The sequence below is a fragment of the Curtobacterium sp. PhB130 genome (genome assembly GCF_003755165.1).
Taxonomy (GTDB): domain Bacteria; phylum Actinomycetota; class Actinomycetes; order Actinomycetales; family Microbacteriaceae; genus Curtobacterium.
Window position 1 is genome coordinate 594530 of sequence record NZ_RKII01000006.1, and the last position, 110160, is coordinate 704689.

General features: G+C 70.0%; 116 protein-coding genes, 4 tRNA genes and 1 pseudogene (1 of these 121 running past the window's edge). 67 read left to right on the forward strand and 54 right to left on the reverse strand.

The genetic code is table 11. The features are described 5' to 3' along the window. Positions 1 to 621 (reverse strand): annotated as a pseudogene (gene nucS, locus EDF24_RS02990) (endonuclease NucS); the annotation flags it as partial. Between the two features lie 9 nt (positions 622 to 630). After that, the gene (locus EDF24_RS02995; RefSeq protein ID WP_123701052.1) at positions 631 to 1965 is read right to left on the reverse strand and encodes an MFS transporter; all 1335 of its coding nucleotides are present in this window, start codon (positions 1963 to 1965) and stop codon (positions 631 to 633) included. A 54-nt stretch (positions 1966 to 2019) separates the two neighbouring features. Between EDF24_RS02995 and EDF24_RS03000 the strand changes: the two genes are divergently transcribed. Then, the gene (locus EDF24_RS03000) at positions 2020 to 3129 is read left to right on the forward strand and encodes a substrate-binding domain-containing protein (RefSeq protein WP_123701053.1); all 1110 of its coding nucleotides are present in this window, start codon (positions 2020 to 2022) and stop codon (positions 3127 to 3129) included. A gap of 74 nt (positions 3130 to 3203) precedes the next feature. Here EDF24_RS03000 and EDF24_RS03005 read toward each other — a convergent pair whose 3' ends face one another. Then, positions 3204 to 4514 carry an MATE family efflux transporter gene (locus tag EDF24_RS03005; protein ID WP_123701054.1) on the reverse strand — a complete coding sequence of 437 codons (1311 nt, stop codon included), beginning with the start codon at positions 4512 to 4514 and terminating at the stop codon, positions 3204 to 3206. A gap of 70 nt (positions 4515 to 4584) precedes the next feature. Continuing rightward, complete coding sequence (locus tag EDF24_RS03010; protein ID WP_123701055.1) at positions 4585 to 5928, reverse strand: uracil-xanthine permease family protein; 1344 nt, start codon at positions 5926 to 5928, stop codon at positions 4585 to 4587. Positions 5929 to 6019: 91 nt separating this feature from the next. On the opposite strand from EDF24_RS03010, the gene EDF24_RS03015 reads away from it, so the two are divergent. Both EDF24_RS03015 and EDF24_RS03020 read left to right on the forward strand, forming a co-directional pair. Next, positions 6020 to 7984 (forward strand): M13 family metallopeptidase, encoded by a 1965-nt coding sequence (locus tag EDF24_RS03015; RefSeq protein ID WP_123701056.1) that lies wholly within the window; start codon positions 6020 to 6022, stop codon positions 7982 to 7984. Further along, positions 7984 to 8922 (forward strand): serine hydrolase, encoded by a 939-nt coding sequence (locus EDF24_RS03020; protein WP_123655107.1) that lies wholly within the window; start codon positions 7984 to 7986, stop codon positions 8920 to 8922. The genes EDF24_RS03015 and EDF24_RS03020 overlap by 1 nt, the downstream gene beginning before the upstream one ends. 260 nt (positions 8923 to 9182) lie before the next feature. On the opposite strand, the gene EDF24_RS03025 is transcribed toward EDF24_RS03020, so the two are convergent. The 11 genes from EDF24_RS03025 to EDF24_RS03075 form a co-directional block, all read right to left on the reverse strand. After that, positions 9183 to 9374 (reverse strand): hypothetical protein, encoded by a 192-nt coding sequence (locus EDF24_RS03025; RefSeq protein ID WP_123655108.1) that lies wholly within the window; start codon positions 9372 to 9374, stop codon positions 9183 to 9185. Between the two features lie 31 nt (positions 9375 to 9405). Further along, the gene (locus EDF24_RS03030) at positions 9406 to 9828 is read right to left on the reverse strand and encodes an MFS transporter permease (protein WP_123701057.1); all 423 of its coding nucleotides are present in this window, start codon (positions 9826 to 9828) and stop codon (positions 9406 to 9408) included. Further along, entirely contained in the window at positions 9825 to 10322 is a 498-nt protein-coding gene (locus EDF24_RS03035) for an Asp23/Gls24 family envelope stress response protein (protein WP_123701058.1), read from the reverse strand. Before EDF24_RS03035 ends, EDF24_RS03030 begins: the two co-directional genes overlap by 4 nt. 76 nt (positions 10323 to 10398) lie before the next feature. Next, on the reverse strand, positions 10399 to 10572 hold the full coding sequence (locus EDF24_RS03040; RefSeq protein WP_123655111.1) for a CsbD family protein: 174 nt from the start codon (positions 10570 to 10572) through the stop codon (positions 10399 to 10401). 92 nt (positions 10573 to 10664) lie between these two features. Beyond that, positions 10665 to 11228 (reverse strand): hypothetical protein, encoded by a 564-nt coding sequence (locus tag EDF24_RS03045; RefSeq protein ID WP_123701059.1) that lies wholly within the window; start codon positions 11226 to 11228, stop codon positions 10665 to 10667. Beyond that, entirely contained in the window at positions 11225 to 11815 is a 591-nt protein-coding gene (locus tag EDF24_RS03050; RefSeq protein WP_123701060.1) for a DUF6286 domain-containing protein, read from the reverse strand. The genes EDF24_RS03045 and EDF24_RS03050 overlap by 4 nt, the downstream gene beginning before the upstream one ends. 8 nt (positions 11816 to 11823) lie before the next feature. Continuing rightward, complete coding sequence (locus EDF24_RS03055; RefSeq protein WP_123655114.1) at positions 11824 to 12138, reverse strand: hypothetical protein; 315 nt, start codon at positions 12136 to 12138, stop codon at positions 11824 to 11826. Continuing rightward, on the reverse strand, positions 12135 to 12326 hold the full coding sequence (locus tag EDF24_RS03060; RefSeq protein ID WP_123655115.1) for a DUF2273 domain-containing protein: 192 nt from the start codon (positions 12324 to 12326) through the stop codon (positions 12135 to 12137). The genes EDF24_RS03055 and EDF24_RS03060 overlap by 4 nt, the downstream gene beginning before the upstream one ends. Further along, positions 12323 to 12790, reverse strand: coding sequence for an Asp23/Gls24 family envelope stress response protein (locus EDF24_RS03065; RefSeq protein WP_123655116.1), 468 nt, complete (start codon positions 12788 to 12790; stop codon positions 12323 to 12325). The genes EDF24_RS03060 and EDF24_RS03065 overlap by 4 nt, the downstream gene beginning before the upstream one ends. Positions 12791 to 12837: 47 nt before the next feature. After that, positions 12838 to 14115, reverse strand: coding sequence for an AraC family transcriptional regulator (locus EDF24_RS03070; protein ID WP_123701061.1), 1278 nt, complete (start codon positions 14113 to 14115; stop codon positions 12838 to 12840). 31 nt (positions 14116 to 14146) lie between these two features. Continuing rightward, a complete protein-coding gene (locus EDF24_RS03075) occupies positions 14147 to 14803 on the reverse strand; it encodes a DUF4232 domain-containing protein (RefSeq protein WP_260233338.1) in 657 nt (218 codons plus the stop codon). A 131-nt stretch (positions 14804 to 14934) separates the two neighbouring features. Between EDF24_RS03075 and EDF24_RS03080 the strand changes: the two genes are divergently transcribed. Then, positions 14935 to 15231: a hypothetical protein gene (locus EDF24_RS03080; RefSeq protein WP_123701063.1), complete on the forward strand. Its 297-nt coding sequence runs from the start codon at positions 14935 to 14937 to the stop codon at positions 15229 to 15231. Between the two features lie 46 nt (positions 15232 to 15277). On the opposite strand, the gene EDF24_RS03085 is transcribed toward EDF24_RS03080, so the two are convergent. Both EDF24_RS03085 and EDF24_RS03090 read right to left on the reverse strand, forming a co-directional pair. Beyond that, on the reverse strand, positions 15278 to 15676 hold the full coding sequence (locus EDF24_RS03085) for an NUDIX domain-containing protein (RefSeq protein ID WP_260233339.1): 399 nt from the start codon (positions 15674 to 15676) through the stop codon (positions 15278 to 15280). A 20-nt stretch (positions 15677 to 15696) separates the two neighbouring features. Further along, the gene (locus EDF24_RS03090) at positions 15697 to 17013 is read right to left on the reverse strand and encodes a glutamyl-tRNA reductase (RefSeq protein WP_123655121.1); all 1317 of its coding nucleotides are present in this window, start codon (positions 17011 to 17013) and stop codon (positions 15697 to 15699) included. Between the two features lie 7 nt (positions 17014 to 17020). Between EDF24_RS03090 and hemE the strand changes: the two genes are divergently transcribed. The 11 genes from hemE to hemL all read left to right on the forward strand — a co-directional run bounded on the left by hemE (position 17021) and on the right by hemL (position 26842). Then, a complete protein-coding gene (gene hemE / locus EDF24_RS03095; RefSeq protein WP_123701064.1) occupies positions 17021 to 18190 on the forward strand; it encodes a uroporphyrinogen decarboxylase in 1170 nt (389 codons plus the stop codon). Then, positions 18187 to 19503, forward strand: coding sequence for an NAD(P)/FAD-dependent oxidoreductase (locus EDF24_RS03100; RefSeq protein WP_260233340.1), 1317 nt, complete (start codon positions 18187 to 18189; stop codon positions 19501 to 19503). The genes hemE and EDF24_RS03100 overlap by 4 nt, the downstream gene beginning before the upstream one ends. Before the next feature lie 96 nt (positions 19504 to 19599). Beyond that, positions 19600 to 19854 carry a hypothetical protein gene (locus EDF24_RS03105; protein ID WP_123655123.1) on the forward strand — a complete coding sequence of 85 codons (255 nt, stop codon included), beginning with the start codon at positions 19600 to 19602 and terminating at the stop codon, positions 19852 to 19854. Then, on the forward strand, positions 19851 to 20309 hold the full coding sequence (locus tag EDF24_RS03110; protein WP_123701066.1) for a phage holin family protein: 459 nt from the start codon (positions 19851 to 19853) through the stop codon (positions 20307 to 20309). The genes EDF24_RS03105 and EDF24_RS03110 overlap by 4 nt, the downstream gene beginning before the upstream one ends. 49 nt (positions 20310 to 20358) lie before the next feature. Then, positions 20359 to 20595, forward strand: a complete 237-nt coding sequence (locus tag EDF24_RS03115) for a DUF3618 domain-containing protein (protein WP_123701067.1) — start codon at positions 20359 to 20361, stop codon at positions 20593 to 20595. Between the two features lie 69 nt (positions 20596 to 20664). Further along, positions 20665 to 21423, forward strand: a complete 759-nt coding sequence (hemQ, locus tag EDF24_RS03120) for a hydrogen peroxide-dependent heme synthase (protein ID WP_123655126.1) — start codon at positions 20665 to 20667, stop codon at positions 21421 to 21423. Beyond that, complete coding sequence (locus EDF24_RS03125) at positions 21420 to 22655, forward strand: ferrochelatase (RefSeq protein ID WP_123701068.1); 1236 nt, start codon at positions 21420 to 21422, stop codon at positions 22653 to 22655. The genes hemQ and EDF24_RS03125 overlap by 4 nt, the downstream gene beginning before the upstream one ends. Next, complete coding sequence (hemC, locus tag EDF24_RS03130; protein WP_123701069.1) at positions 22652 to 23623, forward strand: hydroxymethylbilane synthase; 972 nt, start codon at positions 22652 to 22654, stop codon at positions 23621 to 23623. Before EDF24_RS03125 ends, hemC begins: the two co-directional genes overlap by 4 nt. A 35-nt stretch (positions 23624 to 23658) precedes the next feature. Then, the gene (locus EDF24_RS03135; protein ID WP_260233363.1) at positions 23659 to 24444 is read left to right on the forward strand and encodes a uroporphyrinogen-III synthase; all 786 of its coding nucleotides are present in this window, start codon (positions 23659 to 23661) and stop codon (positions 24442 to 24444) included. After that, positions 24441 to 25496 (forward strand): porphobilinogen synthase, encoded by a 1056-nt coding sequence (gene hemB, locus EDF24_RS03140; RefSeq protein ID WP_260233341.1) that lies wholly within the window; start codon positions 24441 to 24443, stop codon positions 25494 to 25496. Before EDF24_RS03135 ends, hemB begins: the two co-directional genes overlap by 4 nt. Continuing rightward, a complete protein-coding gene (hemL, locus tag EDF24_RS03145; RefSeq protein ID WP_123701071.1) occupies positions 25493 to 26842 on the forward strand; it encodes a glutamate-1-semialdehyde 2,1-aminomutase in 1350 nt (449 codons plus the stop codon). The genes hemB and hemL overlap by 4 nt, the downstream gene beginning before the upstream one ends. Positions 26843 to 26942: 100 nt before the next feature. Here the strand turns inward: hemL and EDF24_RS03150 are convergent, their stop codons facing one another. The 5 genes from EDF24_RS03150 to EDF24_RS03170 form a co-directional block, all read right to left on the reverse strand. Beyond that, on the reverse strand, positions 26943 to 27728 hold the full coding sequence (locus EDF24_RS03150) for an ABC transporter ATP-binding protein (protein WP_123655131.1): 786 nt from the start codon (positions 27726 to 27728) through the stop codon (positions 26943 to 26945). Then, entirely contained in the window at positions 27725 to 29080 is a 1356-nt protein-coding gene (locus tag EDF24_RS03155) for an FCD domain-containing protein (protein ID WP_123701072.1), read from the reverse strand. Before EDF24_RS03155 ends, EDF24_RS03150 begins: the two co-directional genes overlap by 4 nt. A gap of 2 nt (positions 29081 to 29082) precedes the next feature. After that, on the reverse strand, positions 29083 to 29751 hold the full coding sequence (locus EDF24_RS03160; RefSeq protein ID WP_123655133.1) for a GntR family transcriptional regulator: 669 nt from the start codon (positions 29749 to 29751) through the stop codon (positions 29083 to 29085). Positions 29752 to 29839: 88 nt separating this feature from the next. After that, positions 29840 to 30817 (reverse strand): acryloyl-CoA reductase, encoded by a 978-nt coding sequence (locus tag EDF24_RS03165; protein ID WP_123655134.1) that lies wholly within the window; start codon positions 30815 to 30817, stop codon positions 29840 to 29842. Between the two features lie 70 nt (positions 30818 to 30887). Further along, positions 30888 to 31916 carry a 6-phosphofructokinase gene (locus tag EDF24_RS03170; protein WP_123655135.1) on the reverse strand — a complete coding sequence of 343 codons (1029 nt, stop codon included), beginning with the start codon at positions 31914 to 31916 and terminating at the stop codon, positions 30888 to 30890. Positions 31917 to 31990: 74 nt separating this feature from the next. Here EDF24_RS03170 and EDF24_RS03175 point away from each other — a divergent pair, with 74 nt between their 5' ends. Continuing rightward, positions 31991 to 32941: a DNA-3-methyladenine glycosylase gene (locus EDF24_RS03175; RefSeq protein WP_123701073.1), complete on the forward strand. Its 951-nt coding sequence runs from the start codon at positions 31991 to 31993 to the stop codon at positions 32939 to 32941. 5 nt (positions 32942 to 32946) lie between these two features. Here the strand turns inward: EDF24_RS03175 and EDF24_RS03180 are convergent, their stop codons facing one another. After that, positions 32947 to 33534: a hypothetical protein gene (locus EDF24_RS03180; protein ID WP_123701074.1), complete on the reverse strand. Its 588-nt coding sequence runs from the start codon at positions 33532 to 33534 to the stop codon at positions 32947 to 32949. 140 nt (positions 33535 to 33674) lie between these two features. Here EDF24_RS03180 and EDF24_RS03185 point away from each other — a divergent pair, with 140 nt between their 5' ends. The 3 genes from EDF24_RS03185 to EDF24_RS03195 are packed head-to-tail and all read left to right on the forward strand — an operon-like array spanning position 33675 to position 35601. After that, a complete protein-coding gene (locus EDF24_RS03185) occupies positions 33675 to 34358 on the forward strand; it encodes a YceI family protein (RefSeq protein ID WP_123655138.1) in 684 nt (227 codons plus the stop codon). Beyond that, entirely contained in the window at positions 34355 to 34870 is a 516-nt protein-coding gene (locus EDF24_RS03190) for a sigma-70 family RNA polymerase sigma factor (protein ID WP_123655139.1), read from the forward strand. Before EDF24_RS03185 ends, EDF24_RS03190 begins: the two co-directional genes overlap by 4 nt. Continuing rightward, a complete protein-coding gene (locus tag EDF24_RS03195) occupies positions 34867 to 35601 on the forward strand; it encodes an anti-sigma factor (protein WP_123655140.1) in 735 nt (244 codons plus the stop codon). The genes EDF24_RS03190 and EDF24_RS03195 overlap by 4 nt, the downstream gene beginning before the upstream one ends. A gap of 31 nt (positions 35602 to 35632) precedes the next feature. On the opposite strand, the gene EDF24_RS03200 is transcribed toward EDF24_RS03195, so the two are convergent. After that, positions 35633 to 37054, reverse strand: a complete 1422-nt coding sequence (locus tag EDF24_RS03200) for an amidohydrolase family protein (protein WP_123701431.1) — start codon at positions 37052 to 37054, stop codon at positions 35633 to 35635. A 68-nt stretch (positions 37055 to 37122) separates the two neighbouring features. Here EDF24_RS03200 and EDF24_RS03205 point away from each other — a divergent pair, with 68 nt between their 5' ends. After that, positions 37123 to 37881 carry an IclR family transcriptional regulator gene (locus tag EDF24_RS03205; protein WP_221180749.1) on the forward strand — a complete coding sequence of 253 codons (759 nt, stop codon included), beginning with the start codon at positions 37123 to 37125 and terminating at the stop codon, positions 37879 to 37881. Between the two features lie 65 nt (positions 37882 to 37946). Then, the gene (locus EDF24_RS03210) at positions 37947 to 38903 is read left to right on the forward strand and encodes an amidohydrolase family protein (RefSeq protein WP_123701075.1); all 957 of its coding nucleotides are present in this window, start codon (positions 37947 to 37949) and stop codon (positions 38901 to 38903) included. Between the two features lie 3 nt (positions 38904 to 38906). On the opposite strand, the gene EDF24_RS03215 is transcribed toward EDF24_RS03210, so the two are convergent. Further along, positions 38907 to 39374 carry a MarR family winged helix-turn-helix transcriptional regulator gene (locus EDF24_RS03215; RefSeq protein ID WP_165931347.1) on the reverse strand — a complete coding sequence of 156 codons (468 nt, stop codon included), beginning with the start codon at positions 39372 to 39374 and terminating at the stop codon, positions 38907 to 38909. Positions 39375 to 39489: 115 nt separating this feature from the next. On the opposite strand from EDF24_RS03215, the gene EDF24_RS03220 reads away from it, so the two are divergent. Both EDF24_RS03220 and EDF24_RS03225 read left to right on the forward strand, forming a co-directional pair. Continuing rightward, positions 39490 to 43047, forward strand: coding sequence for a bifunctional proline dehydrogenase/L-glutamate gamma-semialdehyde dehydrogenase (locus EDF24_RS03220; protein ID WP_123655144.1), 3558 nt, complete (start codon positions 39490 to 39492; stop codon positions 43045 to 43047). A 7-nt stretch (positions 43048 to 43054) separates the two neighbouring features. Further along, positions 43055 to 43780 carry a tyrosine-protein phosphatase gene (locus tag EDF24_RS03225; RefSeq protein ID WP_123701076.1) on the forward strand — a complete coding sequence of 242 codons (726 nt, stop codon included), beginning with the start codon at positions 43055 to 43057 and terminating at the stop codon, positions 43778 to 43780. On the opposite strand, the gene EDF24_RS03230 is transcribed toward EDF24_RS03225, so the two are convergent. The 5 genes from EDF24_RS03230 to EDF24_RS03250 form a co-directional block, all read right to left on the reverse strand. Then, the gene (locus EDF24_RS03230; protein WP_123701077.1) at positions 43773 to 44408 is read right to left on the reverse strand and encodes a hypothetical protein; all 636 of its coding nucleotides are present in this window, start codon (positions 44406 to 44408) and stop codon (positions 43773 to 43775) included. The two genes, EDF24_RS03225 and EDF24_RS03230, sit on opposite strands and share 8 nt — an antisense overlap. Before the next feature lie 32 nt (positions 44409 to 44440). After that, entirely contained in the window at positions 44441 to 44638 is a 198-nt protein-coding gene (locus EDF24_RS03235; protein ID WP_123655146.1) for a hypothetical protein, read from the reverse strand. Between the two features lie 252 nt (positions 44639 to 44890). Then, positions 44891 to 45451: a dihydrofolate reductase family protein gene (locus EDF24_RS03240; protein ID WP_123701078.1), complete on the reverse strand. Its 561-nt coding sequence runs from the start codon at positions 45449 to 45451 to the stop codon at positions 44891 to 44893. Positions 45452 to 45483: 32 nt separating this feature from the next. Continuing rightward, positions 45484 to 45831 carry a hypothetical protein gene (locus tag EDF24_RS03245; RefSeq protein WP_123655148.1) on the reverse strand — a complete coding sequence of 116 codons (348 nt, stop codon included), beginning with the start codon at positions 45829 to 45831 and terminating at the stop codon, positions 45484 to 45486. After that, positions 45828 to 46823, reverse strand: coding sequence for an SDR family oxidoreductase (locus EDF24_RS03250; RefSeq protein WP_123701079.1), 996 nt, complete (start codon positions 46821 to 46823; stop codon positions 45828 to 45830). Before EDF24_RS03250 ends, EDF24_RS03245 begins: the two co-directional genes overlap by 4 nt. Positions 46824 to 46909: 86 nt before the next feature. Here EDF24_RS03250 and EDF24_RS03255 point away from each other — a divergent pair, with 86 nt between their 5' ends. Beyond that, positions 46910 to 47524 (forward strand): hypothetical protein, encoded by a 615-nt coding sequence (locus EDF24_RS03255; RefSeq protein WP_123701080.1) that lies wholly within the window; start codon positions 46910 to 46912, stop codon positions 47522 to 47524. 36 nt (positions 47525 to 47560) lie between these two features. On the opposite strand, the gene EDF24_RS03260 is transcribed toward EDF24_RS03255, so the two are convergent. Genes EDF24_RS03260 through EDF24_RS03270 form a run of 3 tightly spaced genes read right to left on the reverse strand, consistent with a single transcriptional unit; the run spans position 47561 to position 49559 of the window. Further along, positions 47561 to 48343, reverse strand: a complete 783-nt coding sequence (locus tag EDF24_RS03260) for a YqjF family protein (RefSeq protein ID WP_123701081.1) — start codon at positions 48341 to 48343, stop codon at positions 47561 to 47563. Beyond that, on the reverse strand, positions 48340 to 49170 hold the full coding sequence (locus EDF24_RS03265) for a nitroreductase family protein (RefSeq protein ID WP_123701082.1): 831 nt from the start codon (positions 49168 to 49170) through the stop codon (positions 48340 to 48342). Before EDF24_RS03265 ends, EDF24_RS03260 begins: the two co-directional genes overlap by 4 nt. A 17-nt stretch (positions 49171 to 49187) precedes the next feature. Further along, positions 49188 to 49559 carry a hypothetical protein gene (locus tag EDF24_RS03270; protein WP_123655153.1) on the reverse strand — a complete coding sequence of 124 codons (372 nt, stop codon included), beginning with the start codon at positions 49557 to 49559 and terminating at the stop codon, positions 49188 to 49190. Positions 49560 to 49621: 62 nt separating this feature from the next. Here EDF24_RS03270 and EDF24_RS03275 point away from each other — a divergent pair, with 62 nt between their 5' ends. Further along, positions 49622 to 50407, forward strand: a complete 786-nt coding sequence (locus EDF24_RS03275) for a CPBP family intramembrane glutamic endopeptidase (RefSeq protein ID WP_123701084.1) — start codon at positions 49622 to 49624, stop codon at positions 50405 to 50407. On the opposite strand, the gene EDF24_RS03280 is transcribed toward EDF24_RS03275, so the two are convergent. Further along, positions 50378 to 50815 carry an Lrp/AsnC family transcriptional regulator gene (locus EDF24_RS03280; protein WP_123655155.1) on the reverse strand — a complete coding sequence of 146 codons (438 nt, stop codon included), beginning with the start codon at positions 50813 to 50815 and terminating at the stop codon, positions 50378 to 50380. The two genes, EDF24_RS03275 and EDF24_RS03280, sit on opposite strands and share 30 nt — an antisense overlap. A 214-nt stretch (positions 50816 to 51029) precedes the next feature. Here EDF24_RS03280 and ddaH point away from each other — a divergent pair, with 214 nt between their 5' ends. Both ddaH and rocD read left to right on the forward strand, forming a co-directional pair. After that, a complete protein-coding gene (gene ddaH, locus EDF24_RS03285; protein ID WP_221181336.1) occupies positions 51030 to 51935 on the forward strand; it encodes a dimethylargininase in 906 nt (301 codons plus the stop codon). After that, the gene (gene rocD, locus EDF24_RS03290; RefSeq protein ID WP_123701085.1) at positions 51935 to 53176 is read left to right on the forward strand and encodes an ornithine--oxo-acid transaminase; all 1242 of its coding nucleotides are present in this window, start codon (positions 51935 to 51937) and stop codon (positions 53174 to 53176) included. The genes ddaH and rocD overlap by 1 nt, the downstream gene beginning before the upstream one ends. A 159-nt stretch (positions 53177 to 53335) precedes the next feature. Here the strand turns inward: rocD and EDF24_RS03295 are convergent, their stop codons facing one another. Continuing rightward, positions 53336 to 54334 carry an NAD-dependent epimerase/dehydratase family protein gene (locus EDF24_RS03295; protein ID WP_123701086.1) on the reverse strand — a complete coding sequence of 333 codons (999 nt, stop codon included), beginning with the start codon at positions 54332 to 54334 and terminating at the stop codon, positions 53336 to 53338. A 79-nt stretch (positions 54335 to 54413) separates the two neighbouring features. Between EDF24_RS03295 and EDF24_RS03300 the strand changes: the two genes are divergently transcribed. Next, complete coding sequence (locus EDF24_RS03300; protein ID WP_123701087.1) at positions 54414 to 55424, forward strand: aldo/keto reductase family protein; 1011 nt, start codon at positions 54414 to 54416, stop codon at positions 55422 to 55424. A gap of 170 nt (positions 55425 to 55594) precedes the next feature. Here EDF24_RS03300 and EDF24_RS03305 read toward each other — a convergent pair. The 3 genes from EDF24_RS03305 to EDF24_RS03315 all read right to left on the reverse strand — a co-directional run bounded on the left by EDF24_RS03305 (position 55595) and on the right by EDF24_RS03315 (position 55871). Continuing rightward, positions 55595 to 55667 (reverse strand) — tRNA-Phe (locus tag EDF24_RS03305). Between the two features lies 1 nt (position 55668). Then, positions 55669 to 55745, reverse strand: a tRNA-Asp gene (locus EDF24_RS03310). Between the two features lie 53 nt (positions 55746 to 55798). Next, a tRNA-Glu gene (locus EDF24_RS03315) sits at positions 55799 to 55871 on the reverse strand. Positions 55872 to 56172: 301 nt separating this feature from the next. Here EDF24_RS03315 and EDF24_RS03320 point away from each other — a divergent pair. Then, a complete protein-coding gene (locus tag EDF24_RS03320) occupies positions 56173 to 57477 on the forward strand; it encodes a M23 family metallopeptidase (protein WP_123655159.1) in 1305 nt (434 codons plus the stop codon). Between the two features lie 32 nt (positions 57478 to 57509). Further along, the gene (locus EDF24_RS03325) at positions 57510 to 58967 is read left to right on the forward strand and encodes an NlpC/P60 family protein (RefSeq protein WP_123701089.1); all 1458 of its coding nucleotides are present in this window, start codon (positions 57510 to 57512) and stop codon (positions 58965 to 58967) included. A 108-nt stretch (positions 58968 to 59075) separates the two neighbouring features. Here EDF24_RS03325 and EDF24_RS03330 read toward each other — a convergent pair whose 3' ends face one another. After that, positions 59076 to 59567 (reverse strand): inorganic diphosphatase, encoded by a 492-nt coding sequence (locus tag EDF24_RS03330; RefSeq protein WP_070417329.1) that lies wholly within the window; start codon positions 59565 to 59567, stop codon positions 59076 to 59078. A 64-nt stretch (positions 59568 to 59631) separates the two neighbouring features. Here EDF24_RS03330 and tilS point away from each other — a divergent pair, with 64 nt between their 5' ends. The 16 genes from tilS (at position 59632) to EDF24_RS03405 (ending at position 73010) form a co-directional block, all read left to right on the forward strand. Continuing rightward, positions 59632 to 60651 (forward strand): tRNA lysidine(34) synthetase TilS, encoded by a 1020-nt coding sequence (gene tilS, locus EDF24_RS03335; protein ID WP_260233342.1) that lies wholly within the window; start codon positions 59632 to 59634, stop codon positions 60649 to 60651. A gap of 19 nt (positions 60652 to 60670) precedes the next feature. Then, a complete protein-coding gene (hpt, locus tag EDF24_RS03340) occupies positions 60671 to 61222 on the forward strand; it encodes a hypoxanthine phosphoribosyltransferase (RefSeq protein ID WP_123655162.1) in 552 nt (183 codons plus the stop codon). Between the two features lie 115 nt (positions 61223 to 61337). Beyond that, entirely contained in the window at positions 61338 to 63326 is a 1989-nt protein-coding gene (gene ftsH, locus EDF24_RS03345) for an ATP-dependent zinc metalloprotease FtsH (protein WP_123701090.1), read from the forward strand. 6 nt (positions 63327 to 63332) lie between these two features. Then, the gene (gene folP, locus EDF24_RS03350; protein WP_123655164.1) at positions 63333 to 64217 is read left to right on the forward strand and encodes a dihydropteroate synthase; all 885 of its coding nucleotides are present in this window, start codon (positions 63333 to 63335) and stop codon (positions 64215 to 64217) included. Beyond that, a complete protein-coding gene (folB, locus tag EDF24_RS03355; protein WP_123655165.1) occupies positions 64214 to 64618 on the forward strand; it encodes a dihydroneopterin aldolase in 405 nt (134 codons plus the stop codon). Before folP ends, folB begins: the two co-directional genes overlap by 4 nt. Next, positions 64615 to 65199 carry a 2-amino-4-hydroxy-6-hydroxymethyldihydropteridine diphosphokinase gene (gene folK / locus EDF24_RS03360; protein ID WP_123655166.1) on the forward strand — a complete coding sequence of 195 codons (585 nt, stop codon included), beginning with the start codon at positions 64615 to 64617 and terminating at the stop codon, positions 65197 to 65199. The genes folB and folK overlap by 4 nt, the downstream gene beginning before the upstream one ends. Further along, positions 65196 to 65675, forward strand: a complete 480-nt coding sequence (locus tag EDF24_RS03365; protein WP_123655167.1) for a DUF3180 domain-containing protein — start codon at positions 65196 to 65198, stop codon at positions 65673 to 65675. The genes folK and EDF24_RS03365 overlap by 4 nt, the downstream gene beginning before the upstream one ends. 18 nt (positions 65676 to 65693) lie before the next feature. After that, a complete protein-coding gene (locus tag EDF24_RS03370; RefSeq protein ID WP_123655168.1) occupies positions 65694 to 66215 on the forward strand; it encodes a PH domain-containing protein in 522 nt (173 codons plus the stop codon). Positions 66216 to 66224: 9 nt separating this feature from the next. Continuing rightward, positions 66225 to 67985 carry a PH domain-containing protein gene (locus EDF24_RS03375; protein WP_123701091.1) on the forward strand — a complete coding sequence of 587 codons (1761 nt, stop codon included), beginning with the start codon at positions 66225 to 66227 and terminating at the stop codon, positions 67983 to 67985. Continuing rightward, positions 67982 to 68674, forward strand: a complete 693-nt coding sequence (locus tag EDF24_RS03380; RefSeq protein ID WP_185021541.1) for a Rossmann-like and DUF2520 domain-containing protein — start codon at positions 67982 to 67984, stop codon at positions 68672 to 68674. Before EDF24_RS03375 ends, EDF24_RS03380 begins: the two co-directional genes overlap by 4 nt. Then, positions 68671 to 69105, forward strand: a complete 435-nt coding sequence (locus EDF24_RS03385) for a hypothetical protein (RefSeq protein ID WP_123701093.1) — start codon at positions 68671 to 68673, stop codon at positions 69103 to 69105. Before EDF24_RS03380 ends, EDF24_RS03385 begins: the two co-directional genes overlap by 4 nt. 253 nt (positions 69106 to 69358) lie before the next feature. Beyond that, the gene (gene lysS, locus EDF24_RS03390; RefSeq protein ID WP_123701094.1) at positions 69359 to 70888 is read left to right on the forward strand and encodes a lysine--tRNA ligase; all 1530 of its coding nucleotides are present in this window, start codon (positions 69359 to 69361) and stop codon (positions 70886 to 70888) included. A 28-nt stretch (positions 70889 to 70916) separates the two neighbouring features. Continuing rightward, complete coding sequence (locus EDF24_RS03395) at positions 70917 to 71120, forward strand: hypothetical protein (RefSeq protein ID WP_123655173.1); 204 nt, start codon at positions 70917 to 70919, stop codon at positions 71118 to 71120. Between the two features lie 114 nt (positions 71121 to 71234). Continuing rightward, a complete protein-coding gene (locus EDF24_RS03400) occupies positions 71235 to 71426 on the forward strand; it encodes a hypothetical protein (RefSeq protein ID WP_123701095.1) in 192 nt (63 codons plus the stop codon). A 52-nt stretch (positions 71427 to 71478) separates the two neighbouring features. Next, on the forward strand, positions 71479 to 71610 hold the full coding sequence (locus EDF24_RS19460; RefSeq protein ID WP_260233343.1) for a hypothetical protein: 132 nt from the start codon (positions 71479 to 71481) through the stop codon (positions 71608 to 71610). Between the two features lie 338 nt (positions 71611 to 71948). Then, positions 71949 to 73010 (forward strand): sigma-70 family RNA polymerase sigma factor, encoded by a 1062-nt coding sequence (locus EDF24_RS03405; protein WP_123655174.1) that lies wholly within the window; start codon positions 71949 to 71951, stop codon positions 73008 to 73010. A 137-nt stretch (positions 73011 to 73147) separates the two neighbouring features. Here the strand turns inward: EDF24_RS03405 and EDF24_RS03410 are convergent, their stop codons facing one another. Further along, positions 73148 to 74080 carry an NAD(+)/NADH kinase gene (locus EDF24_RS03410; RefSeq protein ID WP_123655175.1) on the reverse strand — a complete coding sequence of 311 codons (933 nt, stop codon included), beginning with the start codon at positions 74078 to 74080 and terminating at the stop codon, positions 73148 to 73150. A 71-nt stretch (positions 74081 to 74151) separates the two neighbouring features. On the opposite strand from EDF24_RS03410, the gene EDF24_RS03415 reads away from it, so the two are divergent. The 3 genes from EDF24_RS03415 (at position 74152) to EDF24_RS03425 (ending at position 77618) form a co-directional block, all read left to right on the forward strand. Beyond that, positions 74152 to 74631, forward strand: coding sequence for a Clp protease N-terminal domain-containing protein (locus EDF24_RS03415; RefSeq protein ID WP_165931344.1), 480 nt, complete (start codon positions 74152 to 74154; stop codon positions 74629 to 74631). 133 nt (positions 74632 to 74764) lie between these two features. Continuing rightward, entirely contained in the window at positions 74765 to 74941 is a 177-nt protein-coding gene (locus EDF24_RS19000) for a hypothetical protein (RefSeq protein ID WP_165931343.1), read from the forward strand. A 154-nt stretch (positions 74942 to 75095) separates the two neighbouring features. Continuing rightward, positions 75096 to 77618 carry an ATP-dependent Clp protease ATP-binding subunit gene (locus EDF24_RS03425; protein WP_123655177.1) on the forward strand — a complete coding sequence of 841 codons (2523 nt, stop codon included), beginning with the start codon at positions 75096 to 75098 and terminating at the stop codon, positions 77616 to 77618. Between the two features lie 71 nt (positions 77619 to 77689). Here the strand turns inward: EDF24_RS03425 and EDF24_RS03430 are convergent, their stop codons facing one another. Further along, positions 77690 to 78142: an SRPBCC family protein gene (locus tag EDF24_RS03430; RefSeq protein ID WP_123701098.1), complete on the reverse strand. Its 453-nt coding sequence runs from the start codon at positions 78140 to 78142 to the stop codon at positions 77690 to 77692. 73 nt (positions 78143 to 78215) lie between these two features. Here EDF24_RS03430 and EDF24_RS03435 point away from each other — a divergent pair, with 73 nt between their 5' ends. Together EDF24_RS03435 and EDF24_RS18810 are read left to right on the forward strand one after the other, a co-directional pair. After that, on the forward strand, positions 78216 to 78758 hold the full coding sequence (locus EDF24_RS03435; protein WP_185017346.1) for an amino-acid N-acetyltransferase: 543 nt from the start codon (positions 78216 to 78218) through the stop codon (positions 78756 to 78758). Between the two features lie 64 nt (positions 78759 to 78822). Further along, a complete protein-coding gene (locus tag EDF24_RS18810) occupies positions 78823 to 79518 on the forward strand; it encodes a hypothetical protein (RefSeq protein ID WP_148070776.1) in 696 nt (231 codons plus the stop codon). Positions 79519 to 79598: 80 nt separating this feature from the next. On the opposite strand, the gene EDF24_RS03455 is transcribed toward EDF24_RS18810, so the two are convergent. Together EDF24_RS03455 and EDF24_RS03460 are read right to left on the reverse strand one after the other, a co-directional pair. After that, entirely contained in the window at positions 79599 to 80039 is a 441-nt protein-coding gene (locus EDF24_RS03455) for a hypothetical protein (protein WP_123701101.1), read from the reverse strand. Positions 80040 to 80155: 116 nt separating this feature from the next. After that, positions 80156 to 80362, reverse strand: a complete 207-nt coding sequence (locus EDF24_RS03460; protein ID WP_123655181.1) for a cold-shock protein — start codon at positions 80360 to 80362, stop codon at positions 80156 to 80158. A 282-nt stretch (positions 80363 to 80644) separates the two neighbouring features. On the opposite strand from EDF24_RS03460, the gene EDF24_RS03465 reads away from it, so the two are divergent. Next, positions 80645 to 81028: an SseB family protein gene (locus EDF24_RS03465; RefSeq protein ID WP_165931341.1), complete on the forward strand. Its 384-nt coding sequence runs from the start codon at positions 80645 to 80647 to the stop codon at positions 81026 to 81028. Between the two features lie 48 nt (positions 81029 to 81076). Here the strand turns inward: EDF24_RS03465 and radA are convergent, their stop codons facing one another. Together radA and EDF24_RS03475 are read right to left on the reverse strand one after the other, a co-directional pair. Further along, positions 81077 to 82438: a DNA repair protein RadA gene (gene radA, locus EDF24_RS03470; RefSeq protein ID WP_123701102.1), complete on the reverse strand. Its 1362-nt coding sequence runs from the start codon at positions 82436 to 82438 to the stop codon at positions 81077 to 81079. Between the two features lie 9 nt (positions 82439 to 82447). Beyond that, the gene (locus tag EDF24_RS03475) at positions 82448 to 83428 is read right to left on the reverse strand and encodes an SGNH/GDSL hydrolase family protein (protein ID WP_123655184.1); all 981 of its coding nucleotides are present in this window, start codon (positions 83426 to 83428) and stop codon (positions 82448 to 82450) included. A 143-nt stretch (positions 83429 to 83571) separates the two neighbouring features. On the opposite strand from EDF24_RS03475, the gene EDF24_RS03480 reads away from it, so the two are divergent. The 3 genes from EDF24_RS03480 (at position 83572) to EDF24_RS03490 (ending at position 85925) form a co-directional block, all read left to right on the forward strand. Continuing rightward, a tRNA-Ser gene (locus EDF24_RS03480) sits at positions 83572 to 83658 on the forward strand. Between the two features lie 118 nt (positions 83659 to 83776). Further along, positions 83777 to 85192: a tyrosine-type recombinase/integrase gene (locus EDF24_RS03485; protein WP_123701103.1), complete on the forward strand. Its 1416-nt coding sequence runs from the start codon at positions 83777 to 83779 to the stop codon at positions 85190 to 85192. Positions 85193 to 85382: 190 nt separating this feature from the next. After that, a complete protein-coding gene (locus EDF24_RS03490; RefSeq protein WP_123701104.1) occupies positions 85383 to 85925 on the forward strand; it encodes an NYN domain-containing protein in 543 nt (180 codons plus the stop codon). Between the two features lie 59 nt (positions 85926 to 85984). Here the strand turns inward: EDF24_RS03490 and EDF24_RS19005 are convergent, their stop codons facing one another. From EDF24_RS19005 to EDF24_RS03500, 3 genes are all read right to left on the reverse strand, one after another. Then, positions 85985 to 86128 carry a hypothetical protein gene (locus EDF24_RS19005; protein ID WP_185021542.1) on the reverse strand — a complete coding sequence of 48 codons (144 nt, stop codon included), beginning with the start codon at positions 86126 to 86128 and terminating at the stop codon, positions 85985 to 85987. Then, on the reverse strand, positions 86121 to 86825 hold the full coding sequence (locus tag EDF24_RS03495; protein WP_123701105.1) for a recombinase family protein: 705 nt from the start codon (positions 86823 to 86825) through the stop codon (positions 86121 to 86123). Before EDF24_RS03495 ends, EDF24_RS19005 begins: the two co-directional genes overlap by 8 nt. 253 nt (positions 86826 to 87078) lie before the next feature. Then, positions 87079 to 87327, reverse strand: coding sequence for a hypothetical protein (locus EDF24_RS03500; RefSeq protein WP_123701106.1), 249 nt, complete (start codon positions 87325 to 87327; stop codon positions 87079 to 87081). 279 nt (positions 87328 to 87606) lie between these two features. Between EDF24_RS03500 and EDF24_RS03505 the strand changes: the two genes are divergently transcribed. Next, entirely contained in the window at positions 87607 to 88452 is an 846-nt protein-coding gene (locus EDF24_RS03505; protein ID WP_148070777.1) for a hypothetical protein, read from the forward strand. 74 nt (positions 88453 to 88526) lie between these two features. On the opposite strand, the gene EDF24_RS18815 is transcribed toward EDF24_RS03505, so the two are convergent. After that, positions 88527 to 89015, reverse strand: a complete 489-nt coding sequence (locus EDF24_RS18815) for a hypothetical protein (protein ID WP_148070778.1) — start codon at positions 89013 to 89015, stop codon at positions 88527 to 88529. Between the two features lie 728 nt (positions 89016 to 89743). Then, positions 89744 to 90373, reverse strand: a complete 630-nt coding sequence (locus EDF24_RS18820; protein WP_148070779.1) for a hypothetical protein — start codon at positions 90371 to 90373, stop codon at positions 89744 to 89746. A gap of 716 nt (positions 90374 to 91089) precedes the next feature. On the opposite strand from EDF24_RS18820, the gene EDF24_RS03510 reads away from it, so the two are divergent. The 3 genes from EDF24_RS03510 to EDF24_RS03520 all read left to right on the forward strand — a co-directional run bounded on the left by EDF24_RS03510 (position 91090) and on the right by EDF24_RS03520 (position 94419). After that, positions 91090 to 92199, forward strand: a complete 1110-nt coding sequence (locus EDF24_RS03510) for a replication-relaxation family protein (RefSeq protein WP_123701108.1) — start codon at positions 91090 to 91092, stop codon at positions 92197 to 92199. Next, on the forward strand, positions 92196 to 93830 hold the full coding sequence (locus tag EDF24_RS03515) for a type IV secretory system conjugative DNA transfer family protein (protein ID WP_123701109.1): 1635 nt from the start codon (positions 92196 to 92198) through the stop codon (positions 93828 to 93830). Before EDF24_RS03510 ends, EDF24_RS03515 begins: the two co-directional genes overlap by 4 nt. Before the next feature lie 346 nt (positions 93831 to 94176). Further along, a complete protein-coding gene (locus EDF24_RS03520; RefSeq protein ID WP_123701110.1) occupies positions 94177 to 94419 on the forward strand; it encodes a hypothetical protein in 243 nt (80 codons plus the stop codon). A gap of 71 nt (positions 94420 to 94490) precedes the next feature. Here EDF24_RS03520 and EDF24_RS03525 read toward each other — a convergent pair whose 3' ends face one another. Beyond that, positions 94491 to 95075 (reverse strand): hypothetical protein, encoded by a 585-nt coding sequence (locus tag EDF24_RS03525; RefSeq protein ID WP_148070780.1) that lies wholly within the window; start codon positions 95073 to 95075, stop codon positions 94491 to 94493. Positions 95076 to 95541: 466 nt separating this feature from the next. On the opposite strand from EDF24_RS03525, the gene EDF24_RS03530 reads away from it, so the two are divergent. Next, positions 95542 to 96264, forward strand: a complete 723-nt coding sequence (locus EDF24_RS03530) for an alpha/beta fold hydrolase (RefSeq protein WP_123701112.1) — start codon at positions 95542 to 95544, stop codon at positions 96262 to 96264. 118 nt (positions 96265 to 96382) lie between these two features. Next, the gene (locus tag EDF24_RS03535; RefSeq protein ID WP_148070781.1) at positions 96383 to 97705 is read left to right on the forward strand and encodes a hypothetical protein; all 1323 of its coding nucleotides are present in this window, start codon (positions 96383 to 96385) and stop codon (positions 97703 to 97705) included. 18 nt (positions 97706 to 97723) lie between these two features. Here the strand turns inward: EDF24_RS03535 and EDF24_RS03540 are convergent, their stop codons facing one another. After that, positions 97724 to 99778, reverse strand: coding sequence for a family 78 glycoside hydrolase catalytic domain (locus EDF24_RS03540; RefSeq protein WP_123701114.1), 2055 nt, complete (start codon positions 99776 to 99778; stop codon positions 97724 to 97726). Then, on the reverse strand, positions 99775 to 101154 hold the full coding sequence (locus EDF24_RS03545; RefSeq protein WP_148070782.1) for an MGH1-like glycoside hydrolase domain-containing protein: 1380 nt from the start codon (positions 101152 to 101154) through the stop codon (positions 99775 to 99777). Before EDF24_RS03545 ends, EDF24_RS03540 begins: the two co-directional genes overlap by 4 nt. A 104-nt stretch (positions 101155 to 101258) precedes the next feature. Here EDF24_RS03545 and EDF24_RS03550 point away from each other — a divergent pair, with 104 nt between their 5' ends. From EDF24_RS03550 to EDF24_RS03575, 6 genes are read left to right on the forward strand one after another with little or no spacing between them, the layout of a single operon-like run. After that, the gene (locus tag EDF24_RS03550) at positions 101259 to 104354 is read left to right on the forward strand and encodes a glycoside hydrolase family 38 C-terminal domain-containing protein (RefSeq protein ID WP_123701116.1); all 3096 of its coding nucleotides are present in this window, start codon (positions 101259 to 101261) and stop codon (positions 104352 to 104354) included. Then, positions 104351 to 105328: a carbohydrate ABC transporter permease gene (locus tag EDF24_RS03555; protein WP_221180753.1), complete on the forward strand. Its 978-nt coding sequence runs from the start codon at positions 104351 to 104353 to the stop codon at positions 105326 to 105328. The genes EDF24_RS03550 and EDF24_RS03555 overlap by 4 nt, the downstream gene beginning before the upstream one ends. After that, the gene (locus EDF24_RS03560) at positions 105325 to 106203 is read left to right on the forward strand and encodes a carbohydrate ABC transporter permease (RefSeq protein WP_123655224.1); all 879 of its coding nucleotides are present in this window, start codon (positions 105325 to 105327) and stop codon (positions 106201 to 106203) included. The genes EDF24_RS03555 and EDF24_RS03560 overlap by 4 nt, the downstream gene beginning before the upstream one ends. 59 nt (positions 106204 to 106262) lie before the next feature. Then, on the forward strand, positions 106263 to 107570 hold the full coding sequence (locus EDF24_RS03565) for an ABC transporter substrate-binding protein (protein WP_123655225.1): 1308 nt from the start codon (positions 106263 to 106265) through the stop codon (positions 107568 to 107570). Beyond that, positions 107567 to 108517 carry a glycoside hydrolase family 130 protein gene (locus tag EDF24_RS03570; RefSeq protein ID WP_123701117.1) on the forward strand — a complete coding sequence of 317 codons (951 nt, stop codon included), beginning with the start codon at positions 107567 to 107569 and terminating at the stop codon, positions 108515 to 108517. Before EDF24_RS03565 ends, EDF24_RS03570 begins: the two co-directional genes overlap by 4 nt. Next, positions 108514 to 109140: a GDSL-type esterase/lipase family protein gene (locus EDF24_RS03575; RefSeq protein ID WP_123655227.1), complete on the forward strand. Its 627-nt coding sequence runs from the start codon at positions 108514 to 108516 to the stop codon at positions 109138 to 109140. The genes EDF24_RS03570 and EDF24_RS03575 overlap by 4 nt, the downstream gene beginning before the upstream one ends. Positions 109141 to 109215: 75 nt before the next feature. Here EDF24_RS03575 and EDF24_RS03580 read toward each other — a convergent pair whose 3' ends face one another. After that, a protein-coding gene (locus tag EDF24_RS03580) for a LacI family DNA-binding transcriptional regulator (RefSeq protein ID WP_123655228.1) crosses the window boundary here: on the reverse strand, positions 109216 to 110160 show its 3' portion. 84 nt of this gene lie beyond the right edge of the window; the window shows 945 of its 1029 coding nt (coding positions 85-1029); its start codon lies off the right edge, out of view; the stop codon is at positions 109216 to 109218.

The following is a 110160-nucleotide window of genomic DNA, read 5'->3' on the forward strand; positions in this document are numbered from 1 at the left end:
GTCCTCGGCCAGCGTGCGCGCCTGCGGTGCCACCGTCTGCGCGGCCAGCACCCCCTGCACCGGACGCAGCAGCGGGTCCCGGTTCATCAGCTCGAGCTACCGGGTGAGCTGCTCGACCGCGTCGATGTTCGCGTTGCGCTTCATCTCCACCGCGACGCTTGCCCCCGCGTCGTCGCGCGCCAGGATGTCGACCGGTCCGATGGCGGTCATGTACTCGCGGCGGACCAGGGTGTGGCCGTCCCCGAGCAGTTCGATCTGCTCGGACAGGAGCTGCTGCAGGTGCGCCTCGACCCCGTCCTTCACCAGGCCCGGGTCGACGCCGAGGTCGTGGCTCTCGTCGGCGATCACCTCGTAGATGGAGACGACGAGCTTGTCCTGCGTCTTCTTCTGCGTGACGGTCCAGACCTGCTCGATGCCGTTCTCGGCCTGCTCGTCGGAGGGGTCGCCGATCTCGATCGAGCACGGCGGGCTCATCCAGTTCAGCGGCTTGTAGCTGCCGCCGTCCGAGTGGACGAGCAGCGAGCCGTCGGCCTTGAGCATGAGGAGCCGAGTCGCGAGGGGCAGGTGGGCCGACAGGCGACCGGCGTAGTCGACGGAGCAGCGGGCGATGACGAGACGCACCCCGGAAGCCTAACCGGCGTCTGGTCGCGTTCCGGACGTCGCGTCCGCCTTCGTCGCGTTCTCTGCCTGGAGGCTCGGCTCGGCCCCGCTCGGTCCGTCGCCCCCGCCCCGGGCCGGGTCTCCCGCACCGGCGGTCGCGCCCGGCGTCCGCTCGCGCGCCGCCCCCGATGCCAGCCCGGCGGCGATGATGAACACGAACACGATGAGCAGCCCGTTGAGCAGCCCGAAGTGCTCGCCCACCAGCCCGATGATCGGCGGCCCGGCGAGGAACGCGACGTACCCGATGGTGGCCACGGCACTGACTCGGGCGGCGGCCGTGCGGGGGTCGTCGGCCGCGGCGGACATGCCCATCGGGAAGCCGAGGCTCGCGCCGAGGCCCCAGAGCACCACGCCGACGATCGCGAGCGGCACGTTCGGGACGAAGATCAGCATGCCGAGGCCGACGACGGCGACCGCAGCGCTCGTGCGGAGCACCGGGACCCGGCCGAAGCGGTCGATGAGGGGGCTGCCGGCGATCCGGCCGACGGTCATCGCGGCGAGGAACACGGTGAGCACGGCGGAGCCGCCGTCGTTGGCGAGCCCGTGCCCGTCGATCATGGCGAGGGGGAGCCAGTCGTTGGCGGAGCCCTCGGCCAGGGCCATGCCGAGGACGATCACGCCGATGAGCAGGGTCGACGGCTGCTTCCAGATCGCCCAGCGGGAGACCGGCAGCGTGACGGGGCTGGTGTCGGTCGGCTCGGGGTCGGACACCCGCTCGTCGCCGAACCAGCGGACGACGGTGACCAGCGCGATGCTCGTGACGATCCCGAGGACGATGAAGTGCAGGGCGACGGGGACCTCGTAGCGCTCGGCCAGGGCGCCGAGGCCGGCGCCGGCCAGGGTCCCGACGCTGAACGCGGCGTGGAACAGCGGCATGATCGTCCGGCCGCCGAGCCGCTCGGCCGTGGCCCCGGTGACGTTCATCGACACGTCGCAGAGGCCGTTGCCGAACCCGAACGCGATGAGGCTGATCCAGATGGCGGCGAAGCCCCAGCCGAGGCTGACGGAGATCCCGGCCATGACGAGGCCGAGCGCGAGGCACACGGCGGCGATCTGCACCCCGCGCTTGGCACCGAGACGGCCGACGATGTGACCCGCGAAGGTGAGACCGGCGATGGACCCGACGGACATCCCGACGACGAGCAGACCCATCTCCAGGGTGCTCGCGCCGAGTTCGTCGCGCACGCTCGGGATGCGCCCGAGCCAGGTGGCGATGTCGAGCCCGGAGAGCGTGAACACGACGAACACCGCGTTGCGCCAGGCGCGGGTGCTCGGTGCGGTCCAGGTGGGGGACGCCGTCGTCATGGTTCTTTCCGATCGAATCGATTCGAGTGAGGTTCTCGGATACGCTAACCGGCGATGGACGACACGGCAACAGACAGCGGCGAGTCGGGCTCGGCCCGGACGGCACGGCCGACCCTCGTCGCCGTCGCGCGCGCGGCCGGGGTCGCACCATCCACCGCGTCACTCGCCTTCAGCGGCAGCGGCCCCGTCTCCGAGGAGACCAGGGCACGCGTGCTCGCCGCGGCGGCGTCGCTCGGCTACGACGGCCCGGACCCGCGTGCACGGTCGCTCCGCCGCGGTCGCTCCGGCGTGATCGGCGTCGTGATGGACGAGCGACTCAGTGACGCCTTCCGTGACCCGGTCAACGTCCTGACGCTCGACGGCATCGCCGAGGTCGCGGGGGAAGCGGGGGCCTCCCTGCTCCTCGTCCGCAGCCCGCTCGACGACGAACGGGGTGCCGGACCCCTCGTGGACGCGCCGATGGACGCGGTGGTGCTCGTCGGCTGCAACGTGCGGGTCGACCCGGCCGTCGCCGTGCTCCGGCGTCGCGGGATCCCGGTCGTCGCGATCGAGGCCGACGACATCGAGGGCGCCGTCCCCATCCAGCTCGACAACCGCGAGGGCTCGCGACGCGCCTCGGCGTTCCTCCGCGACCTCGGGCACGAGTCCGTCACGGTCGTCACCCTGCCGGTCGACGCCAAGCGGCAGCGCGGGCCGATCTCCGCCGAGCGGTTCGCCGCGGGCACGGCGTTCACGACGATGGAGCGGCTCCGCGGGGTGCGCGGCGTCTTCCCGGACGCCGTCGCGATCGAGGCCGGGGGCAGCTCGGTGGAGGAAGGCCGCGCTGCCGGTGCCGCGTTGTTCGGACCGGGGGGCAGCCGTCCCACCGCGGTCGTGGCGCAGAGCGACCTGCTCGCGGTCGGGGTGATCTCCGCCGCGCTCGAGGCCGGGCTCCGCGTGCCGGAGGACGTCAGCGTCGTCGGCTTCGACGGCATCCAGGTCGACGACAGCTTGTTCCACCGCTCCCCGATCCGGCAGCTGACCACGCTCGTGCAGCCGTTCGTGCAGAAGGGCCAGGCGGCGGCACGTGCTGCGCTCGCCATGCTCGAGGGTGCCGCACCCACGCCGGCGTCCTTCCGCTCCGAGCTCCGCATCGGCGACACGACGGCGCCGCCGCGCGCGTAGCGCCGCCGCCGCGCTGCCCGCGCCGCCGCGGCACCCGCGCACCGTGCGCCCGCGCCGCGCAGCCCACCCGACGCTCAGCGCGCCATCGCCACCGCGATCCACCCCGGCCGGTGCGCCCGCACGCCGAGCGTCACCGCGCGCACCCCGATGTACCCGAACGAGAACACCGCCCAGAGCGCCGCGAGCCCGTCCCCGAACGCCCAGAGCAGCGGCAGGTACACGACGAGGTTCACCCCGCCGGCGATCGCCAGGTACCGGGCGTCGCCCGCCCCGATGAGCACCCCGTCGAGCACGAACACGTACCCGGCGATCGGCATCCCCGCCGCGATGAGCACGAGCACGACCGGCAGCGACGACCGCACCGCCGCGGAGCCTCCGAACACCGGGCCGAGCACGCCGCTGACTGCCAGCGTCAGCGCCCCGAGCATCACCCCGCCCGCGATGCCGAGCACCACGAGCCGCGTCGTGACGAGCCGCACCCGGTCGGCGTCCCCGGCCCCGAGGGCGTGCCCGACGAGCGCCTGCCCCGCGATCGCGAGCGCGTCCAGGGCGAAGGCGAGCGTGCCGAACACCGTCAGCCCGACCTGGGTGGTCGCGAGCCCGGTCGTGCCGAGCCCCGCTGCGACCGCGATCGTGGCGAGCATCGCCACGCGGAGCGACGCCGTCCGGAGGAACAGCCACGCCCCCGACCGCAGCGCACGGACCACGCCCGATGCGCCCGGCCGGAGCGGAGCGCCCACGGTCCGCGCAGCCCGCACCGCGATGACGACGTACACGGCGGCCATCGCCCACTGCACGATGACGGTGCCCGCGGCGGAGCCCTCGACGCCCCACCCGAGGCCGTAGATCAGGAGTGCGTTGAGCAGTCCGTTCGCGACGAAGCCGACCGTGGCGACGACGAGCGGCGTCCTCGTGTCCTGCAGTCCACGGAGGAGGCCGGTGGACGCCGTCACGACGAGGATCCCGGGCAGGCCGATGAGCGAGACGAGCAGGTAGGCGGTCGCGGCACTCGACACCGGGGCGGCTGCGCCGAAGAGCGACACGAGCGGCCCGGCGAGCGGCCAGCCGATCAGCGCGAGCACGACCCCGAGTCCCAGGGCCAGCCACATCCCGTCGATGCCGGCGTGCACCGCGCCGCGCCGGTCGCCGCCGCCCAGCGCCCGTGCGACGGCCGGGGTCGTCGAGTAGGCCAGGAACACGAGCAGCCCCGTCACGGTCTGCAGCACGGCGGCGGCGAGCCCGACCGCCGCGAGCGACGTCGCGCCGAGGTGCCCGACCAGCGCCGTGTCCGTCATCAGGAACAGCGGTTCGACGACGAGGGCGCCGAGCGCCGGCAGTGCCAGCCGGACGATGTCGCGGTCGACGGCGCGGCGGGACGAGGCCATCACGACATCATGCCGGACGGGAGGCCCGGGTCGGGCCCGACCCGGGCCTCCCGTCCGTCGCCTGGTGGCGTCAGCCGCGGTCGGCGCGCGGTTCCGCAGGGACGCCGCCGGTGGCGGCGTGTGCGGACTCCGACACTTCGGGCGTGGCCGGGTCGGTGCCGCGCGCCCGACCGATGAGGTCCATCAGGTGGTAGACGACGATCGCCGCGACGGTCCCGACGATGATGCCGCCGAAGCTCGCCTGGCCGAACGAGAACGTGAAGTCCGCGATGCCGATGATGAGCGCGATGCCCGCCGTCAGCTGGTTCTTCGGCTTGGAGAAGTCGACGCGGTTCTCCACCCAGATCCGGATGCCGATGACGCCGATCAGGCCGTACAGGGCGGTGGTCGCACCGCCGAGGACGCCGGCGGGCACGGAGGAGATGACCGCACCGATCTTCGGGGAGAGCCCGAGCAGGACGGCGACGATCGCGGCCACCCAGTACGCGGCGGTGGAGAACACCCGGGTCGCTGCCATCACGCCGATGTTCTCGCCGTAGGTCGTCGTCGCGGAGCCGCCGCCGACACCAGCCAGCACGGTGGAGATGCCGTCGGCGAAGAGCGCCCGACCGGTCAGCGGCGTGAGGTCACGGCCGGTGAGCTGTCCGACGCCCTTCACGTGGCCGACGTTCTCGGCGATGAGCGCGAGGACGACCGGCACGAACGCCAGGTAGATCGCGAGCTGCGACGGGTCGAAGGCCGGCGCGGTGAACTCCGGCAGCCCGACCCAGGCGGCAGCGCCGACGGCGGAGAAGTCCACCTGCCCGCCGATGAGCGCCGCGACGTACCCGATGACCACGCCGATGACGATGGAGAGCCGCCCGATCAGTCCCTTGAAGAGCACCGTCACGAGGATGATCGCGAGCAGGGTGATCAACGCGACGACGGGGGCCTTCGTGAAGTTGTCGCGCGCCGCGGGGGCGAGGTTGAACCCGATCAACGCGACGATCGCGCCGGAGACGATCGGCGGCATCAGCCGGTCGATCCAGCCGGCGCCGGCGAGGTGCACGACCAGGCCGATCACGGCGAGGAGCGCACCGACGACGATGATGCCGGAGAGCGCGAGGGGGATGCCGCCGATCTTCGTCGCGGCACCGATGGGGGCGATGAAGGCGAAGGAGGACCCGAGGTAGCTCGGCAGGCGGTTCCCGGTGATGAGCAGGAACAGGATCGTCCCGATGCCGCTGAAGAGCAGGGTCGTGGACGGCGGGAAGCCGGTGAGCAGCGGGACGAGGAACGTCGCGCCGAACATCGCGACGACGTGCTGGACGCCGAGCCCGATCGTGCGGCCCCAGGTGAGGCGTTCGTCCGGTGCCACGATCGTCGTCGCCGAGACGGTCGCGCCGTCTCCGTGCAGCTTCCACGGGAGTCCCATGCGACGACCGTACCGGCACCCGCACCCCCGTGACGGCGCCGGTCCGGGTCCCGGGGTGGACGCCAGGGGGTCGGTGACTATCGTGGAGCGCATGACCGACGTCGCAGGCACCACCGGAATCCAGACCGACGAACTCGATGCCACGGTGCAGCCGAAGGACGACCTCTACCGGCACGTGAACGGGCAGTGGATCCAGGCGACGCCGATCCCCGACGACAAGGCGCGCTACGGGTCCTTCACGGTCCTCGCGGAAGCGGCAGAGGTCGCCGTCCGGGACATCATCGAGCGCTCGCAGCAGGCCGCTCCCGGCACCGAGGAGCGCAAGGTCGGCGACCTGTTCTCCTCGTTCACCGACGAGACCGCGCTCGAGTCGCTCGGCACCGCGCCGATCGAGCCGCTCCTCGCCGAGATCGCCGCGATCGAGACCAAGGACGAGGTCGTCCGGATGGTCGGTCGGTTCGAGCGCCTCGGCCTGCCGAGCTTCATCCAGCTCTTCGTCGACAACGACCCGGGCGACCCGGAGTCCTACGTGGTGTTCCTCGAGCAGTCCGGGCTCGGGCTGCCCGACGAGTCCTACTACCGCGAAGAGCGCTTCGCCGACATCCGCGACAAGTACCGCGAGTTCGTCGGCGCGATGTTCCCCCTCGCCGGCTACGACGAGAGCGCGGACCGCACCGAGCACGTCATCCGGCTCGAGACCGAGCTCGCCGGCAAGCACTGGGACAACGTCGCCACGCGCGACAGCCAGAAGACGTACAACAAGCTGCCGTGGGCCGAGGTCGCCGCGCTGGCGCCCGGGATCGACCTGCAGCTGTGGTGGGAGTCGATCGGTGCCCCGGTCGGCGCGTTCGAGACCGTCGTGGTGCGCGAGCCCTCGTTCCTCACCGGTCTGGCCGAGCTCCTCCGCGACGAGAACGTCAGCACCTGGAAGGACTGGCTCGCCTGGCAGGTCATCCGCGGGTCGGCGCCGTACCTGACGAGCGCGTTCTCGGCGACGAGCTTCTCGTTCTACGGCACCGCACTCACCGGGGCGCCCAAGCAGCGCGAGCGCTGGAAGCGCGGCGTCTCCCTGGTCGAGGGCGCCATGGGCGAAGCAGTCGGACGGATCTACGTCCAGGAGCACTTCGACGAGACCTCGAAGGTGACGATGGACGACCTCGTCGCGAACCTCGTCGAGGCGTACCGGCAGAGCATCACCGCGCTCGACTGGATGACCGACGAGACCCGGGCCCGCGCGCTCGACAAGCTCGACAAGTTCACGCCGAAGATCGGGTACCCGGTCAAGTGGCGCGACTACTCCGCGCTGCCGGTCGCCGCCGACGACCTGCTCGGCAACGTGCGCGCCGTCGCGGCCTTCCAGGTCGACCGCGAGCTCGGCAAGATCGGGAAGCCGATCGACCGCGACGAGTGGTTCATGACCCCGCAGACGATCAACGCCTACTACAACCCGGGCTTCAACGAGATCGTGTTCCCGGCCGCCATCCTGCAGTTCCCGTTCTTCGACGCCGCCCGCGACGCCGCCGCGAACTACGGCGCGATCGGTGCCGTCATCGGCCACGAGATCGGCCACGGCTTCGACGACCAGGGCTCGCAGTACGACGGTGACGGCCGCCTCGAGAACTGGTGGACCGAAGCCGACCGCCTGGCGTTCGAGGAGCGCACGAAGGCCCTCATCGCGCAGTACGACGCGCTCGTCCCGACCGAGGTCCCGGACGGCCACGTCAACGGTGCCCTGACGATCGGCGAGAACATCGGCGACCTCGGTGGCCTGTCCATCGCGTGGAAGGCGTACCTGCTCTCGCTCGACGGCCAGGAGCCCCCGGTGATCGACGGCCTGACCGGTGCCGAGCGGTTCTTCCTCAGCTGGGCGCAGGCCTGGCGGATGGCGATCCGGCCGGAGGAAGCGGCACGACTGCTGCAGATCGACCCGCACTCGCCCACCGAGTTCCGCTGCAACCAGGTCGTCAAGAACATCGACGTGTTCTACGACACCTTCGGCGTGACCGAGCAGGACGCGATGTACCTCGACCCCACCGAGCGCGTCTCGATCTGGTGATGGTGGAGCCCGACGCGGCACCGTCCTCGCGGCGGCGACGCCACGACGGTCGTGCCGCGGCGGGCAACCGTGCGCGGGGTCGTCACCGCGGTGGCGGCGAGGACCGCTTCCAGGCGACGGTCGAGGCGCTCGGCGCGCTCGCGTTCGACGGCGCGGGCGTGAGCGCCTCGGTCATCGACACCTCCAGTGGCAAGGCGCTGCTGGCGATCGACGACCGGCTCGTGCAGCCCGTCGCCGGACTCGGTCGGGTGCTGCTGCTCATCGAGGTCGCCGCCCGGCTCGAGGACGGCCGGCTCCACGGCGACCGGCTCCAGCGGATGGCGCGGGACACCGCGACCGGCCCCGGCCTCTGGCAGTTCCTGCAGGAGCCGACGATGCAGGTGTCCGACCTGGCCACCCTGGTCGGCGCGACCGCGGACGCGTGGGCGACGAACGCCCTCCTCTCGACCGTCGGCATCGACGCGGTCCGGGAACGGGCCGAGTCGCTCGGGGTCGAGCGGTCGGCGTTCATCGACCGGGTCCGGGACCGCCGGGGGCCCGACGACGCCCCGGACGTCGCGGTCGCGGCCACCGGCGAGCTCAGCTGGGTGATGCGGGGTCTGGCCCTCGGCGAGGTCGTCGACGAGGGCGTGTCGAACCGCGTGCTCGGATGGCTCTCGCTCGCCGGCGACCTGACCCTGGTGGCCGGGTCGTTCGGGCTCGATCCGTTCGCACACCGGGCGCTCGACCACGGGTTGCAGTCGGTCGCGGTGACCGGTTCGGGTCCGGGTGTCCGTGCCGAGGCGGGCGTGCTGCGTGGTCCGGGCTCGTCGGTGAGCTACGCCGTGACGGTGACGTTCGACGACGACACGCTCGACCGACGGCTCGCGGTCGTCGAGGCGATGCGGACGATGGGCACCGAGGTCCTCGACGCGGTGCACGTCGTCGTGACCCGCTGACCCCGTTGGTCGCGCGGCCCTGGACCCGGCCGTGCACTCGCCGGAGCTGACGTCGTGCGGCGGGGCGAGCCTCCCGGCCGTGCATGCGTGCGCAACGTGCGACGACACCGTTGTCGTACGTCGACAACGGTGTCGCAAGCACGCGTGCGCAACGGTTGCAGACGCTGGCTGACGACGAAGTCGTCGTCGTACGACAGCGACCCTGTCGTTCCGAGTCGGGCCGAGGGCGGCAGCGAGCCGCCGGCCATCGCCCAGCCGCCTCAGCGGTGCTTCTTCGCGGCCTTCGCGATCTTCTTGCCGAGCTTCTTCCGCGACTTGCGGGCGTGCGGGTCGTTCCACATCTTCCGGGCGGTCTCGCCCTTCGACTGCTTGATCACGGGACGGTTGGCCCGGGACCCGAACCAGAACGCGACGAGCACGATTGCTCCGATGACGATGATGCGGTTGCGCATGGTGTTCCTTTCGGTGTCGGATCGCGGCCGGTCAGCCGGTGATCCGTCGTACGAGGTCGGTGATGATGGGCCCGACGTCCCCGGCCCGGTCTGCCGACCCGATCGCGACGGTGACGAGCGGGTAGGCCGTGACCACGAGGGTGACGACGACCGCGAGGACGACCGGCACCCACGACGCCACCGTACGTCGCCGGGTCACGGCGAGGATCAGCAACGCGAGCACCACGATCCCGCCGAGGACGGTCACGAGCGTGACGCGGACGACCGGGAACGGCACGAGTCCGGCGGTGGTGGCCGTCACGCCGGCGAGGAAGCCGACGAGCGGCAGGAACACGCCCACGAAGACGAGGACGACGACGAGCACGCCGACGACCGTCGCGACCCAGACACCGCGTGCTCGGGGTGGGCGCTCACGGGCGAACCGACGGCCGCGGCGCCCCGACCAGACGGTCACGACGCCGACTCGGTCGCGGCGTCTGCGGTCGCGTCGGTCGCGGAACCGGCGATCGCGGCGTCTGCGGTCGCGGGAGCCGGCGACGCGTCGTCGAACGGCCCGTGCACGTCGGTGACGCGCACGTCGACGCGGACCGGCAGTGCGGCGAGCTGGCCGACCGCGTGGGCGACCTGCGCGCGGACCTCGTCCGCGACGGCGCTGACGCGCTCCGGGTAGGTGACGACGAGCGACACCCGGACCTCGAGGATCCCGTCGGTGTCGTCGACCTGCACGCCGACGGTGGTCGCGGAACGGCCGAGGCGGGACCGCAACTGGTCGGCTGCCCGTTCGACGACCCCGCCGAGGTGGTGCACCCCGTCGACGCCGAGCGCGGTCGTCGCCGCGGTGCGGGCCGCGACGTCGAGCGGGCTCGCGTCCTCGGGCAGCGGTGCGGTCAGGGACGCCGGCAGCGTCACCTCGGTGACCGACGTGCGTGCGTGTGTCTCGTCGTGCATGGTCTCCTCCTCGGTCCGGACAGGCGACTACGGGGCACCCGGATGCGGCTGCCCCGTCGTCGTCACTGCGGTCGCGCTAGTTCTTGAAGACGTCCTTGACGTCCTCGCCGGTCTGCTTCACGCTCGCCGAGGCCTGGTCCTTCTTGCCCTCAGCGACCTTGGAGTCGTCGTTGGTGGCGTTGCCGAGGGCTTCCTTCGCCTTGCCGGCGATGTCCTGTGCGGCGTTCTTGATCTTGTCGTCGAGACCCATGAGGGTTCCTTTCTTCGGTGGGCAGGCGCCCGTTGCGGTGGTGTGGGTGGTGGTGACGGCCGGGAGGCCCGTCGTGCGTCCGGCGGTCGGCCTCAGTGGACGCGACTCGCCTTCGCGAGCACCGAACGGGTCCCCCCGGTCAGGTGCACGAGCACGGGGACGGGGCGTCCGAGCGTGCGGTCGAGGACCGCCAGTGCGCGGTCGACGGCGTCGAGCACGGCGACGGCGTCGCCACCGCGCCGGACGGCGACCCGGATCCGGGCGGCACGCTGCCGACGGACCTGGAACACGTCGACCTTGGCGCCGACGACGTCACGGACGTCGCTGAGCTCGTGGTCCACGACGTCCCGGACGAGCGCGACGTTGATGGTGACGGCGTCGTCGCCGGAGCGTTCCCGGACGGCGACGGACGTGCCGCCACCGCCGCGGGTGAAGACCCAGACGAGCGCCAGCACGATGACGACGGCGCAGGCGACGGCGACGATCCAGAGGGAGGTCGCGGGGACGTCGAGGCTGCGGGGCAGCTCGAGGTACGGGCGGACGGCGTCACGGACGGCCGGGAGGACGCCGGCACCGATGGTCAGACCGACCAGGACGGCGACGATCCCGAGCACGAACAGGATGATGCGGTTGAGCGTGCGGTTGCTCCTGGTCATGACAGCGTCCCCTGTTCTGCGACACGGACGCGCACCCGACGGCCGAAGCGCTCGTCGAGCCGGTTGAGCCGCTCCTCGACGGCGGCGCGGACGGCGCTCTCGTCGACGGGCATGCCGGAGACCGGGACCACCCGGACGTCGGTGCGGTTGCCGCGGGAGCTGGCGGTGGCGTTGCCCTCGGGCACGCCGGCCACGGAGCCCGCGGCGTTGGCGGCCGTCGCGGCGATGATGCGGGTGTCGATCACGACGGCACCGCGGTCGTGCGGCACCGGTGACCGGTGCTGCCGGCCGGGCTTCACGGCCAGGACGACGAGCACCACGCCGAGGACGACGAGGACGACTGCGATCACCTCGACGATCGTGACGAACGCCGCGTCCGGGCGGAGTGCCGCGTCGACGGCGGTCTGCGGGTCGGCGAGGAGCGGGGCCGCGCCGACGGCACGCAGGACCGACTCGGTGCCGATCCAGGCAGCCACCAGGGCGAGCACGACGAGCGCGACGGACACGGCGGTCGATCGCGAGCGGTGCACGCTCCGTCGCCGGATGCGTCGCTCGACGGCGTTGCCGCCGACGGTGTTGCTGCTCATGACGTCTCCTACCGGACCCGGTTCGTGCGTTCCCGCACGATCCCGGTCAGTTCGATGTGGGCGCTGCCGACCCGACGGCCGGTCAGTTCGCTGACGCGGTCGCGGACCTCGGCGGCGGTGGCGGTCGCGCGGCCGACGAGGTCGTCGGCCGCGGCGATCGGGCCGGTGATGTCGAGCGCGAGGGAGCCCCGGTGGTCGCCGAGGGCGACGCGGACCTGCTTGACGGGTGCTCCGAGGTGCTCGGCGGCGACGGCGCGGGCGCAGGAGGTCAGGGCCCGCGCCGAGATCTCGACGCGGCCCGGGACGTCCGGGCCGCCGCTCACCGGGAGCTCCGGCGCCCGGTCAGCACGTCGGTCAGGGCTCCGCGGTCGATGCGGCCGGACACGAGCGCTGCCACGAGGGCACCGACCGCGGCGAACACGACGACGAGGACGAAGCCCCAGAAGCCGAACTGGAGTGCGACGACTGCGAGGACGGCGCCGATCAGGGCGCCGGAGAGGGTGGTGCTCATGCGACTCGCGACTCCTTCTTGTCGTCATCGTCGTCGTCGCCCGGGATGAAGACGTCCTGGACGGTCACGTTGACCTCGGTGACGTCCATGCCGACGATCTGCTCGAGCGCGCGGCTCACCGAGGCGCGGACGCTGTCGGCGACCTGCTGGAGCGGGACCGGGTACTCGGCGACGATGACGATGTCGGCGGCGATCTGCGTCTCGCCGACCTCGACCTTGACGCCCTGGGCGAGGTCGCGCTGGCCGATGGCGTCACGGAGAGCGCCGATGGCACGGGCTGCGCCGCCGCCGAGGGAGTGCACGCCGTTGACCTCGCGGGCGGCGATGCCGGCGACCTTCGAGACGACGGTGTCGTCGATGACGGTCTTGCCGGTGGTGGTGGCGCTGCTGGACGCCGAGGAAGCGATCGTCGCGCGGGACGTGGTCGCCGCTGCGGTGCTGGGGGTGGACGTGGTGTCGGCCATGGTGGCTCCTTCCGAGATGCCCGCCGGGTGTTCCCAGCGGTTGCTGTTCACGGATGAGACGGGCTGGGGTCGACAGAAGTCACACGTCGGCACCACGTCCCAGGGAGCTGCCAGACAAGGCCGGTTCGGGGACGGTTCTGTCCCCCGAAGTGCGGACAGCTGACGCCGTTTCCGGCCGTCGGAGTGCGTTCCGTGCCGACCCGGACCGCGCGGACACGGGCCATCGGCGTGGTGCCGCACTCGTCGCGGAAGACCTGCTGCAGGCGACGCGGACGGACGCCGGCCGCAGCGGCGATCTGCTCGACGGTCAGCGGCTCGGCGGCGTGCGACTCGATGAACGCCGTCGCGCGCTGGACGACCCCCGTCGCCGACTGTGCGGCACGCAGTGTCGTCCCCGGGCTCTCGTCGAACCGCTCGCGGTAGGTCGCGGTGAACCGGCCGGCGTTCGTGAACCCCCACGCCCGGGCGACGTCGCCCGCGGCGTCCTCCGTCCGGCCCCGCAGGAGTTCCCGACGGACCTCGTCGAGTCGGTGGTCGCGGAGGAACCGGCTCGGGGTGGTGCCGAGCGTCCGGACGAAGACCTCCTGCAGCCCGCGCTCGCCGAGGCCCGCGGCGTCCGCGATCGCGCGCACCGGGGGACGCTCGCGCGCGTGCTCCTCGATGAACCGGATCGCGTCCCGCAGCCGGTTCGCGACCGGGACGTCGTCCCCGAGGTCGCGGAGCGGGAAGGTGTCGAGGACCACCACGGCCAGCCGCCGGTTCAGCGCGGTCCGCATCGCGCCCTGCACGCGGTCGTCGAGAAGGGCGGGGCTGAGCTCCCGGATCAGTCGGCGGAGCGGCTCCCGGCGGGCGATCACTTCGTCCTGCTGCGCGAACAGCAGCGGACCGTCCGGTTGCCGGAACCCGAGCTCGCGCCCGACCCTCCGGAGGAAGCGGTCGGCGACGTGCACCCCGTTGTAGACGGTCTCCTCGGACTCGAACCGGTAGGCCTCGGACGCGGACGCGATGTACGGCGCTCCCGGCAGGACCACCCGGCTCCGGTCGGCGAAGTGCATCTCGAGGTGCCCCTGGGCGAGCCAGAACACGACGTGGTCGCCGCGCGGGCCGATCACCCCGCCGCGTCGGCCACCGGTCGCGCGCATCGTGCGCAGCGAGAGGTCGTCGTCGCCGACGACCGTGTACTCGTACCGGGCCTCGGGCGCGGCAGCGGTCTCGGAGGCGAAGTCCGACCCGCCGTACTCGGACGTGAAGATCGCCGCGTAGTCGGTGCCGTCGTGATCGGTGAACTGCTGCCTGCGGAATCCGGTCGACGACGACGAGGTCACCTCGCCATCATGGCACCCGGGCGTCCCGCTGTCAGGAGGTCGCCTGGCCCTCGGGGACGAGCGCCTGGACGGACAGCAGCGCTGCGTCGGGGTTCTTGCACGCGGTGCTGCCGGCGTCCTCCACGAAGAGCGACTGCTTCGACCCGGGCGGGTAGACACGGAACCCGTCGGGCGTCTGCGGCTGACACGTCGCGGTGTCGAAGGCGGCTGCACTGACGATCCGCAGCTGCGCGACCGCGGTCTGGCCGGCGGCAAGCGTCACCGTGGGGTGCGGGCCGCTCTGGTCCTCCGTGGCCGCTGCGCCGATCTGCGTGCCGGTTCCACCACCGACGAAGGAGACGCCGGGCCACCCCTGCAACGTGCAGGTCGCGGATCCGGTGTTCCGCAGCGCGAGGTGCACGTACGTGCTGCCGGCCGCGCCGCCGCTGCCCGCTTCGAGCGAGCCGGCGAGATCCGCCGCGGCGCACCGCGTCGGTGTCGCGGAACCGGAACCGGAACCGGAACCGGAGGCGGACCCGGAGGTGGCGGGTGCCGTCGCGGACGCGCTGGGAGCGTCGGCCGCCGGGGTCGTGGAGGGTGATGCGGTCACGGTCCGCGTCGCGGTGGCGGTCGGTGTGGCGTCGCCGCCGGAGGAACACCCGGCCAGGGCCCCCGCCACCAGGAGTGCGACGCCTGCGGACACGATCATCGGTCGACTGCTGCGGTGCATGCCGACAGGCAACCACTTCCATGTGCGAACTGGTTCGGGCGCCACTCAGGGACCACGAGCACACTCGCGCACAACGGCATCGGTGCCGTTCCAGGACCCGGAGGACGGACATGGCAGGCAAGCACGAGCAGATCCGAGGCGACGCGGACCGGGCGGACGGCGTCGAGCCGGCAGCCGGGGCGTTCGTCGACAGCGACATCCCCGGCGAGGACAGCCCGCACACGGACGAGCCGGTCGGCGAGTTCGTCCAGAGCGACATCCCGGGTGAGGACGTCCCCACCGAGACGGACACCGACGGCGAGTACGTCGAGTCGGACATCCCGGGCGAGAACGAACCGCGTCCCTCCGGCGAGGTCGGCCACTACGTCGACTCGGGCTCCGGCACCGACGACACCGAGAACGGCTGACGACACCGGGAACGGCCCGCGACAGCGGGAACGGCCAGCGCCGTCGCTAGTCGATGAGCTCCGCCTGCACCAGCAGGCGGAGCGTCTCCACGCCCGCGGGCGGGCAGCGATCGGCATCCGCCGCGGTGACCCACTCGACCTCGTCGACCTCGGCCGAGGCGACCGGGACCGCTGCGTCGAGTGCGCCGCCGGGCCGGGCGAGGAAGAGCGTCATGGCGACGACGGTCCCCGGAGCCTGGCCGTGTGCGGGCTCCGTCACGACGGCGAACTCGTCGACGTCGTCGGGTGTGAGCCGCAGGCCGGTCTCCTCGAACGCCTCGCGCACCACCGCATCCACCGCGGTCTCGCCGGGTTCCGTCTTGCCGCCGGGCAGGTAGAGCACGTCGCGCTGCCGCGCTCGCACCATCAGGACGCGTCGGTCGCGCACCAGCAGCAGCGCGGACACGTCCAGGACGGGCGGGAGGCTCAGCTCGCGTCCGCCTCGTCGTCGTTGCGCGGGCAGACGGCGCGTTCCGCCAGGGGGACGACCGGGGCCGGCACGTCCAGTTCCGCCTCGGGCTCGGGGCGGACGCCGAACAGGGCGTCGAGGGCGCCGACGAACTCCTCGCCGCGTCCGGCGCGGCCGAGCTCACGCGCACGGACCGACGGCCGGTGCAGCAGGACGCCGACCAGGTGCCGGAGTGCCCGTTCCGTCTGCTCGGCGGACTCCGGCGTGACGTCGCCGCGCCGGGTCGAGCGCTCGATCTCGGCGTCGAGGATGTCGAACACGTGCTTCCGGAAGGCCACGAGCGCCGGCGTCGTGGACTGCTCGAGCGCCTGCGCACGGAACCGGGACACGGCGTCGTCGACCATCGCGCGGGCCTCGGACTCGGCGTTCAGCTCGGACACGGGAGCGTGGATGCTGATGGTCTCGAGGTCGAGCAGCTCGACGCCCTGCACCGCCGCGGCTTCTGCCGCGACGTTCCGCGGGAGCCCGAGGTCGATGACGATCCGGCGGACGCCGTCGTCGAGGTCGGCCGCACCGATGACCGGGACCTCGCTCGAGGTGCAGGTGATCACGACGTCGCTCGAGAGGATCGCCTGGTGCAGGTCGTGCGCGGCGACGAGGTCGTGCTTGGCGGCGAACCACGGTGCGCGGCCGGACGGCGAGTACACCTGGATGCGCTGGGCGCCACGGTCGCGGAGGGCGGCGATGGTGGTGGCGGCGTAGCTGCCGGTGCCGACGAGGAGCACGTTCGTCCGGGCCCAGTCGGTCACCCGGGACGACGCGAGTTCGAGGCCGAGTCGCACGAGCGAGCGGCCGGCCGCACCGATGCGGGTGCGGGTCTTGACGCCGCGGGACGTGTGCGCCGCTTCCTGGAAGAGCCGCTCGAGGTCGGAGGTGGTCGTGCCGTTGGCGCGGGCGTCCTCGAGCGAGCGGCGGACCTGTCCGGAGATCTCGGTCTCGCCGATGACGACGGACTCGAGGCCGCTGGAGACGGCGAAGAGGTGCTGGACCACGTCCTTGCCGTCGAGCACGGAGACGGAGTCGAGGACGTCCGTGCCGACGAGCCCGCTCGCGGCGGCGACGGCGTCGACCGTGGCGGCGACCGCGGAGTCGCTGTCGTCGCCCGCTATGTCCAGGTAGGCCTCGAAGCGGTTGCAGGTCGCGAGCACCACGGCACCGTCGAGGACGTCCGAGTCGGTGACCAGTCGGGAGGCGGCCGCGGGGGCGCCGATGCTCAGTCGCTCCAGGAGGTCGAAGCTGGCGTTGCGATGCGACGCCGTGAGACAGATGAGCACGTACTCCATGGTACCGCGCAGTTCACGATGCCGCTGCTGCGAGAATCAACGGGTGACCGATGCACCCATCTCCGCCCTCCCGTCCTCGCACCCGCTGGCCGACGGGCGCACCGCCGGATCCGCGCTGGTCCGGGCCCTCCGGGGTGACCGACCGGAGACCCTGCCGGTGTGGTTCATGCGCCAGGCGGGCCGTTCGCTGCCCGAGTACCGGGAGCTCCGGGTGGGCACGGCCATGCTCGACGCCTGCCTCGACCCGGCGATGGCGTCGGAGATCACGCTGCAGCCGGTGCGCCGGCACGGGGTCGACGCGGGCATCTTCTTCAGCGACATCGTCGTGCCGATCAAGCTCGCCGGCGTGGACGTCGAGATCGTCCCCGGTCGTGGACCGGTGCTCGGCTCGCCGATCCGCACGTCCGCCGACGTCGACGCGCTGCAGGACCTCGACCCGGCGTCGCTCGCCCCGATCTCCGAAGCCGTGTCCCGCACCGTGGCCGAACTCGGCTCGACACCGCTGATCGGCTTCGCCGGCGCACCGTTCACGCTCGCCGCGTACCTGGTGGAGGGCGGCCCGTCGAAGGACCACATCCGTGCCCGCACGCTCATGCACAGCGACCCCGAGACGTGGTCCCGGCTGCTCGGCTGGGCGGCCGAGGTGTCCGGCACGTTCCTCCGCGCCCAGGTGCTCGCCGGGGCGTCGGCAGCGCAGCTCTTCGACTCCTGGGTCGGTTCGCTGTCCCGTGCGGACTACGTCGAGCACGTCGCCCCGCACTCCGCGCAGGCCCTGTCCCACGTCGCCGACCTCGGCGTCCCGCGCATCCACTTCGGCGTCGGCAGCGGTGAGGTCCTCCGGGACATGACCACCCTCGGCGACGACACCGCCGGACCCCGGGTCGACGCGGTCGGCGTGGACTGGCGCCTGCCGCTCGACCAGGCCGTCGAGCGCGTCGGCACCGGTGTCACCGTGCAGGGCAACATCGACCCGGCGATGCTCGCCGCCCCGTGGGAGGTCCTCGAGGCGCACGTCCGCGACGTCGTCCGCCGCGGTGGTGCCGCACGGGCGCACGTGGTGAACCTCGGGCACGGTGTGCCGCCGGAGACCGACCCGACCGTGCTCACCCGGGTCGTCGAACTCGTCCACGGACTCGGCAGCGGCGCGGGCGACGGAGCTGCCGCGTGAGGGGCGCGGTCGTGGTCGGGGGCGGTGTCGCCGGGCTCCTCGCCGCCCGGGACCTCGCGAAGGCGGGCGTGCACGTGGTGCTCGTCGAGGCCTCCGGCACGCTCGGCGGGATGATCCGCCGGCACACGGTCGCGGGGATCGACCTCGACATGGCCGCCGAGTCGTTCGCGACCAGGACCGACGCGGTCGCCTCGCTCGCGATCGAGCTCGGTCTCGGGAACGAGCTCGTCGACCCCGACCCGCGCGGCGCCTGGCTGATGACCCGTGACGGCCGCACGGCACCGATGCCTTCGACCGGGCTGCTCGGCATCCCCGGCGTCCCGATGGCGGCCGACGTGCTCGCCGTCGTCGGACAGGCCGGCGGGCTGCGGGCGCAGATGGACTCCCTGCTGCCCTCGCTCGTGGGGTCGCGGGCCGCGAGCCTCGGCGAGCTGGTCCGGAAGCGGATGGGCGCCAAGGTCCTCGACGACCTCGTGGTCCCCGTCGTCGCCGGCGTGCACTCCACCCACCCGGACGACCTCGACCCCGACCGGGTGGCCCCTGGCCTCCGTGAGGCACTGCTCCGGGACGGCTCCCTCGCGCGGGCCGTCGTGACCCTGCGCGAGCGTGCGACCGCCGGCTCCGCGGTCCGGGGGATCCGCGGCGGGATCGTCCGGATCGTCGACGAGCTGATCGCGGACCTCGAGACGTACCGGGTCGACGTCCGGCTGCACACCAGGGCCCTGCGGATCGAACGGGCCGCGGTCGAGGTCGCCGGCCCCGACGGCGACGTCGAGCGGCTCGTCGCGGACCACGTCGTCGCCACCGTCCCCGATCCGGAGCGCGCGGCATCGCCGTCGCGAACCGGGATCGAGCTCGTGACACTCGTCGTGGAGCAGCCCGAGCTCGACGCCGCCCCGCGCGGGTCCGGGATCCTCGTGCACCCGGACGCCTCCGGTGTCCGCGCGAAGGCCCTGACACACGCGACCGCGAAGTGGCCGTGGCTGGCCCAAGCGGCGGACGGTCGCCACGTCCTGCGGCTCAGCTACCGGGCGGACCAGGCCGACGAGGCGGACCCGGGCACGAGCCTCCCGGTCGACCCGCGTGACGAGACGGGCGCCCGTGCGACGGCGGACGCGACCGCCCTGCTCGGCGTCCACGTCACACCGGAGCAGGTCGTCGGAGCCGCGCGCGTCCGCTGGTCGGGGCCGGACACCGAGCCCGCCGGCCTGGCCGAGGGCGTGATCGGGACAGGCGAGGCGTCAACAGGACGGGGCCTGGCCGGGATCGTCGGGACGACGCGATCCGCCGTCCGGGACCTCCTCGCTTCCTGAGCGGACCGCCGACCCCCCGAGGGCTACTGTTGGTGGAACGCCGAGACATTCCGCTCGGCGCATGACCACCGCACACACTGACCAATCGGAGGAACCATGCGAGGCAGGCTCCTGTTCGTCGCCGGCGCAGCACTCGGGTACGTCCTGGGATCGCGAGCCGGACGGGCGCGGTACGAACAGATCAAGACCGTCAGCGGCAAGATCTGGAACAGCAACGGCGTCCAGAAGGGCGTCCACAACGTCGAGGAGTTCGTCGCGGACAAGACTCCCGACGTCGCCGAGTTCGTCGGCGAGCAGACCAAGAAGGTCGTGCGCAAGGTCGGCCAGAAGAAGGACGCCCAAGCCTCATGACCGACACCCGTGACCGGAAATCGCGATCGCTGTTCGGTCTCGTCGGGGACGTCCCGCAGCTGGTCAAGAACCTCGTCAAGGGTGAGATCGCGCTCCTCAAGGCCGAGCTGGTCGGCAAGGCCAAGGTCTTCGCCATCGCCGCCGCCCTGCTCCTCGTGGCGCTCGTCATCGTGCTCTACGCGATCGGCGTGCTCCTGACCGCGGCCGTGATGGGCCTCGCGACGATCATGCCGGCGTGGCTCGCCGCGCTCGTGCTCGCGTTCGTGATGCTCGTCGTCGCGGGGATCCTCGGGTTCGTCGGCTGGAAGCGGTTCAAGAAGGGGCTGCCGATCACGCCGAAGCGCACGATCGACAGCGTCAAGAACGACATCAACGCGGTCAAGGGCATGGGCAAGAAGCCCACGCCCGAGACCCAGCACGCGTCCCGCAACCCGGACGTCGGCGGCCGGTTCTGACGTCGACGCACCCGCGACGCACACCCCTGCACCACCCCACGGAGGACCAGTGACCGACCAGCACCCGCACGACGAGCTCGCCGACCAGGTCGCAGCGACCCGCGCGCAGCTCTTCGACACCCTCGACGCGATCGAGGACAAGCTCAACGTCCCGAAGCAGATCGGCATCGCCGCGTCGAAGGTGAAGCGGGGCGTCGTCGAGAAGCGTCCCCCGTACCTGGCCGGGCTCGCAGCGGGCGTGGCGGTGGTCGGGGGTATCGTCGTGACGGTGCTCCGACGGCGGTAGATCCGATCGGGGGTCCACTGCGGTCCAGGGGCGCGACCGTTCCTTGCAACCGATAGGACAATGGACCACATGAGTTCCACCGTGCCCGCTCCGCACAACGGCTCCGGGCCGCACGACAGCGCTTCCCCCCACGAGACCTCCCCGGACTCCGGTGTCGACCCGAACCTCCTCACGGCGTACGCGCTGTGGGCGGTGTTCCGTCGGCCCCTCGGCCCGATCCACCGGCCCGGTGACGACGCCGTCACGGAACTCGACGCGGTGATCGCGTCGGCCGCGGAGCGCGGTGTCACCATCCGTGGCTTCTACGACGTGTCCGGTTTCCGCGCGGACGCCGACGTCATGATCTGGCTGCACGGCGACGACGCGCAGGCGATCCAGGCGGTGCTGCGGGAGATCCGCCGGACCGGCCTGTTCCAGGACGCCGAACCGGTGTGGCACGCGATGGCGATGCACCGCGAAGCCGAGTTCAACAAGCGCCACACGCCCGCGTTCCTCCGCGGCAAGGACCCCGAGGCCTGGATCACGGTGTACCCGTTCGTCCGGTCCTACGAGTGGTACCTCCTGCCGGAGGAGGAGCGCTCGAAGATGCTCCGCGACCACGGCATCCAGGGCGCGAAGTACCGCCGTGTGCTGACGAACACCATCGCGTCCTTCGCGCTCGGCGACTACGAGTGGATCCTGCCGCTCGAGAGCCCGGACCTGGTGGACCTCGTCGACCTGATGCGGGACCTCCGCTACACCGAGGCGCGCATGCACGTGCGCGAAGAGGTGCCCTTCTTCACGGGTCGTCGGGTGACGACCGCCGAACTCCCGGAGGTGCTGTCGTGACCGACACCAGCAACATCACGAACGGTCAGCTCGTCATCGGAGCGACCCCGGCCGCGGCCACGGGTCCCGAGCACGTCGAGACGCCGGTCGCGTACGACGCGATCCTGCTCGCCGGCTTCGGCGGCCCCGAGGGCCAGGACGACGTCATCCCGTTCCTCCGCAACGTCACGCGCGGCCGGGGGATCCCGGACGAACGGCTCGAAGAGGTGGCGCACCACTACCGGCACTTCGATGGCGTGAGCCCCATCAACGACCAGAACCGTGCGCTGAAGGCCGCGCTCGAGACCGAGCTCCGTGCGCGCGGACTCGACCTCCCCGTGCTCTGGGGCAACCGGAACTGGGACCCGTACCTCGAGGACGTCGTGAAGGAAGCCGGTGAGCGGGGCTACGGCAACCTCATCGCGATCGCGACGAGCGCGTACTCCTCGTTCTCCAGCTGCCGCCAGTACCGCGAGGACTTCGCCCGGGTGCTCGACTCCACCGGGCTCATCGACACGGTGAAGATCGACAAGGTCCGGCAGTTCTTCGACCACCCGGGCTTCGTCCGGCCGTTCGTGGACGGTGTCCGTGACGGACTCGCGAAGGCCATCGCCGAGAACCAGGACCTCGACGTCGCGACCGAGGTCACGGTGCTGTTCTCCACGCACTCGATCCCCTCGTCCGACGCCGCGAAGTCCGGCCCGGACTTCCGTGGGTTCGGCCCCGACGGCGCGTACGCCGCCCAGCACGAGGCCGTCGCGCAGGTCGTCCTCGACCAGGCGTGGGCGGAGCTGCTCGAGCAGCCCGAGCACGCGGGCCTGCAGGGCACGTCGAAGCCCGCCTGGAAGCTCGTCTACCAGTCGCGTTCCGGCCCGCCGAGCATGCCGTGGCTCGAGCCCGACATCAACGACTACATGAACGAGGAGCTCAAGGGCGGCCCGACCCGCGCCGTGCTCATCGTCCCGCTCGGCTTCGTGAGCGACCACATGGAGGTCATGTGGGACCTCGACGAAGAAGCCACGGAGACCGCCCAGGAGCTCGGCTTCTGGTCGATCCGCACGCAGACGCCCGGCGTCGACCCGGCGTACGTCGCCGGCCTCGTCGACCTGGTGCTCGAGCGCGTCAACGGAACGCCCACCGCGGAGCGTCCGCACGAGACGGACCTCGGCCCCTGGTACGACGTCTGCCGTCCGGGCTGCTGCGAGAACGAGCGCGCCGGGTTCAAGCCCGCCGCGGCCGGTCTGGCACCGTGAGCGCCGCTGTCGTGACCGACCCGGCACCCATCCGACTGGGCACGCGCGCCAGCCGGCTGGCGGTCGCGCAGTCCCAGGACGTCGCCGACCGGATCGCGAAGGCGTCCGGCCGGCCGGTCGAGCTGGTCACCGTGACGAGCGAGGGCGACACGAACCGTGCCTCCCTGGCGTCGCTCGGCGGCACGGGCGTCTTCGCGTCCGCGCTGCGCGAGGCCCTCGTCGCGGGTGAGGTCGACGTGCTCGTGCACTCGCTGAAGGACCTGCCGACCGCGCCGTACCCCGGCTTGACGATCGCCGCGGTGCCGAAGCGCGCCGACGCCCGCGACGTCCTCGTCGCCCGGAACGCCGGCACGATCGAGACCCTCCCCGAGGGCGCGAAGGTCGGCACCGGTTCCCCCCGCCGCGTCGCGCAGCTCAAGGCGAAGCGTCCGGACCTCGACGTCGTGGACATCCGCGGAAACATCGACACCCGGCTCGGCCGCGTCGAGGACGACCTCGACGCCGTGGTGCTCGCGGCCGCCGGTCTCGGGCGGATCGAACGCCTCGACGCCGCGACCGAGCTCCTCGACCTCGGCTTCTGGCCGAGCGCTCCGGGGCAGGGTGCGCTCGCGATCGAGATCCGATCGGACGAGCACGACCGCACCCTCCTCGCCGCCCTGAAGAAGATCGACCACGCCGCGACCCGTCTCACGGTGACGTCGGAGCGCGAGGTCCTGGCGAGGCTCGAAGCCGGGTGCTCCGCGCCCATCGGTGCGACGGCCATCGTCGACGCCGACATGCTCCTCGTCTCCGCCACGGTCTACCGCCCGGACGGCTCCGAGTACCGCACGGCGTCCCACGCCGCGGTCCTCGACGGCTCCGCGCAGGACCGCCTCGCCGAGGCACTCGAGGTCGGTGGCCGCGTCGCCGCAGAACTGCTCGAGAACGGCGCGGGCGACCTCGCCGACCTCGCGGACTCCGTGAAGTAGGCCCCGTCACGGACACGCACCGGCCCGTCGTCGTCATCCCCCGCGGTGGCGACTGGGGGGAGCGTGTCGCCGCGGCCGCACGGGAACGCGGACTGGACCCGAGGATCGTGCCGCTGATCGCGACGCAGCCCCCGGCCGATCCGGTCCCGCTCGACCGTGCGGTCGCGCGGTTGGTCGCCGCCACCCCGGACGGGAGGCCCCGCTCGCGTCCCGACGTCGGCGCAGCCGGGCGCACGGCCGGGTACACGTGGTTGGTGGCGACCAGTGCGACCGCCGTCACGGTGGTCGCCGGACGCGTGGCGAGCCTCCCGTCCGCTCTTCGGGTCGCCGTGGTCGGTGAGCCGACCGCACGTGCCGCGCGTGCTGCGGGCTGGGCTGTCGACCTGGTCCCCGACCAGGCGTCGGCGGCAGCGCTCGTCGACGCCATGCCGGACACCGACGGCACCGTCCTGTTCCCCCGCGCGGACATCGCGGCGCCGACCCTGGCGACCGGCCTGCGTGCCCGGGGCATCGACGTGGACGACGTGGTCGCGTACCGTACGGTCGGGACCGGTGACGAGCCGGTCTCCCTCGACACGGTGCCCGCCGCGGTGCTCGTGACGAGCGGCAGCGTCGCCCGGGAGATCGCCCGTCGGATGACCCCGCTCGACCCCGGCACCCTCGTGGCGTGCATCGGCCCCGGCACCGCGTCGGAGGCCCGTGCCGCCGGCCTGGCCGTGCACGTCGTCGCCCCGTCCCGCTCCGCAGAGGCACTCCTCGACGCCGTCGTCGACACCCTGAACCCGAACCGAACCGCCCCCGAACAGGAAGGCACCCCGTGACCGGCCGCTTCCCCCAGGTCCGCCCCCGCCGACTCCGAGCCACCCCCGCGATGCGACGGCTGGTGGCCGAGACCCGGCTGCACCCCGCCGAGCTCGTGCTGCCGATGTTCATCCGCGAGGGTGCGACCGAGGCCGTCCCGATCTCGAGCATGCCGGGCGTCGAGCAGCACTCGCTCAACTCGTTCCGTCGCGCGCTCGTGTCCGCGGCCGAAGCAGGGGTCGGCGGCGTGAACCTCTTCGGCGTCCCCGAGACGAAGGACGCGACCGGATCCGGCGCCACCGACCCGGACGGCATCCTCAACGTCGCGATCCGCGTCGCGAAGGACGAGGTCGGCGACGCCCTCGTCGTGCAGTCCGACCTGTGCCTCGACGAGTTCACCGACCACGGGCACTGCGGGGTGCTCGCCGCCGACGGCTCCGTCGACAACGACGCGACGCTGCTGCGCTACCGGGACATGGCCGTCGCGCAGGCCGAGGCGGGCACCGAGCTCGTGTGCATGAGCGGGATGATGGACGGCCAGATCGCCGCCGCCCGTGATGCGCTCGACACGGCCGGTCACTCCGGCACGGCACTGCTCGCCTACGCGGCGAAGTACGCCTCCGCGTTCTACGGCCCCTTCCGTGAAGCCGTCTCCTCCTCGCTCGTCGGGGACCGCCGGACCTACCAGATCGACGCAGCGAACGGACGCCAGGGCCTCCGCGAGGTCGCGCTCGACGTGGACGAGGGCGCGGACATCGTGATGGTGAAGCCGGCGATGAGCTACCTCGACGTCCTCGCCGAGACCGCCGCCACGTCGCCCGTTCCGGTCTGGGCCTACCAGATCTCCGGCGAGTACGCGATGATCACCGCGGCCGCGCAGAACGGGTGGATCGACCGGGACGCCGCCGCGATGGAGTCGCTCGTCGGCATCAAGCGCGCCGGGGCCGACGCGATCCTGACCTACTTCGCGACCGAGATCGCGCGGAAGCTCAACGACGAGGCCGGACTCCGGACCTCCGGCAGCACGGCGGGCGTCGCCGGCATCGCCTCGACCGGGAAGGCCCCCGAATGACCACCGCAGCATCGACCACGACGAACGGCCAGCTCTTCAGCCGGGCCAAGAACAGCATCCCGGGCGGCGTGAACTCGCCGGTCCGCGCCTACGGCTCGGTCGGCGGGACCCCGCGCTTCCTGGTGTCCGCGAAGGGCGCGTACGTCACCGACGCCGAGGGTCGTGAGTACGTGGACATGGTCGCGTCGTGGGGGCCCGCGATCCTCGGGCACGCGCACCCGGCGACGGTGCAGGCCGTGCAGGACGCCGCCGCCCGTGGACTGTCGTTCGGGGCGTCCACCCCGGGCGAGACCGAGCTCGCCGAACTCGTGAAGCAGCGCGTCTCGGTCGACGGCGACGGTCCGATCGAGAAGATCCGGATGGTGTCGACCGGCACCGAGGCGACGATGACGGCGATCCGCCTGGCCCGCGGGTACACCGGCCGGGACCTCCTCGTGAAGTTCGCCGGGCACTACCACGGGCACTCCGACTCGCTCCTCGCCGAGGCCGGGTCGGGCGTCGCGACGCTGGCGATGCCGGGCAGTGCGGGCATCACGGCCGAGACCGCCGCGCAGACCCTCGTCCTGCCGTACAACGACCTCGACGCGGTCCGCCGCGCCTTCGACGAGCACTCGGAGCGCATCGCCGGCGTCATCGTCGAGGCGGCCGCGGCGAACATGGGCGTCCTGGCGCCGGACCGCGGGTTCAACCGGGCGCTCGCGCAGATCGTCCAGTCGCACGGCGCGCTGCTCATCGTGGACGAGGTCCTCACCGGGTTCCGCGTCGGGTCCGCCGGGTGGTGGGGGCTCGAGGCGTCGAAGGTCGTCCCGGACGGCGCCGGGTGGAAGCCCGACCTCATCACGTTCGGCAAGGTCATCGGCGGCGGCATGCCCCTCGCCGCACTCGGTGGTCGGCGCGAGGTGATGGACTTCCTGGCGCCGCTCGGCCCCGTGTACCAGGCGGGCACCCTCTCCGGGAACCCGCTCGCGGTCGCTGCCGGGATCGCCACGCTCCGCGCCGCGACGCCCGCCGTGTACGAGTCGCTCAACCGGACCGCGTCCGTGATCTCCACGGCGACGAGCGAGGCGCTGTCGGCCGAGGGCGTCGCGCACACCGTGCAGCGCGCCGGGAACCTGTTCTCGTTCGCGTTCACCGAGCGTGCCCCGAAGAACTACGACGACGTCCGCGCGCAGGACACCTGGCGGTACGCGCCGTTCTTCCACAGCATGCTCGACGCCGGGGTCACGCTGCCGCCGAGCGTCTTCGAGGCGTGGTTCGTCACGGCCGCCCACGACGACCGTGCCGTGGACCGGGTGCTCGGCGCGCTGCCGGCCGCCGCGAAGGCCGCAGCGGCCGCCACTGCGTAGCCGCTGGTCGGCCGCCGGTCGGCCCGGCGAGTGCGCAGTCGTTGTCGTCCGAGTGGCCCTCTGGCCGCCACTGCTGCGCACTCGATCGGGAAGGGGGCCGCTACGCCGCCCGGCGTGCGTGCCAGCGGCCCTCGTTCCGCGCGATGGCGAGCGGGAAGTCGAAGGCGTGCGAGACCGCGGACGACGTGATGACCTCGTCCGCGGTGCCCTGCGCGACCGCGGCTCCGTCACGGAGCAGCATCGCGTGCGACGTCGAGGCGGGCAGGTCCTCGAGGTGGTGCGTCACCATCACACTGCCGAGGTCGGGGTGACGGTGCCGCAGGGCGTCGACGGTCTCGAGGAGGTGCTCCCGCGCCGCGACGTCGAGCCCGGTCGCCGGCTCGTCGAGGAGCAGCAGCTGCGGCTCCGACATCAGCGCCCGGGCGATGAGGGCACGTCCACGCTCGCCCTGGGAGAGCACCGGCCACCGGGAGTCCCGGCGGGCGGCGAGCCCGACGGCGGCGATGTGCTCCTCGGCCCGGGCGACCTCGGCCGCGGTCGGTTCCCACCGCATCATCAGGTCCGTCGTCCCGGTGAGCCCGGTCAGCACCGTCTCGAGCACGGTCAGCGGGGAGAGCATCCGGTGGCGCGGGTCGACGTGCCCGATGTGCTCCCGGAGTTCCCGCACGTCGACGCGGCCGAGCCGGCGCCCGAGGACCTCGACGGTACCGGCGGTCGGGTGCCCGGTGGCGCCGAGCACGGCGAGCAGCGTCGACTTGCCCGCACCGTTCGGGCCGAGGAGCGCCCAGTGCTCCCCGCGGCGGACGGTCAGGTCGATGTCGTGCAGCAGGTCACGGCCGGACCGGGTCACACGGACGCCGGAGGCCTGGATGAGGACGTCGTTCACGACTCCATGCTGCCGTACCGCGTGCGGACGTCGACGACGTGGGCGTCGAAGTGGGCTGCGAGCGCGTGGCAGGCGTCCGAGGCGATGTCGGGGTCGCGGGACGTCACGGCCTCCTCGAGGAGCTGGAGGAAGTCCTCGACCGCCCACTGCCGGAAGGGCGGCGGCTCGGGGAGGATGTAGGCCAGCCGGGCGATGACCACGGTCGTGGTCTGGCGCATCGCCCGGTTCGGGCTGCGGAGGGCGAAGAAGCGGTTCAGCTCGAGCAGCGTGGTCGTGTACGCGTAGTCGCGCACGCGGGCCTCGCGGCGGGCTCGGGCGATCAGCGCGGTGAGCTCGTCGACGTCGCCGTCGGTGAGCACCGGGATGCTGCTCCTCGCGCACATCTCCTGCAGCCCGAGCAGCAGGCTGATCGTCTCGGCCCAGTCGTCGACGGTCGGCGTGCTGACGAGCACGCTGCCCTCGCGGTCCGGACCGGCCTCGACGAGGCCCATCACCTCGAGGCGGCGGATCATCGGCAGCAGGCGCTGCAGGGGCACCCGGAACCGTGCGGTGAGCGCTCGCAGCGGGTACTCCTGGCCACGGACGAGGGACTCGTCGCGGATCGACCCCAGCAGCTCGAACCAGTCGGCGTCCGGGCGCCAGTCCGCCCAGTACAGGTCGTCGGAGGCGTGCCCGGCCGTCTGGCGGAGGTCGGTGCCGAGCACTGCGGCGCTCGACGTCAGGTAGCGCTCCCACAGCCGGGCGAACACGTGCGCCGCACGCTCGGCACTGCCGGTGTCGCGGAGCCGGAGGGCCTGCAGCGACGACGCGAGCCACGCCTCGTCGTCGGGGTCCTGCCACGGCGGCCGGGTGGCGAGCCCGTAGCGCATCTGCTGCATCGTGCGGACGAGGAGCCGGGCGGTGAAACCCTCCGGCGTGCGCTCCGCCCAGAAGTCGATCGTGGCGAGCACCGTCGTGTCGAGTTCGTCGCCGCGTTCCGCCGCGGCGCGACGTGCGGCCGCGACGAGCTCCTCGTACCGCCTGACGTCGTCGTCCGTGGCGACGGGCACGAGCGCGCGCATCGACACCTCGACGAGGCCGACGAGCAGCCGGGTCCCCTCCGCCCAGGCGACGGGGTCCAGCCGGGTGAACCGGACGACGTCCCCCGGTGTCACGTGTGCGAGTCCGATGTCGGCGAGCCGCTGCAGGGCACCGCCGAGGACGGCCGGACGCACGTCGAACCGCTCGCACAGCGCCAGGACGTCGTACGGGGTGTCGTCCCGGAGCGTCCCGTCCCGGACGCCTGCGAGCACCAGCGCGAACGCGTCGTCGAACACGGGACGTCGGTCCCGGTTCGACGACGTGTCGGCCATCGTCAGCCGCGCGCGGCGCGGACCGTCTCGATGTGCTGCTCGAAGTTGCGGGTCAGGGCACGGCCGGCCTCGGCCGCCGTCTCGCCGTCGCGGTCGGAGAGCGCCTCGCGGAGGATCGAGAAGAACGCCTCGGACTCGTACTGCTCGAACGGCGGGGTCGGGTTCAGCGTGAACCGGACGCGTTCCAGGGCACCGGTCGCGGCGACCTGCACGAGCGGGTTGCCGGAGTGCGCGATGGCGAACTCGATGATGTCGGTGAGCGCGCCGCTGAACCCGTAGTCGCGGACCTTGCGGAGGCCGTCGGCACGGTCGAGGAGCTTCTCGAGCTGCTGGGCGTCGGCATCGCTGTACTCGGGGACGCCCCAGCGCAGGCTGAGCTCGAAGAACCCGGTCATCGCGCGGGTGGCGGTGACCCAGTCGTCGATCGTCGGGGTCGCGACGCGGGTGTACCGGTTCGCCTCCATCTCGACGAGACCGATGTCGACGAGCTTCGCGATCGCCTCACGGATCGGGGTGCGACTGACACCGAGCCACTGCACGAGCTCGTCGTCGTTGAGGCGCTCGCCGTGCTGGAGCGTGCCGTCGCGGAGTGCTGCGAGCATCTTGTCGTAGACCACGTCGCGCAGGAGCTTCCGCGGCGAGTTCTCGACGGTGGACTTGGGTACCGGCATCCGGGGCTCCTCACGAGTCGTGCGTTTGGTACTCCAAACCTAGCGTGTCAATATGCAAGCGCTTGTGAAACAACAGTATTGTGGAACGTCAGCGCGAGGTGTCGACGATCGTCCGGCCGTGCACCCGCCCCGCGACGATCTCAGGCCCGAGGGTGACCGCCTCCTCGAGACCGACGGTCCGGGTGATCGGCGCGAGCAGGGCCGGGTCGAGCTCGGCGGCGAGCACCTCCCACGCCTCCCGGCGCAGCGCCGCCGGAGCGTCCACGGAGTTGATGCCGAGCAGTGACACCCCGCGGAGGATGAACGGCAGCACGGTCGTGTGCAGCTGCACGTCCTGCGCGAGACCGCACGCGGTGACCGCGCCGCCCCAGCGCGTCGAGGCGAGCAGGTTCGCCAGGGTCGCCCCGCCGACACTGTCGACCGCGCCGGCCAGGGTCGCCTTCTGCATCGGCTTGCCCCGCTCCGCCAGGGTCGCCCGGTCCACGACGTCGGACGCGCCGAGTGCCCGGAGCGCCTCGCCGTTCGCCGGACGACCGGTGGACGCGGTCACCCGGTACCCGCGTCCGGCGAGCAGCGGGATCGCGACGGACCCCACCCCGCCGGAGGACCCGGTCACCAGGACCGTGCCGTCCCCGGGAGCCACGAACCGGGCGAGCGCGAGGACACTCAGCGCGGCGGTGAACCCCGCGGTCCCGATCGCCGCGGCGAAGTCCTCGTGCACCGACTCGGGCAACACGACCAGGGACGCCGACGGCACGACCGCCTGGGTCGCCCACCCGCCGTGCCGCGTCTCGCCGGCACCGGCGCCGTTCAGGACGACCCGGTCGCCGATCGCGACGTCGTGCACGCCCGGTCCGAGCGCCGCGACGGTGCCGACGACGTCGATGCCGGGGACCAGCGGGTCGACCCGCGCGACACCGGGGTCACCGGCGAGCGCGAGGCCGTCCTTGTAGTTCAGGCTCGAGTACGCGACGTCGACCAGCGCCTCGCCCTCACCGGGATCCGGGACGTCGACGTCGGAGAGGGCGGGGGCGGTGGTGCTGGACACGAGGACGGCGCGGGTCATGTGCCGGACGCTACCCCGAGCCTCCGGACCGGGTCAGACGCGACCGGTCTCGTGACGTCGACCAGCGCGCTCAGCCGAACAGGATCGCGGCCTCGTCGAAGCGCGACTGCGGCACCGTCTTCAGCTCACCGAGCGCATCGGCGAACGACACGTGCACGATCTCGGTCCCGCGGAGCGCGACCATCCGACCCCACCGTTCCTCGACCACGGAGTCGATCGCGGCCAGGCCCAGCCGCGTCGAGAGCACCCGGTCGTACGCCGTCGGCGTGCCACCGCGCTGGATGTGTCCCAGCGTGGTCGCCCGCGTCTCGATGCCCGTCATCTCCTCGATGAGCGGAGCGAGGCGCTCGCCGATCCCGCCGAGCCGCGGGCGGCCGAACGCGTCGAGTCCGCGCTCCGAGTGCGCGTTGTCCTCGTGGTCGGGGACGAAGCCCTCGGCCACGACGACCAGGGGTGCGCGTCCGCGGTCGTAGGCGGACTGCACCCACGCGGCGATCTGCTCCATGCTCGTCTTCTGCTCCGGGATGAGGATCGCGTGCGCGCCGGCGGCCATGCCGGACTGCAGGGCGATCCAGCCGACGTGCCGGCCCATCACCTCCGCGACCATGCAGCGGGAGTGCGACTCACCGGTGGTCCGGAGGCGGTCCATCGCCTCGGTCGCGATCTCGACGGCGGTGTCGAAGCCGAACGTGTAGTCGGTGGCGCCGAGGTCGTTGTCCACGGTCTTCGGGACGCCGACGATCTTCAGTCCGGCATCGGTCAGCCGCTTCGCCGCCGCGAGGGTCCCCTCGCCGCCGATCGCGATGATCGCGTCGATGCCGTGTCGCTCGAGGACGCGCTGGATGTTCTCCACGCCGCCCTTCTCACCCTCGAACGGGTTGGTGCGGCTCGTGCCGAGGATCGTGCCGCCCTGCTTCGCGATGCCCTGGATGTCCTTGCGACCCAGGGGCACGATGTCGCCCTCGACGACGCCGCGCCAGCCGTCACGGAACCCGACGAACTCGTACCCGTGGATCGCGATGCCCTTGAGGACCGCAGCCCGGATGACCGCGTTGAGTCCGGGGCAGTCGCCGCCGGAGGTGAGGATGCCGATGCGCATGGGATGACTTCCGTTGTCGGGTGGTGGGTCGGGTCCCATCTTGGCCGACGGTGGTGTCGCTTACCATCCCTCTCATGCACCAGGTCCGTCTCGAGTCGCCGCCGACCGGTGGCGCACGTCTCGACACGGTCTACCGCCCTGGAGGCCCGGTGCACGTGGCCGCGACGCTGCGGCCCCTGCAGCGCGGCTCCGGCGACCCGGCCTTCCGGGTGGTCGGGTCCGACGTGTGGCTCGCGCTCCGGACGCCCCAGGGGCCGGCGTCGGTCGTGGTCCGGCCCGCCGGGGACACGATCGCGATCTCCGCGTGGGGTGACGGCGCAGCGTGGGCGATCGAGCACGGACCGGACCTGGTCGGCCGCGGCGACGACTGGTCCGACCTCGACGTCTCTGCACACGCGTTCCTGGCGGACGCCCGGCACCGGCAGCCCGGGCTCCGGCTGTGCCGGACGAACACCGTCGTCGCGATGCTCGTGCCGGCGATCATGGAGCAGAAGGTCACCTCACGGCAGGCGTGGGGCGCGTGGCGGTACCTCCTCCGTCGCTTCGGGACACCGGCCCCCGGTCCGGCGCCGGTCGGCATGATCGTGCCGCCGTCCGCCGACGAGTGGGCGCGGATCCCGAGCTGGGAGTGGCACCGGGCCGGCATCGAACCGGGGCGCTCCGCCACGGTGATGCGGGCCGTGAAGGTCGCGCCGGCGCTCGAGCGGACCCTCGCACTCGGTCGCGGTGGAACCGTCGTCGCCGCCCGGCTGCAGTCGATCCCCGGCATCGGGGTGTGGACCGCCGCCGAGACGACGCAGCGGTCCCACGGCGACCCGGACTCGCCGAGCGTCGGGGACTTCCACGTGCCGGCGCTCGTCGGGTGGGCGCTGACCGGCGGCCCGGTGGACGACGACGGCATGCTCGAGCTCCTCGAGCCCTTCCGCGGGCACCGGCACCGGGTCGTCCGGCTGATCGGCGGCAGCGGCTTCCGGAAGCCCGCGTTCGGTCCCCGCATGACGATCCAGGACCACCGCCGCCACTGACGCGGCTACCGCTGCTCGGAGCCGTCGGGGTTCACCACGTACCAGACCCCGCCGACGCCCTGCCCGGTGACGTCGCCCGGCTTCGTGTCCTCGGCGTACGTGTAGAGCGGGCGGCCGTCGACCGTGACCTGCAGCTTCCCGTCCGCGCCGGTGATCGTGCCGACCGCGCCCGTGACGCCGGTGACGGCGGGCTTCGCCGAGTCGGACTCGATCGGCGGCCAGGCCGCTGCGCACCCGCCCGTGCAGGTGCTCTTGCCCGAGCCCTTGACGTCCTGGTCGTAGAAGTAGGCGGTCATGCCCTTCCCGTCGACGACGATCGTCCCGAGCGAGGTGGCGGCCGTGGCGATGCCGTCGTCGGCCCCGTGACCGCCGGTGCCGCCGCCCTTGTCGTCCGTGCCGTACGCCCCGCCGGCTGACGAGGACGGGGACGCGGACGACGACGATGACGACGATGACGACGCAGTGGACGCCGACGTCGGGCCGGCGTCTCCGGACGACGCCGAGGACCCGGCGGAGCACCCTGCGAGCGCCAGCGCGGCGAACGCGACGCCGACTGCCAGCAGGCCGGCACGGGTGGAACGTGTGGTGCGCATGGGGTGACCCCTGTCCTGCGGAGCCGCGCCGGGCCTCCCGGCATGGACGGATCCACTCATCGGTGACACGGCGGGACGGGCCGGATCGTTCGATCTCGCTCCGGATCGAACGATCCGCCGGTCTGTCTCGTTGACCGGGTATGCGGAGACGAACGAAGGTCCTCATCGGCATCGCCTCGGGCGTCGTCGTCCTCGGTGCCGCCGGTGTCATCGGCGGCCCCGTCCTCTACGCGAACGTGGTGAACGGCGCGGCCGACGCCGCACCGACCCTCGCCCCGACCGGCGGGGCCACCCTGGACCCCGCCCAGGCGGACGGCGACTGGACGTCGTCCGCCGACTCCTTCGCCGGGTACCGGGTGCACGAGGTGCTCCGGGGCCAGGATGTGACCGTGACCGGTCGGACGAAGGACGTCGAAGCGCGTGCCACCGTCGCCGGCGGATCGCTCACCGGGGCGACCGTGACGGTGCGGGTGGCATCGATCTCGACGCCCGAGTCGGCCCGCGACGAGTACTTCCGGTCCGAGGCGCTGCAGACCGACCGCTTCCCGACTGCGACGTTCCGCGTGACCGACCCGGTCGACGTGCGCGCGGCGCTCGCCGGGACGGACCGCGACGTCACCCTCCGCGGCGACCTGACCATGCACGGCGTCACGAAGGCGGTGTCCGCGGACGCCCAGCTCGGCGTGGACGGTTCCGGGCACGTCGAGGTCGCCGGGTCGGTCCCGGTCACCTTCGCGGACTACGGCGTCACGGCACCCGACCTCGGCTTCGTCACGGTCGACGGACACGGCGCCGTCGAGTTCTCGCTCGAGCTGGAACGGTGACCGTGGCAGCGCGACCGGCGGACGAACTGCTCGCGGCCCTGCACGCCGAACACGGGGACGCACTCTTCCGGTACGTGCGGCACCTCACCCCGGACCGTGCGCTCGCCGAGGACGTCGTGCAGGAGACCCTGGTGCGCGCGTGGCAGCGCCCGGCCGTGCTCGAGCGCGACTCGGACGGCGCTCGCGCGTGGCTCTTCACGGTCGCCAGGAACCTGGTCGTGGACGATGCCCGATCGGCACGGCACCGCCGCGAGTTCGGGTCCGACGACCCCGTCGACGAACCGCAGCCGGACCGGACCGACGCAGTCCTCGACGGCATCCTCGTGGCCGACGCACTCGCCGCGCTGTCGCCGGAACACCGCCGGGTCGTCGTCGACGCCTACTGGCTCGGCCACACCGTCCCGGAGATCGCCCGACGCCACGGCATCCCCGAGGGCACCGCGAAGTCCCGTCTGCACTACGGACTCCGCGCACTCCGACTCGCACTGCAGGAACGAGGGGTGACCCGATGACCGACGACCGCTACCGGGACTGGGACGCCGCGTACGTGCTCGGGTCGCTGCCGAACGACGAGCGACTGGAGTACGAGCGGCACCTCGAGACGTGCGCCGCGTGCCGCGCCGCCGTCGCGGAGCTCGCGGGCGTGCCCGGACTCCTCGGCCGGCTGCCGGCCGAGGACGCGGTCGCGATCGCGGACCCGGACGGGAGGCCCGACCCGGCTCCCGAACGCACGCTCGCCTCGGTCGCGCACCGTGTCCAGGGCCGTCGGCGGCGTCGACGGGCGCTGGTCGCGGTCACCGCGGGGCTCGCCGTCGTCGCCGCGGTCCTCGGCGGGGTCGCGGTCGGTGGCGCACGGGTCGAACCCGCGGCACCGACGGCATCGGCGCTCGCCGGCGGTGCGTCTCCGGCTCCTGCCGGAGGTGCGTCGGAGCGCTACGCGATGACCTCGGGTTCAGCGACCGGGCTCCGCGTGGACCTCGACGTCACCGGGAAGGCGTGGGGGACCCGGTTCGACTGGGGCTGCACGTACGGCGGCCGCGACTGGGGGAGCGACAGCGCGGTGATGTACGACCTGGTCGTGGTGCGGAAGGACGGCACCGACGAGACCGTGGCGTCCTGGACGGCTTCGGGGCGCGAGGCTGCGGGGCTCGCGGCGGCGACGGACGTGCCGCTGCACTCGATCGCGTCGGTCGAGGTGCGCCTGCACGACGACCCGCGCGCGCTGGCGTCGGTGGCGCTCTGACGGCGCCGGGTGGCCGCCGGTCGATCGGTGGCTACCGGAGCGACCGAGCGGCCGCGATCCGGTCCTTCACGGCGTCGAGCTCGGCGCGCGGACGCCACCGGCCGGCGCGGACGACCCCGACGACGTCGTGCAGCGCGTCGACGCTCGCGAGCGGATCGGCGCCGAGCACCACGAGGTCGGCCTGCTTGCCCTCGGCGACGGACCCCTGACGGTCGGTGGTCCCGAGGAAGCGTGCGGGGCCCAGTGTGGTCGACCGGAGGACGGTGAGGGGTGCGAGCCCGGCGGCTGCCATCTCGTCGAACTCCTGGTGCAGGGCGTGGCCCGCGACGACCCATCCGCCGCCGCACGCGTCCGTGCCGGCGAGGAGTGGCACCCCGGCCTCCTCGAAGAGCTTCGTGAGCCGGAGCTGGAGGGCGTAGTTCCGCCGGTACGTGGCGCGTGCACCGGCGTCGACCTCCGCGAACCGCGCGTTCGACCCGCGCCAGGTCCTCAGCGTGCCTGCGTCGACGTACCGGAGAGCCGGGTCCTCGGTGTGCACCGGGTCGTCGGCGAGCTGCTGCGTGCGGACCCGGATGAGGGTCGGGCACTGCCAGGTCTCGTGCGCCACGAACTCGGCGGCCACGTCGAACGCTCGCTGCTCGTCGAACGTGGCGTCGGCGCGGGCCAGGACGTCGACGTCCGTCGCGGTGTTGGCCGTCACGGGGTTCACGACGAGTCGGCGGATCACCTTCGCCATCACGCGGGCCATGCCGGGCAGGCGGAGCTTCGGCACCCGGATCGACTTCGCGCCCGCGGCCGCCTCGGCGAGGATCGCGGACTCGTCCGTCGACGTCGCCGCGGTGATCCCGACGCCGGGGCCGAGGTGCTCGATGCACCGCATGCCGCGCCGGGACGCCTCGCGGACGTCGATGCCGTTCGGCAGGTGACCGGCGACGGGGATGCCGACGCGGGCGGCCTCGTCGAGGACGGCGAGCAGCACCGCCGGGGTCACCGACGCGACCTTCAGGAAGTCGGCGCCGAGGGCGTGCTGCTCCCGCACGGTCGCGAGGGCGGCCTCGACGGTCCCGGCGTTCACCGGGGTGAGCAGGTCGCCGGGCATCGCGACCAGGGCCGGTCCGTCGGCGGGCAGGCCGAGGTCGCCCGTGGCGCGGGCGGCCAGCAGCGCCGGTGAACCGCTCATCTGCCGGAACCCCGTGATGCCGTACGCGCCCATGAGCTCGAGCGCGTCGGATGCGCCCGAGAGCCCGAGCGGATGGGCGTGCATGTCGACGTACCCGGGGACGACGAAGTGGCCGGCAGCGTCGACGACCTCGGCGTCGCCCGGTGGTGTCGTGCCGGTCGGGGTGATCGTCGCGATGCGGCCGTCGACCACGAGGACGTCGACCCCGGGCACGAGGGCACCGGCCTCGACGTCGACGACGGTGGTGGCGCGGAGCAGGAGCGGTGTCGGCATGGCCAGCACGCTACGGAGCCGGCACTGCGCCGGGACGAGGAGTTCCACTGGGTGGAAGGATGGCGTGCGTGACGGGCGCAGGGAGCCGGACCGGGATGGTGGAGCGGGCCTTCGCGGTGCTCGGGGCGTTCGACGACCGGCACCGGGTCCTCACCCTCACCGAGCTCGGCCGCCGGTCCGGACTGCCGGTGAACACGACGCTGCGCATCGTGCGCGACCTGGTCGGCACCGGAGCCCTGGAGCGCCGCGCGGACGGGACGTACGTGGTCGGGCTCCGGCTCTTCGAGATCGCGGCGCTCGCCCCGCGGAGCCAGGGCCTCCGTGCCCTCGCGATGCCCTCCCTCGAGGACCTGCACGCGGTCACCGAGGAGCACGTGCTCCTCACCGTGCGCGAGGACGACGAGGCCGTCCTCGTCGAACGGCTCTCCGCCCGGGGCGCCGGACGCGTGCGGTACCGGGTCGGCGGCCGGATGCCCCTGGACCGGACCGGTGGCGGGCTGGTGCTGCTCGCCCACGCCCCCACGGGCCTCCAGGACGCGGTGATCGCGACCACGGACGGATCCGGACTGCTCGGGCCGGGCAGTGACCTCCGTCGTCAACTGGCGGCGATCCGGCGGGAACACGTGCTCGTCGCTGCGGAGCAGACCGCGACCGACGGCGCGCTGCCGATGGGCACGGTCGCCGCCCCGGTCGTGGGACCCGGTGACGTCGTCGTGGCGGCCGTCTCCGTCGTGCTGCCGGCGGACCCCGCCGCTGCGAGGGCTCTCGTCCCCGCCGTCCGCACCACGGTCAGGGCGATCTCCCGCGCGCTCGTCGCCCGCCGCTGACCTCCGGCTTCCACCCAGTGGAAGCCGCCCGATCCGGCACGGCCGACGGTCGTAGCGTCCAGCACATGCCAGCAACACTCACCGACGTCCACGCCCACTTCCTGACCGACGACTACGTCGCCGCGGCCCGCGCCGCGGGCATCGAGCACCCGGACGGCATGCCCGGGTGGCCAGGGTTCGACCTCGACGACCAGGTCGCAGCCATGGACCGCCGCGGCATCGAGCGCGCGGTCCTGTCGGTCTCCTCACCCGGGGTGCACCTCGTCGCGGGCGACGACGCGGGTGCGCTCGCACTGGCCGAGCACGTCAACGACGCCGCGACGGGGATGGTGCGCACGCACCCGGAGCGTCTCGCGTTCCTGGCCGCGGTGCCGCTGCCGGACGTCGACGCCGCGGTCCGTGAGCTCCGTCGCGCGATGGACGCCGGTGCCCTGGGCGCGATCGTGGAGTCGAACGCACACGGCCGGTACCTCGGTGACCCGGCGTTCGAACCCCTCTGGGCGGAGCTCGACCGCCGTCGCGGGATCCTCTTCGTCCACCCCACGTCGCCGCCCGCCTGGGAGCAGACCTCGCTCGGGCTGCCGCGGCCGATGCTCGAGTTCATGGTCGACTCGACCCGGACGGTCATCGACCTGCTCGTCGCGGGGGTCGTCGCACGCCACCCGGGCATGCGCGTCGTCGTCCCGCACTCGGGCGCGACCCTGGGCGTCCTCGCCGACCGTGTCTCGGCGTTCCTGCCGATGCTCGTCGGAGCGGACGTCGGTGCTGCCTGGGACGCCCAGCTCCAGGAGCTGTGGTTCGACACCGCCGGCACACCGTTCCCGCGGGCGATCCCGGCCCTGACCGGCCTCGTCGGCACCGACCGCGTCCTCTACGGCAGCGACTCGTGCTGGACGCCGCCGGCCGGCGTCGACGCGCAGCTCGCCGCGATCGACGGGGCGCCAGCGCCCGAGGGTGCGACGTCGTGGCGGGCGCTGACCGCGGCGAACGCCGAGCGGCTCCTCGCCGGCCCTGCCGCCTGACGGTCAGTCGTGGACGGGCTCGCCCGGGCCGATCGCGGCCTGCAGCCGGGCGCTGACCGAGCGGAGCGTGCCCGCGTCGTCGGCCACCGGTTCCCAGAACAGGTGCTCGAGCGCAGCGGTGTGCGCGCGGATGCCGGCGAGCACCGCACGGCGACCGTCCGGGGTCATCACCACCCAGCTCCCACGGCCGTCGGTCGGGCAGTCCGCCCGTTCGACGAGCCCGCGCGAGACCATGCGCGTGACCTGGTGGCTGACACGGGACTTCTCCCAGCCGATGCCCGCCGCGACGTCACGGACCCGCAGCCGGTGGTCGGGCTCGCGGTGCAGCCCGATCAGGATCTCGAACTCCGGGATCGAGATGCCGGCGCCCTGCTGCACGGCGTGGTCGAGCGCCCGGTCGAGGCGCCGCCAGACGTCGTGGTACGCGTCCCACGTGGCCCAGTCATGGCCTGCCCCACCCTGCTTCGACATCCCACCAGCGTATCCATCGGGGACACACTCGGCCGGGTGCTGACACATTGCTGACTCTTGGGCGGCGCCCGGCGTGCTCCGAGGTCAGGTCGGTGGCGCGGCATACGATCGGACCATGCCGAGCGCCCGCATCCAGGACTGCACCGACGACGCCGTCGCCCTCGTGCGACGGTGGCTGGCGGCATCCGCGGACGTCAAGCCCGACGCCGGCGCGGCCCGGCTCGCCGGGGTCCTCCGCGACGAGCAGGGCCTCGACTTCACGCTCGGGTTCGTGGACCGGGTCATCCGGCCCGAAGACCCCAGGGTCGCGGCGCGCAACCTCGAGAAGGTCAGCCAGGACGTCCCCGACGCCCTGGCCTGGTACCTCCGGGGAGCGGTGTCCTTCGGCGGCGGGTTCGCCACGATGGCGCCGTGGGCCGTCATCCCCACCGCACGCCGGATCCTCCGCCGGATGACCGGACACCTGGTGATCGACGCCAGCCCGTCGAAGCTCGGTCCGGCGCTCGCGAAGGTCGGCGGCGACGGCACACGGCTCAACGTGAACCTGCTCGGCGAAGCGGTGCTCGGCAGCGGGGAGAGCGACCGCCGACTCAAGGGAACCATGGACCTCCTCGCCCGGGACGACGTCGACTACGTCTCGATCAAGGTCAGCGCCGTCGTGCCGCAGATGTCGATGTGGGCCTTCGACCAGACCGTCGAGCGCGTCGTCGACCGGCTCGTCCCGCTCTACCGACTCGCAGCGTCGAGCCCGACACCGAAGTTCATCAACCTCGACATGGAGGAGTACCGCGACCTCGACGTCACGCTCGCGGTGTTCCAGGAGCTGCTGGGCCGCGACGAGTTCCTCGGCCTGCACGCCGGCATCGTGCTGCAGGCGTACCTGCCCGACGCCGCAGGGGCGCTCGAGTCCCTGACGTCGTGGGCCACCGCACGCCGGGCCCGGGGCGGTGCGCCGGTGAAGGTGCGGCTCGTGAAGGGCGCGAACCTCGCCATGGAGCGCGTCGAGTCGATCGTCCACGACTGGCCGCTCGCCACGTGGGGCAGCAAGCGCGAGACCGACACCGCCTACCTCCGGATGCTCGACGCCGCGCTGACGCCGGAGCGCACCGATGCCGTGCGGATCGGGGTCGCGGGGCACAACCTCTTCGACCTCGCGACCGCGTGGGTGCTCGCCCAGCGCCGCGGGGTCACCGACGCCGTCGACGTCGAGATGCTCCTCGGGATGGCCGCGACCCACGCCGACGCCGTGCGCGCCGACGTCGGGCAGATCCTGCTCTACACACCCGTCGTGCAGCCGGACGAGTTCGACTCCGCGATCGCCTACCTGGCCCGCCGCCTGCAGGAGAACGCCAGCCCGGAGAACTTCATGTCGGCCGCGTTCGACATCGACCACGACGAGTCCGCCTTCGAGCGTGAACACCAGCGGTGGCTCGCATCCGTCGCGGCACTCGGCGACCCGGTGCGCCCGACGAACCGCACGCAGGACCGCCGACTGTCCCCCGGTGACCCGATCCCGCGCGACGCCTTCCGGAACGCGCCGGACACCGACCCCGCGATCCCCGCGAACCGCGAGTGGGCCGCCGACGTCCTCCGCCGGGTTCCCCGCTCGCAGCTCGGCGCGCAGACGATCCGCGGTGCGCGGGTCCTCGACCGCACCAAGCTCGAACGGATCGTCCGCAGCACCGCCCAGGCCGGCGTGAACTGGGGCCGCCAGGACCCGGTCGACCGCGCCGAGCTCCTCGAACTGATCGGCCACGAGCTCGAGACCCGACGCGCCGACCTCGTCGAGGTGATGGCCGCCGAGACGGGCAAGACCATCACGGAAGCCGACGCCGAGGTGAGCGAGGCGATCGACTCCGCCCACTACTACGCGGACCGGGCCAGGCACCTCGCGGACATCACCGGTGCCACCTACGTCCCGCCCCGCCTGACCGTGGTCGTGCCGCCGTGGAACTTCCCGGTCGCGATCCCGGCCGGCGGGGTGCTGGCCGCGCTCGCCGCCGGCAGTGGCGTGCTGTTGAAGCCCGCACCGGAAGCCAAGCGCTGCGGTGCCGTGCTGGCGGACATCCTCTGGGACGCCGGGGTCCCGCACTCGCTGCTGCAGCTCATCGACCTCGAAGAAGACGTGCTCGGCCGCCAGCTCATCGCGCACCCCGCCGTCGACCGGATCATCCTCACCGGGGCGGCGGAGACGGCCCGGTCGTTCACGTGGTGGCGTGCCGGACTGCCGTTGACCGCCGAGACCAGCGGCAAGAACGCCATCGTCGTGACGCCGTCGGCCGACATCGACCTCGCCGTGCAGGACATCGTGCAGTCCGCGTTCGGGCACGCCGGGCAGAAGTGCTCCGCCGCGTCGCTCGTGGTCCTCGTCGGTTCCGTGGCGGAGAGCGAGCGCTTCCGCCGGCAACTCGTCGATGCGACCCGCACCCTGCGCGTGGCGTGGCCGGACGACCCCACGGCGCAGATGGGTCCGCTCATCGCCGAGCCCACGGGCAAGCTCCGCAAGGGCCTCACCGAGCTCGGGCCGGGGGAGTCGTGGCTCGTGCAGCCCGTCCCGCTCGACGACTCCGGACGGCTCTGGTCGCCGGGCATCCGCGACGGCGTCCGTCCGGGCAGCGACTTCCACCAGACCGAGTACTTCGGTCCGGTGCTCGGCATCATGCACGCGGAGACCCTCGACGACGCCATCGCGATCCAGAACGGCACCGACTTCGGCCTGACCGCCGGCATCCACTCCCTCGACGTGGACGAGGTCGCCGACTGGCTCCACCAGGTCCAGGCCGGCAACCTCTACGTCAACCGCGGCATCACCGGGGCGATCGTCGGGCGGCAGCCGTTCGGCGGGTGGAAGCGCTCCTCGGTGGGCACCGGCACGAAGGCCGGCGGCCCGATGTACGTCGCGACCCTCGGCCGCTGGGAGCCGACACCGCGCAAGGTGCACAAGAGCATCCAGCTGCACGGGCTGTCCCCGCGGGTCACCGCCGTGATCGAAGCGGCACGCAGCGGACTCACGTTCGAGGAGTTCGACCAGGTCCGCGCCGGCGCCACGAGCGACGTGCAGGCCCGCGAGACCCAGTACGGCGTCTCGCACGACCCGTCCGCGCTCGTCGTGCAGCGGAACGTGCTGCGCTACCGTCCGCAGTCGGTCATCGTGCGCCAGGCCGAGGGAGCACCGAGCGGTGACCTCGTGCGCTCGCTCGTCGCCGCGACCGCGGCACGGGCGCACGTCCTGCTGAGCACGGCACGTCCGTTGCCCGGGCCCCTCACCCAGCTCTTCGCGTCGAGCCGTTCCCCGCTCGACGTCGTCGACCACGTCGTGGAGTCCGACGAGGAGTTCCACCGTCGCGCCGCGTCGGGTGCGGTGTTCCAGGACGACTGGTCGAACCCGTCCGACGAACCGCAGGACGCGATCGAGGTCGTGCTCTCCCAGGGCCAGGAGCGTCCGAAGCACACGGCGTTCGGCGGTCCCGGTGCCCGCATCCGGCTGATCGGCGGTGACCACCTCGCGCTCGAGGAAGCGCTCGGTGCCAGCGTCGACGTCGCGGTGTTCGCCGCGCCCGTGGTCGAAGGCGGCCTCATCGAGATGCTGCCGTTCATCCGCGAGCAGTCGGTGTCGATCACGGCCCACCGCTTCGGGGACCTCGACGCCGACTTCACGGACCTGCGCGTCTGACCCGGCGATGCACGACGACCGCACCCTCGTCGCCGACGGGCTCCTGAACGCCCGCGACCTCGGCGGGCTCAGGACCCGCGACGGTGGGACCACACCGCGGGGCCGCTTCTTCCGCTCGGAGTCCGTCGACCGCCTGACCGACGACGGCTGGGACGCGCTCCGCGCGGCGGGCATCCGCACGGTGGTCGACCTGCGCACCCCGTCCGAACGGGCGCGGGACACCGGCACCCGGCCGGCCTGGGTGACGACGGTCCCCGTGGACCACGACGACCTCGACGACCAGGCGTTCTGGGTGGACTTCTGGGACAACGGGCTCGTGGGCACGCCGCTGTACTACCGCGACCACCTCGCGCGGAAGCCGGAGCGGACGGTCGAGGTGCTCCGTGCCCTTGCCGGTGCCGAGCCCGGCGGTGTGCTGTTCCACTGCGCCGGCGGACGGGATCGCACCGGGATCGTCGCGCTGGTGCTGCTGTCGATCGCTGACGTCGACCCGGACGAGGTCGTCGCCGACTACCTCCGCACGGTCGCCGTGTCCGATGCGATGTACGCGGCGATCGGCGTCGAGGGGCAGGAAGCACGCATCGAGGAGCTCTGCGCCGAGCACGGCACGACCGTCGCCGACGCGTTCCGCGCCGTCGTCGCGGGATTCGACGTCGACGGTTTCGTCGCGCGGTCCGGGCTCACCCCGGCCGAACTGGAGGCCCTGCGCACGTTCCGGACGCCGCTCACCTGACCCGGTCGGCGGCACGGCGCAGCACCGCGACCAGGCCGGCCGGGTCGGGCCGGTAGCCGGGATCGACCTCCGCACGCCACCGGCCGTACAGCTCGTACGCGCGGAGCGCCACGGTCGGGTCGAGCACGCCCGCGGTGAGCGCGGCAACCTCCGCGGCACGAGCGTCGTACGGCGTCGGCATGCGGTGGTGGACGGTCCCCGCTGCCAGGTCCGCCCGCACCATCGACTGGACCAGGGCCTCCCGTCCGATGCCCAGGACCAGGTGGAGGCCGATGAGCAGGTTCCCGCGGCCGAGCCGGGTCGCGGCGAGCACCGCGTCGAACCGGACGTCGACATCGGAAGGTGGTTCGGGGAGGAGTACCGACGGTCCGTCGACCGTCAGGTCCACCCGGCGCCCGTCCCGCGTGACGAGTCGGAGCTGCTGCCCGGACTCGGATTCCTGCCATGCCCAGAGCTGCGCGCCGAGCACCCGCTCGACGTCGAGCGGTTCGTGCGTGACCACCCGCACGTCGAGGTCGCTCCACGGGTCGAGGGCGTCAGCGCCCGTGACCGACCCGTACGGCTCCACGGCGCCGGTCGGCAGCGCGGTCCGCAGCTGCGCGAGGGTCTCGTGCTGCCAGTCGCCCATGCCCTCAGCCTGCCATCCGGGTGGGCGGGAGGTCAGTCCTCGGCGTCGCCCTCGTCCTCGGGCTCCACGCCCGTCTCGTCCATGCGGTCGCGGAGGTGGTCCGCCATCGACGCCGCGCCCTCGTCGCCGTGGTCGTGGTTCACCTGCTCGATGAGGCCGGACAGCTTGTCGTGGTTCGTCGCGTCGGTGGCGCCGTCCATGACGGGCTCGGTCTGCTCGTTGTCGCTCATGTTCCGGACGCTACGCGGCCGTCCCGGGGGAGCCGCGCACGTCGTACCCCGAAGTGGGGGGAAAGAACTGTCTGTCCCCCTTTGTGCGGACCCGCTAGGCTCCATGACAACGAGCCACACCCGATCGGTGGAACCCCTGACCACCGCAGGCTCGCACAGGGCATCGACGCTCCGGCCCTCGAGCGTCCCCTGCGCTCGGGCCGGAGCGCGGTGGCCCGATCCACACGCGCCGACGTGCTCTCGATCCGGCGCTCAGGCGTTCCGGTCGATCGCGTCGACCGCGTCGCCCGCCCGGTAGTGCAGCTCCACGGCGCCGCCGCGGAACGGGGTCGTCCCGACGAGCTCGAACACCGACGTCGGCGCAGCGACGGGGAGGAGCGGTGCCCCCGTTCCGAGCGCGAGCGGCATCACCGTGACGCGGAGCTCGTCGAGGAGCCCGGCTTCCTGGTACTGCGCCGCGAGCAGCCCGCCGCCCATCACCCAGACCCCGCGCGCCCCGGCGGAACGCTCGATCACGGCCTGGTGGTCGGTGACCGGGCCGGACACGAACCGGACGTCCGCACCGACCGGAGCGGTGAGGGCTCGCGAGGTGAACACCCACGTCGGCAGGTCCGGGTAGGGCCAGGTGCCCTCGTGCGTGGTCAACCACGCGAAGGTGCTCGACCCCATCACGATCGCCCCGACCCCGGCGAAGAAGTGGTCGTGGTGCTCCTGGAACGGCTCGAACCCGAACTGCAGCAGCCAGTCGAGGTCGTCACCGGGCGCAGCGACGAAGCCGTCCAACGAGGACGCGACGGAGTAGGTCGTGGTCATGCCCGGACGGTACCGAGCCCCACCGACACGCCTCAGCGCTTGCGGCCCGTCCCGACGAGCGTGACCTCGGCGACCGCCAGCGCGGTCGCGATCCAGAACTGACTCGTCGCCACCCGGCGCCACTGCCCGCCGACGAGCATCAGCGGCAGCATCGTCACCGCGTGGGTGGCATCGACCGCCGCGCCGAGGGTGTGTGCGTCGCCGGACCGCGCGCGGAGGAGCAGCGCCGCCTGCGCGAGCTGCCGGACGCCGAGCACGCGGTAGAACACCGCGGTCCGCGGAGCAGCGCCGGCCCGGACCAGGTGCAGTCCGCCGAGGACGAGCCGAGCCGCCTCGACGGCCGATGCGCGCTGCCGCCGACGATCCCGTGCGCGGCTCATCGTCGACGCCCCGCGGCCAGCACCGCTGCGCCGGCGACGCCGAGCGCCGCTCCGACCAGGCCGTTGCCGAGACGCCGGTGCTCCACCCACCACGTCTGCGGCGACCACGCGTGTGCACTGTCGTCGAACACGCCGCGCGCGCCGTGGTCGCCCTCGACCGGCTCGTAGAGGTTCGACGGCAGCATCTGGCCGTCCTTCGACGCGGTCTGCTGCCCGGACACCAGCGTCTTCGCCGCGTACCAGTCCGCGAACCGTCCGCTGATCCGGTTGCCGAGGATCGTGTACACCGTCGACTCGCCGACCCAGGTGCGGCGGCGCGGGCGCTCGGCGGTGGCGGCGATCGCCCGGGCACCGACCTCGGGCTGGTAGATCGGCGCGACGGGCTGCGGGTGGTGCGGGAGCTGCGACTTGACCCAGTTGAACTGGATCGTGTTGAGCGCCGGCATGTCCACGCGGGACACCTGCACGCTGCTGCCCTGCTCGATGAGCTCCGACACGACCGACTCGGTGAACCCGACGATGGCGTGCTTCGCTCCGCAGTAGGCGGCCTGCAGCGGGATCCCACGGAAGCCGAGTGCCGACCCGACCTGGATCACCTGGCCGCGGTCGCGGGGAACCATCCGGCTGAGCGCGGCCCGGGTCCCGTTCACGAAGCCGAGGTACGTGACCCGCAGTGCGCGTTCGAAGTCCTCCGGCTCGGTGTCCAGGAACCGGCCGAACACCCCGACCATCACGCCGTTCACCCACAGGTCGATCGGACCGAGCTCGGCCTCGATCCGGTCGGCGGCGTCCTCGACGGCCTGCCGGTCGGAGACGTCCGCGACGACCGCCAGTCCCCGGCGCCCCGCCGCTTCGACCTCGGCCGCCGCCGCGTCGACGCCTTCCTGCCCGCGCGCGATCACGGCGACGTCCCACCCGCGGGCCGCGAGTTCGCGCACCGTCGCCCGTCCGAGTCCCGCTGATCCGCCGGTCACCACTGCCACACGTGTCATGTGCCCCTTGTACCGGCGACGGCGTACAGACATCTCAGCCGCTGTCCCCCGATGCGCGTCCGTCGTCGCACGAGCACACTGGCCTCGTGGAGCCGACCGACGAGACACGAGACACCGAGACGCCGCCGGGGTGGGTGCTCCGTACTCCGACCCGGGCGAGCGAGGTCTGGTTGCTCCCGCTCCTCGCCGCGGTCCTCGCGGCGGGGCTGATCGTCGGTGGCGTGGTGCTCGGCGACGCGGTGGCTGCCATCACGGGGATCACCGTGGGAACGTGCATCGCCGTCGGAGCGGTCGCGCTGGCGGTGGCGGGCCACACGGCGTACACCGAGCAGAGCCGGGCAGCCTCGTGGCGACTGCACGTGGTCAACGTGGTCGTCGGATCCGGCTCGCTGCTGGTCGTCGCGCTCGGCAGCCTGGTGAGCGGCGTCCTCTTCGGGGTCGTGGCCGGCAGCCTGGTGACCGCCGTCCGGGTCGTCCACACTGCCAGGACGGTGTCGTGGATCGACCGCGTCGCACTCGGGGTGGTGTCGTCGGCGCTCGCTGTCGGCGCTGCGGTCCTGGTGGTCCTCGGTCTCACGGTCACCGGCATCCCGTCGCACCGGGTCGCGGTGTGGGTGGGCGCCGGGTGGCTGGTCGCGGTCGTCGCGGCGGTGGTCGCCGTCGTCCAGTTCCGGGCGGCGGCGCGCACATCGCGTGACTGAGACGCCCGACGACGGCCGGGGCGTCAGCCCTCGCCGTCAGCGGCCCGCGCCGAACCGCGTCGTCACGCCCGGCGAGTACAGCACCGAGTCCGGCGGCAGCTCCGTCAGCGCGAACGGCAGCCCGGCGGCGCCGACCAGGTCGTCCCGCAACGACACCACCGATGCCCGGTGCAGCGCCCACGTGTCGTGCTCGTTCGGCCAGAACCGTGTCGCCCCGGCACGGTGCACGTGCATGCCCCACCGCGCCGTGAGGAACGTCTCGAGCGCCGTCGGCTCCGCGATCGCCGGCCCGACGCGCACGTCGAGCACCGACCGCAGGTGCGTCCCGTGCCGCCGCATCGCGTAGCCCACCCGGCCGTCGCGCTTCCGCACGGCGGCGTCCGCCCACCGGTACGGCAGCCCGGTCGCGACGCGCGCTCCGAGGGTCGGCAGGAGCTTCCCGGCGTCGAGTGAGAGGAACACAACCCCGCGCTGCCCCTGCTCGTCCACCGTGTAGACGCGGACGTTCACCTCGACGAAGTCGCCGATGCGTCCGGTCCGGCCGAGCCGTCCGAGCGGCGGGAACCGGGTGTCCTCGAAGCGGAAGGCGATGAGGCCGACCCACGTGGTCACGCCGTCGTCGGTGCCCTCGACGGCCATCGTGTCGGGGCGGGTCCCGGCGGGCAGGAGCGGGGCGACGGCCGACACGTCCACCCGCCAGTGCAGGAAGACGACGTCCAGCCAGTCCTGGGAGATCCACGGACGGCCGGGCAGTCCGGGGGCGACGGATGCAACGGCCGGGAGGCTCGGTGCGGCTCCGGTGGGACGGCCGCCGGTCATGCGATGGTCGCGTCGTCGATGTGGGTCGCCACGGGCGATTCGTCCCACCCCTGCTGCGGGGTGTCGCAGGTCCCGCGGAACACGTACTGCGACGGGCGCTTCCGCTCGCTCGACGTCCAGTCGATCGCCGGACGTCGACGCTCGGGCGGCAGGTACCCGATCCGGTACACGGCCATCAGCTCGAGCTCCGGCGGCACCCGGAGCAGCCCCTCGATCTCCTCCCATGCACCGGGGGTCTCCATCGGGAAGGACACGAACTGGATGCCGAGGCCGAGCTCGGTGGTCGCGAGCCAGATGTTCTCCATCGCGGCGCCCATGCTGAACACGGAGTAGAAGCCGGAGAGCTCTTCCTTCCGGTACTCGTGCCGGTCGAGCATCACCCCGAGCAGCAGCGGCGACCCGGCGACGAGCTTCCGGTTCTCCTCGCCGAGCGTCTGCGGGACCCGCAGCGTGTTCATCAGCATCTGCCCGCGCTTGGTGAACACCTGCTTCGTGAACGGCTTCAACGGCCCGGGCAGCTTGTCGAACAGCATGCCGTCGCGGCGCTCGTCCATCTCCGCCTGGCTGAACCGGAAGTACGGCTTGTAGCGCTGGAAGAACGTGCCCTCGGCCATCGTGCGGGTCATCGATCGCCCGCTGATCTCCGCGACGCGCTCGATCGTCGGTCGCTCCTCGACCAGGACGAAGCGCCACGGCTGGCTGTTCAGCTGCGAGGGCGCCCGGCCGGCGAGTTCGACGAGGAGCCGTTGGTGCTCCTCGGACACGGGATGGGGCAGGAACGCCCCGTTCGTCGTCCGCCGGCGTCGGATGGCCTCGAAGAGCTCCACTGCTGTCCTCCCACGGGTCAGCGCCGGAACAGCAGCGCCCCGAGGTAGGACGGCGCGGCGGCGACCGCGACTCTCCAGTGTGCTCCGGTCCGCGGGTTCGTGCGCGGAGCCATCGCCAGCGGCACGAGTGCCGGCAGCAGGAACAGCGCCGACCTCGACCTGGTCCAGAGCGGTGTCGTGGCGGCGGCTCCGGTGAGCGTCGCCGTCACGACGAACAGTCCGTGGTGGACGACCCGCAGCTTCTTCGTGCGGATGAGCCGGACGGCCACGGCGGTGCCCCAGAGGCAGTTCGCGACGTAGGCGGCGGACGCAGCTGTGACCATCCGGCGGGCAGTCGGCGATCCGACGGGAGGCATGGCGAGCCTCCCGGCTGTCTCCTTGCGTCCCATGGACGCGAACCTACGCGCCGGTGGTTCCGGCAGACTGCAACGAACGACTCGAAGGGGATCGCATGCGCGTCACACCGAAGGTCTGGATCGGCATCGCCGCCCTGATCGGGTACATCGTCCTGGTGGTCGTGATCCAGGCGGCGAGCGGCATCGACTACACGGCGTGGGGAGACTCGGCGCACGACCTGTTCTTCGGTGCGGACGTGTCGCTGATCGTCGCCGCGGTCGCAGTGGCGGTCACCGTGTCCCTGCTGGGCTGGTGGGGGCCGGTTCTCCGTGAACGACACCGCAGCCCGCACCGCTGGACGTTGCTCGCGCCGATCCTGATGGCGGTGATCGCCGTCGTGGGCCTCGCGTTCGCGGACTGGGGTGCCGTCGGCGGGGCGTTCCTCGCTGCGGCCCTCGTCCTGCTCCTGGTCGGGTTCACCGAGGAGGTCGTGGCACGGGGGATCCTCCTGGTGGCGCTGCGGTCGCGGCTGTCCGAGGTGTGGGTGTGGCTGATCACGTCGGTGCTGTTCGGTGTGATGCACATGAGCAACGTGTTCCTGGGGCAGGCGGTCGGCCCGACGCTCGTGCAGGTCGTCTTCGCGTTCTCGGCCGGGTCGGTCTTCTACGTCCTGCGACGGACGACCGGGTCCCTGATCCCGGCGATGGTGCTGCACGCCGTGTGGGACTTCACCCAGTTCGTCGGCGGGGTCGGCGAGCGTTCGGCGGTCGCCGACTTCGCGCAGGGCGTGTACGTCGGGGTGGCTCTGCTCGGCGTCGTGTGCGCGGTGGTCGTCGCGCTGGGCGCCGATGAGCGTTCCGGGTTCCGGACCTCAGGCCGACTCGCGGGACACCAGGCGTGACAGCACGATCGCGCTGCGGGTGTGGTCGACCTGGGGTGCCAGCCTGACCCGGTCGAGTGCTTCCTCGAGCGCGGGGAGGTCCTTGGAGCGCATGTGCACCACCGCGTCGGCGCTGCCGGTCACCGTTCCGGCGTCGACGACCTCGGGGACGGAGTCGAGCAGCGCGCGGAGTTCGTCGGGGGAGACGGTGCCGCGGCAGTAGAGCTCGACCCAGGCCTCGGTGCCCCGGTCCTCGACAGCGGGGTCGACCTTGATCGTGAAGCCCCGGATGACACCGTCGGCGACGAGACGGTCGACCCGGCGCTTGACGGCGGAGGCGGAGAGTCCGACGACGGATCCGATGTCGCCGTAGCCGGCGCGTGCGTTGTCCCGGAGCTGATCCAGGATGCGGTGGTCGAGCGAATCCATTGGAACCCATCGTACGCGGGGTTCTTGCGAGGACGTCGGGTCCAACGCACGAAATGTGCGCGCTTCCCTGCTGCGGTCAGCGCGGCGGAATCCATAGACTGGCCACGGCGTCGACCTGGTCCGCCGTGGAACACGGTGAGTGAGCCTGCATCTCACCGAGATCGCTCCAGGTGGTTCCTGGCAGGCTCGGGCCCGAAGTCCCAGGAGGACTCCCGTGTCGACCCAAGCCACGTCGAACCCCGCAGCCGCCACCACGACGGCTCCCACTCGCACCGCCACCAAGCGCACGATCCTGATGTGCAAGCCGGACTTCTACACGGTGAGCTACCGGATCAACCCCTGGATGCACCCCGAGGACCCCACGGACACGGCGAAGGCCGTTGCCCAGTGGCAGGCACTCCACGACGTCTACCAGGGGCTCGGGTTCGAGATCCACCTGATCGACCCGATCCAGGGCCTGCCGGACATGGTCTACGCGGCGAACGGCGGCTTCGTGCTCGACGGTGTCGCGTACGGCGCGAAGTTCCAGTACCCGGAGCGCCAGCCCGAGGGCCCCGCGTACATGGACTGGTTCCGTGGCGCCGGCCTGCAGGTCGCCGAGCCCGTCGAGACGAACGAGGGCGAGGGCGACTTCCTGCTCGTCGGCGACGTCGTCCTCGCCGGCACCGGCTTCCGCTCCGACAGCACCTCGCACGAGGAGATCGCGAAGGTCTACAGCCGCGACGTCATCACGCTGAAGCTGATCAACCCGAGCTTCTACCACCTGGACACCGCGATCGCCGTGCTCGACCCGGAGCCCGACGCGGACGGCCGCAGCAACATCGCCTACCTCGAGAGTGCCTTCGACGAGCCGTCGCTGGCGATCCTCCGCGAGCGCTTCCCCGACGCGATCATCGCGACGGAAGAGGACGCGGCCATCCTCGGCCTGAACTCCTACTCCGACGGGTACAACGTCGTCATCGCCGCCCGCGCGACCACCTTCGCGGAGCAGCTCCGCGCGAAGGGCTACAACCCGATCGGCGTCGACCTCTCCGAGCTCCTGCTCGGTGGCGGCGGCGTGAAGTGCTGCACGCTCGACCTGCACCCGGTCGGCACCGGCAACTCCGTGGCGCGGTCCTGATGACCACCGCGACCGGCGCGGGCACGGGGCTCGGTGCGGCGACCGCCGCAGCGCTCGCCGTCGAGGACCGCTCGCTGGCGCACAACTACAGCCCGCTGCCCGTCGTCATCGCCTCGGGTGACGGCGCGTGGGTGACGGACGTCGACGGCAAGCGGTACCTGGACGGCCTCGCGGCGTACTCCGCCGTGAACTTCGGCCACGGCAACGCCCGGCTGGTCGCTGCTGCGAAGGCACAGCTCGACCGGGTGACCCTGACGAGCCGCGCGTTCGTGAACGACCAGCTCGGCCCGTTCGCGTCGAGCCTGGCGGAGCTCACCGGCACCGAGATGGTGCTGCCGATGAACACCGGCGCGGAAGCGATCGAGTCCGCGATCAAGGTGTCGCGGGCGTGGGGCTACCGGGTGAAGGGCGTCCCCGCCGACCGGGCCACGATCATCGTGGCGAGCGGGAACTTCCACGGCCGGACGACGACGATCATCTCCTTCTCCGACGACCCGGACGCCAAGGACGACTTCGGCCCGTACACGCCGGGCTTCCGCACGGTGCCGTACGGCGACGCCGACGCGCTCCGTGCCGCGATGGACGAGACCGTCGTCGCCGTGCTGCTCGAGCCCATCCAGGGCGAGGGCGGCGTCGTGATCCCGCCGGCGTCCTACCTGCCGGCCGTGCGGGAGATCTGCGACGAGTCCGGTGCGCTGTTCGTCGCCGACGAGATCCAGTCCGGGCTCGGACGCACCGGCCACACCCTCGCGGTGTCGCGCGTCGGCGTCCGCCCCGACCTGATCACGCTCGGCAAGGCGCTCGGCGGTGGCATCGTCCCGGTGTCGGCCGTCGTCGGTTCCGCCGCGGTGCTCGGTGTCCTCCGTCCGGGCGAGCACGGTTCCACGTTCGGCGGCAACCCGCTCGCCGCGGCGGTCGGCGCCGAGGTCGTGACGATGCTCGGCGAGGGCACGTTCCAGCAGCGTGCGCTCGACGGCGAACCGGTCCTCCAGGGGCTCCTCGACGGACTCATCGGCCACGGGGTCGTCGAGCACCGGGTCGCCGGGCTCTGGGCCGGCATCGACATCGACCCGGCCATCGGGACCGGCAAGGAGATCGCGAAGGGACTCGCCGAGCGCGGGGTCCTCGTGAAGGACACCCACGGGTCGACGATCCGCTTCGCGCCGCCCCTCGTCGTCACCGACGACGAGATCGCGATGGCGATCGAGGCCCTCGGCGCGGTGCTCCGCGACCGCAGCTGACCCGCCGGACCGGCACCGGGCCTCCCGGCCGTCCGCTGTCGGTGTCGGGTGGACCCGCACAACCAAAACCGGCTCGCACCACGTGATCACGTGGTGCGAGCCGGTTTGCGTTGTGCGTCGACGGGTCGAACCGCAGGCCCCGCGCCCCGCACCCGCGCGTCAGACCGCCCAGCGCTCCGCGAGCTGGTCCATCAGCGCATCGAGCCGCTCGTCGACGACCTGCTCCTCCGGGTGCGCCTCGAACCACGCGATGACCTCGCGGACGCCCTGCCGGTACGGCGTGCGCGGGTGGTACCAGGGCACGAGCGACCGGATCTTGCTGTTGTCGAAGACGGAGCTGTTCGCCTTGTCGCCGAGCAGCGCTGCACCCCACTCCGCGTCCACGGCGTTGATCGCGTCGGCGGGGACGTGCACGATGCGCAGGTCCTCGACCCCGGCCGCGGCGGCGATCTCGTGCGCGATGGCGTTCCACGTGGGGGCCTCGTCGCTCGTGATCGTGAACGCCTCCCCGATCGCCTCGGCCCGGTCGAGCAGCCCCGTGAACCCGACCGCGAAGTCGCGGCTGTGGGTGAGCGTCCACAGGCTCGTGCCGTCGCCGGTGATGATGACGGGCTTGCCCGCGCGCATCCGCGCGATCGCCGTCCACCCACCCGTCAGGGGCAGCTTGGTCTCGTCGTAGGTGTGCGACGGGCGGACGATCGTCACCGGGAAGCCCTGCTCCCGGTACGCCTCCATGAGGAGGTCCTCGCACGCGATCTTGTCCCGCGAGTACTGCCAGAACGGGTTCTTCAGCGGCGTCGACTCCGTGATCGGCAGGTGGGTCGGCGGCGTCTGGTACGCCGAGGCCGAGCTGATGAACACGTACTGGTTCGTCCGGCCGGCGAAGAAGTCGATGTCCGCCTGCACCTGGTCGGGCGTGAAGGCGATCCAGTTCACCACCGTGTCGAAGTGGCGGTCGCCGAGTGCGTCCGCCAGGGCCCTGCGGTCGGACACGTCGGCCTGGAGGCGCGTCACACCCTCCGGGATCGGCCTGCCCCCGGTGGTCCCGCGGTTCAGGACCGTGACCTCCAGTCCCTGCCGGGTCGCCTCGGTGACACAGGCGGCGCTGATCACGCCGCTCCCGCCGATGAACAGGACGCTCGCTCCGTTGCTCGTCATTCCTCCACGTAACCACGTTCCGGCGGGGCTAGCGTCCAAGGAGACGCCGCACCGATGCGGCACGGGAGGAACACCGCACATGGAGTACCGCTACCTCGGGAACTCGGGCCTCAAGGTCTCCGAGATCACCTACGGCAACTGGCTGACCCACGCGTCCCAGGTCGAGAACGACGCCGCGATCGCCTGCGTCCGGGCAGCCCTCGACGTCGGCATCTCGACGTTCGACACCGCCGACGTGTACGCGAACACCGGCGCCGAGACCGTCCTCGGCGAAGCGCTCAAGGGTGAACGGCGCCAGTCGCTGGAGATCGCGACGAAGGTCTTCGGACCCACCGGTCCGAAGGGCCACAACGACACCGGGCTGTCCCGGAAGCACATCCTCGAGTCCATCGACAGGTCGCTCGGGCGGCTGCAGACCGACTACGTCGACCTGTACCAGGCGCACCGCTTCGACCACGAGACCCCGCTCGAAGAGACCATGCAGGCCTTCGCCGACGTCGTCCGCGCGGGCAAGGTCCTGTACGTCGGCGTCTCGGAGTGGACCGCGGAGCAGCTCCGGGCCGGCGCCGCGCTGGCGAAGGACCTCGGCTTCCAGCTCATCTCGAACCAGCCGCAGTACTCCGCGCTGTGGCGGGTCATCGAGGAAGAGGTCGTCCCCACCTCGAAGGAACTCGGGATCTCCCAGATCGTCTGGTCGCCGATCGCCCAGGGTGTGCTCACCGGGAAGTACAAGCCCGGGCAGCCGCTGCCCGAGGGCTCGCGTGCCACCGACGACAAGGGCGGCGCGGACATGATCAAGCGGTTCATGCGCGACGAGGTGCTGTCCGCCGTGCAGGAGCTCGAGCCGATCGCGAAGGAGCTGGACCTCTCGATGGCGCAGCTCGCCGTGGCGTGGGTGCTGCAGAACGAGAACGTGGCATCGGCGATCATCGGCGCATCGCGGCCGGAGCAGGTGCACGACAACGCCGGCGCTGCCGGCGTGACGATCCCGGCGGAGCTGCTCTCACGCATCGACGACGCGCTCGGGGGCGTCGTCGAGCGGGACCCGGCGAAGACGAACGACAGCAGCCCGAAGACCCGCGAGGCCTGACGGCCGCGGCGCCCGGCGCACGGGCTGGAGTTCGCACAACCGAAACCGCTTCGCACCACGGACGTCGGCGGTGCCAGGTGGTTTCGGTTGTGCGGAGGCGAACCGCACCACCGGTGCGGCAGCCGCAGAAACGGCGAAGGCCCCTCACTCGCGTGAGGGGCCTTTCACCGTGGCTGGACACGGCATCGATCCGTGGACCTTTCGATTTTCAGTCGAACGCTCTACCAACTGAGCTATCCAGCCGTGGCGACCCTGACGGGACTTGAACCCGCGACCTCCGCCGTGACAGGGCGGCACGCTAACCAACTGCGCTACAGGGCCATATTGACTTGCATCCGGTGTTGCTCTGTTCCTGCTTGCTGTCTCACGAGGAGTGACCCCAACGGGATTCGAACCCGTGCTGCCGCCGTGAAAGGGCGGTGTCCTAGGCCACTAAACGATGGGGCCGCAAGCAGTACATCGCTGCACCGGAGGTCAAGCATACGGAAGCCCTGCGCGGATGACAAATCGGCGTGCCCGCACCGGCTCCGCCCGGCGTGTCGCAGGTCCGGGAACACGGCGCCCGGGCTTCACTCACGGTGGAGGAGTCCCTCCGATTCTGCGCCGTCGGTGTTCGAGTGCGAGCATCGTCGTCGGTCCGTGTCCCTCGTGCGAGGGGCTGCCCCGGTCCGGCACCTGTTGTTACTGTTGCGTCTGTTAACAGTGTTACGTGCGTGAGCCTTGCCGCGCTGTTACGAAATCGAGATGTATGTCGACCTCACCATCGCAGTCCCTCAGCCCCCGCCGCCGCGTGATCGCCGCCGCGGTGGCTGTCGTGCTCACTGCAGGGGCCATCGCCGCGTTCGCGCCCGCTGAGCAGGCATCCGCGGCGAGCTACCCGAGCTGGAGCGACGTGCAGGCCGCGAAGGCGTCCGAGTCCGCCCAGCAGGACAAGGTCACCGAGATCAAGAGCCTCATCTCGGACCTGACGACCGAGGCCGCGGCGAAGCAGAAGTCCGCCGCCGCAGCGGGAACGGCGTACCAGACGGCGCAGACGAACTTCGACGAGGCGACGCTCAAGCAGCAGAAGCTGCAGGAGCAGGCCGACGCGGCTGAGAAGACCGCGGCGCAGTCCGAGGAGCAGGCCGGCCAGCTCGCCGCCCAGCTCGGTCGTGCGAGCTCGAACGACGTCACGACGGACCTCCTCACGCACCCGACGAACTCCGGTGACCTGCTGTACGAGCTCGGCGCGATGTCGAAGCTCACGGAGCAGGCCGACGGCATCTACTCGCAGGCGACGCAGGACCGGGGGACGGCGCAGGCCCTCGCGGACAAGTCGGCCGTCGCGAAGAAGGCCCTCGGCGCCCTCGCGGACGCCGCGCAGCAGAAGATGCAGGCCGCGCAGTCCGCTGCCGAGGCCGCGCAGACCGCGGTGGACGCCCAGAACGACAACCAGGCGCGACTCGAGGCGCAGCTGACCCTGCTCACCTCGAACGCGACGAACGTCGAGGCGAAGTACAACAAGGGCGTGGCGGTGGAGAAGGCGCGCCAGGCGGCCCTCGCCAAGGCCCGTGCAGCCGCCGCCGCGAAGGCCGCTGCTGCCGCTGCCCCGAGCGGCGGTTCCGGCGCCGGCTCCAACGGCTCCGGTGGCGGCACCCCGAACTCCTCCGGCTGGGTCCGCCCGAGCGCCGGCTACCAGACCAGCCCCTACGGCTACCGCGTCGACCCGTACACGGGTGCGCACGCCCTGCACGCTGGTGTGGACCTGGCGCCGGCCTGCTACTCGCCGATCTACGCGGCGCACTCCGGCACCGTCACCTTCGCGGGCAACGGCGGCGGCTACGGCAACGAGGTCGTGCTCGACAACGGCGGCGGCATCTCCACTGCCTACGGGCACATCGTCGACGGCGGGATCATGGTCGCCGCCGGCCAGCACGTCTCCGCCGGGCAGCAGATCGCCCAGGTCGGTTCGACCGGGTGGTCCACCGGGTGCCACCTCCACTTCGAGACCCGGGTGAACGGCGCAGCCGTCGACCCGGTCCCCTTCATGGCAGCGCGGGGGATCTCGGTATGACCGTGTGCGCGCCCGAGAGGCCCTGACACCACATGAAGAAGCCTGCGCGTTCCCTCGCCTGCGGCATCGCCACCGTCTCGTTGCTCGGCATCGGGCTCTCGGTGGGGATCGCGGCACCGGCAGGGGCGACCCCCGCTGCGGCCCCGTCGTGGGCTGACGTGCAGGCGGCGAAGGCCGACCAGGCGGAGAAGCAGCAGACGGTCGACGAGCTCGCCTCGCGGCTGTCCTCGCTGCAGGACGACGCCGACGCGGCCGGCATCGTGGTGCAGCAGGCGGGCCAGACGTACGCGCTGGCAGCGTCGAAGCAGCAGGAGGCGCAGTCGACGCTCGACGACCTGACCGCGCAGGCCAAGCGTGCGAAGACCGCGGCCGACGAGTCGGCCGGGCAGGTCGCGGCGCTCGTGGTCGAGCTCTCCCGCACCGGCGGCGGGGACCTGTCGACGAGCATGCTCGTGGACTCCGCCGACGCGAAGGATCTGCTGTACCAGGTCGGCACGATGTCGCACCTCTCCGAGCGCTCGGCGACGGTGCTGGCGCAGGCGAAGGCCGACCAGAAGACGGTCGACTCGCTCGCGGCGCAGAAGAGCCAGGCGGCGAAGGCGCTGACGAAGGCGACCGACGCCACGAAGACCGCCCTCGACTCGGCGAACGACACCGCGGCCGCCGCGAACGGCAAGCTCGCGGCCGGGCAGGAGCAGCAGGACGAGGTGCTCGAGCAGCTCGCCTACCTCAAGGGCACGACCGTCGCGACGGAGAGTGCGTACTACACGGAGCAGCGCGCGAAGCAGGCCGAGGCCGAACTCGCGGCGCAGGCCACGACCGACGACGGTGGGGCGAGCAGCGGCGGGGCGACCACCGGCAGCACGACGACCACCACGACGAAGCCGTCGACCAGTGGCGGCGGCACGACGACCACGACCAAGCCGTCGACCACGACGACGAAGCCGTCCACGACGACCACGAAGCCGTCCACCACGTCCCCCACGACGTCGAAGCCCGCCACGACGACGCCCGTCGCCCCGGCGAAGCCGAGCACGCCCGTCACGACCACGCCCTCGAAGCCGGTCACCACGACCCCGACCGCACCGAGCACCCCGTCCAAGGCCGCCGGTGCCATCGCGTACGCCCGTGCCCAGCTCGGCAAGGCGTACGTCCTCGGCGGCGCGGGCCCGAACACGTGGGACTGCTCCGGCCTGGTGATGATGGCCTACAACTCGCAGGGCATCGCGACCGGCGGGCACAACGTCGTGTGGCAGTACAACTACTTCAAGTCGATCGGCCGGCTCGTGCCGCTCTCGCAGCGCCAGGCGGGTGACATCCTCTTCTACTCGTCGAACGGAACCGCTTCAGGTGGTTACCACGACTCGATCTACACCGGCGGCGGGATGATGGTCGAGGCTGCTCGACCGGGTGTCGGCGTCGTCGAGCGGGCCGTCTGGACCCCGAGCCAGCTCCTGCCCTACGTGGCACGCCCCTCCGGCTCCCTGTAGCGGGAACGCGGAACGGCCCGGCCCCACCAGGGGACCGGGCCGTTCGGCGTCAGCGCGGAAGCAGCGGAAGCCGCGGACGCGGCAGACGCAGCGGAAGCGGCGGCAGCGTCAGTGACCGGCGGGCACGTACGCGGCCTGGCCGGCCGTGACGATCGCCTCGGCCTCGGCGGCGTCGCCCCAGCCCTCGGCCTTGACCCACTTGTTCGGCTCGAGGTCCTTGTAGCGCTCGAAGAAGTGCGCGATCTCGGCCTTCGTCTGCTCGTCGACGTCGGAGATGTCCTGGATGTGCGCCCAGCGCGGGTCCTTCGCGGGGACCACGAGGACCTTCGCGTCGTTGCCGGCCTCGTCGCTCATCTTGAAGACGCCGACCGGGCGGACCTTGACGCCGACGCCCGGGAAGGTCGGGTACTCGAGCAGCAGGAGCGCGTCCACGGGGTCACCGTCGTCCGCGAGGGTCTTCTCGAAGAACCCGTAGTCGGTCGGGTACACGAACGACGTGAACAGCACGCGGTCGAGGTACACGCGACCGGTCTCGTGGTCCACCTCGTACTTGTTGCGGCTGCCCTTGGGGATCTCGACGACGACGTCGTACGCGGCCATGGTTGCACTCCTGGTTTGTCGATGGGTCTGTCGGTGGTTCCGAAAGCGCGGCTAACGTTACCGGGTGAACTCTCCGCGTCCCCGGCTGGATCCCGCGGTCGCCGACATGCGTCGTGCGGTCCGTGACCTCCTGGCCCGTGCCCGCGACGACCAGGTCGTCGCCGACGGCGACCTCGTCCTCGTCGCACTCAGCGGCGGACCGGACTCGCTCGCGCTCGCGGCCGCCACCGCGTTCGAGGCACCGAAGCAGGGGCTCCGAGCCGGTGCTGTGGTCGTCGACCACGCACTCCAGGCGGGATCCGAGGCGGTCGCGACCCGAGCCTCCAGGCAGGCATCCGAACTGGGTCTCGACCCGGTGACCGTCCGCCGCGTCGTCGTCGGCTCCGACGGCGGTCCGGAAGGCGCCGCCCGGGAGGCCCGGCACGCGTCCATCGCGGACGTCGCGTCCGCCGCCGGGTCGCCCCTCGTGCTCCTCGGGCACACCCTGGACGACCAGGCCGAGACGGTGCTCCTCGGCCTGCTGCGCGGCAGCGGGCCGGACAGCCTGTCCGGCATGCAGCCGCTCGCGCGGCGCGAGGACGGACCGGCCTACGGCCGACCGCTCCTGGCGGTGCGGCGGCACACCACCCGCCAGGCCTGCGCCGCAGCGGGGCTGGCGCCGTGGCACGACCCGCAGAACGAGGACCCGGCGTTCGCCCGGGTCCGGGTGCGCACCACGCTCATGCCGGTGCTCGAGCAGGAACTCGGCGCCGGGGTGCAGGAGGCGTTGGCTCGCACGGCCGACCAGCTGCGTGAGGACTCCGCGGCGCTCGACCACTTCGCGGAGGAGATGGCCGAGGACCTCGCCGAGCACTCGGAAGCCGGGATCTCGCTGTCCGTGCGCGAGCTGCACGCGAACCCGCCGGCGCTCCGGCAGCGACTCGTGCGTCTCGCCGTGGAGAGCGAGTTCGGCGTGACGCTGTCCCGCGTCCAGACGCTCGAGGTCTGCCGGCTCGTCACCGACTGGGGCGGACAGGGGCCGATCGACCTGCCCGGTGTCCGGGCGTCCCGCGACGGCGACCGACTGTCCTTCGCTGCCGCGTAGGGCCGGTTAGGCTGGACCGGTGGAACTCTCCGACGTGCAGGACGACCTCTCCGAAGTGCTCTTCACCCCCGAGCAGATCGACGACAAGATCGCCGAACTCGCTGCGGCGGTCGATCGCGACTACGCCGACAAGGACCCGCTGCTCGTCGGCGTCCTCAAGGGCGCGGTCATGGTCATGGCGGACTTCTCCCGCCACCTGACGCTGCAGGCGAAGATGGACTGGATGGCGGTGTCGTCGTACGGCTCCGGCACGAAGTCCTCCGGCGTGGTGCGGATCCTCAAGGACCTCGACACCGACCTGCACGGACGCGACGTCATCATCGTCGAGGACATCATCGACTCCGGCCTGACGCTGTCGTGGCTCAAGCAGAACCTCGAGTCCCGCGGTGCCGCGAGCGTCGAGATCGTCGCGCTGCTCCGCAAGCCCGAGGCCGCCAAGGTCGAGGTCGACGTGAAGTACGTCGGCTACGACATCCCGGACGAGTTCGTGGTCGGCTTCGGCCTGGACTACGACGAGCGTTACCGCAACCTGCGCGGCATCGGCGTCCTCGCGCCGCACATCTACTCCTAGTCGAACGGGGAGTTCGCCCGCAGAGGACACCCATTCTCGCCACAGAATCGCGGCCGTATGCTGATCAGCACGCAACTTCGGCAGAGAAAGGTGTCGGGCGCTCTGCCCGGATCACATGGACTTCAAGCGCATCCTCCGCGGGCCGTACATCTACGTGCTCATTGCGATCGTGGGGATCTGGATCGGGTGGGCCTTCATCAGCCAGTCCGGCACACAGCAGATCGACACGCAGAAGGGCCTCGAGCAGCTCTCTGACGGCAAGGTCTCCTCCGCGGTGGTGAACTCCACCGAGCAGCGCGTGGACCTCACCCTCAAGGACGGCGGCACCACCGAGCAGTTCTACTACTCGACCCCCCGTGGCACCGAGGTGGTCGAGGCGATCGCCAAGGCCGACCTGCCGAAGGGCTACAACGACACCGTCCAGCAGTCGAACTGGTTCGTCTCGCTGATCCTGACGCTCCTGCCGTTCCTGCTCATCCTCGGCCTGTTCTGGTTCCTCCTCTCGAGCGCCCAGGGCGGCGGCTCGAAGGTGATGCAGTTCGGCAAGTCCAAGGCGAAGATGAACAACAAGGAGAACCCGCAGGTCTCCTTCGCGGACGTCGCCGGTGCGGACGAGGCGATCGAAGAGCTCCACGAGATCAAGGAGTTCCTCAAGGAGCCGGCCAAGTTCCAGGCCGTCGGCGCCAAGATCCCGAAGGGCGTGCTGCTGTACGGCCCTCCCGGAACCGGCAAGACCCTGCTCGCGCGCGCCGTCGCCGGCGAAGCGGGCGTCCCCTTCTACTCGATCTCCGGTTCGGACTTCGTCGAGATGTTCGTCGGTGTCGGTGCGAGCCGCGTCCGTGACCTCTTCGAGCAGGCCAAGGCGAACTCGCCGGCCATCGTCTTCATCGACGAGATCGACGCCGTCGGTCGTCACCGCGGCGCCGGCATCGGCGGTGGCAACGACGAGCGCGAGCAGACGCTGAACCAGCTCCTCGTCGAGATGGACGGCTTCGACGGCAAGACGAACGTGATCCTGATCGCCGCGACGAACCGTCCCGACGTGCTCGACCCCGCCCTGCTCCGCCCGGGCCGCTTCGACCGTCAGATCGGTGTCGACGCACCCGGTCTCGCCGGCCGTAAGCAGATCCTCGAGGTGCACGCGAAGGGCAAGCCGCTCGCCGCGAGCGTCGACCTCGAGCTCCTCGCCCGCAAGACCCCGGGCTTCACGGGCGCCGACCTGGCGAACGTCCTGAACGAGGCGGCGCTCCTCACCGCCCGTTCGAACGCGCAGCTGATCGACAACCGTGCCCTCGACGAGGCCGTCGACCGCGTGATGGCGGGCCCGCAGCGCCGGACCCGGATCATGTCCGACCAGGAACGCCTCATCACGGCGTACCACGAGGGCGGTCACGCTCTCGCGGCAGCGGCGATGCGGCACACCGACCCGGTCACGAAGATCACGATCCTGCCGCGCGGCCGTGCCCTCGGCTACACGATGGTGCTCCCGCTCGAGGACAAGTACTCGGTCACGCGCAACGAGCTGCTCGACCAGCTCGCCTACGCCATGGGCGGCCGTGTCGCCGAGGAGATCGTCTTCCACGACCCGACCACGGGTGCGTCGAACGACATCGAGAAGGCCACCGGCACCGCCCGCAAGATGGTCACCGAGTACGGCATGAGCCGTGCGGTGGGGTCCGTCAAGCTCGGCGCCGGTTCCACGGAGCCCTTCGTCGGTCGTGACATGAGCGGCGGCACCGGGCGCGACTACTCGGAGAACATCGCCGAGACGGTCGACGCCGAGACCCGTGCCCTGCTCGAAGCCGCGCACGACGAGGCCTACCAGGTGCTCAACGACAACCGCGACATCCTCGACCGTCTGGCCGGCGAGCTCCTCGAGAAGGAGACCCTCGACGCCCCGGAGCTCGTGGAGATCTTCAAGGACGTCCGCAAGCTGCCCGAGCGCCCGCAGTGGCTCTCGAGCGACAAGCGCCCGGTGAGCAACCTCCCCGCGATCGACGTCCCGGGCAAGGCGGCGAACACCGCGTCCGAGTCGAACGACCGCGAGGCGTCGAAGACCCCGCGCCACCGTCCGTTCGGCAACCCGGGTATCGCCCCCGCGTAGGCCGGGATGACCGACCTCCCGACGAGACGGGACCGCCGCCTCGCCGCGACCGGCCGTCGCCGTGACCCGGGTGCGCTCCAGCGCGAGCGCACCCGGGTCATGGGCATCCTCAACGTCACCCCGGACTCGTTCTCGGACGGTGGCCTGCACGATGCGTACGACACCGCGCTCGCCCACGCCCGTGACCTCGTGGCCTCCGGCGCGGACATCGTCGACGTCGGTGGCGAGTCCACCCGGCCCGGTGCCGAGCGGGTCCCGCTCCAGGTGGAACAGGACCGCGTGCTGCCGGTCGTCCGGGAACTCGTGGCCGAGGGCATCGCCGTGAGCGTCGACACCATGAACGCGTCCACTGCGGAGCGTGCGGTGGAGCTCGGCGCGGCGATCGTCAACGACGTCTCCGGCGGCCTGGCCGACCCGGACATGGCCCGCGTGGTCGCCTCCACCGGCACCGGCTTCGTGGTGATGCACTGGCGCGGCCACAGCGACCGGATGTACCGCGACGCCGTGTACGAGCACGCGGTGGAGGAGGTCCGGCGCGAGGTGGAGATGCGCGTCGCCGAGCTCATCGTGCTCGGGGTCCGTCAGGAGCAGGTGGTCATCGACCCGGGGCTCGGCTTCGCGAAGCAGGGCGTGCAGAACTGGGAGATCCTCGCCGGGTACGAGCGCTTCGCCTCGATCGGGCTCCCCGTGCTCGTCGCCGCATCGCGGAAGCGCTTCCTCGAGGGCATCGGCAGCCCCGCGGGAGCCCCGCCGAAGGACCGCGACCTGGCCACGGCGGCCATCAGCCTGTTGTCAGCAGAGCGCGGCGCCTGGGGTGTCCGCGTGCACGACCCGGCGCCGACCCGCGCCGTGCTCGACGTGTGGGAAGCCTGGAGGGCAGCTCGATCGTGAACGACACCATCCGCCTCGTCGGGGTCCGTGCCCGCGGTCACCACGGCGTCTTCGACCACGAGCGTGCCGACGGCCAGGACTTCGTCGTCGACGTCGCCGTCGAGGTCGACGCCCGCGCGGCCTCCGGTCCGGACGACCTCGAGCAGACCGTCCACTACGGGGTACTCGCCGAGCAGGTCGTCGCCGAGATCGAACGCGATCCGGTGGACCTCATCGAGACCCTCGCCGAGCGGATCGCCGCCGCGGTGCTGACCCACCGGGCGGCGCTGGCGACCGAGGTCACCGTGCACAAGCCGCAGGCCCCGATCACGGTGCCGTTCACGGACGTCTCGATCACCATCCGCCGAGCGCGTGCCGCGGACGAGCCCGCGCGACCCGCGGACGAGCAGGAGCCGGCGTGACCCGCGCCGTCGTCGCCCTCGGCGCGAACCTCGGCGACCGGGGCAGTACGCTCCGGGCCGCCGCGGCCGCAGTCGCTGCGATCCCCGGTGTCACCGCCGTCGGGTCCAGCCACGAGGTCGAGTCCGTCGCCCTCACGCTGGACGGCCTCGACACGTCGAAGCCCCGGTACCGGAACGCCGTCGTGGTCCTCGACACGGTGCTCGCACCACAGGAACTCCTCGACGCCCTGCACGTCGTGGAGGACACCCACGGGCGCACCCGGGAGGTCCGCTGGGGCGACCGGACGCTCGACCTCGACGTGATCACCTACGGGGACGAGCGCATCGACACCGAGACGCTCACCGTGCCGCACCCCCGGGCGCACGAGCGGGCCTTCGTCCTCGCGCCCTGGCTGGACGCCGACCCCGACGCGGTGCTGCCGGGTGCCGGACCGGTCGCCGACCTGCTGGCCGCACTCGGCGACGACACCGACCGCGTCGACGAGCCGCGCCTCCTCGACGACCCGACCCGAGCCTCCCGTCCGGACGTGACGGAAGCCGAGACCGACCCGACCACCGCCGGAACGGAACACGCCCCGTGAAGACCACCCGCGCCTCCACCCTCGTCAGCCTCGCCCTCGTGGCGGGCATCGCCGGCTTCGCCCTGAACGCGGCACTGGCCTCGCGCCAGGCGCCCGCGCTCATCCTGGTCACCCCGCTCGGCTTCACGCTGGCGTTCATCGGCATCGTCCTCATCGCCCTGGCGCTGCCGGTCCGCCGGCACGTCCGCGGCGGGGCCGACCGCCGGGTCGACCCGATCTACGCGACCCGCGTGGTGGTGCTCGCGAAGGCCTCGAGCATCTGCGGCGTCCTCTTCGGCGCGTTCGCCCTCGGGCTCCTCGTGTACCTCCTGACCCGCTCGGTGGTCCCTTCGCTAGGCTCGACCCTGCCGAGTGCCGTGGCGGTCGGCGGTGGGATCGTGCTGACCGTGTGCGCCCTCGTCGCCGAGCGCATGTGCATCGCTCCGCCGGACGACGACGACCGCGACGACCCGCGGAACGGCACCACGGTGAACTGACACAGCAGGAGGGCCCCGATGCCGCGCGAACGACTCGACGAGCCCGGCCTGGGGCTGACCGGCATCGCGTGGACCAGGGTGTCCGCGAAGCTGGTCTGGACCGAACTCATCACGACGGTGCTCGCCGGTGCGGTGGTGACGGTCGGGTGCGTGCTGATCGGGCTCGCGACCGGTGGCGTCGGCGAGACGACCGGCCTGGTCTGGACCCTGATCGCCACGGTCGTCGGGATCATCACGCTGATCACCGCGATCCTCACGCCGCGACGGGTCCGTGCGATCGGGTACGCCCTCCGCGACGACGACTTCGTGCTCCGGCGCGGGCTGATGTGGCAGCGCTTCACCGCCGTCCCCTACGGGCGCCTGCAGCTCGTCGACATCAACCGGGGCCCGCTCGACCGGGCGCTCGGGATGAGCGAGCTGAAGTTCGTGACCGCCGCCGCGTCGACGAACGTCCGCATCCCCGGGATCCCCGCCGAGCACGCCGACGAGCTCCGCGACCGGCTCGTCGAGCTCGCCGAGACCCGCCGCGCCGGGCTCTAGGCGGTCACCGTGACGTTCCGACCCGGCCCTCCGCCGCCGGCACCGCCCCGCAGCGGCAACGCTGCCGCCGCCGCTCCCCTGACCGACGGCGAGTGGCACCGCCTGCACCCGCTGACGCCGCTGCTCCGCGGTGGGATCTTCCTCATCGTGGTGCTCGGCATCGTGCTGAACAACCTCCGCGACACCCTCTTCGACATGATCATCCCGGGCGGCGGCGGCCCCTCGGAAGAGGGCGACCCGGTCCGGTACGTGTACGAGCACGGCGCCGTCGGCTGGGTGCTGCTCGGCATCGCCGGGTTCCTCATCGTGCTGATCGGCCTGTTCTACCTGTCCTGGCGGATGCACGAGTTCCGGGTCACCGGCGAGATCGTCGAGGTCCGCTCGGGCGTCCTCTTCCGGAACCACCGGAAGGCGCGGCTCGACCGGATCCAGGGCATCAACATCACCCGGCCGCTCGTCCCGAGGATCTTCGGGACCGCCCGGCTCGAGATCGCACAGGCCGGCAACGACGCGAACGTGCAGCTCGCCTACCTCGGTGCGAGGGCCGCCGACGACCTCCGGCAGCGGATCCTCGTGCTCGCCTCCGGTGCGCAGGACGACGAGACGGAAGCGGGCGAGCGCCACAGCAACGGCCGCGTCCAGGACCGGGTGAACGAGTTCCTCTCGCCCGAACTCGATCCGTCCGCCGTGCACGCCACGCGCATCGTGAAGGTGAAGCCCGGCCGGCTGATCGCGTCGATGGTGCTCTCCGGCACGACGGTGTTCATCCTGCTCGCCGTCGCCGCGATCATCGTGAGCATCGCGATCACCGGCCAGTACTTCCTGCTCGTGTCGCTGTTCCCGGCCGTCATCGGCGCCGGCGGGTACTACGTCCGGAAGTTCTCGAAGTCGCTGCAGTACACGATCGCGGACACCCGGGACGGCATCCGGATCGGCTTCGGGCTCGTCTCGACCACGAACGAGACGCTGCCGCCCGGGCGCATCCACGCCGTCAGCGTCGCGCAGCCGCTGATGTGGCGGCCGTTCGGCTGGTGGGACGTCCGCATCAACCGGGCCACCAACGCCGGCAACGGGGCGTCGAACAACCAGCAGGTGTCCTCGATCGTGCTGCCCGTCGGTGACGCCGCCGACGTCCGGCAGGTCCTCGAGATCATCCTGCCCTCACTCGTCGGCAGCGCCGTCGTCGGACCGTCCGCCTCGAAGGACCTCCTCCGCGAAGGCTCGGCCGAGGCCGTCAGCGTCGTCGACGACAGCCTCACCACGTCGGGCGACCAGGGCGGGTTCCGCTACTCGCCCCGCCGCGGGCGCTGGCTCCGGCCGCTCTCCGCGCGCCGCAACGGCTACCGCTTCGTCCAGGGGGCGGTGCTGCTCCGGCTCGGTGCGGTCTGGCGGTCGCTCGTGGTCGTGCCGCTGCCCCGCGTGCAGAGCGTGAAGGTGTCCCAGGGGCCGGTGGAGCGGCTGCTCCGACTCGCGTCGGTGCACGTGCAGACCGTGCAGGGCCCGGTCACCGCGTCCGTCGGTGCGCTCGACGCGCGGGACGCACAAGAGCTGTGGTCGGAGACCGCGCACCGCGCGATCGAGGCCGCCGCGACCGACACGTCCCACCGGTGGCGGTCCGCCTCGGGTGCCGGACACGACGGCCTGGAGGCTCGGGTCGCCCCGGACGCGCACCCTGCGGTTCCGCAGGCGGCGGCTCCAGGGCATGTCGCGCCGCCCGTCGTTCCTCCCGTCGGGTGGTCCGACGTGCCACCCACCGGAGCGGTCCGATGAGGGCCGGGCGACTCGGGGTCGGCGTCGTCGGCGCCGGACGGGTCGGACCGGTGCTCGGCGCCGCGCTCGCCAACGCTGAGCACGCCGTCGTCGGGATCACCGCCGTGTCGGAGTCGAGCGTGGACCGTGCCGAGGCGCTGCTCCCCGGCGTGCCCGTGCTCGAGACGCCGGACCTGGTCGAGCGGAGCGAACTCGTGCTGCTCGCCGTGCCCGACGACCAGCTCGCGGGCCTCGTGCAGGGGCTCGCGGACGCCGGGATCTGGCAGCCGGGCCAGCTCGTCGTGCACACGAGCCCTGACCACGGCGTCGGGGTCCTCGCCCCCGCGATGGCCGCCGGCGCGATCCCGCTCGCGATCCACCCCGCGATGGCGTTCACCGGTACGAGCGTCGACCTCGCCCGCCTGCGGGACGCGTACTGCGCCGTGACCGCACCGGCGCCCGTGCTGCCGATCGCGCAGGCGCTCGTCGTGGAGATGGGGGCGGAGCCGTTCGTCGTCGCAGAGGCCGACCGGCCGGCGTACGCCGACGCCGTCCGAGCTGCCGTGAGCTTCTCGACCGCGATCGTGGACCAGTCTGCCGGCACCCTCTCCGGGATCGGCGTGGAGCACCCCGGGCGGGTGCTCGGCGCCCTGGTGCGGTCCGCGGTCGACAACGCGCTCGCCGCGGCCGACGGGCAGTCCGCGCTGTGACGGAGTCGGGCTTCCGGATCACCACCGCCCAGGCGAAGGTCGGGTACGTCGTGGGGGCCACCGTCGTCGAGGTCCTCCTCGCCCTGCTCCTGTGGGCGATCGGCCTGCCGGACGCGGCCGTGCCCTTCCTCTCTGCAATCGGACTCGTGGCGATGGTCGTCGGCGGCGTCCGGCTCTTCCGCGGCGAGGACGAGCCCGTCGAGCCGCCTCGGGCGTGGTGGCGGATGACCGCAAGGCCGTTCGCGGGGTTCCTGCTCGCGGCGTACTTCGTCGCGGACGCCCTGTGCGCCCGGGCGTCCACCATCGGGGCGTTCGACGTGCTCGGGACGGTGGTGATGCTGCTCGTGGCGGCCGCCTACGTCGGGTCGTCGGTGACGCTGCTCCTGCTGCGTGCGCAGGGGCGGCCCCCTGCCGGGGCCTTCGAGGGCTGAGTGCTCGCGTTCCGTCGGTTCCGACGCCCGATCGGCTTCATCGGTCCGCTGAGGGGTCGCGACTCCCCGCGCGCATCCCGCCCACCGGTCGGACATCGTCGCACCGGTCGGACATCGTCGCTCGGCACCGGTCCCGCGGCCGATTCGTGGCCGGTCGGCGAGTCTCGGTCGGGGTGTCGCCGGGATTCCGGGGGAGCGCACGTGGACGGGTAGCATCGGTGCGATCCCCCACGACCCTCGGAGCCGCACCCGCATGACCGACGAGACCGCCGCCACCACCGACACCGCGATCGCCGACGCCGCCGCACTGGCCGAGCAGGAGACGAACGAGCAGCGTCAGGTCCGGCTCGACAAGCGCTCGCGGCTCCTCGAAGCCGGGATCGAGGCCTACCCGGCCGAGCTCCCGCTCACCACCACGATCCCCGCGGTCCGGGCGCAGTACGCGCACCTGGAGACCGGTGAGGAGACCGACGACGTCGTGGGCGTCGCCGGGCGCATCGTGTTCTCCCGCAACACCGGCAAGCTCTGCTTCGCGTCCCTGCAGTCCGGCGACGGTTCCCGTATCCAGGCGATGGTGTCCCTCGCCGAGGTGGGCGAGGACTCGCTCGCGCGCTGGAAGGAGTTCGTCGACCTCGGCGACCACGTGTTCGTGCACGGCCGCGTGATCTCCTCGCGCCGGGGTGAGCTGTCGATCATGGTCGACGAGTGGGCGATCGCGGCGAAGGCGATCCTGCCGCTGCCGAACCTGCACAACGAGCTCAACGAGGAGACCCGGGTCCGTCAGCGGTACCTGGACCTCATCGTCCGCGACCAGGCGCGGGAGACCGTCCGTGCCCGAGCCGCCGTGATGGCGTCGCTCCGCCAGACGTTCACCGGCCACGAGTACCTCGAGGTCGAGACCCCGATGCTGCAGACCCAGCACGGTGGCGCCTCGGCCCGGCCCTTCGTCACCCACTCGAACGCGTTCGACACCGAGCTGTTCCTGCGCATCGCGCCCGAGCTCTTCCTGAAGCGCGCCGTCGTCGGTGGCATCGACCGCGTCTTCGAGATCAACCGCAACTTCCGGAACGAGGGCGCCGACTCGTCGCACTCGCCCGAGTTCGCGATGGTCGAGGCCTACCAGGCGTACGGCAACTACGAGCAGATGGCCGACCTCACGCAGGAGCTCGTGCAGAACGCCACGCGTGCCGTGACCGGTGGGCCGCTCGAGGTCCCGCTGCCCGACGGCACCACGTACGACCTCGGTGGCGAGTGGCCGCGCATCGACATGTACGGCTCGCTCTCCGAAGCGGCAGGCCGCGAGATCACGCCGTCCACGCCGCTGTCCGAGCTGCAGGAGCTCGCCGCGGCCGAAGGGGTCGAGGTCGCGCACGCCACGCACGGCAAGTACGTCGAGGAGCTCTGGGAGCACTTCGTCATCGACTCGCTCGACCGGCCGACCTTCGTGATGAACTTCCCGGTCGACACCTCCCCGCTGACCCGCGAGCACCGCACCCGCCCGGGCATCGTCGAGAAGTGGGACCTCTACGTCCGTGGCTTCGAGCTCGCGACGGCGTACTCCGAACTCGTCGACCCCGTCGTGCAGCGGGAGCGCTTCGTCGAGCAGGCGAAGCTCGCCGCCGGCGGTGACCCCGAGGCGATGCGCGTCGACGAAGAGTTCCTGCGTGCGCTGGAGCACGCGATGCCCCCGTCGGGCGGCATGGGCATGGGTGTCGACCGGCTGCTGATGGCCATCACGGGCCTCGGCATCCGCGAGACGATCCTGTTCCCGCTCGTCAAGTAGGCCCAGTCGCCGGGGTTAAGATGCTCGGGTGCCGCATGGAGTCGTGACCGGGATCATCTTCGCCCTGACGCCGACCATCGTCGTCGGCCTCGTCTTCTGGTTCGTCATGCGCGCGATCATGCGCGCCGACCGGACCGAGCGCGCCGCCTACGCCAAGGTCGAGGCCGAGGAGCGTGCACGCTTCGAGCGTGAGCACGGCGCGAGCGCGCCGGCACCCGCCTCGGCGGAGTAGCTCCACCCGCTGTTCCGCGCTCCACCCGCTGTTCCGCACTTACCCGATGTTCCGCACTTACCCGCTGTTGCGCGCTTCACCCGCTGTTCACCGGGCGGTGCGATCGTGCGCGCCATGCACCCGACGACACCCGCGCCGGAGGACCCGGCGACTCCTCTATCGGACGATCCGACGGACATCGATGCAGCCGATGCGTTCGGGCACGCCGCGCTGAGCGACCCCGCTCGCGACGACGGGCGATGGGCCGACGTCGTCGGCGCTGACGACTTCGACGACTTCGACGACTTCGACGACATCGACGTCTGAGCGTCGCCGCCCGTTCACGCGGTCGTTGCCGGCCGCTGTGAGCATCGTCCCCATGTCCATCACCCAGATGCTCCGTGCCCGCAGCCTCGTCGGCGACATCGAGAGCGAGTACGACGAGTACGACCGCGACGCCGACCATGAGGCGTCGAAGCGCCGCGCCGGATGGCTCGAGCCGTCGTGGTGACCCCCGCTCGCTCGGTCAACGGGGTACGGAGGCCGGATCTCGCCGATCCGGTCCGACGTACCCCTTTTGCCTGTCCGGCAAGCGCTGCACCCCGGGGTACATCGTCCGAAACGCGCCAGAAACACCGATGCAATCCCGGAAACACAACGACATCCCCTTGATCTCGGGGCGGCAGGGGGACCACACTGTTCCCACGCTGTACCCCGTGGGGGGCAGTCGCAATGACGAAGCACGGAGAACCCTGGGAATCATTCGGTTCCGTTTGTGGGGTACACCCCTCGCCCGCTTCACTAGTGACACCCCACGAGGCCATCACCGTCGAATGCAGGGAGAGTCACATGACGATCGCAACGGCAGCACCGAGCACCAGTTCGCGCCGGACGAAGAAGGCAACCGCCAAGACCGACAGCGCCAAGGTCGAGAGCACCACGCTCGACACCGCAGCAGCAGAGGTCGAAGCGGACGAGCAGCTCGCCGGCGTCCGCGGCGCATCGGTCGACCAGGTCGGCGACTACCTCCGCCACATCGGGCGTCTCTCGCTCCTCACCGCTGAGGAAGAAGCAGACATCGCCCGCCGGATCGAGGTGGGTCTGTTCGCCGGCGAGAAGCTCGCCACCGAGCAGGGACTCCCGAAGGCCCTGCAGCGCGAGCTCAAGTGGCTGGTCCGTGACGGTGAGCGTGCCAAGGAGCGCATGATCACCTCGAACCTGCGTCTCGTCGTGAGCATCGCCAAGCGCTACTCGCAGCGCGGCCTCCCCTTCATGGACGTGATCCAGGAAGGCAACCTCGGCCTCGTCCGCGCGGTCGAGAAGTTCGACTTCACGCAGGGCTACAAGTTCTCGACGTACGCCACCTGGTGGATCCGTCAGGCGATCTCGCGCGGTCTCGCCGACAAGGCCCGCACGATCCGCATCCCGGTGCACACCGTGGAGCTCATCAACAAGATCTCGCGCACCGAGCGTGACCTCACCGTCGACCTCGGCCGTGCGCCGATGCCGGAAGAAGTCGCGGCGGAGCTGAGCATGTCGGTCGAAGAACTCGTCGACCTCAAGGGCCGCTCGCACGAGCCGGTGTCGATCCACACCGTGGTCGGCGACTCGGACGACAGCGAGCTCGGCGACTTCATCGAGGACGAGGACGCCGCGTCCCCGAACGAACTCACCGAGACGACGCTCCTGCACCGCGACATCCGTTCGATCGTCGCCGAGCTCCCGAGCGACGAAGCCAACGTGATCCGCATGCGCTACGGCCTCGATGACGACAAGCCGATGACGCTCGACGAGATCTCGAAGATCGTGCACACGACCCGTCAGGCAGTCAGCCGTGTCGAGTCGCGTGCGAAGCTGCGCCTGTTCGCCAAGGCGGTCTCGCAGGACATGCAGCTCTACCTGACCGAGTAGGTCAGCAGCACTTCGGCCGACGCTTCACCGCGTCGGCTCGGGGAGCCGGGTCGTTCTGTGGGAAGGCGATCCGGTGGGGTGATGGGACGGCCCGTCCGAGCACTGCTCGGACGGGCCACACTCATGTCTGGAGGGCGTCAGTCCTCGACCTCGCGCCGCAGCTTCTGCCGCAGGTCGCTCGGGATGAGCTCGACGAGCTGGTCCGGGCGCACCGGCAGGTCGAGCAGGCTGAGCTTCACACGGCCCGTCCGCCCGTGCCGCTCGGCATCGAGGCGCACCACGCTGCCGGCGTCCTTCCGCAGGCGCATGTCGATCTGCGCGCCGGTCGCGACCTCGCCGACCACGAGCCCGTCGACCTCGAGCGCCGCGCTCCTGGTGCCCTCCGCGATCTCGAACCGGTAGCGCTCACGCGCGGCGAGCACGACGGAGCGGTCGATGCCGGCCATCGGCGCGACCGGGGTCACCACGGAGCCGGAGAGCGCGGGGGAGAGCACCGGGCCACCGGCGGCGTAGTTGTACGCGGTGGACCCGGCGGGCGTCGCGGCGACGATGGCGTCCGCGCGGTAGTAGCCGTACCCGAGCCCGCCGACGCTGAGGTCCGCCGAGACCTGCCCGGCTCCGGGGCGCCGCACGATCGTGAGGTCGTTGAAGGCGAGGTAGTCGGTGCGGGCACCGCTCCAGGACAGCCGGGCCTCGAGCGCGTGGTGCGGCTCGAGCTGGTAGTCGCCGGCGGACAGACGGTCCAGCGCGGCTTCGAGCTCCGGCGGTTCGATCTCGACCAGGAAGCCGACGTTGCCGTAGTTCACGCCGAGGACCGGGACCGGGCGCTTCGCGACGAGGCGCATGGCCCCGAGCATGGTGCCGTCTCCACCGAGGGCGACCACGAGGTCGACCGTCCCGGTGAACTCGTCGTCCTCGACCACGTCGATCACCCCGCCGATCCGGGCCGCGTCGATGCGGCGGGCGATCAGGCGTCCGCGACCGGAGGCGTTCCAGCGCTGCAGGGTCGTGACGGACTCCTGGACGTTCTTGGTCGGGTGGACGACGAGGCCGACGACGGGCTGATCCATGCGCCGGATGCTACCGGGCGGACCTGGTCCGGGGTCTTTCCATCGCGGCCGCTATGCGATATTCTGTATACATGCACACCGCGACGCTCTCCATCTCCGTGCCCGTCCTCCGGCACGGCCGCGAGATCGTCCTCCTCGCCGAACACGAGTCCCGCGAATCGGGCTTCGGGTTCGTCGACGCCGAGCACCTGCTCGTCGCCGCCACCGTGCTGTGTTCCGGCATCCCGCGCTTCCGCGACGTCCTCGACCACCACGGCGTCACGCCCGAGCGGCTCCGCGACGCGATCCGGGTGTTCGTCGGAGCGGGGACGGCGCCGTACCCGTCCGAAGCCGGAACGATCACCTGCACCCCGGCGGGCGCCCGGATCCTCGCCCGTGCCGCACAGGTCGCCGGTGCGAACGAGCGCGTCCGTCCGCACCACGTGCTCCTCGCCGTGCTCGACGGTGTCGACGACCCGTTCATGGGTGCGGCGCACGACGTCCTCGAGCGGCTCGGCGTCGACCCGCGTCGCTTCCGCCGTGCCCTGCTCCGGGCTGCGCGCCGCGCCTGACGACCGGCCGCGCTCGGGTGGCGCGGACTGATATGTTGCACTCTCCTTTCCGTTGGAGGTTGCTGTGGCCCGGACCCAGACGCTGGTCGGTCTCGCGAGAGCCCTGAGTTGCGCGTCCGTCGCGCTCGCTGCCGTGACGATCTTGGCTGTCAGCGCCGACGGTCGCCCGATCCTGACCGGGGCGCTCGCGCTGGCACTGGTGACCACCGCCGGCACCCTGCACCGGTCCAGCCGTCTCGCGCCGGCGCTGTTCCTGGTCGACGTCCTGCTGCTCCTGATCGCGGTCGCCCTGCACCTGATCACGCGGTGACGAGCCGATCGGCGCACCCAGCGCCCCGAGGTCACGCCCACGGCGAACAGGGGCAGACCAGGGGGTGAGCGCTGGTTACTCTCGATGTACGTGACCGGACTCACACGAGACCGGTGCAGCTGTCGGCCCGGTACGAAGGGCCAAGGGAGAGCACATGTTCGAGAGATTCACCGACCGAGCCCGTCGTGTTGTCGTCCTCGCTCAAGAAGAAGCGAAGATGCTCAACCACAACTACATCGGCACCGAGCACATCCTCCTCGGCCTCATCCACGAGGGCGAGGGCGTCGCCGCCAAGGCGCTGGAGTCGCTGGGCATCTCGCTCGACGCCGTCCGCGAGCAGGTCCAGGACATCATCGGGCAGGGCCAGCAGCAGCCGACCGGGCACATCCCGTTCACGCCGCGCGCCAAGAAGGTCCTCGAGCTGTCCCTGCGCGAAGCGCTCCAGCTCGGCCACAACTACATCGGGACCGAGCACATCCTGCTCGGCCTCATCCGCGAGGGCGAGGGTGTCGCAGCCCAGGTCCTCGTGAAGCTCGGCGCCGACCTCAACCGGGTCCGCCAGCAGGTCATCCAGCTCCTGTCCGGCTACCAGGGCAAGGAAGCGGTCGCCGTCGGCGGCGAGCAGCAGCAGAACGCGCAGCAGGGTTCGCAGGTCCTCGACCAGTTCGGTCGGAACCTCACCCAGGCCGCGCGCGACGGCAAGCTCGACCCCGTGATCGGGCGCGAGAAGGAGATGGAGCGGGTCATGCAGATCCTCTCCCGCCGCTCGAAGAACAACCCGGTCCTGATCGGTGAGCCCGGCGTCGGCAAGACCGCCGTCGTCGAGGGCCTCGCCCAGGCGATCGTGAAGGGCGATGTCCCCGAGACGCTGAAGGACAAGCAGCTCTACTCGCTCGACCTCGGGTCGCTCATCGCCGGGTCCCGCTACCGCGGTGACTTCGAGGAGCGCCTCAAGAAGGTCACGAAGGAGATCCGCACCCGTGGCGACATCATCGTCTTCATCGACGAGATCCACACGCTGGTCGGTGCCGGTGCAGCGGAAGGTGCGATCGACGCCGCGTCGATCCTCAAGCCGCTCCTGGCCCGTGGTGAGCTCCAGACCATCGGTGCGACCACGCTCGACGAGTACCGCAAGCACTTCGAGAAGGACGCCGCACTCGAGCGTCGCTTCCAGCCGGTGCAGGTCAACGAGCCGTCGCTGCCGCACGCGATCAACATCCTCAAGGGCCTCCGCGACAAGTACGAGGCGTTCCACAAGGTGTCCATCACCGACGGCGCGATCGTCGCCGCGGCGAACCTGGCGGACCGCTACGTGCAGGACCGCTTCCTGCCCGACAAGGCCATCGACCTGATCGACGAGGCCGGCGCTCGCCTGCGTCTGTCGATCCTGTCGGCGCCGCCGGAGCTCCGCGAGTTCGACGAGAAGATCTCGACGGTCCGCGGGTCGAAGGAAGCCGCCATCGAGGAGCAGGACTTCGAGAAGGCCGCGAGCCTGCGCGACGAGGAGAAGAAGCTCCTCGGCGAGCGTCTCCGCCTCGAGAAGCAGTGGCGTGCGGGTGACGTCGCCGCGTCCGGCACCGTCGACGAGGGCATCATCGCCGAGGTCCTGGCCCAGGCCACGGGCATCCCGGTGTTCAAGCTCACGGAAGAGGAGACCTCGCGTCTCGTCTTCATGGAGAAGGCCCTGCACCAGCGCGTCATCGGTCAGGAAGAGGCCATCTCGGCGCTCTCCAAGACCATCCGCCGCACCCGTGCCGGTCTGAAGGACCCGAACCGTCCCTCCGGCTCGTTCATCTTCGCCGGCCCCACGGGTGTCGGCAAGACGGAGCTCGCCAAGGCACTTGCGGAGTTCCTCTTCGACGACGAGGGTGCGCTGATCTCCCTCGACATGTCGGAGTTCGGCGAGAAGCACACCGTCTCGCGCCTGTTCGGTGCCCCTCCCGGGTTCGTCGGGTTCGAAGAGGGCGGCCAGCTCACCGAGAAGGTGCGCCGCAAGCCGTTCTCCGTGGTCCTGTTCGACGAGATCGAGAAGGCCCACCCGGACATCTTCAACTCGCTGCTGCAGGTCCTCGAAGAGGGTCGTCTGACCGATGGTCAGGGCCGCGTCGTCGACTTCAAGAACACCGTCATCATCATGACCACGAACCTCGGTTCGCAGGGCATCGCCGGTGGCCCGGTGGGCTTCCAGGTCGAGGGTGACTCGGGCGTCGGCTACGACCGCATGCGTGCGAAGGTGAACGAGGAGCTCAAGAAGCACTTCAAGCCGGAGTTCCTGAACCGCGTCGACGACACGATCGTGTTCCCGCAGCTGTCGCAACCCGAGCTGCTCCAGATCGTGGACCTGTTCGTGAAGCGTCTGTCGGACCGCATGCTCGACCGCGACATGACCGTCGAGCTCACGCTCCCGGCGAAGGAGCAGCTCATCAAGGTCGGGTTCGACCCCGCCCTCGGGGCTCGCCCGCTCCGCCGCGCGATGCAGCACGAGGTCGAGGACCAGCTGTCCGAGCACATCCTGCAGGGTGAGCTCACCGCTGGTGACCACGTCAAGGTGGACTTCACCGACGGCAAGTTCCAGTTCGAGACCGGGCGTCAGCCGGGCCGCGAAGAGGTCCTCGCCGGAGCCGCTGCCGTGGAGTCCGCAACGGACGCCACCCCGCAGGGCGAGATCGAGTCCTAGAGTCCCCACCAGACAGACGGGAGGCCCGGTGCCAGCTGGCACCGGGCCTCCCGTCTGTGTTCTGTCAGGTCTCAGGCCTGGACGTCGCCGCGCCAGCCGGCGTCCGTGGGTGCCGCCTCGACGCGCTCCTTGTAGTTCTGCAGGTCCTTCTTGATGGCGTGGCCGCCGACACCGACGGCGGCGCCGAGCTTCTCGAGGAAGCCGGAGGGCTCCCAGTCGATCTGCGCGGTGACGCGGGTCTCGTTGTCGGACAGCTTGTGGAACGTGACGACGCCCGCGTGGTCGGTCTCGCCGTCCTTGACGGTCCAGGCGACACGCTCGTCGGGGTGCTGCTCCGTGATGACCGCACGGAACTTGCGCTCCTGGCCGGCCACCTTCACGGTCCAGTCGGTGGTGGTGTCGTCGACCTGGTCGATCTTCTCCACCTCGTCCAGGAAGTGGGGGAACTCCTCGAAGCGGGTCCACTGCCCGTAGGCAGCGCTGACGGGGACGTTGACGTCGATGGTCTCGATGATCTGGGGCATGTCCCGGACGGTAGGCGGGTGCGCCTGGGCGCGACCCGGAACGCTGTCCCCCGACCGCACTATGGTGGGGGAGATGACTGAGCACGGGAAGCACGCGTTCCACGAACGGGACGACCACGGCATCCTGGTGCGACCTGCGCTGGCGTCGGACGTGCCGCACATCCAGCGACTCATCGCCCCCTACGTCGACCGGCGGATCCTGCTCGGTAAGGAGAACGTCGCGCTGTACGGCTCGATCCAGCAGTTCCGGATCGCCGAGGGGCCGGACGGTGTCCCGATCGGGTGCGGTGCCCTCGCCGTGTTCTGGGACGACATCGCCGAGGTGCGCACGCTCGCCCTCGACGCGGACTGGATCCACAAGCGCGTCGGACACCGGATGCTCGAGGCGCTCGAACACGACGCGCGAGAGCTCGGCGTCGCCCGGATCTTCTGCCTGACGTTCGAGGTCGAGTTCTTCGCGAAGCACGGGTACCTCGAGATCGGCGAGCAGGTCGTCGAACCGTCCGTCTACGCGGAGCTCGTGCGGTCCTCGGACGAGGGCGTGGCAGAGTTCCTCGACCTCGCCCGGGTCAAGCCGAACACCCTCGGCAACACCCGCATGCTGAAGATCCTCTGACGCTTTCGCGCCCGGCTCGGCGGGGTTCCCTCGTGGCGCGCCCGGCGTTGTCTACCCTGTGCGCATGTCGTCGTTCCGTCACCCCGTCGGCCCGCAGAAGCCGGGCGTCTACTGGCGCCGTCGCGCGACCGTGGCCGGAGTGATCCTGCTCATCGTGATCGTCGTCGTGCTCATCGTGGTGGGGCGTGGGAACGGCGCACCCGCGGCGGAGTCCTCGCCGTCTGCGTCGCCGTCTGCGTCGTCGTCGGTTCGGTCGTCGGCGCCGTCGCCGTCGGCTTCCTCGGCACCGTCTTCCGGGTCGGCCTCTGCGTCGCCGTCAGCTTCGGCGTCGTCGTCTTCTTCGTCTGCTGCTTCCGGTTCGACCTGCTCCAAGAACCAGATCACGCTGAAGCCGGTCCTCGACAAGAGCGCCTACGGCCCCACCGAGGACCCGAAGATCGCGATGTCGATCGAGAACACCGGGTCGGGGTCCTGCCACATGGACCTCGGGTCGTCGCAGCAGGTGCTCACGATCAGCTCCGGTGAGGAGCAGTACTGGTCGTCGAAGGACTGCCAGACCGGCGGGACGAACCAGGACGTCACGATCAAGGCCGGGCAGACCCTGACCACGCCGGCGATCGCGTGGGACCGCACCCGGTCGTCGACGTCCACGTGTGACTCCTCACGGCCGTCGGTGACCGGTGGGGGCGCGAGCTACCACCTGCAGGTCGCGGTCGGGAACATCTCGTCGAAGGAGTCGGCGCAGTTCATCCTGAACTGACGTCGGCGGCTCGGCGGCTCGGCGGCTCGCCTGGCGGTTCGCCCGGCGGCTCGGTGGCTCGGCCGGCGCGGTTCGGGCGGTCAGTCGAAGTCGGGGGTCGTGGCGGCGCAGCGGACGGGTGCACCGGCGCGGCCGTGCTCCTCGGCGATGACCTTCTTGCCGTCGAGCAGGATGCGACAGCTGGCCGTGCGCTCCGCCGGGGGAGTGGCGCGGACCGACGCGGGATCGTCGGTGAGGACGATCGACTCGTGCGTCCAGGTCTGTGCCGCCGACTTCGTGTCGCTCGTCGTCGACACCGCTGACCGTTCGTTCGTCGTCGGAGCAGCGCCCCGTCGCTCGGCGCCTTGGAAGCGGACGTCATGGAGCGTGACGGACTCGGGAGCATCGACGCTCACCTCGTACGTCACCGACCAGGCGTCGCCGACCTGCTGATGGACCTGCGCGCACCCACTCAGTCCGACGACGGTCAGTGCGAGTGCTGCTGCTGCGGCGGTGGTCGATGCGATACGTGACTTGGTCATACAAACACAATCGCGGCCGGCCGATCGATCCTCGTCATGACGAGGTATCGATCGAGTCCGACCGCGGTCGTGTTCGGGGTCAGCCGACCGGATGACGGTCAGCGTTCCCCTGGGGTTCAGCCGATGACGGAGATGTTCTCCGCCTGCGGGCCCTTACGGCCCTCAGTGATCTCGAACTCCACCTTCTGGTTCTCCTCGAGGCCGCGGTAACCGCTGCCCGAGATCGCCGAGAAGTGGGCGAAGACGTCGGCGCTGCCGTCGTCCGGGGCGATGAACCCGAAGCCCTTTTCGTTGTTGAACCACTTGACGGTTCCAGTTGCCATGATGGCGTTTCCTTAACTGTTCTTGCTTTCCATCGCGGTATGACACGCAGACGGAGCCTCGACGTATGTCGACGAGGGTGATGCGCCACGCGGGCAGGTGCCGGCGGGACGGGTTCGGGGTCAGGCCCGTGGGCCAGTGACCCGTGAGCCCGGATGAGGGAGTGAAACCACCTCGCCCGGACGTTGGGCGCCGCAGAAGCGGTTCCACCAACCTATCGTGTCCGGACCCGAAGAACCAGACAAGTCGCCCGGATCGCAAGATTTCTGGTGAACTTGATGGCGATGGCAGACAAGGAACAGCGCTTCCGGAGCGAACAGCTCGAGGAAGCCCTCGCGAAGCAGGACGTGGCGGCGGTGGCGTACGCGCTGCGGAACGACATCGTGATCGTGCCCAGACTCGTCACCGGCAAGAAGGACATGCAGGTGCGGGTCTTCGGCCGTGAAGGGTCCGAGAAGCGCATCCTGCTGCTGTTCTCGTCCGCGGACGCCTACACGGCGATGGTGCCGGACGAGAAGATCCGGCAGGTCATGGTCTACGACGCCGCGCGGCTCGAGGAGTTCCTCGCCGCGCACCTCGATTCGCTCGAGGGCGTGTTCTTCGACATCGCCGGGCCGCACACGATGCAGTCCGAACCGGCCGACCTGCTGGCCGCATTGCGCGCCTGACGTCCGGTCCCGCGCGTGTCGGGGGTGGCGCCTGGGCGTTGCCTGACGTCAGAAGGCGGCGTCGAGTTCGCGTTCCCGGACGGACTTCGTCAGGGAGAACGCGACGCGGAGTGCTTCACGGAGGTGTTCGGCGTCCGCCCCGAGCACGGTGGTGAACCCGAGCCGACGCGCTTCGCTCGCGCGCTGCTTCGCGCCGGTGGCCTGCCGGATCTCCCCCGCGAGGCTGATCTCCCCGATGGCCGCGAGCGTGTGCGGGTAGGGACGATCCCGCGCGGCACTGGCGAGTGCCAGCACGATCGCGAGGTCGGCGCCGGGCTCGGTGAGCTTCATGCCGCCGACAGTGGAGACGTAGACATCCGCGTCGGAGAGCTTGATGCCCGCCCGGCGTTCGAGGACCGCGAGGAGCATCGCCACGCGGGATGAGTCGACGCCGTTCACCACACGGCGCGGCTGCGGTGCGGAACTCGGGACGACGAGAGCCTGCACCTCGACCGGGAGCGCCCGACGGCCTTCCATCGTGACCGTGATGCACGTGCCGGACACCGGTGTGCCGTTCCGCGACATGAACAGGCCGCTGGGGTCCGGGACTTCGTGGATGCCGTCGCCGGCCATGTCGAAGCAGCCGACTTCGTCCGTGGGACCGAAGCGGTTCTTCAATGCGCGGACGAACCGGAGCGCGGTCTGACGGTCGCCCTCGAAGTGACACACGACGTCGACCAGGTGCTCGAGCAACCGTGGGCCGGCGATCGAGCCGTCCTTCGTGACGTGCCCGACGATGAGCACCGGCAGGGCGCGGTCCTTCGCGGCACGGATGAGGGTCGATGCGACTTCACGGACCTGCGACGTGCCGCCTGCGATGCCGTCGATGCTGGCGGAGGAGATCGTCTGCACGGAGTCGGCGATGAGCAGGTCCGGCTGCACCTGGTCGATCTGGCCGAGGATGACGCCGAGGTCGACCTCACTCGCGAGGTAGAGGTCGTCGTGCATCGCCCCGGTGCGCTCGGCCCGCAGACGGACCTGGTCCACCGACTCCTCAGCGCTGACGTAGAGGACACGCTTGCCCATCGACGCGGCGCGAGAAGCGACCTCGAGCAGGAGCGTGGACTTGCCGACGCCGGGCTCGCCGCTCAGGAGGACCGCTGCACCCGGGACGATCCCGCCGCCGAGCGCCCGGTCGAACTCGCCGATGCCGGTCTGCCAGCGTGGAACCGCACCACCGCGTGCCTGCGTGATGGGCTGTGCGATGCGGGTCCCCGTGACGGCGACCGCACTGGTGCCCCGTGCGCTGGCCGTGACGGCAGAGGCGTCTTCGACGGTGCCCCACGCCTGGCACTCGCCGCAGCGACCGACCCACTTGATCGTGGTCCAGCCGCACTCGGAGCAGCGGTAGGAGGACTGGGGGCGGGCCATGGGACGAGGTTAGGCCGCGCCGCCGACATCACCGGCATCGCCGGAGGTGTCGTCGTTCTCGGTGGCGCCGGGCACGGTGATCGACCCGGTCATGCGCTGCCGGAGCCGGTCGACCCGGCCGGGACGGTGTGCGTGCTCGAGTTCCTCGGCGCCGAGCGTGTCCTGTTCGGCACGCGCGTTCGCCACGGCACCGGCGTCGCGCCCGAGGTCCTCGGCTTCTCGCGCCGACAGGTAGTGCCGGATCGCGGCGACGGTGTCCACCCGGGCGTCGATCGCCGGTTCGAACGCGCTCGCCCAGATCTCGTACCCGCGGTCGTTCGGGTGGAACAGGTCACCGTAGGTGTTGAAGAACGTCCGCCGCAGCCCCACTCGGCGCGTGATCGCGTGGAGCGGCGCCACCGTCAGTCCGAGCTCGTCCGCGACGCGGTGCACGATCTCGTTCGCGACGGCGACCTTGCGCTCGCGGTCGGGGACGAACATGCACGGCAGCTCCGCGACGATCGCGTGCGACGGGACCGCGCCGTAGATCGCGCGGAGGTTCCGCTCGAACTTGTCGGGGTGGAAGTCCGCGATGTCGTTCGCGCCGATCGAGACCGTGCAGACGTCGGGAGTGAAGCTCCGCAGCTTCGGGAGTTGGTCCTTCTTCGCGCCCCACGTCGTCGCACCGGAGACGCTGAGGTTCACGACGCGCACCGTCTCGCGCGACCGGTGCTTGATCCGGCGGGCGAGCAGGCCGACGTACCCGCGCGACGGGACCGTCGCGCCGACACCCTGCGCCGCGGAGTCGCCGATCGCCAGGTACGTGATCTCACCCTCGTGGTGGAGTCGTTCGCGCCACCAGTCGGCGTGCGACGGGAGCATGTCGACGACGCGTTGCGCTGCCGCACGCTGGCCCTTGACGCCGGCCCGGGCGCCGAGGGCGGCGCCGCCGGCGACGACCAGGCCGCCGCCGATCGAGGAGAGCAGGGCGATGAGGGTTCGGGACTTCATGCGGTGGACGGTACGCCCGCTGGATCAGTCGGATCAGAGGGGATCCTGTGGCTGTGGGAAGAGCGCCGGGGCCGGCCGCCTGTGGATGGTGGGCGAGCCTGCGGTGTCGCGAGGGGCCTCCCGGATCGTGTAAACTCTCTCCCGGTACCGTGTCCGAGCGGCCGAAGGATCATGTCTCGAAAACATGTGTGGGGGCAACTCCACCGTGGGTTCAAATCCCACCGGTACCGCAAGGAAACCGCATGAGCCCGTCTAATTGTCAAATTTGGCGAGTTCATGCGGTTTTTTCGTTGTGCGACACCACGCTGTGAGTTGACTTCTTGAGTTGACTTCACGATCATCGGAATCGTGTACGAGTTCGACGAAGAAGACAGAGATCGGCTGAATCGCTCTGGGCTGAAGAAGCACGGCCCCAAGAGCGAGAGACGACCGAAGAAGCGGGCCGATGGAGAGGGCACCGTCTTCGCTGTCGAGCGGACTCGCAAGGATGGTAGCCCGTCCGTCTACTACTGGGCAGCCAAGACCGTTGCGCTTGGAGCAACAAGCAAGAAGGTCACAGCCCAGGGGCTCACCGAGCGAGCAGCCATCGACCGCCGCGACTCTAAAATCTTGAAGCTCCGAGTTATCTATGGACTGGAACCGCCTGAGAGCATTCCGCCTGATCCCCGTATTGCTTACCTCACCGTTGGCGACTGCCTGACTGAGTGGCTCGATGAGCGGAGAAACGAAGGGTTAGCGCCGAACTCAATCCACATGTACGACGCAAGGATCAGGAATCATCTACTCCCAGCCTTCGGAGCCCACCCCATTCGGCTTCTCACCTACGACCAACTTAAGGTGTTCTTCGGCACTACCCTGCCCGCCAAGGGTCTAGGGCCGGATTCGATCCGGCAGGTATTCATCTGCCTTCGGAGCGCGATCGACCACTATCTGCGTGATGGCAAACTCTTGACCCACCCCATGGTTGGTCTCAAGCCTCCAACCAAGGACCGTAAGAGCAACGAGAAGACGAAGAACATTCGACGAGCCTCCAAGTTCCTCTGGAAATACTTGGGCAATGCAGCACGCCGAGAAGACCAGGAGGCTCGCTGGTTCCTCGGAATGATGGGAATGCGGCAGGGCGAGGTTCTGGGGCTGACCGACGACTGCCTCGACGGAGCGAGGCCGAAAGACCGGGGCCGGCGAGTTCTTGTCAAGCAGCAGCTCCAGCGCATCAGCGCAGAGCATGGCTGCACTCTCGACAAAACAACGGGACGCTGGAGCTGTGGCCGCCAGACCACCAACTGCCCCCAGCGAATCGGTGAGACTCGCTGGGAGCTGACTCGTACGAAGACAGAGAGCAGCTTCCGAGAAATAGTGATCCATGAAGAAGCCTGGCAGATGCTTCTCGATCACAGGAAGAGGCAGCAAGCACGGCGCAAGTTGGCGAGCTTTCATCCTGCCGAAGGCAAGGGGCTGGATACGCTGCTCTTCGCGAGGCCCGATGGTCAGCCCATCTATGCTCAGCGAGATCGAAAAGCTCTAGACGAGCTGCTCGCGTCTATCCAGGGTCTCCCTCCAGACATGACTGTCCACACTCTCCGCCACATCGCCACCACTCTGCTCATTGAGGGAGGCGCAACCCAAGCCGACCTCGTGTCGATGATGGGATGGAGCGCAAATAATGCGGACGCTCAGATCGCTACTTACTCCTCGGCAGATGTTGCGGGTCTCGCCGCTGGAACCTCTATGAAGTACGCCGAGCAGTTCTTCCCCAAGTCGTAGCCGCCTGCCTCGGCCCGCCTCATCGTCACGCTGACAGCACACACGCAGGGGATGAGCGAGCGTCTCAGATCGCAGGCTCTGCCCGCTAAACCCCGAATCACGGCCATGGTAGGACGATGCAAGCCTCTGCGCTAGTATCCTCTCGTCTGGCACGGAGCCAGGAGTTTCGCAGAGTCGGGGGATGCTTTAGATGACTTTTTATGTGTATGTGGACAACTCAAATGTCTGGATCGAAGGCATGCGTATCAGCGCTGTCCAAAAGGGCATGGCAACCTCTACCACCGATGCGATGAATCGCCGTATTTCGGACCAGACTTGGACTTACGACTTCGGCCGGCTCTACGAGTTGATCTGCCCGGAAGGTCAGAAGATCGGCCGGTCGAGTCTCTTCGGCTCGCGACCGCCTGCCAACGACTCGATCTGGGAGCTAGCGCGGGCGGAGGGATTCCAGGTCAACCTCTTCGACCGTAACGCGGCGAATAGGGAGAAGCAGGTCGATGTGGCCATTTCGACGCAGATCATGGAAGATTCCTACGAACACATGAAGACCGGCGATAAAGTTTTGCTTGTCTCGGGTGATCGGGACTACCTGCCTACTATCGAGTCTTTGCGAAAGCGTGGTATCCCGACTCGCGTGGCGTTCTGGACTCACGCCACGGGGGCGGAGCTGAAGCGCGAGCCCATCGACTTCGTACCGCTCGACCCAGCTTTCGATTTCATCACGAAGAAGTAGCCAATCAGCTAGGCCGGGGTGAGAGCTCAATCAAACCCCGGCCTTGCTTGTTGTGACTGTCAGCCGAATAGGCTCACCAATTCTTCGAGCAGATAGAGCCCAAGAGTCAGGACGACGATGGGAACCAGGAGCTTGCCGTACCAGGGCAGCCGCCTGTAGAGACCACCGGCCAGCCGCTTAGGATGCTTCCCGAGCTTAGGCATGAGGAACCTCCTTCGCGTTGGCCCTGACCTTGTCGGCTTCCCACTGATCCAGAGTCACATAGGGCGGGAGAGAGGGGTAGATACCTAGAACCCGACCGATCAGCGACTTCGAGACATTCCAGTCTTTAGCGAGTTCGTCCGGGCTCTTCTTGCTGTCGTAGCCCGCTCTGATTGCGGTAACCGCTGCCTGAGTCAGCTTTGGCTTCTTGCCGAGCCTCAATCCCTTGGACACCTTGACGGCTCGACCCTCATCCATGCGACTACGGATCAGTGACCGCTCGAACTCGGCTAGAGCCCCGAACATTTGAAGCACGAGCTTGGAGAAGGGCGAACCGGCGTCGTAGATGAAGCCGTCATCGATTGCCTGGAAGCTAGCGCCCAGAGCACCGAGTTCCCTCACGCTGGTGAGCAGATCCTCCAGCGACCGAGAGAACCGGTCGAGCTTGGTGACGCACACCACTACCTCGTGACCAGCATTACGCAGCTCCTTGACGCGAGCCATGAGATCGATGAACCCGGGAGCTTCGCGGTTCTTGGCCCCGGAGACGGCCCAATCCTCGAAGATCTCGGTACAGCCAGCCGAAGTGAGTAAGTTCTTCTGGTTCTCGGTGCTCTGCTTGACTGACGAGACGCGGGCATAGCCCAGAGCGTGGCTCTCAGCGTCGCCGGTCAGTCCAATCTTGATCGCGTTCACCATGGTCTTCCTCCTGTGTGCTTGTATCGGTCATCGAGCCAGGCTTCGGCAGCCTGGAACTCATAAAGCGTGAGAGTGAGCCTCGGAATAAGCGAATGTGCTGCTCCGTCCTTAGCTGGCCACGGGTATGTGGAGCGCACTTCGTACTGGTCTGGTTCTGTCGAGAGTGAGAGCCGAATGCGGTGGACCGGCACGGTGCGGTGTGTTTGGCGGAAGATCAGGCGGGACGCCTTGATGAGAGCGGCTGGTGTCGGGTTCATGAGAACCGCTTCTGGGTCTCGATCTGAATGATCTCCAGCACTTCGTCGTAGGCCTCGGCACTTTCGAGGTAGCCATCGACCCGACACTCAGCAGCAGCGTCATCGAGCCACTGAAGCTGGAAGCTGATCTCTTTGGCGTCGGTGCTGTCGAGCCAGTCAAACTCGTAGCCAACGAGATCTAGGTGAGTGAGCCGAGCCTGAACTCGATCCCTGAGTGAGCGAGTAGCGAGTGTGGGACTAGTCATTTGAAGCCTCCTAAGCAGTGAGACGATGTTGCCTCGGAGACCAATATCAAAACGCGGTCACGAAACCGTTGACAGGTCATCGAACTGAAGAGTTCGAAGACCAACAGTTACGAAATGCCCGCCCCACGCGTGACTCCTGCCCGCCTAGCAGCCGAAGCTCACTCATACGCGCATACCGGCGGCCCAAGAACAACAGTCGTGGAGGCGTGTCGCCACGGTTGAGGCGGTGGAACCGAGGATCGATCAGGGATTGTCGGTAGTCGCCACTACGCTGGCGGCATGAGCGATGGCGCATGGAGTCCCGTAATCCCCACGGGTAGGGAAGCGGCTCTAACCGAAGAGTTCCCCGGCTACTTGAGGGAGTCAATCTGTCGTTGGCTGAAAAGCCAAGTGAAGATAAGCAGTGGCTATGTCAGGTCGGACAGGTTTGTGGACTTCCAGAACGCGTATCGCACCGACCTCGGCTTCCACGCCGATGCGCTGTTGGACTGGACAGACACCGTCCTTCCCTACTTGCGGAAGATCAGCACAGAGAACTTCACTAACTTGATCGACTACTTCGCAAGCACGGGCTACTTTCCCCGGGGCCAGGAACACGATCTAGAGAGCACGCTCAGCGATGGCGGATCTGCCTGGACCGTTATCCGGTGGAACGAGTCGCACGCGCGGCTCACAAAGCGAGTGTCCGACGGAGTGCAGCTCGCAGTCAGGGATGTTCTTAGCGCTACGGACGCCGCCTCGGCAAAGCTCCAAGAGGCATGGCTCGACGCCTACGGCACAAGCCCCCGAGCATCCGTGGCCTACAGCCACGCGGTAGTCGCAGTCGAGACGGCGGCACTGTCTCTGATCGAGACCGGCAAGGAAGAGCCGACCCTGGGCACCGTCATCACCGTGCTCGAGGCGTCGAATCCAAAGTGGCGACTCGTGCTGCGAGACAACGAAAAGGCTCCGAGTGCAAAAAGCCTCGCAACGATGATGCGGGTGCTCTGGCGGGGACACGCGAGCCGACACGGACGCCCCGACTACGCAGACGCCACCCTCGAGGAAGCCAGGGCTGCCGTGATCCTCGCTGCAACACTCGTCCAGTGGCTCACCTCTGGCGTAGTCATCCCAGTTGAGGCTTGAGCTTTCATAGGTGCGACACAACAGCAGCGGGCCACGACTCCAAGAGGAGTCGTGGCCCGCAGTCGTTCGCTTGTTTACTGGATCAGCGGAGCCGTATCGCTCACAAGCGTGAGACCTGACCGGTTCAGGGAGAGTGATGCGACACCACCCCGCGGGAAAGAACCGAAGGCGTCCGCCGCGAAGAAGAGGTAGCCGTCCGATGGCACAGCAACGCTCCCGCTATTGGTGAGCGTGAAGGTAGACGCTCCAACCTCGTGGCCTACCGTCCAGCCAGGATAGGCGCGGATGGAGCCGATGGAGCCCGGAAGCTTTACCGTCACCACCAGCTCGCCCGGAGCGAACTGCTGAGAACCACCCCCAGAGTAGATGTCCACATTCACCGTATAAGCAGACCAAGCCTTGAGACTGGGGTAGCCAGGCATGGAATCTCGGATCGAGACAGAAGCGGGTGGGGTAGCTGCCGAAGCAGACTGGCTAGCCGAAGACGGAGTGAAGCTCACCACTCCAGCAAGCAGCAGAGCGGAAGCAGTGAGCAGAGCAGTAGATCGACGGTTCAGGTTCATCGGGTTCCTCCTTGGTGATGAACAAGCCATATTGAGCAGGGGACGAGTAGGACGACGCAAATGCGACACCACAGCGCAGGAAGGCAGCCAGGATAAGGTACGCGCACACCAGTGGAGGAAGAAGGAAGCAGGAGACGGAGGAGGTTGTCGGGATCAGAGAGCTGTTTCAAGAACCCCACCGAATGATCTTCGTCTTTGAAGATTTCCATCGTGGGGGTGAGACCTACCGAGCCACCGCCTGCCCGGACCCGGGATCTTACCCCGGCCGCCTAACCTTCGAAGCAATCCCCGCTGGTTCCCGTTCCACCAGAAAGTCGTCTCTCACCCTTCGGTCTCACGCAGAGGGTTTCGAGGATTGCGGGAGAGGAGTGGCTTACCTCAACTGCGGCGGGAATCTCCGCCTGCTGCACACTTAACTCCCACAGCCGCCTCAATCGGTTCCGTTCCCGTCTTACTGGGTCTGTACTTCGAGCGGGATGCTGCTCTTGCGACTGCCGAACCGAGAAGCTAGCCCGGACGCCCCTGTTTAGAGGGAATCCAGCTGGAGCCTAGTCTCAGGGATGATCTCGATTCGACAGCTTCAGCTCCGAGAGGAGCCACGCCGTTGCTGGGGCATATCACAGACTCAAGACCACAAGAGGAAAGCCCCGAAGCGGCGGTGTGCTTCGGGGCTTTCGGTACTGCGTGAGGTGAAGTTGTTATATCGACAAGTGATCTCGCTACACCGACTAGCCGATCGACCAGGCCCAATCCGATCCAGTCAGACGCCAAGCGCCCATCTCGATCTGGCTGTAGCCGTCATCGTAGACAGTGGTCACCGACTGGTCTGCCTCGAACTCGCCCCGGTAGGTTTGGCCATCGAAGTCAAGCTCCACCGAGTACGGGATGACTTGGGCCTGAATCTCATCCTGAGTCGATCCAGCCGGATGCTTCGGGCCTGGCACGAGAGTGTTGAAGTTCAGATAGCCGTTGGCCGACAGTTCATCGCTGTCCTGGTCTACGACCTGTCCTGAGCCATCGAGAATCCGGTACGCAACTGGCTTGCCTGCATCCGATTTCGGTCGCTGAACCGTGACCGATCCGCGCTGGCCAGTGTCGACCATCGGCGCTGGCTGGCCAGGCGTCTCGTCGCTCGCCTTGCCTTGACCGCCGCTCATGCCAATGAACTGCCCTCCATCACTCGATGCCTTGACGGAGAATCCGCCATCATCGAGGGCGGCATCTGCCTGGCTTCCGGCGATCGAACCGCCCACGATGCTGACGGCGACGGCGGCAACCGCAAGCGAAAGCCAGGCACGACGGTCTCGCTTGGCTCGAAGATCAGTCTTGGTTTTGGTCTTAGTGTCCTTGGCGTCCATTGGTGTTCTCCCTGTTCATATCTCGCTTGTCGAGACACAGGTAGATATCAGCCGAGGTCAGAATCGAGCGCTGGAAGAGGAGCGGCCCGGGCCACGAGGAGGAGATTGTGACCCGGACCGGGGAGAGCGAGGAGGACGATTCCCCGCAAGTAGGAGATATCAGCAGCTACCCGCTGAGCCGATGCGCGACACCACCGCGCAAGAGATGCTCCCGACGATGATGCGACACCACTGCTGGCTCATGCTCAACCTGTGCGTGACACCACTACTGGCTGATGCTGAGCCGCTGGGGCTGAGGGAGCGGAGCGGAACTGGGTGGAGCGGGAGCGGAACTGGGTGGGGGTGAGGAGGAGATAGAGATTCTGAGGCTAGAGGCTATGCCGATACTGCTGATCCTTGCTGACACTGATGGCAGACCATCGGCCTCGGGGCTGCGCCGCGATCTTATAGTGGTAGAAGCAGAAGTGTTTTCCTCTAGAAGAAGAGGTAAACATCGGCATAGCAGTTAAGTCACCGCTCAAGGCGAACGAAGAGCGGGACTCAAGCAACGGCGATTCGGATGACACCACTTAGGCCCGTAGATCGTCAACAGTCCAGCGCATAGCTCGACTCGCAACACCCTAGATCGGCTTCGGCGATATTCCGTCGTAGTTCAGCCCAATGGCTGGCCCCGTAGTTCAGGCGCACGCCTGAGCCGATGCTAGGAGCACCACGCTATGAGCAATATCCCGAACTTCCTGGAAGAGGAAGAGTACGACAGACCCACCACAGAAGCAGCCCCGAACTTCGGTGAGCCCGGCTTCGGCAAGGGTAAGACCAACGCAAGAAAGGGCACACCGCGAGCAAGGATCACCGAGCTAGACGCTCGACTCCTGGCCTTCATCGGACACTTCCCCGGTTCAGATACCGAAGCTCTTTCGCTGCTCAACATCGCTCAGGCCAGTAACCTCGGCAACCCCAGCGGGAGCATCACATCGGTCACCACCACAGAGCGAAGGCTAGCCAAGCTCAAGAAGCTCGGCGCAGTCGAAAGATACCGCCAGTCCACCACTGGGGCCCAGTGCTACAGCCTCACCGGCCTAGGCTTCTCAGCCGCCAGAGACTACGGCTACAACATGGATCACGGTAGATCACTCAGCGGTATCGCCGAGTCCAGGCTCACTCACTACCGAATGATCGCTCTTGTAGCGGCCCAGCTCGCATCCCCCGCCGGATTCTTTCGAGACAGTCTCGGCATCGAGCCGGTGGAGCTAGAACAGCTCATCAGTGAGAACGCCATGAGAGCAGCATACGAGCCGATCAAGGCTGACCTTGCTGCCGCAAAGAAGGACGGGAAGAGCGCCGACTTCGGAAAGTGGAGGGCCGAAAAGCTGGCCGCCGCAGTTGGAGAGGTGAAGGAAGAACGAATCGCCTGGAGCGACCTAGTTGAGGTGTTCCCCGTGCTCTGGACTCTGGGACACCCCCAGAGAGACGGTACGAAGGCTAAGCCGGTTCATCAGCCCGATCTTGCCGTCAATCTCGACGCAGACAGAGCCGACCACTTCGCAACCAACCTCTTCGTTGAGATCGAGCTGTCTCGAAAGGATTGGGACGAGTACGACCGTATCCTCGCCACCTTTGCCGCCGAGCTTGCGAGGCCATATATCTACCGCCGCGGCGTCTACTTCGTCATCGGCACACAGGTGGAGACGCTACTCAAGAAGATCGACGAAGCCGGTGGCTACAACCTCATCAGCAGCGGCAAGCTCATCGTTCGGCCGCTGACCCACCGGGACGGCTCTCTAGTCGCTCAGAAGAAGCGCATCACTCTCGGAGGCACACGATGAGTTCTCTATTCGATTCGCTCTCTCAGGGCACCAGCCCACTCTTCGAGACGGTGGCCAACAACTGGATCTATCTCGCAGTCGCATTCGTCGGGCTGTTGGTCGTGGTCTACCTCATCATCACTCAAGCGATTCAGCTCACAGCTCGCTGGCGCGAAGCGAGAGGCTGGCGCAAGCCTCTGAGCTTCATGGCGCTCTACCTCTTCAAGGTCAAGGGCAAGATCATGGCCAACCGTGAAATCCGAGAGTTCTACGAGCCTGGGGTGGAGCACATCGAGGAACTGGGCGAGAAGGAGCACATTGTGCCCACCGCTTGGCTGTCGGAGCATCCCGTAGCTGCCAGGGCGTCGATCAAGAAGACCAAGATCCCCAAGGGGCACAAGCTCAATGTTCGAAAGCAAATCAGAGAGCTAGGCGATTGGATCAGGGTTCGAGATCTTCCCGATTTCGTGACGGTGGCAGGAGACAAACGGCTCCACTTCTTCGTGGAGCTGAGCTACCAGGGCAAGGACGAGGACGCTGTTGAGCGGCTGGGCAAGTTTGTCAAGACCGAACTAAAGGCACACTCGATTCAGCGGGTCAACACGAAGAGCCAGAGCAGTATGGCCTTCGTGGTTCACATGGAAGAACCGCTGAGCGTGCTCACGGAGAAAGCCATCGGCGCGGAGTTCTACGAAGAACACCCGGCCACGAGTTGGAGCAGCTACCCTCTTGCATTCGATGAAGAAGGAAATGTGGTGAGCATCCCGCTCACTCATATTCTCATCTATGGAATGACGGGGTCCGGTAAGGGATCGCCTTTCAACGGAATCATTCGGCAGTCAGTCAAGGGCATCCTGAGCGGCATGGTCAAGATCTACATCGCTGACGCTAAGGAGTCCGAGGGTCTGCCGTGGGAGTTTTCTAGCCTCGTAGAGGATACGGCCTACACAGCGGACAATGTCATCGTCATGATCTCGCATCTCTACGATCTACTTCTCGCTCGAAACGCCGCCAAGCGGCACAGCATCAGCTTCGAGGAGGGCAAGGAGGATCTTAAGCGAAGGCTCAAGCCTGACAAAGAGAACCCGGTCATCATCTTCATGATCGATGAGCTGCTGACGCTGATCTTGGAGCTACGGCAGAAGGGAGCAGCCGGCAAGGCTGCCGAGTCCAAGCTTGCTCAGATCATGGCTCTGGGTCGCTCGTCCAACATCTTCCTCGTTGCAGCGACTCAAGTCATCGAAAAGGAGATTCTCGGCAGGATGAGAGACAACTTCGTCTATGCGATCACGCTTCGGAATCAGGCCAGCAAGGACATGAACGAGATCTTTTTGGGAGAGGGCGCAATCGATCGAGGCTTCGACCCACGCAAGATCATCGAGAGCACGGAGGACAACGACTACGCCACATCAGGCATGGCCTATGTAAAGGGGCCGACTGGCGATCCTAAGCTGGTCCGTTTTGCTTACATGTCTGACAAGGACATCGCGAAGCTCGTCCGGGAACACCCGAAAAGCAAAGAGCCGGAACGCGAGTACGAAGACGATTTCTCGGAGGATGGTGACTTCGCCATAAGCGACGAGGGAGAACAGCTTCCGGAGCTGGAGACCTTCGAGCTGAACGACTTCGATGAGCCACTGCCTCGTGCCTAGGCGGTGATGACGCACCACCACCCAGAGCGGCGGCTCGGCTTCGGTCGGGTCGCCGCTCTTCATCTGTCGGGAGGTGGCCAACCTCTTCGAGGAATGGATGCCTCTCGCGTCATCATGCAGGAAGACCACTCTCAGCCCATGGTTGCCTGCTGTGTGCGAGAGGGCAGCGCAGAGGGACGATGACACCGCGGCTCTAGGCTGCGCGCTCAGAACAGTATCTCAGCACAGGAGCAACCGGCAGAAAAGCAGCCGGTCCGGGGTCAGTTTGGAGAAAACCATTGACTCCTCCTAGGAGCCATTCACAATCGATCCAACTACACCACAACCGCTCGAAAGGCTAACGCTCATGGCAACTACGACCAACGCTCAGCCCACCGCTCCCAAGGTCGAAGAGTTCGACCGCAAGACGATCACTCGCTCGATCGCTCGACTCCGCCACGAGATCAGCGGGCTGGTGGACGACTCCTACCGCTCGCGTCCCTTCTACGCTTCCAGCAAGGAGGATGCGGTGGCCAAGCGAGACGCCGCCATCGCCTTGCTCAACCAGGCGTCGGAGAAGATCGACGCAATCAAGAAGGATGGCAACTAGCCAAACCTTTTTCAAAGACCGCAACGCCCCTCGGAACCCGAACCGGGGGGCGTTGCTCTGTTGGGCTGTGGCTATTTCTTGCGCGCAGCGTAGAAGTTGGTACGCACCTCGGCAGGAGTGCGCTGGTACTTCGTGCCCTTGCTTTTCTCAGAGACATAGGCTGCGTACATGTCCAGGAACTCGTCTGAGACGGGAGCCGTGCGCCGTGCCCCGAAGGCAATGGCTGCGAACTGGTTCGTGTTTAGGCTGTTGTTTGCCAAGAAGGCGACAAACTGGTCCTGGGTCTCAACATTGTCGTTGACCCACTCCATGATCTTCGTCCGCAGCTCGTCCTTGAGCTGCTCCTGACGCTTGTCCCAGAAGGTGTGCTCCTGGACCAGCTTGGCGACTTCCTGCTGATCGCCAAACTTCTCCAGATCCTCGGCAGTCGCGATGCGGATGCCTACATCCATGATCGCCTGAGCAGACGATTGCATTACTTGAATGTAAAAGTCGTCCTCGTCGAGGTGATCGATCTTCCACTTCTTCTTATACGCGGCCAGGCCGACCACGAGCGTCTCGGAGTAGCTGTCGTCCTTCTGCTTCTCCCGGACGATGTAGGTGGTGGTCGCAGGATCTGTAGCCACTTCGGCTTCCTTAGTCTTAGTCTGTGCCATGTCGGCTCCCCTTTGCTGATTGTGGAGTTGCCAGCCTATCGAGGGTGATGAGCACACCTCGAACCCCAGTCGGGGGTCATGGGGTGCAGTCTTTGGCCCCTAGCTGCCTGCCTCTGACGCCTGTAGCGTCTGATCGATCGATGACATCGCTGTTGAGCCTCGACGCCTCAGATCGCGAGCAATGAATGCTCATGCGTCGTGAGTTGACTGGGCGAGTTGACTTCAAAAATCAGCGACGCTTAAATCGTTGATTTAGCAACCATCGGAGCGATTTGCACAAAATCCCACCGGTACCGCCAAAGGGTGCTCTGCAGATCTGGCTTCCAGTGTCGCGGAACTGCCTACAGAAGAGCCCCCGGCTTCAGCCGGGGGCTCTTCTGGTTTCCCGCACGCTTCCGCACCGCCTTGCCACGGCGTCTCCGGGAACGCGTCGGCTGGAGCCGATCGGATCGGCCAGGATGAGAGCATGGTCGCCACCGTCGTCGCGCTCCCCGGAACGCTCTGCCCTCCCGCGATCTTCGACCGCCTCGCCGTGGAGCTCGGCACCGCCGCCGAGATCGACGCGGTGCCGTGGCTGACCGAGCCGGGCCCGCGGACGATCGCGGAGATCGCGGAGTCGATCGCGCGTCGGATCGGCGACCTGCACGCCGGCGGACCGGTCCTCGTCTGCGGGCACTCGACCGGCGGGGCGATCGCGATGCAGCTCGCGCTCGAGCACCCCGATCTGGTGTCGGGAGTCCTGCTCGTCGACACGGGAGCCCACATGGGCGGCCACGGTGACGTCGCAGCGATCCTCCGCCGTGTCGACGACGACTGGGGCGAGGACCTTCGTGCGGCCGTGCTCGACCGGTCCTTCGCGGATGCGCTCGATCCGATGCTCCGACGTGAGTGGCTCGCGTGGGCTTCGACCGTGCAGCAGACTGCGGTCAGAGCGGTCCTCGCCAGTCAGGCAGCACTCGACCTCCGAGCTCGGCTTCCGCTGCTCACGGTGCCGACGAGCATCGTGCACGGTGCGCGGGATCGCGCCCGGTCGGTGGACGACGCTCGCGAGCTCGCTCGGCTGATCCCCGGTGCCCGCTTGACGATCGTGGATTCCGGCCACTCGCCCGTCCATGAGACCCCGGGTGAGGTTGCCGTGGTCCTCCAGGACCTCGACGCCAGGGTGACGGCCCTCACGAGCCCCCAGTAGTGGTGCCGTTGCGGTGTGCCAGCTGCCGGTGACTGCCCGCCTCAATACGATCTTGCCCGTTCGTTCGCCGCCGGGGCGACGAGATGGTCGGGGGTGAGGTCCGTTGATGCTGGGCGTCGTGGGTTCTGGATGGTTCGACACGTGGGTCAGGGACGAGGGTGGGATCTGGCAGGCCGTCTCCGCGGTCTTCACGGTCGTGGCCGTCCTCATCGCGATCTGGGCCACGTTCCGTGTGCTCGAGGAGGAGCGGAAGTCGCGGCTGAAGGACGAGATGCGCGCGGTGCGTGAGGCGCTCGCCGGCATCATCCAGACACGTGGAGACATGGAAGGCGCGCTCTACCCGTTCTGGAAGCTGGATGCTGCCGCCTGGCCGGAGCGGGACTTCCCGTACGGCGGGGCGAAGAACCCCTTCGAGGATCCGGGTGTGCAGCAGGAGGCACGCGTCACCGAGACCGCGTACCGGATCATCGGCGCAGGTGAGGTGCTCACCGCCTCGGTCCGCGGAGCGCACTCGATGGGGAACTCCGTCTGGGCCCGCGCCGATGTCGACCGGCTGACACAGTGGATCAGCAGCTATGCGAACCGAGCGTGGAAGCTCCCGTACTTCCTCCTCGTGAGTCGGAACGAGGAGAGCGACCAGGGGCCCTGGACCGGCTACCGCCTGGTCGATGAGTCGACCCTGGAGGACGGCTCTCCCGAGTACGCGGAGCTGGTCGCGCAGCAGTTCGCGAGCGGGAAGCTCCCCGGGCTCGCACCGGGTGGACCCGCCCGCGCCGAGATGGTCACCGGCTTCTACGAGGTGGCCGAGAAGACACTCATCCGCGCGGTCTCGGCGTTCCTCGCCCTCGGCGACGCCGCGGCCGAGGATCACCGCCCCCTGCGCCGGCGGCGCGCGAAGTCCTTCCTGCGCGGCGACGGGCCCGGAGACGACCTGCTCGCCGTCGGTGTGGAACCACACCGGGTCGAGAACGTCGCCGGGACGCTCCACTTCGAGGCCAGCGGGGGCAAGTCGTATCGCGCCGAGACCTACGCGGGCATCCTGATGCAGATCTGGACCGACTACTCGTTGGCCACGGAGAACGAGCCGCTTGCCCTGGGACGTCGCCAGATGGCTGCGGCACGACTGGCTGCCCGGACGAACCGAGGCACGCTCGATGCGCTCGAGGCGAGCGGGATCGAGCCGAGCGCGGACGAGCGGGAGATCCTGCTCGGTTCCACGTTCACGGTGCCTGAGCAGTTCACCGGTGCACAGCCGTTCGAGTGGCGGTTGGGCGGGATGCCGTTGGTGCTCGTGGACGACCTCTACAACGTGGACTGCTACGAGCCCGGAGCCGAGGTGCCGACACGGCCGATCGGCAACGTACGGTTCCTCAACGCGCAGACGGAGCGCCTGCTCCTCGAGTCGATCGGCCGGTTCGTCCCGGCGACGGTCACCGCCTGATCTGGCTCGGCGGTCCCGTCACGGCTCGACCGGGGTCCGCACGACGCCCCACGGGGTGTGGAGCGCCGCGCTGACGCGGGCGTCGTCGAGCGACGGCGCGAAGCGCGCCGTAGCCTCGGCGCGGGCGAGCGGATCGATCCCGAGGGCGAGCATCGGGAGGAGCACGATCGGCCCTGCGGACCACGGATGGCAGAGGCTCTGGTCGTCGTCGCCAGTCGAGTCGGGCGACCATCGCTCCCACCACGTCCCGGCGCCGGCATCCATCATCCCGCCCCAGTGCTCGTCGAGTCGGCGGCGTGCCGTGGTCGGCTCGCGCAGCACGATCAGCGCGCGGCAGAGGTGGAACAGGAAGTACCCCGTGGTCGGCCGGAACCCGTCGAAGACGGCCGGGTCCACGAGTCGGCGAGCCTCGTCGGGATCGAGCGCGCACGTCAGGATCGCCGCCGCGTGGGGGTGGCGGACGACGTCCGGTCGGCTCGCGAGCACCTCGTCGAACCGTGCGCGGTACCGGGACGACCCGGCCTCGTCGCCCGCCCGGACCGCCAGGTCGCTCGCGGCCCGGAGTGCGGCCGCGTACTGCGCGTCGAGTGCGGCCTGCAGCGCCTGGGCGGTGAACGGGAACCAGTCGATGAACGGCCACCATCCCGGCCCGTCGGCGTCGAACCCGGCGGCACTCCACCGGCCGTCCGCCCACGACATCGTCCGGTCGAGCGCGTCGTGGAGTTCCGCGAGGAGGGCGTCGTCGTCGGCGAGCCTGACGTGCTCGTCGACCTGACACACCCACTGCAGGGCGAAGTCGGGGATGCGGTGGCGTGTGCCGCTCGGGGTGAGCGCGGCGATCATGCCGTCGGGGTCCTGTGCGGCGGCGAACTGACGAACCGACCGTCGGGACGTGTCGGCGACGCCGGTCGTGGTGATGTCGAACACGGCCTGGAGCCGGGCGTCGGCGACGTAGTGCCCACCCTCGCGGAGCGGACAGTCCTCGTAGAGGTCCTGCCGACCGACGGCGACCGTGGCGGCACTGATCGCGTGGATGCGGGCGTACCGCTCCGACCCCGTCCGGAACTCCGGGTCGGGGCGGTCGGCGGTCACCGACGCGAACGTGACGTGCACCGTCGCGGACCCGGGCGACCGCACGACGATCGCGAGGTCCCGGAACGTCCTGCGGTTCCAGAACCGGTGGACGGTCCGGCCCGCCGGGACCACGACCGTGTCGACCGCCGCGATGCCCTGCCGGGTCGCGGTCGGCCAGCCGGATTCGTCGACGGTCTCGCCGAACGCGACGTCGACGGTCGCCGGAGCAGCGGCCTCGACGGTGAGGGTCAGGAAGCCGACGAGCTGGTGGGGGAGTCGATGGAGGACGTAGCGCGGAGCACCGTCGTCGCCGACCGTCCCGGCGTCGCGGATCGGTCCTGCGGCGACGATGGCGGCCGCACGGGTCGGGGCGGCGAGTGCACGCCGCGCCCACTCGTCGGCCGAGATGTGCCCGCGCTCCGTCCGGTACCGGTCCACATCCACGGCGCGCTCGACGACCGTGCGGTCGTACGGCGTCGGGATCTGTTCGTCGGGGTACTCCACGGCACCGGACCAGCCCGCGGCTGCGTCGTCGAGGGTCCGGTCGGACCACTCGGTGAACCCGGCCGACCAGACCGACTGTGGGGCGTCCTGTCGCCAGCCGCCCGGCACCGAGGTCTCCCAACCTCGGTCCGTGCCGAGGGAGTGCTCTGTGCCGGTCGCATCGACCAGGGCACCTTCGACGAGGAGCCCGCCGACCGCGTGGGGCTGGTGGTGCGTGCCGATCCCGAGCAGGTGCACGCCGATCACGAGCGTCGCGGAGACGCCGTCGCCGAGTGCGTCGGAGAGGTCGACGGTCACCGCATCGGCTCCGGGGGCGGAGCTCTGGACGTCCTGGTGCGTGACGAACCGGCCGTCGACCCAGACCCGGAACGACCCTCTGGCCGCCACGCGGATCGACCCGGAGACCAGGGGCGCGTCTGCGGTCACGGTGCGGCGGAGGAGCAGGAGCTGGTTCGGGGTCTCCCGGTGGAAGGCGTCCCAGATCCAGCGACTCACGAGCCCACCACGACGTGGACCCGCCGGTGCCCGACCGCGTCGCCGGGGACGTGCGTCGCCACGGTGGTCACGTCGACGCCGTCGACCGTCACCGACGACTCCTCGCCGGCCACGACCGTGAGGTCCAGCACCGCGGTGCCGACGGTGATGCCGCGTGCCGTGACGATCTCCCCGGCGGCCGGGCGGAGCGGTTCGAAGCGGACGCCGTCGATGCCCGCGCGGACGCCGAGGACGCCGAGGTGCACGAGCCGCAGGAACGACGTCGCCGACCAGGTCTGGTTCGGCTCGCTGTCCCACAGGAAGCCGCACTGCCAGCCTCCGGACGGCGCACCGGTGACGGCGTCGTACACCTCGTCGAACCGACCGTCGCTGGCCTCGACGAGGGCACGGAGGTCCTCGAGCGCGCGGTCGACCCCCGCGACGTCGTGGATCGACGCGGACGCGAACCCGACCAGGCCCATCACCATCGGCCAGCAGATCGCGTTGTGTCGGCCCGGGTGGTCGTCGGAGTACCGGTCGTCGAAGTGCGGGGCGACGTTCACCGCCCCTGCCGGACCGCGACCCACCGACTCGAGCGTCGCGGCCCCGGTGTCCTCGGATGCGACGTCGAAGAGGACGGCGAGCGCCAGGCCGGCTGCCTCCCGATGCTCGTCGAGCGTGCCGGCGAGCGGGCCGACGCCGTGGCGGAAGTACCCGAAGGACGTGCCGTCCCCGAGGTGCTCGCGGATCGCCGAGGTCAGCCGGTCGGCGGCCGACGCGAAGTCGCCGGGGTCCTCGCCGAGATCGCGCGCGGTGGCGTCGAGGGCGCGGTACGCGGCGACGTAGAGCACGTTGGTGGACAGGGTCATGACCTCGTGCGCATCGGGGTTGTCGAGCACGAACGACGACGGCTCCTCGGAGGTCGCCGGTGGCGTCGGCAGGCCGGAGATGCCGTCCTGCATGAGGGCGGGACCGGCGTACAGGCCCCATCGCGGCCGGAACCGGTCGCGGTGCAGGATCTCGAGCGACGCCCGCCCGACCTCGAGGACGGTCCGGAGGAGTTCGCGATCACCGGTGGACAGTGCGAGGTCGCGTGCTGCGATCACCCAGACGACCTGGTCCCACCACTGGTCGTCCTGGGCGATGACCCGGCGTCCGTCGGCGAGCTGGTCACACACCCGGAGCAGCGTCGAGCGGGCGACGTCCGGCCGCAGCAGCGCGGCGGCGCCCCAGCTGTTGAGCGCCGCGTCCCGGGTCCACGGGTCGGTGTAGCCGTCACCGGCACGGATGTACGCGCCGCGCTCGTCGTGGACGGTGTTCCGGTCGAGGGTGCGGACGGCGGTGTCGTACATCGGCCCGAACCAGGCCCTCGTCGTCGAGGCCACTGCGATTTCCATGCCTCGATAGTGACAACGTTGACATCAAGAGTCAACGTTGACACACTGCTCGGCACGGACGCGACGATGCGTCCACTCGACGAAGCAGAGACAGCACTGAGCCCATGCACACTGATCCCCAGCGCGTCATCGACCGCGCGACACGCATCCTCCGCGAGCGGATCCGCCCGGCGGCCGAGGTCGTCACCACCCCCCTCGACATCACCATCCGGGCGCTGCCGGGCGAACCGGAGCCGTTCGGTGACGCGACCGCTGCGGCGGACGCGTTCCGGCCGGCCGCGATCGGTGAACCCTGGGGTCCGGCCTGGACCACGAGCTGGTTGCACCTGACGGGCGCGGTCCCCGCCGACTGGGCCACGGCGATCGCCGCGGCCGACCGCGACGCCGACCGACTCGGTGCGGCCGGCCCGACCCTGGTCGCCCTGATCGACATCGGGTTCGAGCCGGACTCCGGCCCCGGCTTCCAGTGCGAGGGGCTCGTCCACCGCGCTGACGGCACCATCGTCAAGGGCATCCACCCGCGGTCCCAGTGGGTCCCGCTGGCCCTCGACGACACCACCGTCGACCTGTGGGTCGAGGCCGCCGCGAACCCCGACATCGCCGCTGCGCAGTTCCGACCCACCCACCTCGGCGACGGGATCACCCCGGACGGCCCACCCCTGTACCGCCTGGTCCGTGCGGACGTCGCGGTGCTCGACCCGGAGACCCAGGCGCTCGAGGTCGACCTCGAGGTCCTGCTCGGCTGGGCAGAGGAACTCCCCGCCGACCGACCGCGACGTGTCCGGCTCCTCCGCGCCCTCGACCTGGCGTGCGACGCGCTGGACCTCGACGACGTGCGCGGCACCGCGGCCCTCGCGCGGGCGGTGCTCGCCCCGGAACTCGCGCGTCGTGCCGATGCCAGCGCGCACCGGCTCGCGGCGATCGGCCACGCGCACATCGACTCCGCCTGGCTGTGGCCGACGCGCGAGACGATCCGCAAGTGCACGCGCACCTTCTCGAACGTGCTCGACCTGATGGACCGCTACCCCGAGTTCCGGTTCGCCTGCTCGCAGCCGCAGCAGTACGCGTGGATCGAGCAGACCCACCCGGAGCTGTTCACCCGCATCACGGCAGCCGTTGCCCGAGGCCAGTGGATCCCGGCGGGCGGCATGTGGGTCGAATCCGACACGAACCTCCCCGGTGGGGAAGCGCTCGTGCGGCAGATGGTCCACGGCAAGCGGTACTTCGCCGACAAGTTCGGGTACGAGCCGCATGAGGTCTGGCTGCCGGACTCGTTCGGGTACACCGCTGCGCTCCCGCAGATCGCGGCGCTCGCCGGGTACCGGTGGTTCCTCACCCAGAAGCTGTCGTGGGGCAACCCGAAGGACAAGTTCCCGCACCACACCTTCCGGTGGCAGGGCATCGACGGGACGACGCTGTTCAGCCACATGCCGCCGGTCGACAGCTACCTCTCCGAACTCACGCCCCGCGAGCTGCAGCACGCGTCGTCGAACTTCCGCGACCACGGGGACGCCACCACGTCGATGGTGCCGTTCGGGCACGGCGACGGTGGTGGCGGTCCGACGATCGTGATGATGGAACGAGCCCGACGGCAGGCCGACCTCGAGGGCGCCCCGGTGGTCGAGCACGCCACCCCGGAGTCGTTCTTCACCGCCGCCGAACGGGAGTACCCGAACGCACCGACGTGGGTGGGGGAGCTGTACCTCGAGGGGCACCGCGGGACCTACACGTCACAGGCCGCGATGAAGCAGGGCAACCGTCGCAGTGAGCACCTGCTCCGCGAGGCAGAGCTGTGGTGTGCGACGGCGACGGTGCGGCACGGCGTCCCCTACCCCTACGAGACGCTCGACCGGCTGTGGAAGACGGTGCTCCTGCACCAGTTCCACGACATCCTGCCGGGGTCGTCGATCGGGTGGGTGCACCGCCAGGCCGCTGCGTCGTACGCGGCCGTCCGCGACGAACTCGAGGCGGTCATCGCCTCCGCGCTCGACGTCCTGGCCGGCCAGGGGGACGTCGCACTCGCGTTCAACGCCACCCCGACGGTGGCGGACGGCGTGCCTGCACTCGGTGCCGGGCCCGCCGGAGCCGACCCCGGCCTCCCGTTCGTCGACGTCCGCCAGGACGGTGGTTCCACCGTCATCGACAACGGCGCACTCCGCGTCGTCGTCGACCGGACGGGAGGCGCGGTGAGCGTCCGCGACGTCGCCCGCGCCCGTGAGCTGGTCGCCCCCGGCGGCCGCATCGGCGACCTGGTCCTGCACCAGGACCTGCCGAACGCCTTCGACGCGTGGGACGTGGACGAGCACTACCTCGCCACCGGCCGTGTCATCGACGAGGTCGACGACCTGCGGGTCGAGCGTGCCGAGGACGGCTCGGCGACCGTCGTCGTCGAGCGCTCCTTCGGCCGGTCCAGGGCGACGCAGCGGATGACGCTCCGGCCCGGCGCCGGCGAGATCGACTTCGTCACCGAGGTCGACTGGCACGAGGCGGAGCGCTTCCTGAAGGTCGCGTTCCCGCTCGACGTCCGGACCGACGTGTCCACGTCGGAGATCCAGTTCGGGCACATCCAGCGCCCGACGCACCAGAACACCACTTGGGACGCCGCCAAGTTCGAGATCGCCGCACACCGCTGGGTGCACGTCGGCGAACCCGGGTTCGGGGTCGCCGTGGCGAACGACTCGACGTACGGACACGACGTCCGTCGCCGGGACGGGGTCGACGGCGGCCTGCCCGGGACGGAGGTGCGACTCTCGCTCCTGCGCGCACCGCGGTACCCGGATCCCGAGGCGGACCAGGGCGTCCACCGCTTCGCCTACCGCCTGGTCAGCGATGCGTCCATCGCGGATGCCGTCGACGCGGGGTACCGGGTGAACCTGCCGACCCGGCGGCACGCGGGAGCGGCTCCGGTCGCTCCGCTCGTGACGGTCTCCGAGCGCGGCGTGGTCGTCGAGAGCGTGAAGCTCGCCGAGGACCACTCCGGCGACCTCGTCGTCCGGATGTACGAGTCGCTCGGCGAACGGTCGACCGCCACCGTGACGTGGGACCTCGACAGCGCCGGCGCATCGGTCGTCGACCTGCTCGAACGCGAGCTCGAGGCACGTCCCGATGCGCGCGAGTCGACACCGGTCGAGTTCCGACCGTTCCAGATCGTGACGCTCCGGATCCACCGGAGCACCGGACTCGAGGAGGAGATCGGATGACACGCACCACCATCGAGACGATGCCGGCACCGGCCGCGCAGTCGCTCATGCCCCCACGGGTGAGACCCGTCCGCCGGACCGGGCGGCGCCGCAGCGACGTCCTCGCCGGCTACCTGTTCATCGCCCCCGCCATCATCGGACTGCTGCTGTTCGTCGGCTACCCGATGGTCACGTCCCTGTACCACTCCTTCACGCAGTGGAACGGGCTCACCCCGGCGAAGTGGATCGGCTTCGACAACTACGTCGAGATGTTCACGGCCGACCCGAAGTTCTGGCCGTCGGTGGGGGTCACCCTGCTCTGGGTCGTCATCTCGGTGCCCGTCACCATCGCGGCCGGCCTCGGGCTCGCCGTGCTCGTGGACCGGTCGCTCAAGGGGGTGAAGCTGTTCCGGACGATCTTCTACCTGCCGGTGGTGCTCCCCGCCGTCGCCGTCCTGACCCTGTGGAAGTACATCTACGACCCGACGTACGGACTCGCGAACGAGGTCCTCCGTGCGCTGCACCTGCCGACGAGCATGTGGCTCGGCGACGCGCACGTGGCACTCGCCTCCGTGCTCATCGTCGGGGTCTGGGGCGTCGGCGGGACGATGATCATCTTCCTCGCCGGGCTGCAGGCCGTCCCGGTCGAACTGACCGAGGCCGCGAAGGTCGACGGTGCGGGTCCGATCCGACGGTTCCTGCAGATCACGCTGCCGATGATCGGACCGATCCTGCTGCTCCAGCTCGTCCTGCAGCTCAACGGCGCGTTCCAGACCTTCACCCAGATCGCGATCCTGACCAAGGGCGGCCCCGGCACGTCGACGAACCTGCTGATGTACAAGATCTACACCGACGGCTTCGCCAACTTCATCGCGTCCCCCAACCTCGGGTACGCGACCGCGGAGGTCTGGGTGCTCTTCCTCATCGTGATGATCGTCACGCTCGGCATGCTCCGCCTCACTCGAGGACGCTTCTCGGCAGGGAGCGAAGCATGACCGCCGTCGTCCCGCGCACGCGACGGATGCCGCTCGCGCAGCGCGTTCCCCTGCTGCTCTCCCGCATCGCGTGGTACCTGCTCTGTGCACTCCTCGCGGTGTCGATGCTGCTCCCGCTGGTGTGGATGCTGAGCATCGCGCTGAAGTCGAACGGCGACATCAACCAGATCCCGCCGTCGTTCTTCCCGAAGGAGTTCGACTGGTCGAACTTCGTCACCGGGCCGAACATGATCGACTTCTACCGGTTGCTGCTCAACACGGCGATCGTCACGGTGCTCTCCACCGCCGGCGCGGTCGTCAGCTCGATGGTGGTCGGCTACGGCATCTCCCGCATCGACTTCCCGGGCCGCAAGCTCTGGTTCGCGCTGATCTCCGGCAGCCTGTTCGTGCCGGGCATCGTCGGGCTCATCCCGCTGCAGCACCTCTACATCTCGCTCGGACTGATCGACACGTGGGTGCCGCTCGTCCTGCCGGCGTTCTTCGGCAGCCCGATCTTCGTGTTCCTGGCGCGGCAGTACTACCAGTCGATCCCGCGCTACCTCGACGAGTCGGCGCTGATCGACGGCGCCGGGCACTGGACGATCTTCACGAAGATCATGCTGCCGATCACGAAGCCGGTGTCGATCACCATCGCGATCATGTCCTTCCAGCTCGCGTGGAACGACTACCTCAACCCCCTCGTGTACCTGCAGACCGGGTCGAAGTTCACGCTCTCGCTCGGCATGGCGTCCTTCCTCGGCGACACCGCGGGGTCTCAGTACAACTACTACATGGCGACGAACCTGCTGTTCATGCTGCCGCCGCTCGCCCTGTTCTTCCTCGCCCAGCGCTACTTCATGGAGGGCATCGGCTCCCTCGGGACGATCTCGAAGTGAGCCGCGCCCGCACCCCCGAACCACCCACCGATCCGCACCACCACTCAAAGGAGAGTGCCATGCACCGCACCCGACTGACCGCCGCGATCGCGGCGGTCGCCCTGACCGGCCTGGCCCTGGCCGGCTGCAGCTCCACCTCGAACGCCGCGGGATCCGCCGCGGGCACGAAGGTCACGTACATGACCTGGGAGTCGACGACCACGAACACGGCCTTCGACGCGACGATGAAGAAGTTCCAGAAGTCGTCGGGGATCACCGTGCAACGCGAGGCCGCCCCGAACTCCGACTACCCGCAGAAGCTCGCCAGCCTCATCCTCTCCAAGAAGGCCCCGGACTTCTTCTGGTGCACCACCGCGGAGGCGCAGAACCTGGCCGACGAAGGGCTCCTCTACGACTGGTCCGACAAGCTCGACTCCGGCGACGGACTGAAGGCCTCCGGGTTCGCGCCCGGGTCCCTCGCCATGTGGAAGACGCAGGACGGCAAGGTCGCCGGCATCCCGACCCTCGCCAACACCTTCGGCTTCTTCTACAACGCGGACACGTTCAAGGACGCCGGACTCGACGCGCCGAAGGCCGGGTGGACCTGGGACGACATGTTCTCCGACATCGCAGCCCTGAAGAAGCAGGACCCGTCGACGACGCCGCTGGTGAACCAGTGGCCGCTGCTGACGAGCCCCCAGGGCGCATCGGCGTACTCCGTCTCGAACGGCGGCAAGCCGATCGTCGACGACTTCGTGCACGCGACGAAGGTGCGCGCGGACAAGACGCTCACCGAGGGCGTGCAGAAGTTCACCGACGCCATCGCGGCCGGGCAGATGACCAACCCCGACTACGACTCGACCAACGCGATGGCCGCGTTCTCGAACGGCAAGGTCCCGCTGATGTTCGGCGGGCAGTGGCTGCAGAACTTCATCGCCCCGAACCACCCGAAGATGGCGTGGGGCTTCGCGCCCTGGCCCGCCGGGACGGTGTCGAACGTGCAGCCGATCGAGGCGAACGGCGTCTGCTCGCCGTCCACGATCAAGGACCCGGACGCGGTGTGGAAGACCATCTCCTACCTCGACACCACGGGCTTCAACGAGGCCATGAAGGCGCAACCGGTCGCCCCGATCGCGTACACCGCCGGCAGCAAGGGCTACTACGCCTCCCTCGAGGCCGGTGACGACGCATCGAAGAGCATCGCGGCGACGGCGGAGTACGAGCTCGGGACGAAGGACAAGTTCATCACCCAGTTCCTCGACCCGTGGTCGACGAAGGCGGCGGACGTCGTCACGACGTCGTGGAACCCGGCGCTCGAGGGGAAGAAGAGCGTGAAGTCGGGTGTCGACGGCACGGTCTCCGGCATCGAGGGGCTCATCAAGAAGTGAGCACCCCGCCGCCGATCGACTTCCCGTTCGGCCCGTTCGTCCCGGCGGAGCACAATCCCGTGCTCCGCCCGGGGCGGCACCACTGGGAGTCCACCAACGTCTACAACCCCGCCGCGATCGTCGTCGACGACCGCATCGCCCTGCTCTACCGGGCGCACGCCGACGACATCGTCTCGTCCGTCGGCCTGGCATGGAGCCACGACGGGTACGCGTTCGACACCGAACCGGATCCCGTGATCGTCCCCGAGCACGACTACGAGCGGTACGGGTGCGAAGACCCGCGCGTCGTCCGCGTCGACGACACGTACTACTGCACGTACACCGGGTGGGACCGTCACACCGCCCGGCTCTGCCTGGCCACGTCGACGGACCTGCGGACCTGGCACAAGCACGGCCCGATCGTGCCCGACATCAACACCTTCGCCGGCGTCCGCGAGACACCGGGCCCCGACTGGAGCAAGGGCGGCGTCATCCTCCCCGAACCGATCGACGGACGGTGGCTGATGTGGTTCGGCGAGGGCAACGTGCACGTCGCCACCTCCGACGACCTGCTCCACTGGGACGCGGACCCGACGCCGGTCCTCCGACCGGAACCCGGGACGTTCGCGGGCGACCTCGTCGAGACCGGCCCGCAACCGGTCCGGACCCGCACCGGCCACGTGCTGCTCATGCACAACAGCGCGATCGTCCGGGCGGTCGACGACGTCACGTACGCCTGCGGCCAGGTGCTGATCGACCCACACCGGCCGGACCGCGTCGTCGCGAAGACCACCGAGCCGTGGCTCTCACCCACGACCGAGGAGGACCGGCACGGGCTCGTCGACGACGTCACGTTCGTCGAGGGGCTCGTGTTCCACCGCGGCACCTGGTTCGCCTACTACGGCCAGAGCGACACCACCATCGGTGTCGCCACCTTCACACCCACCGACCGAGAGGACGACGCATGACCATCACCCTCCGACCGAGCAGCACGGTGATGTTCACCGGCGACTCGATCACCGACTGCCAGCACCTCGAGATCGAGCAGCCGCTCGGGTGGGGGTACCCGCTGCGTGTCGCCGGGGAATGGGGCCTCCAGCACCCGGACCGTCCGGTCACCTGGCACAACACCGGGATCGCCGGCAACAAGGTGATGGACCTCGAACCCCGGTGGCAGCGTGACGTCCTCGACGTCCGGCCCGACCTGGTGTCGCTGCTCATCGGGGCGAACGACGTCGGCTGGAAGGACTACGCCGAGGACGGGTACGAGATCCCCGCGGTGGACTTCGGAGCGGGGATCCGACGGCTCCTCACGCCGCTCGCGGAACGAGACGTGCAGCTCGTCCTCATCGAACCGTTCCTGCTGCCGGTGAACGACGCGCAGCGCGTCCAGCGCGAGGACCTCGACCCCAAGATCCAGGTGGTCCGGGAGATCGCTCGGGAGTACGGGGCCCACCTCCTCGCAGCCGACGGGATGTTCGCACAGCTCGCGGCGACCACCGGGCCGGAGTACTGGGCTGCGGACGGGGTCCACCCGACGCCCGCCGGGCACGCGGCGTTGGCAGCAGCATGGCTGGGACTCGTCGACTGACACGACGCCCACCGGACGGGAGGCGCGGGTCGGGCCCGACCCGTGCCTCCCGTCCGCCGTGCTGCCGGTCTGCGGTCAGCCGCGTCCGCGGACGACCAGCCGCGCCGGGACGACGGCGCGCTGCGCGGGCTGTGCGCGGTCCGCGAGACGCTCGAACAGCAGCTGTGCGCCGACCCGGCCGACCTCGTACGGGTTGCTGTCGATCACGCTCACCCCGAAGCGGGGCGCGAGCGGGAAGTCGTCGAAGCTGAGCAGGTCGATCGGCTGCCGTTCGTACGCGTCGGACAGCAGCAGCCCGGTGCAGAGCCGGTTGTTGTCGGTGAACACGGCCGTCGGGGCGTCCGGCGCGGTGAGCATCGCGTCCGCCGCGGTGGTCGCCTCGGCGTCCGTCACCAGGCCGTCGCGGACGATCTGCATGTCGAGCGGGATGCCGGCGCTCTCCAACGCTCGTTGGTACCCCCGCCACCGTTCGAGCGCGCCGCTGCCGGACCGCGGGTGCCCGAGGTACCCGATCCGCCGGTGTCCGCGGTCGAGCAGCATCCGGACCCCTTCGAACGTGGTCTGCTCGTTGGTGGTGGTGACCGCGTCGAGGAGGCCGCCGAGTGCGGGTGGCGGGGAGTCCACGAACACGATCGCGGCACCGTACGAGGCCTCTTCCGCGAGGTAGCCCAGGTCGGCGCCGATCGGCGCGACGATCAGCCCGGCGACGCGGTGCGCGAAGAACTGCCGGATCACGCGGTGCTCGAGCTCGCCGTCGTTCTGCGCGTCACCGGAGAGCACGAGATGCCCGTGTTGCGCCGCGACGGAGTGGATGCCGCGCAGCATCGGCGCGAAGAAGGGGTTCGTGAAGTCACCGAGGGTCACCCCGACCGTCGCCATGGACCGGTCCTTGCGACGCAGACCCGCCGCGATGTCGTTCACCTGGAACCCCAGGCGGTCTGCTTCGGCGAGGATGCGGACCCGGGTCGCTTCCTTCACCGGACCGTCGCCCCGGACGGCGCGGGAGACGGTCTTGATGCT

What these genes read in the sequence shown, in the direction of transcription:
- EDF24_RS03240 (WP_123701078.1), bottom strand. Translation starts at nt 45,451, where the DNA reads ATGACCACGACCTACTCCGTCGCGTCCTCGTTGGACGGCTTCGTCGCT.
- folP (WP_123655164.1), top strand. Translation starts at nt 63,333, where the DNA reads ATGACCGACCTCCCGACGAGACGGGACCGCCGCCTCGCCGCGACCGGC.
- EDF24_RS03495 (WP_123701105.1), bottom strand. Translation starts at nt 86,825, where the DNA reads ATGGTGAACGCGATCAAGATTGGACTGACCGGCGACGCTGAGAGCCAC.
- EDF24_RS03175 (WP_123701073.1), top strand. Translation starts at nt 31,991, where the DNA reads ATGCACCAGGTCCGTCTCGAGTCGCCGCCGACCGGTGGCGCACGTCTC.
- EDF24_RS03320 (WP_123655159.1), top strand. Translation starts at nt 56,173, where the DNA reads ATGTCGACCTCACCATCGCAGTCCCTCAGCCCCCGCCGCCGCGTGATC.
- rocD (WP_123701085.1), top strand. Translation starts at nt 51,935, where the DNA reads ATGACCACCGCGACCGGCGCGGGCACGGGGCTCGGTGCGGCGACCGCC.
- EDF24_RS03000 (WP_123701053.1), top strand. Translation starts at nt 2,020, where the DNA reads ATGGACGACACGGCAACAGACAGCGGCGAGTCGGGCTCGGCCCGGACG.
- EDF24_RS03110 (WP_123701066.1), top strand. Translation starts at nt 19,851, where the DNA reads ATGACCGACACCCGTGACCGGAAATCGCGATCGCTGTTCGGTCTCGTC.
- EDF24_RS03400 (WP_123701095.1), top strand. Translation starts at nt 71,235, where the DNA reads ATGCACCCGACGACACCCGCGCCGGAGGACCCGGCGACTCCTCTATCG.
- EDF24_RS02995 (WP_123701052.1), bottom strand. Translation starts at nt 1,965, where the DNA reads ATGACGACGGCGTCCCCCACCTGGACCGCACCGAGCACCCGCGCCTGG.
- EDF24_RS03330 (WP_070417329.1), bottom strand. Translation starts at nt 59,567, where the DNA reads ATGGCCGCGTACGACGTCGTCGTCGAGATCCCCAAGGGCAGCCGCAAC.
- EDF24_RS03215 (WP_165931347.1), bottom strand. Translation starts at nt 39,374, where the DNA reads ATGTCGAAGCAGGGTGGGGCAGGCCATGACTGGGCCACGTGGGACGCG.
- EDF24_RS18820 (WP_148070779.1), bottom strand. Translation starts at nt 90,373, where the DNA reads ATGGACGCCAAGGACACTAAGACCAAAACCAAGACTGATCTTCGAGCC.
- EDF24_RS03225 (WP_123701076.1), top strand. Translation starts at nt 43,055, where the DNA reads ATGCACGACGACCGCACCCTCGTCGCCGACGGGCTCCTGAACGCCCGC.
- EDF24_RS03555 (WP_221180753.1), top strand. Translation starts at nt 104,351, where the DNA reads ATGACACGCACCACCATCGAGACGATGCCGGCACCGGCCGCGCAGTCG.
- radA (WP_123701102.1), bottom strand. Translation starts at nt 82,438, where the DNA reads ATGGCCCGCCCCCAGTCCTCCTACCGCTGCTCCGAGTGCGGCTGGACC.
- EDF24_RS03430 (WP_123701098.1), bottom strand. Translation starts at nt 78,142, where the DNA reads ATGCCCCAGATCATCGAGACCATCGACGTCAACGTCCCCGTCAGCGCT.
- EDF24_RS03160 (WP_123655133.1), bottom strand. Translation starts at nt 29,751, where the DNA reads ATGCCGGTACCCAAGTCCACCGTCGAGAACTCGCCGCGGAAGCTCCTG.
- EDF24_RS03405 (WP_123655174.1), top strand. Translation starts at nt 71,949, where the DNA reads ATGACGATCGCAACGGCAGCACCGAGCACCAGTTCGCGCCGGACGAAG.
- EDF24_RS03245 (WP_123655148.1), bottom strand. Translation starts at nt 45,831, where the DNA reads ATGAGCCGCGCACGGGATCGTCGGCGGCAGCGCGCATCGGCCGTCGAG.
- EDF24_RS03005 (WP_123701054.1), bottom strand. Translation starts at nt 4,514, where the DNA reads ATGGCCTCGTCCCGCCGCGCCGTCGACCGCGACATCGTCCGGCTGGCA.
- ftsH (WP_123701090.1), top strand. Translation starts at nt 61,338, where the DNA reads ATGGACTTCAAGCGCATCCTCCGCGGGCCGTACATCTACGTGCTCATT.
- EDF24_RS03080 (WP_123701063.1), top strand. Translation starts at nt 14,935, where the DNA reads ATGGCAGGCAAGCACGAGCAGATCCGAGGCGACGCGGACCGGGCGGAC.
- EDF24_RS03035 (WP_123701058.1), bottom strand. Translation starts at nt 10,322, where the DNA reads ATGCACGACGAGACACACGCACGCACGTCGGTCACCGAGGTGACGCTG.
- EDF24_RS03065 (WP_123655116.1), bottom strand. Translation starts at nt 12,790, where the DNA reads ATGGCCGACACCACGTCCACCCCCAGCACCGCAGCGGCGACCACGTCC.
- EDF24_RS19460 (WP_260233343.1), top strand. Translation starts at nt 71,479, where the DNA reads ATGTCCATCACCCAGATGCTCCGTGCCCGCAGCCTCGTCGGCGACATC.
- EDF24_RS03250 (WP_123701079.1), bottom strand. Translation starts at nt 46,823, where the DNA reads ATGACACGTGTGGCAGTGGTGACCGGCGGATCAGCGGGACTCGGACGG.
- EDF24_RS03220 (WP_123655144.1), top strand. Translation starts at nt 39,490, where the DNA reads ATGCCGAGCGCCCGCATCCAGGACTGCACCGACGACGCCGTCGCCCTC.
- EDF24_RS03520 (WP_123701110.1), top strand. Translation starts at nt 94,177, where the DNA reads ATGGCAACTACGACCAACGCTCAGCCCACCGCTCCCAAGGTCGAAGAG.
- EDF24_RS03040 (WP_123655111.1), bottom strand. Translation starts at nt 10,572, where the DNA reads ATGGGTCTCGACGACAAGATCAAGAACGCCGCACAGGACATCGCCGGC.
- EDF24_RS03455 (WP_123701101.1), bottom strand. Translation starts at nt 80,039, where the DNA reads ATGACCAAGTCACGTATCGCATCGACCACCGCCGCAGCAGCAGCACTC.
- EDF24_RS03010 (WP_123701055.1), bottom strand. Translation starts at nt 5,928, where the DNA reads ATGGGACTCCCGTGGAAGCTGCACGGAGACGGCGCGACCGTCTCGGCG.
- EDF24_RS03280 (WP_123655155.1), bottom strand. Translation starts at nt 50,815, where the DNA reads ATGGATTCGCTCGACCACCGCATCCTGGATCAGCTCCGGGACAACGCA.
- EDF24_RS03235 (WP_123655146.1), bottom strand. Translation starts at nt 44,638, where the DNA reads ATGAGCGACAACGAGCAGACCGAGCCCGTCATGGACGGCGCCACCGAC.
- EDF24_RS03025 (WP_123655108.1), bottom strand. Translation starts at nt 9,374, where the DNA reads ATGCGCAACCGCATCATCGTCATCGGAGCAATCGTGCTCGTCGCGTTC.
- EDF24_RS03185 (WP_123655138.1), top strand. Translation starts at nt 33,675, where the DNA reads ATGCGGAGACGAACGAAGGTCCTCATCGGCATCGCCTCGGGCGTCGTC.
- EDF24_RS03195 (WP_123655140.1), top strand. Translation starts at nt 34,867, where the DNA reads ATGACCGACGACCGCTACCGGGACTGGGACGCCGCGTACGTGCTCGGG.
- EDF24_RS03300 (WP_123701087.1), top strand. Translation starts at nt 54,414, where the DNA reads ATGGAGTACCGCTACCTCGGGAACTCGGGCCTCAAGGTCTCCGAGATC.
- EDF24_RS03415 (WP_165931344.1), top strand. Translation starts at nt 74,152, where the DNA reads ATGCACACCGCGACGCTCTCCATCTCCGTGCCCGTCCTCCGGCACGGC.
- EDF24_RS03530 (WP_123701112.1), top strand. Translation starts at nt 95,542, where the DNA reads ATGGTCGCCACCGTCGTCGCGCTCCCCGGAACGCTCTGCCCTCCCGCG.
- EDF24_RS03270 (WP_123655153.1), bottom strand. Translation starts at nt 49,559, where the DNA reads ATGGGACGCAAGGAGACAGCCGGGAGGCTCGCCATGCCTCCCGTCGGA.
- EDF24_RS03275 (WP_123701084.1), top strand. Translation starts at nt 49,622, where the DNA reads ATGCGCGTCACACCGAAGGTCTGGATCGGCATCGCCGCCCTGATCGGG.
- EDF24_RS03180 (WP_123701074.1), bottom strand. Translation starts at nt 33,534, where the DNA reads ATGCGCACCACACGTTCCACCCGTGCCGGCCTGCTGGCAGTCGGCGTC.
- EDF24_RS03075 (WP_260233338.1), bottom strand. Translation starts at nt 14,803, where the DNA reads ATGATCGTGTCCGCAGGCGTCGCACTCCTGGTGGCGGGGGCCCTGGCC.
- EDF24_RS03525 (WP_148070780.1), bottom strand. Translation starts at nt 95,075, where the DNA reads ATGGCACAGACTAAGACTAAGGAAGCCGAAGTGGCTACAGATCCTGCG.
- EDF24_RS03515 (WP_123701109.1), top strand. Translation starts at nt 92,196, where the DNA reads ATGAGTTCTCTATTCGATTCGCTCTCTCAGGGCACCAGCCCACTCTTC.
- EDF24_RS03060 (WP_123655115.1), bottom strand. Translation starts at nt 12,326, where the DNA reads ATGAGCACCACCCTCTCCGGCGCCCTGATCGGCGCCGTCCTCGCAGTC.
- EDF24_RS03465 (WP_165931341.1), top strand. Translation starts at nt 80,645, where the DNA reads ATGGCAGACAAGGAACAGCGCTTCCGGAGCGAACAGCTCGAGGAAGCC.
- EDF24_RS03545 (WP_148070782.1), bottom strand. Translation starts at nt 101,154, where the DNA reads ATGGAAATCGCAGTGGCCTCGACGACGAGGGCCTGGTTCGGGCCGATG.
- EDF24_RS03045 (WP_123701059.1), bottom strand. Translation starts at nt 11,228, where the DNA reads ATGACCAGGAGCAACCGCACGCTCAACCGCATCATCCTGTTCGTGCTC.
- EDF24_RS03325 (WP_123701089.1), top strand. Translation starts at nt 57,510, where the DNA reads ATGAAGAAGCCTGCGCGTTCCCTCGCCTGCGGCATCGCCACCGTCTCG.
- EDF24_RS19005 (WP_185021542.1), bottom strand. Translation starts at nt 86,128, where the DNA reads ATGCCTAAGCTCGGGAAGCATCCTAAGCGGCTGGCCGGTGGTCTCTAC.
- EDF24_RS03575 (WP_123655227.1), top strand. Translation starts at nt 108,514, where the DNA reads ATGACCATCACCCTCCGACCGAGCAGCACGGTGATGTTCACCGGCGAC.
- EDF24_RS03490 (WP_123701104.1), top strand. Translation starts at nt 85,383, where the DNA reads ATGACTTTTTATGTGTATGTGGACAACTCAAATGTCTGGATCGAAGGC.
- EDF24_RS03210 (WP_123701075.1), top strand. Translation starts at nt 37,947, where the DNA reads ATGCCAGCAACACTCACCGACGTCCACGCCCACTTCCTGACCGACGAC.
- EDF24_RS03295 (WP_123701086.1), bottom strand. Translation starts at nt 54,334, where the DNA reads ATGACGAGCAACGGAGCGAGCGTCCTGTTCATCGGCGGGAGCGGCGTG.
- EDF24_RS03200 (WP_123701431.1), bottom strand. Translation starts at nt 37,054, where the DNA reads ATGCCGACACCGCTCCTGCTCCGCGCCACCACCGTCGTCGACGTCGAG.
- EDF24_RS03165 (WP_123655134.1), bottom strand. Translation starts at nt 30,817, where the DNA reads ATGACCCGCGCCGTCCTCGTGTCCAGCACCACCGCCCCCGCCCTCTCC.
- EDF24_RS03050 (WP_123701060.1), bottom strand. Translation starts at nt 11,815, where the DNA reads ATGAGCAGCAACACCGTCGGCGGCAACGCCGTCGAGCGACGCATCCGG.
- EDF24_RS03560 (WP_123655224.1), top strand. Translation starts at nt 105,325, where the DNA reads ATGACCGCCGTCGTCCCGCGCACGCGACGGATGCCGCTCGCGCAGCGC.
- EDF24_RS03425 (WP_123655177.1), top strand. Translation starts at nt 75,096, where the DNA reads ATGTTCGAGAGATTCACCGACCGAGCCCGTCGTGTTGTCGTCCTCGCT.
- hemE (WP_123701064.1), top strand. Translation starts at nt 17,021, where the DNA reads ATGGTACCGCGCAGTTCACGATGCCGCTGCTGCGAGAATCAACGGGTG.
- hemQ (WP_123655126.1), top strand. Translation starts at nt 20,665, where the DNA reads ATGAGTTCCACCGTGCCCGCTCCGCACAACGGCTCCGGGCCGCACGAC.
- hemL (WP_123701071.1), top strand. Translation starts at nt 25,493, where the DNA reads ATGACCACCGCAGCATCGACCACGACGAACGGCCAGCTCTTCAGCCGG.
- EDF24_RS03510 (WP_123701108.1), top strand. Translation starts at nt 91,090, where the DNA reads ATGAGCAATATCCCGAACTTCCTGGAAGAGGAAGAGTACGACAGACCC.
- EDF24_RS03260 (WP_123701081.1), bottom strand. Translation starts at nt 48,343, where the DNA reads ATGACCGGCGGCCGTCCCACCGGAGCCGCACCGAGCCTCCCGGCCGTT.
- EDF24_RS03550 (WP_123701116.1), top strand. Translation starts at nt 101,259, where the DNA reads ATGCACACTGATCCCCAGCGCGTCATCGACCGCGCGACACGCATCCTC.
- EDF24_RS03230 (WP_123701077.1), bottom strand. Translation starts at nt 44,408, where the DNA reads ATGGGCGACTGGCAGCACGAGACCCTCGCGCAGCTGCGGACCGCGCTG.
- EDF24_RS03435 (WP_185017346.1), top strand. Translation starts at nt 78,216, where the DNA reads ATGACTGAGCACGGGAAGCACGCGTTCCACGAACGGGACGACCACGGC.
- EDF24_RS03105 (WP_123655123.1), top strand. Translation starts at nt 19,600, where the DNA reads ATGCGAGGCAGGCTCCTGTTCGTCGCCGGCGCAGCACTCGGGTACGTC.
- EDF24_RS03020 (WP_123655107.1), top strand. Translation starts at nt 7,984, where the DNA reads ATGGTGGAGCCCGACGCGGCACCGTCCTCGCGGCGGCGACGCCACGAC.
- EDF24_RS03505 (WP_148070777.1), top strand. Translation starts at nt 87,607, where the DNA reads ATGAGCGATGGCGCATGGAGTCCCGTAATCCCCACGGGTAGGGAAGCG.
- EDF24_RS03370 (WP_123655168.1), top strand. Translation starts at nt 65,694, where the DNA reads ATGCCGCGCGAACGACTCGACGAGCCCGGCCTGGGGCTGACCGGCATC.
- EDF24_RS03155 (WP_123701072.1), bottom strand. Translation starts at nt 29,080, where the DNA reads ATGGCCGACACGTCGTCGAACCGGGACCGACGTCCCGTGTTCGACGAC.
- EDF24_RS03380 (WP_185021541.1), top strand. Translation starts at nt 67,982, where the DNA reads ATGAGGGCCGGGCGACTCGGGGTCGGCGTCGTCGGCGCCGGACGGGTC.
- EDF24_RS18810 (WP_148070776.1), top strand. Translation starts at nt 78,823, where the DNA reads ATGTCGTCGTTCCGTCACCCCGTCGGCCCGCAGAAGCCGGGCGTCTAC.
- EDF24_RS18815 (WP_148070778.1), bottom strand. Translation starts at nt 89,015, where the DNA reads ATGAACCTGAACCGTCGATCTACTGCTCTGCTCACTGCTTCCGCTCTG.
- lysS (WP_123701094.1), top strand. Translation starts at nt 69,359, where the DNA reads ATGACCGACGAGACCGCCGCCACCACCGACACCGCGATCGCCGACGCC.
- EDF24_RS03410 (WP_123655175.1), bottom strand. Translation starts at nt 74,080, where the DNA reads ATGGATCAGCCCGTCGTCGGCCTCGTCGTCCACCCGACCAAGAACGTC.
- EDF24_RS03015 (WP_123701056.1), top strand. Translation starts at nt 6,020, where the DNA reads ATGACCGACGTCGCAGGCACCACCGGAATCCAGACCGACGAACTCGAT.
- EDF24_RS03170 (WP_123655135.1), bottom strand. Translation starts at nt 31,916, where the DNA reads ATGCGCATCGGCATCCTCACCTCCGGCGGCGACTGCCCCGGACTCAAC.
- EDF24_RS03500 (WP_123701106.1), bottom strand. Translation starts at nt 87,327, where the DNA reads ATGACTAGTCCCACACTCGCTACTCGCTCACTCAGGGATCGAGTTCAG.
- EDF24_RS03475 (WP_123655184.1), bottom strand. Translation starts at nt 83,428, where the DNA reads ATGAAGTCCCGAACCCTCATCGCCCTGCTCTCCTCGATCGGCGGCGGC.
- EDF24_RS03460 (WP_123655181.1), bottom strand. Translation starts at nt 80,362, where the DNA reads ATGGCAACTGGAACCGTCAAGTGGTTCAACAACGAAAAGGGCTTCGGG.
- EDF24_RS03565 (WP_123655225.1), top strand. Translation starts at nt 106,263, where the DNA reads ATGCACCGCACCCGACTGACCGCCGCGATCGCGGCGGTCGCCCTGACC.